General features: G+C 72.9%; 93 protein-coding genes, 1 tRNA gene and 3 pseudogenes (1 of these 97 only partly in view). 46 read left to right on the top strand and 51 right to left on the bottom strand.

Annotated elements, in window-relative coordinates:
* A protein-coding gene (gene metH, locus ACH4DX_RS29345) for a methionine synthase (protein WP_398157369.1) crosses the window boundary here: on the bottom strand, window positions 1-607 show its beginning. 2,924 nt of this gene lie to the left of the window's left edge; only the first 607 of its 3,531 coding nucleotides appear in the window; the start codon lies at window positions 605-607; its stop codon lies beyond the left edge, outside the window.
* 273 nt (window positions 608-880) lie between these two features.
* Here metH and ACH4DX_RS29340 point away from each other — a divergent pair, with 273 nt between their 5' ends.
* The 9 genes from ACH4DX_RS29340 (at window position 881) to ACH4DX_RS29300 (ending at window position 11,543) form a co-directional block, all read left to right on the top strand.
* The gene (locus ACH4DX_RS29340) at window positions 881-1,645 is read left to right on the top strand and encodes an IclR family transcriptional regulator (RefSeq protein ID WP_398121630.1); all 765 of its coding nucleotides are present in this window, start codon (window positions 881-883) and stop codon (window positions 1,643-1,645) included.
* A 309-nt stretch (window positions 1,646-1,954) separates the two neighbouring features.
* Window positions 1,955-2,740, top strand: a complete 786-nt coding sequence (locus tag ACH4DX_RS29335; protein ID WP_398121629.1) for an MIP/aquaporin family protein — start codon at window positions 1,955-1,957, stop codon at window positions 2,738-2,740.
* Between the two features lie 43 nt (window positions 2,741-2,783).
* Window positions 2,784-4,343, top strand: coding sequence for a glycerol kinase GlpK (glpK, locus tag ACH4DX_RS29330; protein WP_398121627.1), 1,560 nt, complete (start codon window positions 2,784-2,786; stop codon window positions 4,341-4,343).
* Between the two features lie 37 nt (window positions 4,344-4,380).
* The gene (locus ACH4DX_RS29325; protein WP_398157368.1) at window positions 4,381-6,009 is read left to right on the top strand and encodes an FAD-dependent oxidoreductase; all 1,629 of its coding nucleotides are present in this window, start codon (window positions 4,381-4,383) and stop codon (window positions 6,007-6,009) included.
* Between the two features lie 325 nt (window positions 6,010-6,334).
* Entirely contained in the window at window positions 6,335-7,129 is a 795-nt protein-coding gene (locus ACH4DX_RS29320; RefSeq protein ID WP_398121623.1) for a purine-nucleoside phosphorylase, read from the top strand.
* Between the two features lie 79 nt (window positions 7,130-7,208).
* On the top strand, window positions 7,209-8,567 hold the full coding sequence (locus tag ACH4DX_RS29315; protein WP_398157367.1) for an amidohydrolase: 1,359 nt from the start codon (window positions 7,209-7,211) through the stop codon (window positions 8,565-8,567).
* Window positions 8,564-9,187 carry a sulfite oxidase-like oxidoreductase gene (locus tag ACH4DX_RS29310; RefSeq protein WP_398157366.1) on the top strand — a complete coding sequence of 208 codons (624 nt, stop codon included), beginning with the start codon at window positions 8,564-8,566 and terminating at the stop codon, window positions 9,185-9,187. The genes ACH4DX_RS29315 and ACH4DX_RS29310 overlap by 4 nt, the downstream gene beginning before the upstream one ends.
* A gap of 4 nt (window positions 9,188-9,191) precedes the next feature.
* Complete coding sequence (locus tag ACH4DX_RS29305; RefSeq protein WP_398157365.1) at window positions 9,192-9,932, top strand: ferredoxin reductase; 741 nt, start codon at window positions 9,192-9,194, stop codon at window positions 9,930-9,932.
* 216 nt (window positions 9,933-10,148) lie between these two features.
* Window positions 10,149-11,543 (top strand): PAC2 family protein, encoded by a 1,395-nt coding sequence (locus ACH4DX_RS29300; RefSeq protein ID WP_398157364.1) that lies wholly within the window; start codon window positions 10,149-10,151, stop codon window positions 11,541-11,543.
* A gap of 335 nt (window positions 11,544-11,878) precedes the next feature.
* Here the strand turns inward: ACH4DX_RS29300 and mshC are convergent, their stop codons facing one another.
* From mshC to ACH4DX_RS29280, 4 genes are all read right to left on the bottom strand, one after another.
* The gene (gene mshC, locus ACH4DX_RS29295; RefSeq protein WP_398121613.1) at window positions 11,879-13,108 is read right to left on the bottom strand and encodes a cysteine--1-D-myo-inosityl 2-amino-2-deoxy-alpha-D-glucopyranoside ligase; all 1,230 of its coding nucleotides are present in this window, start codon (window positions 13,106-13,108) and stop codon (window positions 11,879-11,881) included.
* Window positions 13,109-13,212: 104 nt separating this feature from the next.
* On the bottom strand, window positions 13,213-14,055 hold the full coding sequence (locus tag ACH4DX_RS29290) for an SCO1664 family protein (RefSeq protein ID WP_398157363.1): 843 nt from the start codon (window positions 14,053-14,055) through the stop codon (window positions 13,213-13,215).
* Entirely contained in the window at window positions 14,019-14,609 is a 591-nt protein-coding gene (locus tag ACH4DX_RS29285; RefSeq protein ID WP_030560235.1) for a DUF3090 domain-containing protein, read from the bottom strand. Before ACH4DX_RS29285 ends, ACH4DX_RS29290 begins: the two co-directional genes overlap by 37 nt.
* 67 nt (window positions 14,610-14,676) lie before the next feature.
* On the bottom strand, window positions 14,677-15,363 hold the full coding sequence (locus tag ACH4DX_RS29280) for a histidine phosphatase family protein (protein WP_398157362.1): 687 nt from the start codon (window positions 15,361-15,363) through the stop codon (window positions 14,677-14,679).
* Between the two features lie 61 nt (window positions 15,364-15,424).
* Between ACH4DX_RS29280 and corA the strand changes: the two genes are divergently transcribed.
* Window positions 15,425-16,426: a magnesium/cobalt transporter CorA gene (gene corA / locus ACH4DX_RS29275; RefSeq protein ID WP_398121607.1), complete on the top strand. Its 1,002-nt coding sequence runs from the start codon at window positions 15,425-15,427 to the stop codon at window positions 16,424-16,426.
* A 179-nt stretch (window positions 16,427-16,605) separates the two neighbouring features.
* On the opposite strand, the gene ACH4DX_RS29270 is transcribed toward corA, so the two are convergent.
* Together ACH4DX_RS29270 and ACH4DX_RS29265 are read right to left on the bottom strand one after the other, a co-directional pair.
* Entirely contained in the window at window positions 16,606-17,394 is a 789-nt protein-coding gene (locus ACH4DX_RS29270; protein WP_398157361.1) for a ferritin-like domain-containing protein, read from the bottom strand.
* Window positions 17,395-17,692: 298 nt separating this feature from the next.
* Complete coding sequence (locus ACH4DX_RS29265) at window positions 17,693-18,754, bottom strand: LLM class F420-dependent oxidoreductase (protein WP_398157360.1); 1,062 nt, start codon at window positions 18,752-18,754, stop codon at window positions 17,693-17,695.
* Window positions 18,755-19,051: 297 nt separating this feature from the next.
* Here ACH4DX_RS29265 and ACH4DX_RS29260 point away from each other — a divergent pair, with 297 nt between their 5' ends.
* Window positions 19,052-20,041 (top strand): aldo/keto reductase, encoded by a 990-nt coding sequence (locus tag ACH4DX_RS29260; RefSeq protein WP_398121602.1) that lies wholly within the window; start codon window positions 19,052-19,054, stop codon window positions 20,039-20,041.
* Window positions 20,038-22,605, top strand: a complete 2,568-nt coding sequence (locus ACH4DX_RS29255; protein ID WP_398157359.1) for a helix-hairpin-helix domain-containing protein — start codon at window positions 20,038-20,040, stop codon at window positions 22,603-22,605. The genes ACH4DX_RS29260 and ACH4DX_RS29255 overlap by 4 nt, the downstream gene beginning before the upstream one ends.
* 440 nt (window positions 22,606-23,045) lie before the next feature.
* Here the strand turns inward: ACH4DX_RS29255 and ACH4DX_RS29250 are convergent, their stop codons facing one another.
* Entirely contained in the window at window positions 23,046-23,927 is an 882-nt protein-coding gene (locus ACH4DX_RS29250; protein WP_398157358.1) for a hypothetical protein, read from the bottom strand.
* Between the two features lie 47 nt (window positions 23,928-23,974).
* Between ACH4DX_RS29250 and ACH4DX_RS29245 the strand changes: the two genes are divergently transcribed.
* Entirely contained in the window at window positions 23,975-24,163 is a 189-nt protein-coding gene (locus tag ACH4DX_RS29245) for a DUF5703 family protein (RefSeq protein ID WP_016641768.1), read from the top strand.
* 73 nt (window positions 24,164-24,236) lie between these two features.
* Here the strand turns inward: ACH4DX_RS29245 and ACH4DX_RS29240 are convergent, their stop codons facing one another.
* The 4 genes from ACH4DX_RS29240 to ACH4DX_RS29225 all read right to left on the bottom strand — a co-directional run bounded on the left by ACH4DX_RS29240 (window position 24,237) and on the right by ACH4DX_RS29225 (window position 27,238).
* A complete protein-coding gene (locus ACH4DX_RS29240; protein WP_398157357.1) occupies window positions 24,237-24,401 on the bottom strand; it encodes a hypothetical protein in 165 nt (54 codons plus the stop codon).
* Window positions 24,394-25,227, bottom strand: coding sequence for a chaplin family protein (locus ACH4DX_RS29235; protein WP_398157356.1), 834 nt, complete (start codon window positions 25,225-25,227; stop codon window positions 24,394-24,396). The genes ACH4DX_RS29240 and ACH4DX_RS29235 overlap by 8 nt, the downstream gene beginning before the upstream one ends.
* Window positions 25,228-25,400: 173 nt before the next feature.
* Entirely contained in the window at window positions 25,401-25,634 is a 234-nt protein-coding gene (gene chpH / locus ACH4DX_RS29230) for a chaplin ChpH (RefSeq protein WP_398157355.1), read from the bottom strand.
* 260 nt (window positions 25,635-25,894) lie between these two features.
* A complete protein-coding gene (locus ACH4DX_RS29225; RefSeq protein ID WP_398121594.1) occupies window positions 25,895-27,238 on the bottom strand; it encodes a M20/M25/M40 family metallo-hydrolase in 1,344 nt (447 codons plus the stop codon).
* A gap of 178 nt (window positions 27,239-27,416) precedes the next feature.
* Here ACH4DX_RS29225 and ACH4DX_RS29220 point away from each other — a divergent pair.
* Window positions 27,417-27,504 (top strand) — tRNA-Leu (locus ACH4DX_RS29220).
* Window positions 27,505-28,034: 530 nt separating this feature from the next.
* Here the strand turns inward: ACH4DX_RS29220 and ACH4DX_RS29215 are convergent.
* Window positions 28,035-28,463, bottom strand: a complete 429-nt coding sequence (locus ACH4DX_RS29215; protein WP_398157354.1) for a YchJ family protein — start codon at window positions 28,461-28,463, stop codon at window positions 28,035-28,037.
* A 239-nt stretch (window positions 28,464-28,702) separates the two neighbouring features.
* Window positions 28,703-29,419 carry a FadR/GntR family transcriptional regulator gene (locus ACH4DX_RS29210; RefSeq protein WP_398121590.1) on the bottom strand — a complete coding sequence of 239 codons (717 nt, stop codon included), beginning with the start codon at window positions 29,417-29,419 and terminating at the stop codon, window positions 28,703-28,705.
* A gap of 137 nt (window positions 29,420-29,556) precedes the next feature.
* On the opposite strand from ACH4DX_RS29210, the gene ACH4DX_RS29205 reads away from it, so the two are divergent.
* Both ACH4DX_RS29205 and ACH4DX_RS29200 read left to right on the top strand, forming a co-directional pair.
* Window positions 29,557-30,066, top strand: a complete 510-nt coding sequence (locus ACH4DX_RS29205) for a gluconokinase (RefSeq protein ID WP_398157353.1) — start codon at window positions 29,557-29,559, stop codon at window positions 30,064-30,066.
* Window positions 30,067-30,297: 231 nt separating this feature from the next.
* On the top strand, window positions 30,298-31,695 hold the full coding sequence (locus ACH4DX_RS29200) for a gluconate:H+ symporter (protein WP_398121587.1): 1,398 nt from the start codon (window positions 30,298-30,300) through the stop codon (window positions 31,693-31,695).
* A gap of 175 nt (window positions 31,696-31,870) precedes the next feature.
* Here the strand turns inward: ACH4DX_RS29200 and ACH4DX_RS29195 are convergent, their stop codons facing one another.
* The 3 genes from ACH4DX_RS29195 to ACH4DX_RS29185 form a co-directional block, all read right to left on the bottom strand.
* Window positions 31,871-33,466: an APC family permease gene (locus tag ACH4DX_RS29195; protein WP_398157352.1), complete on the bottom strand. Its 1,596-nt coding sequence runs from the start codon at window positions 33,464-33,466 to the stop codon at window positions 31,871-31,873.
* Between the two features lie 42 nt (window positions 33,467-33,508).
* Complete coding sequence (locus ACH4DX_RS29190; protein WP_398121584.1) at window positions 33,509-34,471, bottom strand: hypothetical protein; 963 nt, start codon at window positions 34,469-34,471, stop codon at window positions 33,509-33,511.
* A 205-nt stretch (window positions 34,472-34,676) separates the two neighbouring features.
* Window positions 34,677-36,332 carry an FAD-binding dehydrogenase gene (locus ACH4DX_RS29185; RefSeq protein ID WP_398157351.1) on the bottom strand — a complete coding sequence of 552 codons (1,656 nt, stop codon included), beginning with the start codon at window positions 36,330-36,332 and terminating at the stop codon, window positions 34,677-34,679.
* Window positions 36,333-36,451: 119 nt separating this feature from the next.
* Between ACH4DX_RS29185 and ACH4DX_RS29180 the strand changes: the two genes are divergently transcribed.
* From ACH4DX_RS29180 to ACH4DX_RS29170, 3 genes are all read left to right on the top strand, one after another.
* Window positions 36,452-37,015 carry an NUDIX hydrolase gene (locus tag ACH4DX_RS29180; RefSeq protein WP_398157350.1) on the top strand — a complete coding sequence of 188 codons (564 nt, stop codon included), beginning with the start codon at window positions 36,452-36,454 and terminating at the stop codon, window positions 37,013-37,015.
* 72 nt (window positions 37,016-37,087) lie between these two features.
* Window positions 37,088-37,480 carry a YidH family protein gene (locus ACH4DX_RS29175; RefSeq protein ID WP_398157349.1) on the top strand — a complete coding sequence of 131 codons (393 nt, stop codon included), beginning with the start codon at window positions 37,088-37,090 and terminating at the stop codon, window positions 37,478-37,480.
* A complete protein-coding gene (locus ACH4DX_RS29170; protein WP_398157348.1) occupies window positions 37,477-37,800 on the top strand; it encodes a DUF202 domain-containing protein in 324 nt (107 codons plus the stop codon). Before ACH4DX_RS29175 ends, ACH4DX_RS29170 begins: the two co-directional genes overlap by 4 nt.
* 67 nt (window positions 37,801-37,867) lie before the next feature.
* Here ACH4DX_RS29170 and ACH4DX_RS29165 read toward each other — a convergent pair whose 3' ends face one another.
* The 3 genes and pseudogenes from ACH4DX_RS29165 to ACH4DX_RS29155 form a co-directional block, all read right to left on the bottom strand.
* On the bottom strand, window positions 37,868-38,176 hold the full coding sequence (locus tag ACH4DX_RS29165; RefSeq protein WP_398121576.1) for a hypothetical protein: 309 nt from the start codon (window positions 38,174-38,176) through the stop codon (window positions 37,868-37,870).
* Window positions 38,176-42,694, bottom strand: a pseudogene (locus ACH4DX_RS29160) (DUF6531 domain-containing protein); the annotation flags it as partial. The pseudogene ACH4DX_RS29160 and the gene ACH4DX_RS29165, both read right to left, overlap by 1 nt.
* Window positions 42,695-43,238: 544 nt before the next feature.
* Window positions 43,239-44,174 (bottom strand): NADP-dependent oxidoreductase, encoded by a 936-nt coding sequence (locus ACH4DX_RS29155; RefSeq protein ID WP_398121896.1) that lies wholly within the window; start codon window positions 44,172-44,174, stop codon window positions 43,239-43,241.
* Between the two features lie 166 nt (window positions 44,175-44,340).
* Between ACH4DX_RS29155 and ACH4DX_RS29150 the strand changes: the two genes are divergently transcribed.
* From ACH4DX_RS29150 to ACH4DX_RS29140, 3 genes are all read left to right on the top strand, one after another.
* Entirely contained in the window at window positions 44,341-44,637 is a 297-nt protein-coding gene (locus ACH4DX_RS29150; protein WP_398157347.1) for a hypothetical protein, read from the top strand.
* Window positions 44,638-44,901: 264 nt separating this feature from the next.
* A complete protein-coding gene (locus ACH4DX_RS29145) occupies window positions 44,902-45,945 on the top strand; it encodes a phosphotransferase family protein (protein WP_398157346.1) in 1,044 nt (347 codons plus the stop codon).
* 15 nt (window positions 45,946-45,960) lie between these two features.
* A complete protein-coding gene (locus ACH4DX_RS29140) occupies window positions 45,961-47,184 on the top strand; it encodes an acyl-CoA dehydrogenase family protein (RefSeq protein ID WP_398157345.1) in 1,224 nt (407 codons plus the stop codon).
* Between the two features lie 11 nt (window positions 47,185-47,195).
* Here ACH4DX_RS29140 and ACH4DX_RS29135 read toward each other — a convergent pair whose 3' ends face one another.
* The 3 genes from ACH4DX_RS29135 to ACH4DX_RS29125 form a co-directional block, all read right to left on the bottom strand.
* Window positions 47,196-47,789, bottom strand: a complete 594-nt coding sequence (locus ACH4DX_RS29135) for a TetR/AcrR family transcriptional regulator (RefSeq protein WP_398121567.1) — start codon at window positions 47,787-47,789, stop codon at window positions 47,196-47,198.
* A 77-nt stretch (window positions 47,790-47,866) separates the two neighbouring features.
* Window positions 47,867-49,546 carry a class I adenylate-forming enzyme family protein gene (locus tag ACH4DX_RS29130; protein ID WP_398157344.1) on the bottom strand — a complete coding sequence of 560 codons (1,680 nt, stop codon included), beginning with the start codon at window positions 49,544-49,546 and terminating at the stop codon, window positions 47,867-47,869.
* Window positions 49,543-50,298 carry an SDR family oxidoreductase gene (locus tag ACH4DX_RS29125; RefSeq protein ID WP_398121895.1) on the bottom strand — a complete coding sequence of 252 codons (756 nt, stop codon included), beginning with the start codon at window positions 50,296-50,298 and terminating at the stop codon, window positions 49,543-49,545. Before ACH4DX_RS29125 ends, ACH4DX_RS29130 begins: the two co-directional genes overlap by 4 nt.
* Window positions 50,299-50,508: 210 nt before the next feature.
* On the opposite strand from ACH4DX_RS29125, the gene ACH4DX_RS29120 reads away from it, so the two are divergent.
* Window positions 50,509-51,831, top strand: a complete 1,323-nt coding sequence (locus ACH4DX_RS29120; RefSeq protein WP_398157343.1) for an erythromycin esterase family protein — start codon at window positions 50,509-50,511, stop codon at window positions 51,829-51,831.
* A 122-nt stretch (window positions 51,832-51,953) separates the two neighbouring features.
* Window positions 51,954-53,312: a serine-threonine protein kinase gene (locus tag ACH4DX_RS29115; RefSeq protein WP_398157342.1), complete on the top strand. Its 1,359-nt coding sequence runs from the start codon at window positions 51,954-51,956 to the stop codon at window positions 53,310-53,312.
* 78 nt (window positions 53,313-53,390) lie between these two features.
* Here the strand turns inward: ACH4DX_RS29115 and ACH4DX_RS29110 are convergent, their stop codons facing one another.
* The gene (locus ACH4DX_RS29110; protein WP_398157341.1) at window positions 53,391-56,228 is read right to left on the bottom strand and encodes a penicillin acylase family protein; all 2,838 of its coding nucleotides are present in this window, start codon (window positions 56,226-56,228) and stop codon (window positions 53,391-53,393) included.
* Between the two features lie 385 nt (window positions 56,229-56,613).
* On the opposite strand from ACH4DX_RS29110, the gene ACH4DX_RS29105 reads away from it, so the two are divergent.
* Complete coding sequence (locus tag ACH4DX_RS29105; RefSeq protein ID WP_398121557.1) at window positions 56,614-57,222, top strand: hypothetical protein; 609 nt, start codon at window positions 56,614-56,616, stop codon at window positions 57,220-57,222.
* 78 nt (window positions 57,223-57,300) lie between these two features.
* Here the strand turns inward: ACH4DX_RS29105 and ACH4DX_RS29100 are convergent, their stop codons facing one another.
* The gene (locus ACH4DX_RS29100) at window positions 57,301-57,822 is read right to left on the bottom strand and encodes a hypothetical protein (RefSeq protein WP_398121555.1); all 522 of its coding nucleotides are present in this window, start codon (window positions 57,820-57,822) and stop codon (window positions 57,301-57,303) included.
* A 28-nt stretch (window positions 57,823-57,850) separates the two neighbouring features.
* On the opposite strand from ACH4DX_RS29100, the gene ACH4DX_RS29095 reads away from it, so the two are divergent.
* Entirely contained in the window at window positions 57,851-58,558 is a 708-nt protein-coding gene (locus tag ACH4DX_RS29095) for a 3-keto-5-aminohexanoate cleavage protein (protein WP_398157340.1), read from the top strand.
* A gap of 8 nt (window positions 58,559-58,566) precedes the next feature.
* Here the strand turns inward: ACH4DX_RS29095 and soxR are convergent, their stop codons facing one another.
* Window positions 58,567-59,028: a redox-sensitive transcriptional activator SoxR gene (soxR, locus tag ACH4DX_RS29090; RefSeq protein ID WP_398121551.1), complete on the bottom strand. Its 462-nt coding sequence runs from the start codon at window positions 59,026-59,028 to the stop codon at window positions 58,567-58,569.
* Between the two features lie 95 nt (window positions 59,029-59,123).
* On the opposite strand from soxR, the gene ACH4DX_RS29085 reads away from it, so the two are divergent.
* The gene (locus ACH4DX_RS29085; RefSeq protein ID WP_398121549.1) at window positions 59,124-59,591 is read left to right on the top strand and encodes a MaoC family dehydratase; all 468 of its coding nucleotides are present in this window, start codon (window positions 59,124-59,126) and stop codon (window positions 59,589-59,591) included.
* A 40-nt stretch (window positions 59,592-59,631) separates the two neighbouring features.
* On the opposite strand, the gene ACH4DX_RS29080 is transcribed toward ACH4DX_RS29085, so the two are convergent.
* The gene (locus tag ACH4DX_RS29080) at window positions 59,632-60,261 is read right to left on the bottom strand and encodes a TetR/AcrR family transcriptional regulator (protein ID WP_398157339.1); all 630 of its coding nucleotides are present in this window, start codon (window positions 60,259-60,261) and stop codon (window positions 59,632-59,634) included.
* A 97-nt stretch (window positions 60,262-60,358) separates the two neighbouring features.
* On the bottom strand, window positions 60,359-61,510 hold the full coding sequence (locus ACH4DX_RS29075) for an acyl-CoA dehydrogenase family protein (protein WP_398157505.1): 1,152 nt from the start codon (window positions 61,508-61,510) through the stop codon (window positions 60,359-60,361).
* An 86-nt stretch (window positions 61,511-61,596) separates the two neighbouring features.
* Here ACH4DX_RS29075 and ACH4DX_RS29070 point away from each other — a divergent pair, with 86 nt between their 5' ends.
* Complete coding sequence (locus tag ACH4DX_RS29070; protein WP_398121545.1) at window positions 61,597-62,247, top strand: TetR/AcrR family transcriptional regulator; 651 nt, start codon at window positions 61,597-61,599, stop codon at window positions 62,245-62,247.
* A 114-nt stretch (window positions 62,248-62,361) separates the two neighbouring features.
* Here the strand turns inward: ACH4DX_RS29070 and ACH4DX_RS29065 are convergent, their stop codons facing one another.
* The 6 genes from ACH4DX_RS29065 to ACH4DX_RS29040 all read right to left on the bottom strand — a co-directional run bounded on the left by ACH4DX_RS29065 (window position 62,362) and on the right by ACH4DX_RS29040 (window position 71,258).
* Window positions 62,362-63,447 (bottom strand): Zn-dependent alcohol dehydrogenase, encoded by a 1,086-nt coding sequence (locus ACH4DX_RS29065; RefSeq protein ID WP_398157338.1) that lies wholly within the window; start codon window positions 63,445-63,447, stop codon window positions 62,362-62,364.
* A gap of 107 nt (window positions 63,448-63,554) precedes the next feature.
* Window positions 63,555-64,943 (bottom strand): aldehyde dehydrogenase family protein, encoded by a 1,389-nt coding sequence (locus ACH4DX_RS29060; RefSeq protein WP_398157337.1) that lies wholly within the window; start codon window positions 64,941-64,943, stop codon window positions 63,555-63,557.
* Between the two features lie 69 nt (window positions 64,944-65,012).
* Window positions 65,013-66,341: an MFS transporter gene (locus tag ACH4DX_RS29055; protein WP_398157336.1), complete on the bottom strand. Its 1,329-nt coding sequence runs from the start codon at window positions 66,339-66,341 to the stop codon at window positions 65,013-65,015.
* Window positions 66,341-67,906, bottom strand: coding sequence for a CitMHS family transporter (locus ACH4DX_RS29050; RefSeq protein WP_398157335.1), 1,566 nt, complete (start codon window positions 67,904-67,906; stop codon window positions 66,341-66,343). Before ACH4DX_RS29050 ends, ACH4DX_RS29055 begins: the two co-directional genes overlap by 1 nt.
* Before the next feature lie 122 nt (window positions 67,907-68,028).
* Window positions 68,029-70,422 carry a molybdopterin oxidoreductase family protein gene (locus ACH4DX_RS29045; RefSeq protein WP_398157334.1) on the bottom strand — a complete coding sequence of 798 codons (2,394 nt, stop codon included), beginning with the start codon at window positions 70,420-70,422 and terminating at the stop codon, window positions 68,029-68,031.
* Window positions 70,423-70,526: 104 nt separating this feature from the next.
* Window positions 70,527-71,258 (bottom strand): TetR family transcriptional regulator, encoded by a 732-nt coding sequence (locus tag ACH4DX_RS29040; RefSeq protein WP_398157333.1) that lies wholly within the window; start codon window positions 71,256-71,258, stop codon window positions 70,527-70,529.
* 148 nt (window positions 71,259-71,406) lie between these two features.
* On the opposite strand from ACH4DX_RS29040, the gene hmgA reads away from it, so the two are divergent.
* From hmgA to ACH4DX_RS29025, 3 genes are read left to right on the top strand one after another with little or no spacing between them, the layout of a single operon-like run.
* Window positions 71,407-72,744, top strand: a complete 1,338-nt coding sequence (gene hmgA / locus ACH4DX_RS29035; protein WP_398157332.1) for a homogentisate 1,2-dioxygenase — start codon at window positions 71,407-71,409, stop codon at window positions 72,742-72,744.
* A 52-nt stretch (window positions 72,745-72,796) separates the two neighbouring features.
* A complete protein-coding gene (locus ACH4DX_RS29030; RefSeq protein WP_398157331.1) occupies window positions 72,797-73,546 on the top strand; it encodes a GntR family transcriptional regulator in 750 nt (249 codons plus the stop codon).
* 25 nt (window positions 73,547-73,571) lie between these two features.
* The gene (locus ACH4DX_RS29025; RefSeq protein ID WP_398157330.1) at window positions 73,572-74,777 is read left to right on the top strand and encodes a type ISP restriction/modification enzyme; all 1,206 of its coding nucleotides are present in this window, start codon (window positions 73,572-73,574) and stop codon (window positions 74,775-74,777) included.
* A gap of 245 nt (window positions 74,778-75,022) precedes the next feature.
* Here the strand turns inward: ACH4DX_RS29025 and ACH4DX_RS29020 are convergent, their stop codons facing one another.
* Both ACH4DX_RS29020 and ACH4DX_RS29015 read right to left on the bottom strand, forming a co-directional pair.
* Window positions 75,023-75,295: a hypothetical protein gene (locus ACH4DX_RS29020; protein ID WP_030560169.1), complete on the bottom strand. Its 273-nt coding sequence runs from the start codon at window positions 75,293-75,295 to the stop codon at window positions 75,023-75,025.
* A gap of 354 nt (window positions 75,296-75,649) precedes the next feature.
* A complete protein-coding gene (locus tag ACH4DX_RS29015) occupies window positions 75,650-75,820 on the bottom strand; it encodes a hypothetical protein (RefSeq protein ID WP_398157329.1) in 171 nt (56 codons plus the stop codon).
* Window positions 75,821-76,045: 225 nt separating this feature from the next.
* Here ACH4DX_RS29015 and ACH4DX_RS29010 point away from each other — a divergent pair, with 225 nt between their 5' ends.
* Window positions 76,046-77,704: a serine/threonine-protein kinase gene (locus ACH4DX_RS29010; protein WP_398157504.1), complete on the top strand. Its 1,659-nt coding sequence runs from the start codon at window positions 76,046-76,048 to the stop codon at window positions 77,702-77,704.
* A gap of 7 nt (window positions 77,705-77,711) precedes the next feature.
* Here ACH4DX_RS29010 and ACH4DX_RS29005 read toward each other — a convergent pair whose 3' ends face one another.
* Window positions 77,712-78,533, bottom strand: coding sequence for an SGNH/GDSL hydrolase family protein (locus ACH4DX_RS29005; protein ID WP_398121527.1), 822 nt, complete (start codon window positions 78,531-78,533; stop codon window positions 77,712-77,714).
* Window positions 78,534-78,767: 234 nt separating this feature from the next.
* Here ACH4DX_RS29005 and ACH4DX_RS29000 point away from each other — a divergent pair, with 234 nt between their 5' ends.
* The 6 genes from ACH4DX_RS29000 (at window position 78,768) to ACH4DX_RS28975 (ending at window position 87,882) form a co-directional block, all read left to right on the top strand.
* A complete protein-coding gene (locus ACH4DX_RS29000) occupies window positions 78,768-79,169 on the top strand; it encodes a hypothetical protein (RefSeq protein WP_398157328.1) in 402 nt (133 codons plus the stop codon).
* A 1-nt stretch (window position 79,170) separates the two neighbouring features.
* Complete coding sequence (locus tag ACH4DX_RS28995) at window positions 79,171-80,274, top strand: GNAT family N-acetyltransferase (RefSeq protein ID WP_398157327.1); 1,104 nt, start codon at window positions 79,171-79,173, stop codon at window positions 80,272-80,274.
* 409 nt (window positions 80,275-80,683) lie between these two features.
* Complete coding sequence (locus tag ACH4DX_RS28990; protein WP_398157326.1) at window positions 80,684-81,586, top strand: glycosyltransferase family 2 protein; 903 nt, start codon at window positions 80,684-80,686, stop codon at window positions 81,584-81,586.
* Window positions 81,583-82,671, top strand: coding sequence for a glycosyltransferase family 2 protein (locus tag ACH4DX_RS28985; protein ID WP_398157325.1), 1,089 nt, complete (start codon window positions 81,583-81,585; stop codon window positions 82,669-82,671). Before ACH4DX_RS28990 ends, ACH4DX_RS28985 begins: the two co-directional genes overlap by 4 nt.
* Window positions 82,668-83,471: a polysaccharide deacetylase family protein gene (locus ACH4DX_RS28980; protein WP_398121517.1), complete on the top strand. Its 804-nt coding sequence runs from the start codon at window positions 82,668-82,670 to the stop codon at window positions 83,469-83,471. The genes ACH4DX_RS28985 and ACH4DX_RS28980 overlap by 4 nt, the downstream gene beginning before the upstream one ends.
* Complete coding sequence (locus ACH4DX_RS28975; RefSeq protein WP_398157324.1) at window positions 83,464-87,882, top strand: lipopolysaccharide biosynthesis protein; 4,419 nt, start codon at window positions 83,464-83,466, stop codon at window positions 87,880-87,882. The genes ACH4DX_RS28980 and ACH4DX_RS28975 overlap by 8 nt, the downstream gene beginning before the upstream one ends.
* Window positions 87,883-87,937: 55 nt before the next feature.
* Here ACH4DX_RS28975 and ACH4DX_RS28970 read toward each other — a convergent pair whose 3' ends face one another.
* A complete protein-coding gene (locus ACH4DX_RS28970; RefSeq protein WP_398157323.1) occupies window positions 87,938-89,356 on the bottom strand; it encodes a xylan 1,4-beta-xylosidase in 1,419 nt (472 codons plus the stop codon).
* 176 nt (window positions 89,357-89,532) lie between these two features.
* Here ACH4DX_RS28970 and ACH4DX_RS28965 point away from each other — a divergent pair, with 176 nt between their 5' ends.
* Window positions 89,533-90,627, top strand: coding sequence for a DUF5925 domain-containing protein (locus ACH4DX_RS28965; RefSeq protein WP_398121511.1), 1,095 nt, complete (start codon window positions 89,533-89,535; stop codon window positions 90,625-90,627).
* Between the two features lie 159 nt (window positions 90,628-90,786).
* Here the strand turns inward: ACH4DX_RS28965 and ACH4DX_RS28960 are convergent, their stop codons facing one another.
* Window positions 90,787-91,182 carry a GntR family transcriptional regulator gene (locus tag ACH4DX_RS28960; RefSeq protein ID WP_398121509.1) on the bottom strand — a complete coding sequence of 132 codons (396 nt, stop codon included), beginning with the start codon at window positions 91,180-91,182 and terminating at the stop codon, window positions 90,787-90,789.
* A 74-nt stretch (window positions 91,183-91,256) separates the two neighbouring features.
* On the opposite strand from ACH4DX_RS28960, the gene ACH4DX_RS28955 reads away from it, so the two are divergent.
* The 3 genes from ACH4DX_RS28955 (at window position 91,257) to ACH4DX_RS28945 (ending at window position 92,972) form a co-directional block, all read left to right on the top strand.
* Window positions 91,257-92,189, top strand: coding sequence for a GNAT family N-acetyltransferase (locus tag ACH4DX_RS28955; protein ID WP_398157322.1), 933 nt, complete (start codon window positions 91,257-91,259; stop codon window positions 92,187-92,189).
* The gene (locus tag ACH4DX_RS28950) at window positions 92,170-92,688 is read left to right on the top strand and encodes a DUF402 domain-containing protein (RefSeq protein ID WP_398157321.1); all 519 of its coding nucleotides are present in this window, start codon (window positions 92,170-92,172) and stop codon (window positions 92,686-92,688) included. The genes ACH4DX_RS28955 and ACH4DX_RS28950 overlap by 20 nt, the downstream gene beginning before the upstream one ends.
* A 131-nt stretch (window positions 92,689-92,819) precedes the next feature.
* Window positions 92,820-92,972, top strand: coding sequence for a hypothetical protein (locus ACH4DX_RS28945; protein WP_398121503.1), 153 nt, complete (start codon window positions 92,820-92,822; stop codon window positions 92,970-92,972).
* Window positions 92,973-93,014: 42 nt separating this feature from the next.
* Here the strand turns inward: ACH4DX_RS28945 and ACH4DX_RS28940 are convergent.
* From ACH4DX_RS28940 to ACH4DX_RS28925, 4 genes and pseudogenes are all read right to left on the bottom strand, one after another.
* A pseudogene (locus ACH4DX_RS28940) lies at window positions 93,015-93,296 on the bottom strand (GNAT family N-acetyltransferase); the annotation flags it as partial.
* The gene (locus ACH4DX_RS28935) at window positions 93,293-94,801 is read right to left on the bottom strand and encodes a tripartite tricarboxylate transporter permease (RefSeq protein WP_398157320.1); all 1,509 of its coding nucleotides are present in this window, start codon (window positions 94,799-94,801) and stop codon (window positions 93,293-93,295) included. The pseudogene ACH4DX_RS28940 and the gene ACH4DX_RS28935, both read right to left, overlap by 4 nt.
* Window position 94,802: 1 nt before the next feature.
* The gene (locus ACH4DX_RS28930; protein WP_398157319.1) at window positions 94,803-95,333 is read right to left on the bottom strand and encodes a tripartite tricarboxylate transporter TctB family protein; all 531 of its coding nucleotides are present in this window, start codon (window positions 95,331-95,333) and stop codon (window positions 94,803-94,805) included.
* Entirely contained in the window at window positions 95,330-96,295 is a 966-nt protein-coding gene (locus ACH4DX_RS28925; RefSeq protein ID WP_398121892.1) for a Bug family tripartite tricarboxylate transporter substrate binding protein, read from the bottom strand. The genes ACH4DX_RS28930 and ACH4DX_RS28925 overlap by 4 nt, the downstream gene beginning before the upstream one ends.
* 193 nt (window positions 96,296-96,488) lie before the next feature.
* On the opposite strand from ACH4DX_RS28925, the gene ACH4DX_RS28920 reads away from it, so the two are divergent.
* Window positions 96,489-97,175, top strand: a complete 687-nt coding sequence (locus ACH4DX_RS28920; RefSeq protein ID WP_398157318.1) for a response regulator — start codon at window positions 96,489-96,491, stop codon at window positions 97,173-97,175.
* 114 nt (window positions 97,176-97,289) lie between these two features.
* Here ACH4DX_RS28920 and ACH4DX_RS28915 read toward each other — a convergent pair whose 3' ends face one another.
* Entirely contained in the window at window positions 97,290-98,258 is a 969-nt protein-coding gene (locus tag ACH4DX_RS28915; protein ID WP_398123807.1) for a DNA polymerase thumb domain-containing protein, read from the bottom strand.
* The gene (locus tag ACH4DX_RS28910; RefSeq protein ID WP_398157317.1) at window positions 98,255-101,722 is read right to left on the bottom strand and encodes a DNA polymerase III subunit alpha; all 3,468 of its coding nucleotides are present in this window, start codon (window positions 101,720-101,722) and stop codon (window positions 98,255-98,257) included. Before ACH4DX_RS28910 ends, ACH4DX_RS28915 begins: the two co-directional genes overlap by 4 nt.
* Window positions 101,723-101,904: 182 nt before the next feature.
* Between ACH4DX_RS28910 and ACH4DX_RS28905 the strand changes: the two genes are divergently transcribed.
* The 3 genes from ACH4DX_RS28905 (at window position 101,905) to ACH4DX_RS28895 (ending at window position 104,728) form a co-directional block, all read left to right on the top strand.
* Entirely contained in the window at window positions 101,905-102,951 is a 1,047-nt protein-coding gene (locus ACH4DX_RS28905; protein ID WP_398157316.1) for a DUF3533 domain-containing protein, read from the top strand.
* Between the two features lie 358 nt (window positions 102,952-103,309).
* Window positions 103,310-103,756, top strand: a complete 447-nt coding sequence (locus ACH4DX_RS28900) for a subtilase-type protease inhibitor (protein WP_398123804.1) — start codon at window positions 103,310-103,312, stop codon at window positions 103,754-103,756.
* 279 nt (window positions 103,757-104,035) lie between these two features.
* Entirely contained in the window at window positions 104,036-104,728 is a 693-nt protein-coding gene (locus ACH4DX_RS28895; protein WP_398157315.1) for a hypothetical protein, read from the top strand.
* Between the two features lie 94 nt (window positions 104,729-104,822).
* Here ACH4DX_RS28895 and ACH4DX_RS28890 read toward each other — a convergent pair whose 3' ends face one another.
* From ACH4DX_RS28890 to ACH4DX_RS28865, 6 genes and pseudogenes are all read right to left on the bottom strand, one after another.
* The gene (locus ACH4DX_RS28890; protein ID WP_398157314.1) at window positions 104,823-105,908 is read right to left on the bottom strand and encodes a S1 family peptidase; all 1,086 of its coding nucleotides are present in this window, start codon (window positions 105,906-105,908) and stop codon (window positions 104,823-104,825) included.
* A 429-nt stretch (window positions 105,909-106,337) separates the two neighbouring features.
* Window positions 106,338-107,258 carry a S1 family peptidase gene (locus tag ACH4DX_RS28885; protein WP_398157313.1) on the bottom strand — a complete coding sequence of 307 codons (921 nt, stop codon included), beginning with the start codon at window positions 107,256-107,258 and terminating at the stop codon, window positions 106,338-106,340.
* Between the two features lie 242 nt (window positions 107,259-107,500).
* Window positions 107,501-108,307: a DUF1684 domain-containing protein gene (locus ACH4DX_RS28880; protein WP_398157312.1), complete on the bottom strand. Its 807-nt coding sequence runs from the start codon at window positions 108,305-108,307 to the stop codon at window positions 107,501-107,503.
* Window positions 108,308-108,312: 5 nt separating this feature from the next.
* Entirely contained in the window at window positions 108,313-109,611 is a 1,299-nt protein-coding gene (locus ACH4DX_RS28875; RefSeq protein ID WP_398157503.1) for an NtaA/DmoA family FMN-dependent monooxygenase, read from the bottom strand.
* Between the two features lie 86 nt (window positions 109,612-109,697).
* Window positions 109,698-110,792 carry an LLM class flavin-dependent oxidoreductase gene (locus tag ACH4DX_RS28870; RefSeq protein ID WP_398157311.1) on the bottom strand — a complete coding sequence of 365 codons (1,095 nt, stop codon included), beginning with the start codon at window positions 110,790-110,792 and terminating at the stop codon, window positions 109,698-109,700.
* A gap of 335 nt (window positions 110,793-111,127) precedes the next feature.
* Window positions 111,128-112,885 (bottom strand): annotated as a pseudogene (locus ACH4DX_RS28865) (FAD/NAD(P)-binding protein); the annotation flags it as partial.
* Window positions 112,886-113,141: the final 256 nt, after the last annotated feature.

Raw genomic sequence — 113,141 nt, 5'->3', positions numbered from 1 at the left:
TGGCGCCGGTGGCCGTGAGGGCGCGGCGGGCGCCGAGGAGCGCGGCCTTCGTCTGCAACAGGTCCTGGGTGGTCTCCACCAGGAGGGCGTCGGCGCCGCCCGCGATCATGCCCTCGGCGTTCTGCTGGTAGGCGTCGCGCAGCAGGGTGTACGGGGCGTGGCCGAGGGTGGGCAGCTTGGTGCCGGGGCCCATGGAGCCGAGCACCCAGCGCTGCTGTCCGGTGGTGGCGGTGAATTCGTCGGCGACCTCGCGGGCCACGCGGGCGCCGGACTCGGAGAGCTCGAAGACGCGCTCGGGGATGTCGTACTCGGCGAGCGCGGCGTGGTTCGCGCCGAAGGTGTTGGTCTCGACGCAGTCGACGCCCGCGGCGAAGTACTCCTCGTGCACGGAGCGCACGATGTCGGGGCGCGTGACGTTCAGGATTTCGTTGCAGCCCTCGAGGTTCTCGAAGTCCTCGAGGCTGGGGTCCTGTGCCTGCAGCATGGTGCCCATCGCGCCGTCGGCGACCACCACGCGGGTCGCCAGTGCTTCGCGGAGGGCGTCGGCCCGCTTCCCGGCGGAGGTCTCCGCTGCGGAAACGGATGAGGGGGTCGGCAACGAGGCCATGAATGAGCTCCCTGGAGTGCGACGGCTGTCGGCTTTGCGGGTTCCTTGGGGACCCGCACCCGGCCAGGGTAGCCGGGACCTTGGTCCCACCGTGAGAGCGTCCCAGCGGGCGGACCCCTTCGCCGGTTGGCCGGAAGTGTTCGCCCGGCCCCGTCCGGCGGGAACCCTGCATCACGCATCCTTAGCCACAGGTCGGCAAGGACCGATAGTGTTCAGCATTGCCGAACGTCTAACGGGGATGAACGTCTAACGGGGATGGAGGACAGGACTGCGATGGCACGGAACATCCAGTCGCTGGAGCGGGCCGCCGCGATGCTGCGGCTGCTCGCGGGCGGCGAGCGGCGGCTCGGCCTCTCGGACATCGCATCCTCCCTCGGTCTCGCCAAGGGCACGGCCCACGGCATCCTGCGCACCCTCCAGCAAGAGGGGTTCGTCGAGCAGGACGCGGCCTCGGGGCGCTATCAGCTGGGGGCGGAGCTGCTGCGGCTCGGCAACAGCTATCTGGACGTGCACGAGCTGCGCGCCCGCGCCCTGGTGTGGACCGACGACCTGGCCCGCTCCAGCGGCGAGAGCGTGTACCTCGGCGTCCTGCACCAGCAGGGCGTCCTGATCGTCCACCACGTCTTCCGGCCCGACGACAGCAGGCAGGTCCTGGAGGTCGGGGCGATGCAGCCGCTGCACTCCACGGCGCTCGGCAAGGTGCTCTCCGCGTACGACCCGGTGGCGCACAGCGAGGCCGTCGAGGGCGAGCGGCAGTCCTTCACGGCGCACACGGTGACCGGGGCCGAGTCCTTCGAGGAGGTCCTCGACCTCACCCGCGCGCGCGGGTACGCGGCCGACACCGAGGAGACCTGGGAGGGCATCGCGTCCGTCGCCGCCCCCATCCACGACCGGCGGCGGATGCCGGTGGGCGCGGTGGGCATCACCGGGGCCGTGGAGCGGGTCAGCCCCGAGGGTGAGCTGCGGCCGGAGCTGATCGCGGCGGTGCGGGACTGCGCCCGCGCGGTCTCGCGGGACCTGGGCGCGAGCCGGTTCTGAGAGCGGTGCGGGGCCCGGGCCGAGGTCCGGTGGGCCCGGTCCGAGGCCCGTCGGCGAGCCTCTGCGGCCGTGGTGCGCCTGATAACCCGGAACGATCAATAACGATCGTGTTTTCAATAACAGAACTCTTGACGTGCTGGTAACCCCACGGCCAGACTCGCGTCCACCGGTCGGCATTGTCGAACACCTAACGGCATTAAGCGTTACAGTGGGACAGGCCAGGGCCGGCAACGCCCTCACCTGAGGGCGCGGACCACCGGAGGGACCCGGGGTTCGCCTTCCCCTGGACGAAGGACAAAGGAGTCGCGGGTGTCCAGCTCCGACATCTTCATCGGCGAGACCATCGGTACCGCCGTGCTCATCCTGCTCGGCGGTGGCGTGTGCGCCGCCGTCACGCTCAAGCGCTCGAAGGCCAAGGACGCCGGCTGGCTCGCCATCACCTTCGGGTGGGGCTTCGCGGTGCTGACCGCCGCCTATCTGGCCGGGGCTGTCTCCGGCGCCCACCTGAACCCGGCGGTCACCATCGGTCTCGCGGTCGACGGCGGCACCAAGTGGAGCGACGTCCCGGTCTACCTCGCCTCGCAGCTGCTCGGCGCCATGATCGGCGCGCTCCTGGTGTGGGCCACGTACTACGGCCAGTTCCAGGCCCACCTCACCGACCCGGAGATCCTCGCCGCCCAGCCCTTGGAGGACGGCCTCGTCGACCAGAAGGCGGCGCCGAAGGCGGGCCCCGTGCTCGGCGTCTTCTCCACCGGTCCCGAGATCCGCAACGTCGCGCAGAACCTCGTCACCGAGGTCATCGCCACCACCGTGCTCGTCCTCGCGATCCTCACGCAGGGACTCAACGACGGCGGCAACGGCCTCGGCACCCTCGGCGCCCTGATCACCGCACTGGTCGTGGTGGGCATCGGCCTCTCGCTCGGCGGCCCCACGGGCTACGCCATCAACCCGGTCCGCGACCTGGGCCCCCGCATCGTGCACTCCCTGCTCCCGCTCCCCAACAAGGGTGGCTCGGACTGGTCGTACGCGTGGATTCCGGTCGTAGGTCCGCTGATCGGCGGCGCCCTTGCCGCATACGTCTTCAAGCTGTTCTGAGCGAACCCGCCGTCCACACCACCACGCACTCCAGGAGCACACCGTGACCGACGCGCACACCGCAGGCACTCCTTCGCACGACGGCCCCTTCATCGCGGCCATCGACCAGGGCACCACCTCGAGCCGCTGCATCGTCTTCGACCGGGACGGCCGCATCGTCTCCGTCGACCAGAAGGAGCACGAGCAGATCTTCCCGAAGCCGGGCTGGGTCGAGCACGACGCCACCGAGATCTGGAACAACGTCGAGGAAGTCGTCGCCGGAGCCGTCTCCAAGGCCGGCATCACCCGCGACGACATCAAGGCCATCGGCATCACCAACCAGCGCGAGACCACGCTGCTGTGGGACAGGACCACCGGCGAGCCGGTGCACAACGCCATCGTGTGGCAGGACACCCGCACCGACGGCCTCTGCAAGGAGCTCGGCCGCAACGTCGGCCAGGACCGCTTCCGCCGCGAGACGGGCCTGCCCCTCGCCTCCTACTTCGCCGGCCCCAAGGCCCGCTGGCTGCTCGACAACGTCGAGGGCCTGCGCGAGCGCGCCGAGACGGGCGACATCGTCTTCGGCACCATGGACTCCTGGGTCATCTGGAACCTGACGGGCGGTGTGAACGGCGGCAAGCACGTCACCGACGTCACCAACGCCTCCCGCACCATGCTGATGAACCTGCACACCCTGAAGTGGGACGAGCGCATCGCCGAGTCCATCGGCGTGCCGATGCGGATGCTTCCCGAGATCCGCTCCTCCGCCGAGGTCTACGGCGAGGTCAGCGGCGGCAAGCTCGGTGACCTGCTCGGCGGCATCCCGGTCGCCTCCGCCCTCGGCGACCAGCAGGCGGCCCTATTCGGCCAGACCTGCTTCGAGGAGGGCGAGGCGAAGTCCACGTACGGCACCGGCACGTTCATGCTGATGAACACCGGCGAGAAGGCCATCAACTCCTACTCGGGCCTGCTCACCACCGTGGGCTACCGGATCGGCGACCAGAAGCCGGTCTACGCCCTCGAGGGCTCCATCGCCGTCACCGGTTCGCTGGTGCAGTGGATGCGCGACCAGATGGGCCTGATCAACTCCGCCGCCGAGATCGAGACCCTCGCGTCCTCGGTCGAGGACAACGGCGGCGCGTACTTCGTACCGGCTTTCTCCGGTCTGTTCGCCCCGTACTGGCGCTCCGACGCCCGCGGTGTGATCGCCGGCCTGACCCGGTACGTCACCAAGGCGCACATCGCGCGCGCCGTCCTGGAGGCCACCGCCTGGCAGACCCGCGAGATCACCGACGCCATGACGAAGGACTCCGGCGTCGAACTCGCGGCCCTCAAGGTCGACGGCGGCATGACCTCCAACAACCTGCTGATGCAGACCCTCTCGGACTTCCTGGACGCGCCGGTGGTGCGCCCCATGGTCGCCGAGACGACCTGTCTCGGCGCCGCCTACGCCGCCGGTCTCGCCGTCGGCTTCTGGTCCTCCACCGACGACCTGCGCGCCAACTGGCGCCGGGCCGCGGAGTGGACCCCCCGCATGGACGCGGAGATCCGCGACCGTGAGTACAAGAGCTGGCTCAAGGCCGTCGAGCGGTCCATGGGCTGGCTCGAGGACGACGAGAGCTGAACCGCACTCAGCTCAGCTGACGAGGAGTCGAACAATCATGACCACCCTGCAAAGCGGCCCCGCCTTCCCGGCCCTCGGTACCCCTCCGGCCGCCGGCAGCGCGCCGAGCCGCGCCGAGACCCGGGACCGTCTTTCCAAGGCGTCCTACGACCTCCTGGTGATCGGTGGCGGGATCCTCGGCATCTCCACCGCCTGGCATGCCGCGCAGTCGGGGCTCAGGGTGGCCCTGGTGGACGCCGGCGACTTCGCCGGCGCCACCTCCTCCGCCTCCTCCAAGCTTCTCCACGGCGGTCTGCGCTACCTCCAGACCGGCGCGGTGAAGCTGGTCGCGGAGAACCACTTCGAGCGGCGTGCGGTGTCCCGTCAGGTGGCACCGCACCTCGCCAACCCGCTCACCTTCTACCTGCCGGTCTACAAGGGCGGCCCGCACGGCGCCGCCAAGCTCGGTGCGGGCGTCTTCGCCTACAGCGCGCTCTCCGCGTTCGGCGACGGCGTCGGCCACCTGCTCTCCCCCGCCAAGGCGGCGCAGGACGTGCCGGAGCTGCGCACGGACAACCTGAAGGCCGTGGCCGTGTACGGCGACGACCAGATGAACGACGCCCGCATGGCCCTGATGACGGTCCGCGCCGCCGCCGATGCCGGTGCCGCCGTCCTCAACCACGCCGAGGTCACCGGCCTGCGCTTCACCGGCGGCCGGGTCACGGGCGCGGACCTCAAGGACCGTGTGGACGGCACCGAGTTCGGTGTGAACGCCCGCCTGGTCCTGAACGCGACCGGCCCCTGGGTCGACCACCTGCGCGCGATGGAGAACCCGGACGCGGCGCCCTCCATCCGCCTCTCCAAGGGCGCGCACCTGGTCCTCAAGCGCACCGCCCCCTGGAAGGCCGCGCTCGCCACGCCGATAGACAAGTACCGCATCACGTTCGCCCTGCCCTGGGAGGACATGCTGCTGCTCGGCACGACCGACGAGGAGTACGAGGGCGACCCGGCCGACGTCCGCGTCACCGAGGCCGACACCGCGCAGATCCTGGACGAGGCCGCGTTCTCCATCCGCGACCAGCAGCTCTCCCGTGACCTGATCACGTACTCCTTCGCGGGTCTGCGCGTGCTGCCCGGCGGTCCCGGCGACACCTCCAAGGCCAAGCGCGAGACGGTCGTCACCGAGGGCCGCGGCGGCATGCTGTCGGTCGCGGGCGGCAAGTGGACGACGTTCCGCCACATCGGCCGTACGGTCATGAAGAAGCTGGAGTCGCTTCCCGGGCGACCGCTCGGCGGGGCCGACGAGGACTTCGTGCCGATCTCCGAGCTGCCGAAGAAGCTGCCGCTGCCCGGCATCGCCAACCCGCGCGCGGTCGCCCACCGCCTCCTGGTCGACGGCCCGGCCCCCGGCCCGCGCATGGCGCCCGACACCGCGCGCCACCTGGCCACGCACTACGGTTCGCTGTCCTTCGACATCGCCCGCCTGGCCAACGAGAACCCGCAGCTCGCCGAGCGCGTCCACCCCGACGCCCCGGAGATCTGGGCGCAGGTCGTGTACGCGCGCGACAACGAGTGGGCCGAGACGGCCGATGACGTGCTGCGTCGTCGTACGACGCTGACGATTCGGGGCCTTGCCACGGATGAGATTCGCGGCAAGGTCGAGGATCTCCTGGGCAAGAAGGGCTGAGCCCTCGGCAGTGGGTAAGGGGCGGTCGCCATGGCGGCCGCCCCTTACGCGTGCCTGCGGGGGCGCTACGATCCGCGGCGGTGGGGCCTCGCGGGTGCGCCCCGGTCCCGCCCCTTCACCGAAACCGGGGCTCCGCCCCGGACCCCGGTCCTCAAACGCCGGACGGGCTGAAAGATTTCAGCCCGTCCGGCGTTTGAGGACGAGGCGCGGAGCGCCGATGAACGGGGGTCCATGGGCGGAGCCCCCGGTTACGGGAAAGGGGCGGGACCGGGGCGCACCGCGAGGACCACCACCCCCGCCTCCCCAGCCCCACCAGGAGCCCCGGATGACATCGACCGCCCAAGAGACCCTGCCCATTTCGGGCATCCCCCGAAGGGGCCTGCCCGCCCACGCGATCGTCGTGGGCGACCCCGCCCGCGCCGCGGCGGTCGCCGGCCTCCTCGACGGCGCCGACGAGGTCTCGTACCACCGTGAGTACCGCACCTTCACCGGCACCTGGCAGGACCTGCCGGTCGTCGTGTCGTCGCACGGCGTGGGCGCGCCGGGGGCGCTCTGCCTCTTCCAGGAGCTGGCCGAGGCGGGTGTGACGCACTTCATCCGGCTCGGTACGGCGGGCGCGATCCGGCCCGGCGTCGGGGACGGCGACCTGGTCGTCGCGGACGCGGCGGTGCGCGACGACGGCGTGACCCAGCAGCTCGTCCCGGCCGAGTACCCGGCGTTCGCCGCGCCGGAGGCGGTGCTCGCCCTCCAGCGCGCGGCCCGCGCGGCGCACGCCCCGTTCCACCGGGGCGTGGTGTGGACCAGGGCCGCCTTCCGGCCCGGCTTCCTGCCGCTGCCCACCGACGCCTACGAGCGGGCCGGGATCGTCGCCATCGAGATGGAGCTCTCGGCGCTGTACGTGTTCGCCTCGACGCACGGCCTGACCGCGGGCGGCGCGCTCGTCGTCGACGGGGCCAACGCCGACGAGCTGGTCGACGAGGAGGCCACCGGCGGCTACGACCCGCACCGCTCCGTGGTCGCCGACGGGGTCGCCCGCGGCGCCCGGATAACCTTGGAGGCACTGCGCCTGCTGGCCGCCGACGACGCCGGGCTGCCCGCGCAGCGAACGCCCGCCCCGTAGCCGTCCCCCGCACCGTCACGTCCCCCTCGAGGCCAGCCCCTGGTGGCGGCCTCGGCCCCCTCCCCATGGAACGGAACACATGCTTCCCCTCGATCTCCTCGTCCACGGCGGCGACGTCCTGACCGTCGACGCGTCCGGCACCGTCGTCCCCGACGGCGCGGTCGCCGTGCGTGCCGGGGAGATCGTCGAGGTCGGCCCCGCGGCGCGGCTGCGGGCCGCGTACACGGCGACCGAGGAGATCGACGCGCGCGGGTGTCTGGTCCTGCCGGGCCTCATCAACACGCACACGCACCTGGCGATGACGCTGCTGCGCGGCTCCGCCGACGACCTGACGCTCCAGGGCTTCCTGGAGCGCGTCATCCCCCGCGAGGCCGAGCTGCTCTCCCCCGAGACGGTCGCGGTGGGCACCAGGGCGGCGATCGCGGAGTCGGTACGCGGCGGGGTGACGGCCGCCCTCGACATGTACTGGTTCCACGAGGCGGCCGAGGAAGTAGCCCGCGCGGCCGGGTGGCGGCTGCTGACGGGGCCGACGTTCATGGACGTCCCTGAGCCGCCGGACGGCCGCCCCTACGCGGACCGGCTCGGCTGGGCGGACGCCCACCTGGCCGCCCGCACCCCCGCGCCGGGCACCCGGCCGGTGGTGTTCGCCCACTCCGCGTACACCCTGGCGCCCGAGCAGCTCACCGCGATCGCCGCGCTGGCCCGCGCGCACGGCGCCCTGCTGCATCTGCACGCCGCCGAGAACGCCACCGAGGTCGCCACCGTCACCGAGCTGCACGGCATGCGGCCCGTGGAGCTCCTGGACTCCCTCGGCGTGCTCGGGCCCGACACCCTGCTCGCGCACGCCGTCGAGCTGACCGACGCCGAGATCGCGGCGCTCGCCCGCACGGGCACGTCCGTCGCGCACTGCCCGGTGTCCAACCTCAAGCTGGGCTGCGGCACGGCGCGGGTGCCGGACCTGACCGCGGCGGGCGTCACCGTGGGCCTCGGCACCGACGGCGCGGTCAGCTCCAACACGCTCGACCTGCTCGGCGCGGTGCGCATGGCCGCGCTCGTGCACAAGGCGGGCGGCGACCCGACGGCCGTGGGCGCCGAGCAGGCCGTACGGATGGCCACCATCGAGTCCGCGCGGGCGCTCGGGCTCGCCGACCGGCTGGGGTCCCTGGAGCCCGGCAAGCGGGCCGACCTCATCGTCATCGACACCGACCGGCCGCACCTGGCGCCCCGGCACGACCCGTACTCGATGCTCGCCTACGCCGCCGCTGCCGCCGACGTCCGCGACACCGTCGTCGACGGCCGCGTCCTGATGCGCGACCGGGCACTGCGCACCGTCGACGAACGCCGCGCCGTCGACGACCTGCACGCGGCGGCCACCGCCGTCCCGGTCCCGCACCCCCGCGCGGACGCCGACCACCGCACCGACGGGGCGCGCACATGAGCGCCCGCGCCGAACCCACCCGCGGCTTCACAGGCCGCGCCCGCGCCGCCGACCGCGACCCGCGCCTGCCCCCGGGCCAGTACGACGCCCGGGACGGCTGGCCCGTGCTTTCCGCCGAGGTCACGCCGCGTCTTGCGGCCGCCGACTGGACGTTCCGCGTCGACGGCCTCGTGGCGCGTCCGCGCACCTGGACCTGGGACGAGGCGCACGCGCTTCCCGCGTCCGAGTACCGGGGCGACATCCACTGCGTGACGAGCTGGTCCAAGTTCGGGGTGCGCTTCGGCGGTGTGGGCCTGGACGCGTTCCTCGGCGCCGCCGGGCCGTCGCCCGCGGCCACGCACGTCGTCGCGTACTCCCACACCGGTTACACCGCGGGCCTGCCGCTCGCCGACGTGACGGGCGGCCGGGCGTGGATCGCCTGGGAGTACGACGGCGCGCCGCTGCCGCCCGAGCACGGCGGCCCCGCCCGCCTGATCGTCCCGCACCTGTACTTCTGGAAGAGCGCCAAGTGGATCGCGGGCCTCACCCTCCTCGACCACTATGAGCCGGGTTTCTGGGAGCAGAACGGCTACCACCACCGGGGCGACCCGTGGCAAGAGCAGCGGTATGCGGGGGACTGAGCCCATGGACAGGTCCTTCGTGCCCCCGACCGCCTTCGCCGTCCCCGGCCGCATCGCCGTGAGCAGCCGCTCGGCGTCCCTGTGGCAGCCCGCCCTCATCACGGAGATCCGCCGCGAGACGCCCGCCGCCTCGACGTTCCGGCTCAAGGTGCCGGACTGGCAGGGGCACCTGCCGGGCCAGCACCTCATGCTGCGGCTCACCGCGCAGGACGGGTACGTCGCCCAGCGCCACTACTCGCTGGCGTCCGCGCCCGACGGGAGCGGCGAGATCGAGCTGACCCTCGACCACGTGCCGGGCGGCGAGGTGTCCGGGCATCTGCACGCCGTCGCGTGCGTCGGCGACACCGTGGAGGTGCGCGGCCCGCTGTCCGGCTTCTTCGCCTGGCCCGGCGACCGGCCCGCGCTGCTGCTCGGGGCCGGCTCCGGTGTCGTACCGCTGATGTCGATGATCCGGCACCACCGCCGCGCGGGGCTGACCGTGCCGCTGCGCCTGATCGTCTCCGCCCGCACCCGTACGGATCTGATCTACGCGGACGAGTACGGCGACGAGACCACGGCCGTCCTCACCCGTACCGAAGGCCGCCTGAACGCCGGGCACTTGGCCCCGCACCTCGGGGCAGGGCAGCCCGACGGCGGCTGGGAGGCGTACATCTGCGGCTCGAACGGTTTCGCGGAGCACGCCTCCCGGCTCCTGGTGGACGGCGGGCAGCCGGTGGACAGGATCAGGATCGAGCGCTTCGGCTGAACCCCCCGCCCGGCGACCGGCGGCGGGGGCCTCGGCGACGGTGCGCGTCGCGAGCCTGGAGCAGCGGTCGCACTCCCCCTGGTGCCCCATGCGTGACGGGCGCTTGACCTGGGCAGTGATCCCGGCACTCGGCGCCGCCGGGGGGCTGCGGGAGGCCCCGCGGGACGCCGTAAGGTTGGGGCGTACTTATGAGGAGAACGTCGGAAGGAGGCCTGGGTGATCGAGCTCGAGGGGGTACCCGAGCTGATCGACCCGGTCATGGTGGCCGCGTTCGAGGGCTGGAACGACGCCGGCGACGCCGCCTCCACCGCGGTCGCGCATCTCGACAAGGAGTGGAAGGGCGAGGTGTTCGCGGCGCTGGACGCCGAGGACTACTACGACTTCCAGGTCAACCGTCCCACGGTGTGGCTGGACGGCGGTGTGCGGAAGATCACCTGGCCGACGACCCGGCTCTCGGTGGTCCGCGTCGGCGGTGAGAAGCCGCGGGACCTCGTCCTGGTGCGGGGCATCGAGCCGTCCATGCGCTGGCGTTCGTTCTGCAACGAACTGCTCGGCTTCGCCCACGAGCTGGGCGTGGAGCTGGTCGTGATCATGGGTGCGCTGCTCGGTGACACCCCGCACACCCGGCCGGTCCCGGTCAGCGGCGTCACGTCCGACGCGGATCTGGCGCGCACCATGGACCTGGAGGAGACCAAGTACGAGGGTCCGACGGGCATCGTCGGCATCCTCCAGGAGGCCTGCACGCACGCGGGCGTCCCGGCGGTCAGCCTGTGGGCGGCCGTGCCGCACTACGTCTCGCAGCCGCCGAACCCGAAGGCGACGCTCGCGCTCCTCAACCGCCTGGAGGACCTGATCGACCTCAGGATCCCGCTGGGCGAGCTGACGGAGGACGCGCGCGCCTGGCAGCTGGGCGTCGACCAGCTCGCCGCCGAGGACAGCGAGGTCGCCGAGTACGTCCAGTCCCTGGAGGAGGCGCGGGACACCGCGGAGCTCCCGGAGGCGTCCGGCGAAGCCATCGCGCGCGAGTTCGAGCGGTATCTCCGGCGGCGTGACGGCGGCGGGCCCGGCCAGGTGGCAGGCTCGGGCGGCCCGGGTTCCGTGGGCGGCCCCGGCCAGCCGGGCGGGCACGCCACGGACGGCGGCGAGGGCGCGGCCTATCTGCGCGACGCCCCGAGCGACCGCACCCGCCCACCGAAGCCGCAGCCGCGGCCCGGTGCGGGTACGGACGCCCCGGCCGGGGGCGCGGGCGGTGACCCGCGGGCGGGGTCCGCGCCCGGCGACACCTCCGCCGACACGGACGGCACCGACGGCACCGACGGCGCTGACAGCACGGACGGCACCGGCACGGGTTCACGGGCCGCCGCCGATGCCGGGCCGGGCGCGGATTCCGGCGCTCCGGCACCGGAGCGCCCGAGCAGCTCGGACAACGCCTCCGGCGAGGACGACGCCGACACCGCGGATGACGCCGGCACCGGCACCGCGGATGACCCCGCCACCGGCACCGCGGATGACACCGGCGGCACGGACGGCACCGGCGGCACGGACGGTAGCCGGAGCCGGGCCGCGACCGACGATTCCTCGTCAGGGGATTCCTCCGAGGACCAGCCGTAATCCAGCACAGGCAGCATCCGGCGCCCTCCCCCCGGCCGGGGCCGGGGACACGGCACGTCGGCTGAGGCACACAGGGGCGGCACCCGCGAGGGTGTCGCCCCTTCTCGTTGCCCAAGGCTCAGCAGACCACAACCGCCTCGCACGCACATGGTCGGTATGACCCGCGACATCAAGGCGGCGGTCACCAAGCTGCCGCCGTCGGCGGTGGGCCCGGGCCACGCCGAACGCTACTGGGACGAGCTGATCCCGTACCGCTGAGCCGTCCCACGGCACCGCGGCGCCGGGCGGAGTCCTTCCCGTCCGGCGCCGTTCCTCACGTTCCGGCCGTGCGAGGCCTACAGCGCGACACCGAGCAGCGCGTCCACGGTGCGCGACACGACGCCCGGGGCGCCCTCGTCCGTGCCGCCGCCCGCGGCCTGGCGGGCGGCCCAGCGGTCGACGGCGGCCAGCGCGGCGGGCGCGTCCAGGTCGTCGGCGAGGGCCTCGCGGACCTCCTCGACGACGCTCTCGGCCGCGGGCCCGTCGGGCCGGGACACGGCGGCACGCCAGCGGGCGAGGCGCTCCACGGCGTCCTGGAGCACCTGCTCCGTCCACTCCCAGTCGGCGCGGTAGTGGTGGGAGAGCAGGGCGAGGCGGATCGCGGCCGGATCCACGCCGTCGCGGCGCAGCTTGGAGACGAAGACGAGGTTGCCCTTGGACTTGGACATCTTGGCGCCGTCGAGGGCGACCATCCCCGCGTGGACGTACGCCTTGGCGAAGGGGTGTTCGCCGGTCAGGGCCTGCGCGTGCGACGCGCCCATCTCGTGGTGCGGGAACGCCAGGTCGGAGCCGCCGCCCTGCACGTCGAAGCCCATGCCGAGGTGGTCGAGGGCGATCGCGACGCACTCGATGTGCCAGCCGGGCCTGCCGCGGCCGAGGGAGGCGCCGTCCCAGCTCGGCTCGCCCTCGCGGGCCGCCATCCAGAGCATCGGGTCGAGCGGGTTCTTCTTGCCCACGCGGTCCGGGTCGCCGCCGCGCTCGGCGGAGAGCAGCCGCATGGCGGCGGCGTCGAGCCCCGACACCTCGCCGAAGTGCGGGTCGGACTCGACGGAGAAGTAGACGTCGCCTTCGAGTTCGTAGGCGGCGCCCATGTCCCGCAGCCGCTCGACGAGCGGGACGATGCCCGGTATCGCCTCGACGGCGCCGACGTACTGCTGCGGCGGGAGCAGCCGCAGGGCGGTCATGTCCTCGCGGAACAGCGCGGTCTCGCTCTCCGCGAGGTCGGCCCAGTCCTTGCCGTCCCGCTTGGCCCGCTCCAGGAGCGGATCGTCCACGTCGGTCACGTTCTGTACGTAGTGCACCTGCCGCTTGGTGTCGAGCCACACGCGTTGCACGAGGTCGAACGCGTTGTAGGTCGCCGCGTGACCCATGTGGGTGGCGTCGTACGGAGTGATGCCGCAGACGTAGATGCGGGCGACGGGACCGGGGGCCAGGGTGACGGGGCCACCGGTCGCGGTGTCGTGGATCCGGAGGTCGCGGCCCTTGCCGGGCAGGGCGGGAACCTCAGAAGCGGGCCAGGCATACATGCCTTGAGCGTAACCGGACGCGGCATCCACATACGACCCGGGGCTACGAGATCTTCGTCAGGTTTGCGCTGCCCACAGCGGGGGCAACGACTCCCGCGCCCCTCCTACACCGGCGGCCACGGTATGGCAGGCCACTCCCCCGACGGCACGGGATGCCGTCCCGCGGCGAGCAGCGCGGCGACCCGTTCACGGACCGCGTCCACCTCCGCGGCGGTCAGGAGTTCCCCGAGCCGTTCGGCGAGCGGTTCCCCCTCGGCGAGCGCCTCCCGCAGGGCTGCGAGCGCCGTCACCGCCTCGTCGGGCAGCTTCTCGCCGGCCCAGCCCCACAGGAGCGTGCGCAGCTTGTCCGCCACGTTGAACGTGACGCCGTGGTCGATGCCGAAGAGTTGCCCGTCGTGACCTGCCAGGAGGTGTCCGCCCTTGCGGTCCGCGTTGTTGATCACGGCGTCGAGCACGGCGAGCCGTCGCAGCCGCGCGTCGTCCGCGTGCACGAGCAGCGCCGTACGGCCCTCCTCCACCTGGGCGTACCCGATGGCCTTCCAGCCGTCGCCGGGCTCGTCGCCCTCGACGAGGGCGAGCAGTTCGGCGCCCGCCCCCGCCTGCTCCCCGGCGGCGTCCCCGGTCTCGACCCACAGCTGCACCATGCCCTCGCCGTAGGGCCCGTCCCGCAGCACGGTGGGCGGCACGAGCCCCCAGCCGAGCGCCTCGGACACCTCGTAGGCGGCGACCTCACGCCGGGCGAGCGTCCCGTCGGGGAAGTCCCACAGGGGGCGCTCCCCCGCGACGGGTTTGTAGACGCAGGCGGCGCTCTGCTCCTCGTACGCGATCGTGCAGTAGAGCACCGCGTTGGAGGCCTCCCGGATCTGTCCGCGTACGGTCAGTTCACCGCGGGTGAGCAGGTCCACGGCGGTCACGCTCCCCGCCGGTATCCGTTCTGGCGCGGACATACGTGTCCTTCCGGGTCGAGCGGGAGGCTGCACAGCGGGCACGGCGGACGGCCCGCGTTCACGACGTCGAGCGCGCGCTTGGCGAAGGCCCTCGCCTGCGCGCCGGTGAGCCGTACGCGGAGCATCGGCGGGCCGTTCTCCTCGTCCTGGAGGAGTTTCTCCTCGGCCTCGGCGAGGTCCTCGTCGGAGTCCGCGTCCAGCTCGACCAGGGCCTGCGCCTCGACGATCATGCGCTCTTCGTCGCCGTCCCAGGCGAGCGCCATCGTGCCGACCCGGAACTCCTCCTCGACGGGCGCGTCGAGCGGCGCGCTGTCGGCGACCTCGGCGGGCGCGACGGCGGGCACGGCGGCACTGCCGCCGCTGCGCCTGACGACCTCGTCGAGCAGTTCCTCCATGCGCTCGGCGAGCGCGGCCACCTGCGTCTTCTCCAGGGCGACGCTGGTCACGCGGACCCCGGCGGACGCCTGGAGGAAGAAGGTACGCCGACCGGGGAGTCCGACGGTTCCGGCGACGAAGCGTTCCGGCGGGTCGTAGAGGAACACCTGACGGGACACGTCCTGTCTCCATTGGAATCGACTGCATGTACTTGGCGCGACCACTGCACCCTACTGCGGGCGACGATCACGGTGCGCCCGCATCGCCCCCGACCTGAGCATCCGTGCTCACGGGCGCCTCGCGCGGGACGAGGGAATCGAAGTCCCCCGTGTCCCCGAGGCGGACCAGGAACGGGCGCAGGCGCGTGTAGCGGATCGCCGTGACCGAACAGGGCTCCACGGAGACGCGCTGGAACAGATCCAGGTGCAGCCCGATGGCGTCGGCGACCAGGGACTTGATGATGTCGCCGTGGGAGCACATCAGATAGACGGCGTCGGCGCCGTGATCGCGCTCCACGCGCGCGTTCCACTCGCGTACGGCCTCCGCGGCCCGCGTCTGCATGGCGCGCATGGACTCGCCGCCGGGGAAGGCCGCCGCGGACGGATGCTGCTGTACGACCTCCATCAGGGGGTCGCCCGCGAGCTCGGCGAGCTTGCGGCCCGACCAGTCGCCGTAGTGGCACTCGCCGATGCGGTCGTCGGTGTGGGCATCGAGTCCGGGGCGGGCGGCGAGCAGCGGTGCCAGGGTCTCCTGGCACCGCTGGAGCGGGCTGGTGACGACCTCGGCGAGCGGCAGCGCGGCGAGCCGTCCGGGCAGCGCCGCGGCCTGCTCGGAGCCGCGCTCGTCGAGGCCGACGCCGGGCGTCCAGCCGGCGAGCAGCCCCGCGGTGTTGGCGGTCGAGCGTCCGTGGCGCACAAGGATCAGCGTGGGCATGCGGGCCAGCCTAAGCGGCGACGGGGTGCTTAAGGAGCTGAGGCTGGGAAGAATGCAGAACATGATCGTTGACTGCGCCAGCTACCGCCACGGCCATCGCGCCACCGAGGGGCCGGAGGACTTCTCCGACGCCCTGGACGCGGCGCGGGCGACGGGCGACGCGTTCGTCTGGGTCGGTCTGCACGAGCCGACGGAGGACGAGTTCGACCTGGTGGCCAAGGAGTTCTCGCTGCACCCCCTGGCGGTGGAGGACGCCCTGAAGGCCCACCAGCGGCCGAAGCTCGAGGTGTACGACGACTCCGTCTTCGTGGTCCTCAAGCCGGTGGTGTACGACCAGGAGAACGACACCGTCTCCTCCGGCGAACTCATGATCTTCATGGGCGACTCCTTCGTGGTGACGGTCAGGCACGGCGACGGCGCCCCGCTCAGCTCCGTACGCCACCGCCTGGAGGCGGAGCCCGACGTGCTGGAGCACGGGTCGACGGCCGTCCTGTACTCCATCGCCGACGCCGTCGTCGACCACTACCTGGAGGTCGCGGCCGAGCTCCAGACGGACCTGGAGGGCCTGGAGGCGGAGGTGTTCTCGCCGGACGTCGGCGGCTCGCGGAGCTCGGCGGCGCGGATCTACCAGTTCAAGCGCCAGATCCTGGAGTTCCGGCGGGCCACGGGGCCGCTCGCGGTGCCGATCGCACGCCTCGCGGGCGTGAACCCCTACGGCCGCGCCGTGCCGTTCGTCGAGGAGTCGGCGCAGCCCTACCTACGGGACGTCAGCGACCACCTGACGCGCGTGAACGAGTCCGTGGAGGGACTCGACCGCCTGGTGTCGGACATCCTCTCGGCGCATCTGGCGCAGATGAGCGTGCGGCAGAACGACGACATGCGGAAGATCTCCGCGTGGGCGGCCATGGCCGCGGTGCCCACGATGATCGCGGGCGTCTACGGCATGAACTTCGAACACATGCCGGAGCTGTCCTGGGGGTGGGCGTATCCGGCGGTGATCCTGCTCATGGTCGTCCTGGAGGTCGCCCTGTACCGCATGTTCAAGCGGCGGGGGTGGATGTAGGCCGCGGAGCGGGGCGTGGGGGTTCGTCGTCGGGTTTTCGCCGGGTGGTCCGCGTGGGTGACGTACGCGGGTGACGCGGGTGGCGGGCGTGCGTGACACGGTGGCGTGCGCGCGTGACGCACGCCGGTGACGTGCACGCGTGACGTGCGGCGCTGGCGTACCTGAGACGGCGGTTTGGGTCAGGCGAATTCGGGTGCCGAGGCGGCCGGTCCGCCGAGGGCGTCGCGACGCTGCGGCATCTTCAGGGACACCATCCGCCGCCAGCCGCCCATGCGCTCGAACCCGTGCAGGCTGTGGATGCCGGCCGCGAGCGTCCTCGCCCTGGTCGGGGACCAGCCCAGGATGCGGCCCATGCGCTCCATGACGGCGAGGCCGACGTCGCGGTGGACGCCGATCTCGACGAGCGCGCACTCGCGCAGCGTGCGCTGGATGGCGCGGCCGTGCCCGGCGTGCGCGAAGCGCAGCAGTTCCTCGTGGCAGTACGCCAGGTGGTTGTCCTCGTCGTTGCAGATCATCTGCACGGCCCTGCCGACCTCGGGGTCGTCCCCGAAGTGCTTGCGGAGCATGCGCATCTGGTCGGCGGCGCGCTGTTCGGTGACACGGCTGTGCGCCAGGTACGTGATGATGTCCTGCTCGGTGAGCGGCTCGTCGGCGCGGAGCTTGTCGTGGGCGAGGCCGATGCCGTGCCTCTCCAGGAGCATCGTGTAGTCGGTCCCGTGCGGGATCTCGACCGGCTCGAGGCCGCGCTTCCGCAGGAGCGCGTTGAAGATCCGCCCGTGCTTGTCCTCGTCGGCACCGTGCCTGGCGATCTTTGCCGCCAGCGGGCGCTGGCTCTCCGGAACGAGCGCGGCGATGCGCCCGTTCTCCCAGCCCCCCTGGGTCTCACCGCTCGCCGCGATGGAGCAGAACAGCCGGAACGACTCGTCGTTGTCGAAGATCTCCCGGAAGAGACTCCTGGCTGAAAGCATCGCAGGCACCTCCATGCCGTCACTGACCGCGCGGGGACTTCCGCCAAGCGTGCGCGGACTTCCGCAAAGAACGAGTCAAATGCGCGGCGGGGCAGGAGGCAACATCTGTACGCGTCAGCTCCGCCGAACGAAGGAACCGGCGGGCCGCGGAAGGACTCGGACGGCCGAACGGGACCCGCGGCCCGGCCCGGACGCGAGGTCGCGGAGCCGTAACCGGAGGGCTCGCCGGGGCGTTGTGCTCGACGACGGCCGTGGCGGGGAAGACCCCCGAGCCCCCACCACGGCCGCGGAAACCCCGCTACGCGAGCCCGGCCCGCTCCAGGGCCTCGGTCCCCGCGCGCAGCGCCGCGAGCCGCTCGTCCAGCGTGAAGCCCGCGGGTGCCAGCGTGAGCGTGGTGACACCGACCTCCGCGTAGGCGCGCATCCGGTCGGCGATGCGGTCCACGGAGCCGAGCAGCGTGGTGGAGTCGATCAGGGACTGCGGCAGGGCGGCGGCCGCGCCGTCCTTGTCACCGGCCAGATACTTGTCCTGGACCTCGGCGGCGGCCTTCTCGTACCCCATCCGCTGCGCTTGCTTGTTGTAGAAGTTCTGCTTGCGGCTGCCCATGCCGCCGACGTACAGCGCCGTGTAGGGGCGGAACACATCGGCGAGCGCGCTGATGTCGTCGGCGCCGTCCTTGCCGAGGGCGAGCGGCAGCGTCGGCACCACGTCGAAGCCGTCCATCGTCTTCCCGGCCTTCTCCCGACCGGCGCGCAGCGGCCGCAGCGCCGTCTCCTCCAGGTGCTCGGCGGCAGGGAAGATGAGCAGCGCGCCGTCCGCGATCTCGCCGGTCTGCTCCAGGTTCCTCGGACCGATCGCCGCGATGTACAGCGGGATGTGCTCGCGCTGCGGATGCACGGTCAGCTTGAGCGGCTTGCCGGGGCCGCCGGGCAGCGGCAGCGTCCAGTGCTCGCCGTCGTGGCTCAGGCGCTCCCGGGCCATGGCCTTGCGTACGATGTCGACGTACTCGCGCGTGCGGGCCAGGGGCTTGTCGAACTTGACCCCGTACCAGCCCTCGGAGACCTGCGGCCCCGAGACACCGAGTCCGAGGCGGAAGCGCCCGCCGGACAGCGAGTCCAGGGTCGCCGCGGTCATCGCGGTCATCGCGGGCTGACGCGCGGGAATCTGGAAGATCGCCGAGCCCACGTCGATGCGCTCGGTCTGCGCCGCCACCCAGGACAGCACGGTGGCCGCGTCCGAGCCGTAGGCCTCGGCCGCCCAGCAGACCGCGTAGCCCAGCTTGTCGGCCTCCCTGGCGACGGCGAGGTTGTCCGCGTCCATCCCGGCGCCCCAGTAGCCGAGGTTGATCCCGAGCTGCATGGCCGAATCCCCTTACCCGTGAGTAACGTGCTTGTGCCGGGGACTGTAGCGCGCGGGCGGTCCATCCGTCAGGGGCGCTCGGCCCGTACGCGTCGCCGCTCCTCGTACACACCGCCGCCGATCTTCACCCGTGCCCTCGCCGATCTCCTTCCGTACCGTCGCCGATCTTCTTCCGTGCGGCCGCCGCCGTCCATCCGTGCGGCCGCCGGTCCCCGTACGGGTCACCGGGTTGTCCACAGCCGGGGGTTTGTCCACACGCTCGCCCGGCGCCGTTGCGTGGCCGATAATCTCGCGGCCATGGAGCAGAGGCATCTCGGCCGAACAGGTCTGCGTGTGTCCCGGATCGGGCTCGGCACTCTCACGTGGGGGCACTCCGACGAGCTCGGGGAGAACGACGCCGCCGACCTGTTGAAGGTCTTCTGGGAGGCGGGCGGCACCCTCGTGGACACGGCCGACGTGTACGGCGACGGGGAGGCCGAGTACCTCCTCGGCCGGCTCGTCGAACGGCTCGTGCCGCGGCGCGATCTGGTCATCGCGACGAAGGCGGGCAGTGTGCTCGACCCCTTCCGGCGCTTCGACGGCTCGCGCGGCCATCTGCTGTCCGCCCTCGACGCCTCCCTGGCCCGCCTCGGCACCGACCACGTGGACCTGTGGCAGGTCCACGCCTTCGATCCCGGCACGCCCCTGGAAGAGACCCTGCAAGCCCTGGACATCGCCGTCAGCAGCGGCCGCGCACGCTACGCGGGCGTCTCCAACTTCAGCGGCTGGCAGCTCGCCAAGGCCGCGACCTGGCAGCTCGCGGCGGCGGGCACCCGCACCCGCCTCGCCAGCACCCAGATGGAGTACTCCCTGCTCCAGCGCGGCGTCGAACGCGAGGTGCTGCCCGCAGCCCTCGACCTGGGCGTCGGCCTGCTGCCGTCCTCACCGCTCGGCCGCGGCGTCCTGACCGGCAAGTACCGCAACGCGACGCCCGCCGACTCGCGCGGCGCGTCCGAGCAGTTCGCCCCGTTCGTCGAGCCCTATCTCGACGACGCCGCGAGCCGGGTCGTGGACGCCGTCGCGATAGCGGCGGACGGCCTCGCCGTCACGCCGCAGCAGGTGGCGCTCGCCTGGGTGCGCGACCGCCCCGGAGTGACCGCCCCGATCGTCGGCGCGCGCAACGCGCAGCAGCTCACGGCCGCGTTGTCAGTGGAGACCCTTAGTCTTCCTGACGAGATCTGCCGGGCGCTCGACGACGTGTCGGCGCCCGTGCACCGCTACCCAGACCAGGACTGGAGCACGCTGTGAGTACGGAGTCCGCCGCCGCGGAGGCCACCGAGCCCGAGGCCCCCAAGGCCGGGACCGCCCCCGCCGGGGGGACCGCACCCGAAGCCGGGGACGCCCCGGCCGGGGGGACCGCGCCGGAAGCCGGGGACGAGGGCGCGGGTGTTTCGCAGGCGGCGGGTGACGCGGACGTGGACGCGGTTGCTCCGCAGGCGGCGGGTGACGCGGGCGTGGACGCCGAGGCCGAGGTGACCGGTGCCGGTACCGGTGCCGCCGCTGACGCGGAGGACGGCGGAGACGGCGTGGCGGGCGATGACGGCGCGGGGGCCGGTGACGGCGCGGGCGGCGCGGGGGACGGTGATGCCGCTGCCGCGGTGTCCGAGGCCGAGGCCGAGCTGGCCGCGCAGCGGGAGCTGCGGGAGCGCATCGAGCAGCGCAAGGCCGCCAAGAAGAACCCGGTCGATGCCGGTACGGCGCTTCAGGGGACGGCCGCCGACCTGCTGGCGGCGGTGCGGGCGGTGGAGAGCGGCGAGAAGCCCGTCGCCTCGGCGTTCCACGATCCGGAGCCGACCACGCGGCGCAGGCCCGCTCCGGCCCCCGATGCCGTCCGGCGTCCGGTGTCGGAGGCGTCGTCCGCCGTCGCCGAGCCCGCCCAGGAGACCGTGGACGCGGTGTCGGCCGTCCTGACGGAGGGCGGTGCCCCCGCGGCGCTCGCGTCCCGCACCGCGGCGGTGCTCGGCGAGGGCGCCGACGACGTGCTCCGCGCGAACCCCTGGCAGCTGCTGCGCGTGCCCGGGACACGCCTCGAACAGGTCGACGGTTTCGCGCGGGCGCTCCTCGGCCCCGACTGCGGCCCCGGGGATGAGCGCAGGGGCACCGCCCTCACGGTGTGGCTGCTCGAACAGGCCGCGCTCGCCGGGCACACGGCGCTCACGTCGGCTGCGCTCGGCGCCGCCCTCGGGCAGCGCGGGGTGCCGGAGCCCGACGAGGCGGTGCGGCACGCCGTCGCGGAGGGCGATGTGCTCGTCTTCCAGGACGCTCTGGAGGCCGGTCCCGGAGCTGCCCCGGCCCCGCCCGCCGCGGCCGGTGAGGACACCGGGGACGGCGGGGAAGCAGCGGTGCCCGTCCAGATCCTGCTCGGCCTCGAACGGTACGCCTTGGCGGAGGAGAGCCTGGCCGACGGCCTCGCCAGGGTGCTGAACTCCCTCCCGAAGGACGACCCTTCGAGCCCCTCGGCCGCCCAGTGGGAGGAGGCGGCGAGCCGTGCCTCCGGCTCCGCCGCCGAGCTGATCCGCGCCGTCGCGGGGCACGGCCTCGTGCTGCACACCGGCGGTGAGGAGGCCCGCGCCGAGCCCGCCGCGCTCGTGACGGCGGCGCGCGCGCTCGGCCTGCGGGTGTGCGCGGCGACGCACGGCCCGGACGGGCAGCGGAGGTTGGCGGGGCGCCTTGGCGGCGGTGCCCCGGGCTCCGGTCGCGCTGACGGCTCCGGCGGGCCGGGCGGCGGCGTCGGTGGCCCGGGCGGGCCTGGCGGGTCCGGCGGACCGGATGGCCCAGAGGGTGCCGACGGCCCCGCCCCCGCAGGCGGCTCCGATTCCGGTTCCGGCTCCGGCGGCGCGGCCTCCGAGGCGGCCGTCACGGTGGCGGGGCTGCTCTCCGGACGTCAGGGCCCCGGGCGCGACGCGGACGGAGCGTTCGCCCTAAACCTGCTCGTGGTCCTCGACGCCCCGCAGCTGGACGTCGAGACGGCCGCGACGCTCGTCGAGTCGCTGCCGGACGGGGCCAGGCTGGTGCTCAGCGGCGACCCCGGCGTGCTGTGGTCCGCGGGCCCCGGCCGGGTGTTCGCGGACCTCCTGGCGGCCCGCTGCTGCCCGCAGGTCGTCTCGCGCACCCCGGACCCCGGTCCCCTCGGTGAGCTGGTCTCCGGCATCGGCGTGGGCGAGCTGGTCCAGGTCGAGGCACCGGGCAAGGAAGTGGTGATCGTCCCGGTGCGGGACGCGGCCGACGCCATCCACCGCACGGTGCAGCTGGTCGCGGACTCGGTGCCACGGGCCATCGGGGTACCGGCCGAGCAGACGCAGGTCATCACCCCCGGCCACGGCGGAGCGGCGGGCACGCGGGCGCTGAACGCGGCGCTGAAGGACCGGCTCAACCCGGGCCCCGGCCGGTTCGGCGGCTTCGACCCGGGCGACCGCGTCGTCTACGCCCCGGTGCCGGGCCGCACGGCACTCGGCAGGGTTGTCGGCGCCGATCCGCAGGGGCTGCGCCTGGACTGCGAGGGCGCGTCCGTCGTCGTACCGAAGGACCGGGTGGAGCAGGCGGTGCGGCACGCCTGGGCCGTCACCGCGCACCAGGCCGTGGGCCGCCGCTGGCCCGCGGCGGTGGTGGTCCTGCCGGGCGACGCGGCCGCCGCCCTGAACCGACCGTGGATCTACTCCGCGTTCAGCCGGGCCGAGCGCCATCTGTCGGTGGTGCAGGGCGTCGCGCAGGCGCTGCCCCAGGCGGTCGCCGAGCGCCCCGCGAAGGAGCGCACGACCCGTCTGCGGACGTTGCTGCGCCCGCAGCCGCAGCCGCCGCAGGCAGAGGGCTAGGCCGGGCTACGGGCCCGCGGGGTGTGGCCCGTGGCCCTGTCCGCCGGGAGGGGGCCACGGGCACGCGACGGGCACGCCGCGCGCATCCCGGGGCGCGCCGTGCGCACACGCCGAGGGACCCACACGCGGGGCGCCCGCAGGCACGCCGCGCGCAAACCCCCCGCGTGGCAGGTCACACGCAAACCCGGGCGCACCTCACGGGCACGCAACGCACACCCCCGGGGGGCACACCACGCGCACACGTCGAGTGGACTCACACGCACACTCGCGGCAACCCCCGGGGACGCCTCCCGCCCCCCGGGGGGACACCACGCGCGCGTCGGGGGCACCCCACAGGCACGCCGCGTGCAAACCCGCGGGCACGCCACAGAAGGCGGCACCCTGTGATCGCCCCGCCCCCCGGCCCGCCCGCCGACAACCCCCGCCAGCCGACGCACCCGCTAGCCGACGCCCCCGCTCTTCCCCCGCTCGACGACCTTCCCGCCGTCCACCCCAGCGGGGTCATCGGGGTCATCGGGGTCGTCGAGGTCATCGGGGTCGCCAGGCTCGGGATCGGCGTCGACGTCCTCGGCAACGTCGAAGGGCACGACCTCGTCCGGATCGAAGTCCAGTTCCGCGTCGAGGTCGGGGTCGAGGGGATCGAGGTCGTCGGAGTCGGCGCCTCGGCGGATCCGTGCGGGGCGTACCCGGTCGTCGGCCTCGTCGATGTCGTCGTCCGTGTCGTCGTCGAAGACCGCGCTGACGTCGAAGCGGCAGACCACCCGCTGGGTGTCGGGCTGGTCGAAGGGGGACTCCAGCCACTCGCCGGGTTCCGCGGGCTCGTCCGCAGCGGTGACCCACAGCGTGGAGTCGCCCTCCTCGAGGCCGAACTCCTTGTGCCGGGAGGCGATCTCGTCCGGTTCGAACTCGCCGAAGAGCAGTCCGAGCGCGCCCGGCACGGTGCCGGAGAGGCGGCTCGACTCGACGTCCTCGTCCGCGGCCTCGACCCGCTCGGCCTGGGCGATGAGCCGCTGCGGCTCCACGACTGCGTAGTCCCGCCGGATCAGCACGCTCAGGGCGTTCGGCTCCGCCGGTCCCTGATACGGCGGCAGGGCGTCCTCGGCCCCCGGGATCTCGAAGGGAGTGACCTCGTCGTACCGGTCGTAGAGCAGTTCGTCGTACGCCTCCGCGGCGGCGGCCAGCTCGTTGAACGCCTCGTAGACGTCGGGATCGTCCTCGCCCGACCTGCGTTCGACCGCCGCAAGGTGGCGGTCGAGCGCGGTCTTGACCGCCTCGGCGGCGGCGCGTACCTCGGCAGCGGTGGGCTGCGCAGCATCAGACATAGTGCAGACGCTATCCGTACCGGGCCGGTGCCCGCACAATAGATGCGATGCCGGAATACGAATTTGTCGACGTGTACGTTCCGCGCGGGGTGTCCCGTAAGGAGGCCACTCGTCTGCTGACCGACCACGCAGAGTACGGACACTGGGAGCTGGACCGTCTCAGCCTGCACGCCGACGGCAGTCGGCGGGTGCGGCTGCGGCGGCGCATCATCCGCCAGGTGCGGGCCACTTGGTGACGGGCGGTACGCGAACGGAGCGGGCCCCGCGATCGCGGGGCCCGCTCCGTTGCGCCTGACGGCCGGAGCGCGCTCAGCCGACCGGAACCCGCCGCCGAGTGCCGGACGCGCCCACATGAGGCCCGCCCGCACCAGGCAGGCCCGAGCCGAGCGTCTGCACGTTCAGGCCGAGCGTCTGCACGCCCGAGCCGAGGCCAGGCACACCCGTGTCGAGCACCGGCACGCCGGTGTCAGGCACGTGCCCTCCGGTACAGGACGGTGCCCGCGAGCAGCATGCCCGCGCCCACCGGCAGCGCGATGCCGAGCGGCAGAGTGCCGCCGGTCTGCGCCAGCTCGTCCTTGCCCTCGGGCGGCACGACCGTGTGGGCGATCGGCTCGTTCGGCTTGCCGGCGCGGTCCGGCTGCTGCTGCTCGGGCTTGTCCGGCGAGCCGGGCTCCTGCGGCGTCCCGGGGTTGCCGGGCTGCTCGGGCTTGACCGGCTTCTCCGGCTTGCCGGGGTTGCCCGGCTCCTCGGGGCTGCCCGGCTTGCCGGGCTCCTCCGGGTTCCCGGGCTTGCCGGGCTCGTGAGGCTTCGTGGGCGGCTTCTCCCCGGGCCGGGTGGGGCCGGACTCGTTGGTGCACTCGTTGGCGAGGGCGGGGTTGCCGACGCCGACCACGCTGACGCTGTTGCCGCAGACGTTCACGGGTACGTCCACCGGCAGCTGGATGTTGTTGCCGGAGCCCACGCCCGGTGAGCCGACGGCGTGTCCGTCGGCGGTGGAACCGCCGCCCGAGGGCTTGCCGCCGTGGTCGTCGCCGTAGCCGCCGTTGTGGCGGCCGCCGGACTTGTTGGCACAGCTGTTGCCCATCGCGGGGTTCAGGAGCCCGACGACGTTCACGGTGTTGCCACAGACGTTGACCGGGACGTGCACGGGGAGCTGGACGGAATTGCCGGAGATGACTCCGGGGGAATCCGCACTGCCGCCGTGGGCGTTCGAATCGGCTTGGGCATAACCACCGGTGACCGCGAGCACGCCGGTGGCGGCCGCAACGGTGATCAGGCCTTTGCGCGTGACCTGTCGCATAGCTTGTTCCTGCCTTGCCTTCCGGAAATGCGCACGGGCCCAGTGCGCCGTGCGCCCAATGGCCGTCGGCCCCGGAGCGCGTCACAGGCACTCCGGGGCCGACGGACTTCACACCCTCATGGGGCGAGGCCCCTCATAGGGCTAGGCCCCTCACGGGGTGAGGCACAGCGGCATCACTTGTTGATGCAGACGTTCCCGAAGGCGGGGTTCAGCAGCCCGATGACGGAAATCGTGTTGCCACAGGCGTTCACCGGGATGTGCACCGGCACCTGGACGGTGTTGCCCGAAACGACGCCCGGGGAGCCGACAGCGGCGCCCTGCGCGCCGGCGTCGGCGGTAGCGATGCCCGCACCGGCGAGCACGAGACCACCGGTGGCTACCGCAGCCGCGACGACCTTCTTGATCATTATTCCTCCTAGTTGGCAATGCGGTCCCAGCCGCGGACCGCACCACCTGTAACGAGGGGGAATGGTGGGGGCTACGTGAGCAAAGCTGCTTTCACTCTTTTCGGTCGGTTACGCACGCACGGTCGATTATTGAAGATTCGTTTCGGCCGCGGCGCCTGCCCGCGGGTTCGGCAGGCAGCGGCGAAAAGCCCACGTAGAGCGGACGTACAGCCGACGTGAAGCCGACACGGCGCGGAAAGCGTGAAGGAACCGATTGTCATTCAGGACGCGTCGATGAACCGGTCAAGGACACGTACACCGAACTTCAGTCCTTCGACCGGGACCCGCTCGTCGACGCCGTGGAACATGCCCGCGAAGTCCAGCTCCGGCGGCAGCTTCAGCGGAGCGAAGCCGAAGCCCCGGATGCCGAGGTCGTCGAAGGACTTGGCGTCCGTGCCGGCCGAGAGCATGTAGGGGACGGCCCGCGCGATCGGGTCCTCGGCCCGCAGCGCCGACTGCATGGCGTCCACGAGCGCACCGTCGAACGTGGTCTCCAGGGCCTTGTCCGCGTGCACGTCCTCGCGCCGGACGTGCGGACCGAGGATGCGGTCGAGGTCGGCCAGGAACTCCTCCTCGTACCCCGGCAGGAAGCGGCCGTCGACGTGGGCGGTGGCCTGCCCGGGGATCACGTTCACCTTGTAGCCCGCGCCGAGCTGGGTCGGGTTGGCGGTGTTCTGCAACGAGGCGCCGATCAGCTTGGCGATGCCGCCGAGCCTGGCGAGGGTGGCGTCCATGTCCTCCGGGTCGAGCTCGGTGCCGAGGGCGTCGCCCAGCTCGTCGAGGAAGTGCCGCAGCGTCTTGGTGACGCGGATCGGGAACTTGTGCCGCCCGAGCCGCCCGACGGCCTCGGACAGCTCGGTGATCGCGTTGTCCTTGTGGATCATCGAGCCGTGTCCCGCGGTGCCGTCCACGGTCAGCTTCATCCAGTGCATGCCCTTCTGGGCGGTCTCCACGAGATAGAGGCGCAAGTTCTCGTTGACCGTGAAGGAGAAGCCGCCGACCTCGCTGATCGCCTCGGTCACGCCCTCGAAGAGGTCCGGGTGGTTGTCCACCAGGTGGCGCGCGCCGTACGTGCCGCCCGCCTCCTCGTCGGCGAGGAACGCGAGCACTATGTCGCGCGGCGGCTTGCGGCCGCTGCGCAGCCGGTCGCGTACGACCGCGAGGGTCATCGCGTCCATGTCCTTCATGTCGACGGCGCCCCGGCCCCACAGACAGCCGTCGGCGATCTCCCCGGAGAAGGGGTGGTGCGTCCAGTCCTGGGCGTTGGCGGGTACGACGTCGGTGTGGCCGTGGATGAGCAGCGCGGGCCGCGAGGGGTCCTCGCCCTCGATGCGCGCGACGGTGGAGGCACGCCCCGGGTGGGATTCGAAGATCTGCGGTTCGAGTCCCACCTCCGCGAGCTTCTCCGCGACGTACTCGGCCGCCTTGCGCTCCCCCGGGCCGGAGTGGTCCCCGTAGTTGCTGGTGTCCATCCGGATCAGGTCCCGGCACAGGTCGACGACCTCGTCCTCGCCGGAGACGCCCGGCGCCCCGTCCGCCCTGCCGCCCGTGGTCGGCTCGCTCACGCTGTTCCTCCCGCTGTTGCCCTTACGGTCCCTCCCATCCTCCCGCGCCGCGCCTCCGCGCCCAAGGCCCGACGCCCCTCGTCATACGCCGTTCACCCACGGGACCCGTGTGATCAGGGGCCCTCGAATGTTTGCTATGGTTTTCCACGTCGCCGCGGGAAACCGCGACAGACCACCGGTCCGGGTGGCGGAATGGCAGACGCGCTAGCTTGAGGTGCTAGTGCCCTTTATCGGGCGTGGGGGTTCAAGTCCCCCCTCGGACACCAGCAAGAACAGCCCCTCAGCAGGGGCTTTCTTCATTTCCGGGCAGTGCCGCGCCCCACCACGTGACCAACGGCCCGGGCATTCCCCCTGCGATGGACGCCTGCCGCCCGCCCCTCCCCGACCTCCAGCCCGGCCGGTTCGCCGCCTTGGGGACCGTAGGTGCCCGGGATGGCGGGACCGGGAGCGAACAGCAGTAGGAGGAGGCGCTCCCGGGTGGCCGCGGCGGTGGCAAGGCCGACGGCGAGCGGAAGTTTCACGAAGAGGCTGAAGGCCTTGCGGAGCGGGGTGCGGGCGCCCGCAGCGGGCGAAGTCGCCTATGTACGCGGCCGCCCCGCGGTCGTGCCAGGCCTCGAACTGCCGGGCGACCGGCGGGGTTTGAGCCCGTCAGGGTCGCGCTACGGGCCCGGGCGCGGCCCGCCGACGGTTCCGGGCGCGTCTTCTTCTCCAGCGGCTCCGCCTGCCGGGACCCCCGGATAGCCGGGTCCCGACGAGTGACGCCGGTCGGCCCGGCATGTCGGGTCGGCCCTTCCGCTCAGTCGATGAAGTCGCCGTCCACGTACACCCACGCTCCGTCGACGCGCTCGAAGCGGCTGCGCTCGTGCAGCGAGTCGGGACGGCCGCCGTCGGTGTAGTGCGCGCGGAAGGTGACGGTGCCGGTGGTGTGGAAGGCGGTGCCGTCGGCCGTCTCCTCGATGTCGAGCCCCCGCCAGCGCATCGCCGGGTCGAAGTCGACGCGCGGCGGGCGGGTCCGGGGGTGCCAGGTGCGCAGCAGGTACGCCTCGTCGCGGCGGGCGAAGGCGGTGAAGCGCGAGCGCATCAGTTCCTCGGGGGTCGTGGCGGTGGCCTCGCCCCTGTGCATCGGGCCGCAGCAGTCCTCGTACGGTACGGGGGTGCCGCACGGGCAGGGTGTGGGCTGGGGGGTGGTGCGGCCTTGGCCGGGGCGGCGGGGCTGTCGGGGCATGGGGACATTCTGCCCCCCCGGGGAGTCGCGGGGTCGTCTGCCGGGGGTCTGCTCTCTTGCGGCTGCGGCCTCGTCGTGGCTGGGCGCGCAGTTCCCCGCGCCCCTTTGGGGCGTCGTGGCTGGGTGCACGGTTCCCCGTGACCCCTTTGGGGCGTCGTGACTGGTGCGCGGTTCCCCGTGGCCCCTTGTGGGGTGTCCTGGGTGGGCGCGCGGCTTCCGCGCTGCCCCGGCCGGTGCGGTCAGCGGGTGGGGGGAGGTGGGGCCAGGATGTCCAGTTCCCGCAGGGCGCCCTCGGCGATCTCGCGGGTGAGGGCCTCGGCGCGGGGTCCGTCGCCCTCCCGTACCGCTTCGGCGACGCGCACGTGCAGGGTGACGGCGGCCGGGTCGGGGTCCTCGAACATCACGTCGTGGTGGGTGCGGCCCGCCAGGACCTCGGCGACCACATCCCCGAGCCGGGCGAACATCTCGTTGCCGGAGGCATCGAGGACGATGCGGTGGAAGGCGATGTCGTGCACGAGGTACTCCTCGAGGCGGCGGCCCCGCGAGGTGGCGACCATGCCGAGCGCGCACTCGGTGAGGGCCGCGCACTGCTCGGCGCTCGCGTGCCGCGCGGCCAGGCCCGCGGCCACCGGTTCGACCGCCGAGCGCAGGACGGTCAGGGAGCGCAGCTGGCGCGGGCGGTCGGCGCCCGCGAGGCGCCAGCGGATGACCTGCGGGTCGTAGACGTTCCACTGCGCGGCGGGCAGCACGGTCACGCCGACGCGGCGGCGCGACGCGACCAGGTGCATCGACTCCAGGACGCGCACCACCTCACGCATCACCGAACGTGACACTTCGAACCGCTGCGCGAGTTCGTCCGTGCGCAGGACGCTGCCGGGCGGGTACTCGCCGGCGGTGATGGCGGGCCCGAGGCTTTCCAGTACGCGGGCGTGCAGCCCCCGGGCCTGTGCGGTCATGACGTCAGCGTACGAGGGAGGGACTGTGGTCAAAAAGTCAGACTTTTACATCACAGGCTCTTGAATTCGTCAGACCTAATGGGTTTCAGTGGCGTGAACCGATCGATGTCGACGAGGACAGCGAGGCAACAGCAGCCATGAGCACCACCCACGTCGTCGTAGTGATGGGCGTAGCGGGCACCGGGAAGACCACGGTCGGCCCCCTGCTCGCGGCCCGGCTCGGTGTCCCGTACGCCGAGGGCGACGACTTCCACCCCGCGGCGAACATCGCCAAGATGTCGGCCGGCACCCCGCTGACCGACGAGGACCGCATGCCGTGGCTGGATGCCATCGGCGAGTGGGCCCACGGCCGGGCCGGCCTCGGCGGCGTGGTCAGCAGTTCCGCGCTGAAGCGGGCCTACAGGGACCGGCTGCGAACGGCGGCCCCCGGCCTCGTCTTCGTCCACCTCACCGGTGACCGGGCCCTCATCGAGGACCGGATGTCCCACCGCGAGGGCCACTTCATGCCGACCAAGCTCCTGGACTCGCAGTTCGCCACGCTCCAGCCGCTCGGTGCGGACGAGGCGGGCGTCGCTGTCGACGTCGCGGGGAGCCCCGAGGACATCGCGGACCGGGCGGTCACCGCGCTCACCCGGCTCGACGGCTGACCACCCGACGGCCGACCACCGGCTCCTTCCGGACCTTTGGGGCTCCTCCCTGACCCTCCGGATCCGCGGGGCTCCTCCCAAGCCCTTCCGGGTCTTCCCAGACCCTTCCGGGCCCTTCGGGCTCCTCCCTGACCCCCCCGGGTCCTTCCGACTCCCCTCCCCTGCTCCCCTGTTCTCCTTCTCGCTCCCCCTGCACACAGCACCCTCACGTCCACGTACAAGGAACCCACCGTGACCAGTCTCAGCGTCGAGATGTTGGCAGCGGACCCCGTCGAACCGATCACCTCGGCGGGCCATGCCCAGCTCGGGATCGCCGTCCTCGCGGGCATCGCCGTCATCGTTCTGCTCATCACGAAGTTCAAGGTCCACGCCTTCCTGGCGCTGACCATCGGTTCGCTGGGGCTCGGCGCCTTCGCGGGTGCCCCGCTCGACAAGGCGATCAGCAGCTTCACCACCGGGCTCGGGTCCACCGTCGCGGGCGTCGGCGTGCTGATCGCGCTCGGTGCGATCCTCGGCAAGCTGCTCGCCGACTCCGGCGGCGCCGACCAGATCGTGGACACGATCCTGGCCAGGGCGGGCGGGCGTGCCATGCCGTGGGCGATGGTCCTCATCGCCTCGGTGATCGGGCTTCCGCTGTTCTTCGAGGTCGGCATCGTGCTGCTGATCCCGGTCGTCCTCATGGTCGCCAAGCGCGGCAACTACTCGCTGATGCGGATCGGCATCCCCGCGCTCGCCGGTCTGTCCGTGATGCACGGCCTGATCCCGCCGCACCCGGGCCCGCTCGTCGCCATCGACGCCGTGAAGGCCAACCTCGGCGTGACGCTCGCCCTCGGTGTGCTCGTCGCCGTCCCCACCGTGATCATCGCGGGGCCGTTGTTCTCGAAGGTCGCCGCGCGCTGGGTGGACGTGGCGCCGCCGGAGAAGATGATTCCGCAGCGGGCCTCGGAGGACCTGGAGAAGCGGCCCGGGTTCGGGGTCACGGTCGCCACCGTGCTGCTGCCCGTCGTCCTGATGCTCGCCAAGGCGCTCGTCGACATCGTCGTGGACGACCCCGATGCGACCGTGCAGCGGGTCTTCGACGTCGTCGGGTCGCCGTTGATCGCGCTGCTCGCCGCGGTGCTCGTGGGCATGTTCACGTTGGGGCGGGCCGCGGGGTTCACCAAGGACCGCCTCTCCTCCACCGTGGAGAAGTCGCTCGCTCCCATCGCGGGTGTGCTGATGATCGTCGGGGCGGGGGGCGGCTTCAAGCAGACCCTCATCGACGTGGGTGTCGGGCAGATGATCCTCGACTTCTCCGAGGACTGGTCGATTCCCGCGCTGCTGCTGGCCTGGCTCATCGCCGTCGCGATCCGGCTCGCCACCGGGTCGGCCACCGTCGCCACGATCTCGGCGGCCGGGCTCGCGGCTCCGCTGGCCGCGGACATGTCCACCGCGCACACGGCGTTGCTCGTGCTGGCCATCGGGGCCGGGTCGCTCTTCTTCAGCCATGTCAACGATGCGGGGTTCTGGCTGGTGAAGGAGTACTTCGGTCTTGATGTCGGGCAGACCGTCAAGACGTGGTCCGTGATGGAGTCCATCATCTCGGTGGTGGCGCTCGGGTTCGTGATGCTGCTTTCGCTGGTGTTGTAGGGGGCTGGGGGTGGGCCCTGCCGGGGGCTCCCCAGTCCCGCCCCTTCCCGTAACCAGGGGCGCTGCGCCCCCTGGACCCCAGCCTTGTCGGCGCTCCGCGCCTCGTCCTCAATCGCCGGACGGGCTCGTTCGAGCCCGTCCGGCGATTGAGGACGAGGCCGCAGGCCGACCCCCGCTAGGCCCCCCGGCCAGAACCCGCCGCTTTCTCCAACTGGAACGCCTCGTTCCCAAGCCCGATACGCGCATGCGCCGCAGGCCGGGCCGACTTCAGGTACGCCCCGTACGCGAGCCCCACCACCGCCGCCGACGCGATGATGCCCGGCAGGACCCAGCCGAGGGTGGAGTCGGGGCCCGCACCGACGAGGACGTCGAAGTCCTTGACGGTGTAGCCGGCGATGCAGAGCAGGGCGACGGCGGCGAGTGCCGAGGCGGTGATGCGCCAGATCTGGACGCGGGCGGCGCCCCGCCGGACGAAGAAGACGATCACGGCTACGGACGCGGTGGCCATCAGGAGCAGCACGCCGAGGGCGCCGACGTTGCCGCCCCAGGTGAACAGGTGCAGGACGGGCGCGGTGGGGTCGCCGTGCGGGCCGTCGTCGGTGAGGGCGAAGCCGATCACGATGACGACGGAGACGACGGTCTGGAGCAGGGAACCCGTGCCGGGTGCGCCGCTGGCGCTGTTGGTGCGGCCGAACGCGGCGGGCAGCAGGCCCTCGCGGCCCATGGCGAAGGCGTAGCGGGCGACGACGTTGTGGAAGCTGAGGACGGCGGCGAACATGCCGGTGACGAACAGGACGTGCATCACGTCGGTGAAGGTGCCGCCGAGGCGGGGTTCGGTGAGCCCGAACAGCAGGCCCGCGCTCTGCTCCCTCGCTGCGGGCACGATGCCGGAGGGCCCGGCCGCGACCGTGAGGGCCCAGGAGCTGAGGGCGAAGAAGACGGCGACGAAGCCGACGGCGAAGAACATCACGCGGGCGACGACGACCTGGGGGCGGCTGGTCTCCTCGGCGTACACGGGTGCCTGTTCGAAGCCGGTGAACGCCGCTATGCAGAAGCACAGCGAGGTGGCGACGCCCGCGCCGGTGAGGGTGTCGGGGTTGAAGGCGTGCAGCGAAAGGCCCTCCTTCGCCGGGTCGGCGACGGCGGCGACGTCGAAGATGACGACGAGGGCCACCTCGATCAGGAGCAGGACGCCGAGGACGCGCGCGTTCAGGTCGATCTTCAGCAGGCCGAGTGCGCCGACGAGGGCGACCGCGGCGAGCGCGGGGATCCACCAGCCGACGGTGATGTCCAGGTACTTGTCGAGCAGCCCCGACACCTCGAAGCCCAGGATGCCGAACAGGCCTGCTTGCAGGGCGCTGTAGGCGACGAGCGCGACGGCGGAGGCGCCCGCGCCGACGGTGCCGCCGAGGCCGCGTGCGATGTAGGCGTAGAAGGCGCCGGCGTTGTGGACGTGCCGGCTCATCTCCGCGTACCCGAAGCTGAACAGGGCGAGGACGACGCCCAGTATCAGGAACAGCAGGGGCTGGCCCACGACGCCCATCACGCCGTAGGTCGTGGGCATGACACCGGCGACGACGAGGAGCGGCCCGGTGGCGGCGAGCACGGAGAGCAGCAGGCCCGCCGTGCCGAGGCGCCCCGCCCGCAGGGCGCGTTCCTCGCCCTTGTAGGTGTTGATGCCGCCTCGTGGCGAGGCCTTCCTGCCCCTCGATCCGGTGCCGCCGCGGAATCCCGCGCTGGCCGCGCTGGTGCTCGATCTGCCCGTCGCCATGGTGCGGTGGTCCTCTCCGCCCGTCTGGGGGCCGTTGGTCTCTCAGGTCTTGCCGAGTGCCGCGTCGCGGGCGGCGTGGTAGGCCCGGTGCGGGTCGCGGTCCGGATACGACCAGGGGACTTCGGTCGGGTACCGGCCGATGCGGTGGAACAGCGCGGCGGCCTCGGCCGCCCGCCCCTCGCAGAACGTGGCGTGCGCGAGGTAGTTGAGGTCGACGAAGGCGCGCGGGTGCACCGACTCGTGCGGCATCTCCCACTCCAGCCACCAGTCGAAGGAGGCCTTCATCACCTGCCGGGCCCGCCGCGTCGACCAGTGCCCGGAGGCCACCGGGTCCTTGTTCTCGGTGCCGGTGGTGGCGAGCACGCGGTAGCGCTCGGTGTGCGCGATCACCGGGAGCACGGCCAACGGGGAGTGGTCGGGGGCCAGTTCGGCCGCCCAGGACGCGAAGTCGTAGACCTCGTGGAGCGGGTCCTGCCCGGCACCGGGCCGCCGTTCGGCGAGCCGGGCGACCATCAGGTGGTGCGCGTGGTGGTGCTCGGGGTGCCGGTGCCGCACCTCGTCGAAGAGGCGTACGACGTCCTCCTCGTGGCCCAGGGAGCGCTCGAGGAGCAGCAGCGCGAGCCAGGGGGTGGGGTCGGCGGGGGTCAGGGCGGCCGCCTCGCGGCAGGCGGCGCGGGCCTTCTCGGAGCGTCCCTTGCCGCGCAGCGCCCGGTGCACGGCGGCGAAGGCGAGCAGGACCGCGGCGTCGGCGCTCTCCGGCTCCGTGATCCGCCAGTCACGGGCCCAGGCCGCGGTCGTGGGCTCGCGGCCGAGGGCGTCGCAGCGGTGGCCCCTGCGGTCCCAGTCGTCGCCGGTGTCGGCGAGCAGGTCGCGCACCTCGGTCCAGCGCCCCTGCGCGAGGGCGGTGCGGGCGGCGACGAGTTCGGCGTCGTCGAGGGCGGCGTCGAAGCCGTGCGCGGCCTTCTTGCGGTAGCGGCCGAGCGGCGGGGGCGGAGGTGGAGACACCGCGGGACGTCCTCCCCGACGCGTTGGGCGAGCGTGTGATCACGCACAGCCAACCGGTAGGTGACTCTCCGCGTCAAGACTCCGTCATTGTTGAAACCTTGCCCGACCCCTTACCAGCGCTTCTTCGTCCGTTTGTGCCCCCCTCGCGTGCGGCCGGTAGGGATGCGATGCCAGTCAACCTCCGCGCGTCAGGCCCGACTTGGCCCTATCCGACTGACTTCGCCGCCGCCCGCCCGGCGGCGCGCCCCGAGAACAGGCAGCCGCCGAGGAACGTCCCCTCCAGGGACCGGTAGCCGTGCACTCCCCCGCCGCCGAACCCCGCGGCCTCCCCGGCCGCGTACACCCCCGGCAGCGGGTCGCCGCCCTCCTGGAGGACGCGCGAGGACAGGTCGGTCTCCAGGCCGCCCAGGGTCTTGCGGGTGAGGATGTTCAGCCGGACGGCGACGAGCGGTCCCGCGTCGGGGTCGAGGAGGCGGTGCGGCGCGACGGTGCGGATGAGCCGGTCGCCGATGAACCTGCGTGCCCCGCGGATGGCGTTGACCTGGAGGTCCTTGGTGTACGGGTTGACGATCCCGCGGTCGCGCGCGGCGATGGTGCGGTGCAGCAGGGCCTCGTCGATGAGGGGTTCCTCGGTGCGGGCGTTCATGCCGCGCACCAGGGCGCCGAGGTCCCGTTCGACGACGAAGTCGACGCCGTGGTCCATGAACGCCTTGACCGGTCCCGGTACGTCGGCCCGCGCCCGTTCGACGACGCCGCGCACGGACCTGCCGGTCAGGTCGGGGTTCTGCTCGGAGCCGGAGAGCGTGAACTCCTTGCCGATGATGCGCCGGTTGAGCACGAACCAGGTGTGGTCGTACCCGGTGCCCATGATGTGGCTGAGCGTGCCGAGGGTGTCGAAGCCGGGGAACAGCGGTACGGGGAGGCGGTTGCCGCGGGCGTCGAGCCACAGCGAGGACGGTCCCGGCAGGATGCGGATGCCGTGCCTGTCCCAGATCGGGGCCCAGTTCTCGATGCCTTCGGTGTAGTGCCACATGCGGTCGCGGTTGATGAGGTGGCCGCCGGTGCGTTCGGCGATGCCGAGCATGAGGCCGTCGACGTGTGCGGGCACCCCGGAGATCATCTTCTTCGGCGGGCTCCCGAGGCGCTGCGGCCAGTTGGCGCGGACCAGGTCGTGGTTGCCGCCGATGCCGCCGGATGTGACCACCACCGCCTGGGCGCGGAACTCGAAGGAGCCCGTCACCTCGCGGCTGCTGGCCTTGCCCCGCTCGACGCCGGAGGGTTCGAGCACCTCGCCGGTGACGGTGTCCACGACGCCGCCGGTGCGGGTCAGACCCGTGACCCGGTGGCGGAACCTGAACTGGACGAGGCCCCGGTCCACCCCCTCCTGGACGCGCCGGACGAAGGGGGCGAGGAGGCCGGGGCCCGTGCCCCAGGTGATGTGGAAGCGGGGCACCGAGTTGCCGTGGCCCTGGGCGTCGTAGCCGCCGCGCTCGGCCCAGCCGACCACGGGGAAGAAGCGCACGCCCTGGCCGTGCAGCCAGGACCGCTTCTCGCCGGCCGCGAAGTCGACGTACGCCTCGGCCCACTTGCGCGGCCAGTGGTCCTCCTCGCGGTCGAACCCGGCCGTGCCCAGCCAGTCCTGGAGGGCAAGCTCCCGGTGGTCCTTGATGCGCAGGCGGCGCTGCTCCGGGGAGTTCACGAAGAACAGGCCGCCGAAGGACCAGTGCGCCTGGCCGCCGAGGCTCTGCTCCGGTTCCTGGTCGACGAGGATCACCCGGCGGCCCGCGTCGACGAGTTCGGCGGTCGCCGTGAGCCCCGCGAGGCCCGCGCCGATCACGATGACGTCTGCGTCGTAGGCCATGGGGCTCCTTCAAGGGTGTGCCGCTGCCGGGCGGGGGGGGGTTACCGGTGGGTCAGATCCTGGGTCGGGCGAAGGGCGCAGTCAACCTCTCCTGCGGGTCCTTACGGTTGGATGGCGGCATGAGCGCAGATGTTTCCGCAGGCCGGGACGGCGACCCGGCGGACGAGATCCTGGACGTCGTCGACGAGCACGACACCGTGGTGGAGCAGGTGCCGCGCGGCGAGGTCTACGCCCGCGGCCTTCGGCACCGCTGTGTGTTCGTCGAGGCCCGGGACGCCGAGGGCCGCGTGTTCGTGCACCGCCGCACCCCGACGAAGCTGGTCTTCCCCTCCCTGTACGACATGTTCGTCGGCGGCGTCGTCGGGGCGGGCGAGTCGTACGACGACGCGGCGCTGCGCGAGGCCGAGGAGGAGCTGGGGGTGAGGGGGCTCCCCCGTCCCGTGCCGCTGTTCAGGTTCCTGTACGACGACGGCGCGGGCCGCACCTGGTGGTCGGCGGTGTACGAGGTGCGGTGCACCGAGCCGGTGGCCCCGCAGGCCGAGGAGGTCGCCTGGCACGACTTCCTCACCGACGGGGAACTCGCGGCCCGCGTGGGCGAGTGGGACTGGGTACCGGACGGCCTCGCGGCGTACGAGCGCCTGCGGGCCCTGCGGGGCCAGGTGGGCCCGCCCTCCGGCGGCTGAGGACGAGGCGCGGAGCGCCGTTACGGGATCCGGCGCGGAGCCCCGGGCGGAAGGTATGCCTATCGTGCAGGTGTGATCACTTTCGTACAGAGCCTGCGGCTGTGGTTCGCCCCCGGGCGGATCCGGGAGGAGGGCGAGACGCCCGACTACCGTTTCTCGCTCGCCAACGAGCGAACCTTCCTCGCCTGGCTGCGTACCGCGCTGGCCCTGATCGGCGGCGGGTTCGCCGTGGACCAGTTCCTGCCCGACCTGCGCTGGGGGGCGCGCGTCGGCCTCGCGCTCGCCCTGCTCGTCGCGGGGGTGCTGTGCGCGCTGCGCGCGGTCGACCACTGGGTGCGCTGCGAGCGGGCCATGCGGCGCGGTGAGGACCTGCCCGTGTCGCGCTTCCCCGCTCTGCTCGGAGCGCTGGTGGCGGTGGTCGCGCTCGCCATGGTGGTGATCGTGGTGTTCGGGTGGGAGGGGTGAGCGGGGCACGGGCCGGACCGCGGGACCCGGGGCTCCAGCCGGAGCGGACCCGGCTCGCATGGCGGCGTACGACGCTGGCGTGCACGGTGGCCACGGCGCTCGGGGTGCGGGCGGCGCTGCACGACGGCGCGTCGGCTGCGGACGCCGTCACGTGTGGGCTCTGCCTGTTGCTGTGGCCGTGCTTCCTGGCCGTCGCGCACCGCAGGATGACGGCACTCAGCACGGCACGCCCCCGCCCGCTCGGGCCGTGTGTCGCCGTGGCCGCGGCCCTCGGCGCCACGTTCCTCGCGGTGTGCGCCATGGGGATGCTCTTCACCTGAGGCGGCGCGCACACGACGAGAGGCCGGGCCCTCGAAGGGCCCGGCCTCTCGGACGGCGAGCCGGCGCCTACCAGTAGGTGCGCGTGATCGTGTCAGGCAGGTGTCCCTGCCGCTCCCGCTCCTGGAAGATCACCGAGGCGGCCATCAGGAAAGCGCGCCGGATTCCCGGGTCCGGGTCGGGATTCTCCACATTTCCGACGTTCTTGTCGAGGAGCATGGCGCCGAGAGGACGTCCCGCCGCCGTGCACGGGCGGGCGACCGACTCCCCCGGGTCGATCAGAACGTTCCCGGTGACTCCTTCCGCGGTCTCCCACGTGTAGACGGCGGAGCCCGCTTCGAGAGCAGCGACCTTTTTGCACGTCAGGGATGCTGTCATCACCGAAACCCTATCCCGTCCGCCGCGGGAGCGTGCTCGTCCCAGGTACGACCCGCGTCCAGGGTCGCCTGGTGGGCCCGGCGGTAGTTCTGATCCCCGTGCTGCCGCATCCAGTTCGACTCGTACAGCTCATGGGCCAGCAGATCGAAATCGCTGGGGTGCGGATTTCCGTCCTGGAGGCGTTCCCACGCCCTGGCGATGCGCGGATTCGCGTCGAATCGCATCATGCCCGCGTCGAGCTGGTGCGTCTCGATGAACAGGTGCCGGTAGATCTGGTTGATGTCGGCCGCGGAGTAGCCGTGCGAGGCCGCGGACTGTGCCACCCGGTCGAGCTGGGCGTCGGCGCGGATGGCGTGATAGGCGTGGTCCGCCCACTCCAGCTCGAAGTCCATCTCGCTGCGCGGCCTGCGGAAGGCCGAGCCGCCGGACTGCAGTTCCCGCTCCGTGGCCACGGCGGTCCGCCGCCACCCCGTGAGTCCGCCGACTCCGGTGAGGACGAGTTGCTGTGCGAGTTCGTCGGCGGTGTCGGCGTACAGGTCGGCGAGGGCGTCGCAGCCCTGCTGCCGGAGCATCGTCTCGGCGCGGTAGAGCCGGTAGGCGGGACGGACGGGCAGGTACTTGTCGATGAAGGCGCCCGCGCCGCCGTTCTCGCCGGTGGCGGCGTTCCTCAGGTCCCCGAGGAACACGAACGGCGACTTGGCGACGTCGACGAAGGCGTCCTTGAAGATGCCGAGCGCCTCGCCGACGTTGTCGACCCGCTCGTTGTCCGGGTCGCCCGGGGACAGGCCGCTGGGGTCGGTGAGCGCGCTGGGCACGTTGTCGGCGTAGGCGTACGCGGAGACGTACGGAGCCGTCAGGTCCCTGGCGGCCGGGTCGGGCCGGGTGAAGCGGCCCGTGGCGGTGTCGTACTGGCGGGCGTGCAGGTCGAGGTTGCCGGTGGTGGGCTCGTGCCGGGCGCCGGTGTACCCCGGGGTGCTCGCGGGCGCGCCGCCGGTGGCGGTGGCGAGGACGCGGGTGCCGAACGAGTCGTAGGCCCAGCGCTGGTGGAGGGCGCCGGTGCTGGACGTGACGTCGACCGGGGAGCCCTGGGTGTCGTGGTGGTAGTAGAAGAGCTCCCCGGCGCCGTTCTTGGTGGCCGTGGGCTGGCCGAGGGGGTCGTAGCGGTAGGACTGCTTGACGGCCCAGGCGCTGTCGTACTCGGTGGCGAGGAGCGGCAGCGGCGCGTTGGGGTCCCACTGGGTGCGGGATGTGACGTCGCTGCCCTTGCGGGTGGTGACCTGGTTGCCGCTCGCGTCGTGGTCGTAGCCGTACGCGGTGCCGCCCACGGTGGCGGCGGAGATCTGTCCGGCCAGGTCGTAGGTGTAGGTGTCGGCGCCGGCCTTGGTCCGGTTGCCCTCGGCGTCGTGGTCGTAGTCGGTGGTCGTGGTGCCGGTGGTGGCCGAGGTGAGCTGGTCGGCCGCGTCGTAGGCGTAGCCGGTGGAGGCGTCGCCGAGGGTGGAGGTCAGGCGGTTGCCGACCTTGTCGTAGGTGTAGGTGGTGGCGCGGGCGGCGGGGCAGCCGGTGGCCCAGGGCTGCGGGGCGCAGCCGGCGGTGAGCCGCCCGGCCGCGTCGTAGGAGAGGTCGTAGCCGCCGGTGCCGACGCCGGCCCGGGTGACGTCGACGCGCTCTGGCAGGCCCGCCGCGGACAGCGTGAGGGCGGTCCTTGTGACCGTGGTGCCCGCCTTGCTCGACGTCACGGCGGTGACCCGGCCCGCCCGGTCGTAGCCGCGGTCCTCGGTCTCGGTGTTGGGCAGCGCCGACTTGACCAGGTGGTTCGCCGGGTCCCAGGTGTACGCGGTGGTCTTGCCGTCGGCGGCCGTGGTCGCGGTGCGGCCGTCGTCGTCGTACGTGTACGTGAGGGTGTTGCCGTCGGAGTACTTGCGGGTGAGCATCCGCCCGGCGGCGTCATAGGTGTAGCCGAAGCCGCGGGTCTTGGTCAGCCGGCCGACCGGGTCGTACCCGAAGTCCTCGGACATCTTGGCGTTGGCGCGGGCGGTGAGCCGCCCGGCGTCGTCGTAGCCGAAGGTCGCGTCGGGGGTGTCGTCCGAGTAGTCGGTCTTGGTGAGCAGGCCGCGCGGGTCGTAGCTGTAGGCGGTGGTGCCGCGCGGGGTGGTCTTCGCCGTGACGTGTCCCTCCGCGTCATAGGTGTACGACGTCTTGCGCTTCAGCGGGTCGGTGACCGAGGTGAGGCGGTGCACCGCGTCGTAGCCGTAGACGGTGACGTGGCCGCCCGCGTCGGTGCGCTCGGTGAGGTTGCCGAGCTTGTCGTGACCGTAGGCGGTGACGGCGCCGCCGGGAGCGGTGACCTTGGTGAGCTGGTCCAGGTCGTCGTAGCCGTAGGTGGTGGTGCGCCCGTCGGCGTCCTTGCGCTCGACGACCTTGTTCAGGGCGTCGTAGGCGGTGGTGGTCACCCCGCCGAGCGGGTCGGTGACCTTGGTGGGGTTGCCCGCCGGGTCGTAGCCGTACACCGTCGTGTACTGGCCGGGGTCGGCGCCGGTGGCGTTTCCGCGCGGGTCGACCGAGGTGGCCCGGCGGCCGTCGCCGTCGTAGGTCCAGCTCGCCCTGTGGCCGAGCGGGGAAGTGCGGCCGGTCAGGTTGCCGTCGGCGTCGTAGGCGTACCTCGTGGTCTTGCCCAGCTCGTCGGTGCTGCTGCTGAGGCGGTTGTTCTCGTCGTATACGGCGGTGGTCGACTTGTTCGCGGCGTCGGTGGTCCTGGTGACGTTGTCGTTGGCGTCGTAGGTGTAGCCGGTGGTGTGGCCCAGCGGGTCGGTGACCACGAGCGGCCGGTTGACGGCGTCGTACGTCGTCCTGGTCGTCGCGCCGGTGGGCCCTGTGGTCTTTGTCAGGTTGCCGGCCGCGTCGTACGCGTACGTCGTGGTGTGGGCGGCCGGGTCGGCGCCGGAGACGTTGCCGCGCGGCGAGACGCTGCTGAGCAGCCGGCCCGCCTTGTCGTACGTGTAAGGACGCGGCCGGCCTTGTCGTATGTGAACGTCGTCCTCTCGCCGAGCGGCGTGGTGACCGACGTCCGGTTGCCCGCGGAGTCGTAGCCGTAGGCGGTGACTTGCCGCGCGGGCTTGTCATCGTCTCCAACTGGCCGAGCGCGGTGTACTTGTAGAGGGTCTTGCCGCCCTTCGGGTCCGTCGCCGACGTCAGCCGGTTCGCCGTGTACCCGTACGTCGTCCTGTGGCCGCGGCCGTCGGTGTGGCTGGTGAGGTTGCCCGCGGTGTCGTAGCCCCAGCTCTCCTTGTAGCCGAGCGCCGCCGGCGAGGTGCGGGTGAGCATGCGTCCCGCGCCGTCGTACGTCATCTCGGTGGTGTTGCCGCGCTGGTCGGTGATGGCGCTGGGGCGCAGTCTGCGGTCGTAGTCGTAGGTGACGCTCCTGCCGTACGGGTCGACCGTCTTCATCAGGACGTTCGCCGCGTACACGTCCGTCCACACGCCGCCGTCGGGCGCGGTGGTGTGCGACTCGCCGCTCTTGCCGTCCCAGGTGAACGTGGTGGTCCTGCCGTTCTGGTCGGTCTGGGACTTCACGCGGCCCGCGCCGTCGTAGACGTTCTTGACCTCACCGCCCGCCGGGTCGGTGTAGGACTCCAGGCGCTTGTTCGTGTCGTACGCGTACGAGGACTTCCGGCCCGCCGGGTCGGTGACCGAGGTCAGCAGGCCACCGGTGTAGCCGTAGGAGACGGAGGTGCCGTCCGGCAGCTCCACCTTGGACAGGAGTCCGTCGGCGCCGGGCGTGAAGGTGGTGGTGCGGCCGCCCGCGTCCTTGACGGAGGCGAGCTTGCCCGAGGCGTACGTCAGGTTCAGGCCCTTGCCCGCCGCGCCGACGACGGAGGTCAGCAGGCCGGCGCCGTCGAAGGTGCGCACGGTGTGGTCCGGGGTGGTGACCGTGTACGTGCCGGAGCCCTTGACCAGCTTGGCCGCTGTGCCCGCCGGCGCGGTGTACGTGCCGTCGCTCGCCTGCGTGAACACGAACGACGCCCCGTCCCCCGTCCGGTACGTCGCCTTGCCCGTCGCGAGGGTGAGGCGTGCGTCGAACGGTGTCGTCCAGCCCCGTCCGAGCAGACCGGCGGCGGTCACGTCCGAGCGGTAGGTGCGCTCCAGGGTCAGCGGCACGCCGGGGCCCGTCAGGGAGGCGTCGGTGAGCTGCTCGTAGAACACGCCGGTCGCCGTGTTGACGGGGTCGGCGCGGTGGGCCTGCGCGTAGCAGGCGCAGATGCCCGCGGCGGCACCCGGGATACCGGGCGTGTAGAACGCCTCCACCAGCGGCGACTTGGTGCCGCCCGGGCTCGATGAACCGTCGGAGCTGTTCAGGAAGACCCAGGCGGAGTACTTCTTGCCGTCCGCCAGGATGCCGCCGAGCTCGCTTCCGGCCCACCAGAAGCACTGGTCGGTCGGATAGGAGTTGCCCGGCCACCAGTCGTAGCACCAGGCGCCGGTGTCCGGGGTGTCCCCGCTGGGGTCGTCGGTGGCCTTCTTTTCGCGAGCTGTCTGCGGCGCTCGGCCAGCGTCATGGCCTTGGGGGGATCGGGCAGGTCTTTCGCTGTACGCGGTTCGACCTGGGCGACACCCGCCGCGGGCGCGGCGTCGGGTCGGTCCCGGGTCACCGCCGAGGAGGGGGCGGTGTTCGCCGTCGAGAGAAGGACGAAGGCCAGGAAGGCCAGGACGAGTCTTCGCGCTTGTGCGCGCATGGTGCATCACCTGTGAGGCAGCAGTGAACAGAGCCTCGGTGATGTTGATCCGCAAACTGTTCGTACCAACGCGCGATACGGGGTTCGGCCGGATCACGACGACGGGGTGGACGGGGAAGAGGGAGAACACTCCTGCTCAGGGAGTCGGGCGGTGGCAGGCCAGTGATCAAGTTGGCGTGGACACAACTATCCGCGCGGATCGGGGCGCGTGAACAGGGCGTTTCCGGTGGAGAACCCCAGGGCGTCCGGACCCCGAACGGGCGTGATGGGCGTGACGGGCGTGACGCCGTGGGGCCGCCCTGCGGACGACGAGGGGAATGGCCGGACCGGCCCTAGTCCGCCCAGTCCACCGTCACCACGATCTTCCCCCGGGTGCGGCCCTGCTCGATCAGGCGGAAGGCGTCCGCCGCGCGGTCGAGGGGGAACGTCTCCTGGACGTTCACGGTGAGGACGCCCTGCTCGGCGAGTTCGGTGAGGCGGGTCAGGTCCTCGGCGTCGGGGCGTACGAAGCAGTACTGGCCGCCGAGGTCGACGACGGCGCCGTCCGCGACGGAGGCGAGGCGGCCGTCGGCGGCGAGGAGGTCGGCCGAGGTCTTGAGCGTCGCGCCGCCGATCGTGTCGAAGGCGGCGTCGACGCCGCCCGGGGCGAGCGCGGCCACGCGCCCCGCGAGCCCGTCGCCGTACTCGACCGGCTCCGCGCCCAGGTCCCGCAGATAGGCGTGGTTGCGCTCGCTCGCGGTGCCGATGACCCGGGCGCCCGCGTGCCGGGCGAGCTGCACGGCGAAGGAGCCGACCCCGCCCGCTGCGGCGTGCACCAGCACGGTGTCGCCCTCGGTGACGGAAAGGGCCTTGTGGATCACCTGGTAGGCGGTGAGCCCGGCCAGGGGCACCCCCGCGGCCTCGGCGAAGGACAGGTTGCGGGGCTTGCGCGCGAGCGTGCGCACGGGCGCCGCCACGTACTCGGCGAGCGTGCCGCGCGACAGGAAGTCCTCACGTACGTAACCGATGACCTCGTCACCGACGGCGAACTCCGGCGCGGCCGCACCTGGCTGCACCACCACCCCGGCCACGTCCCAGCACGGGATCACCGGGAAGACGGCGTCCAGGGCCTGGTCGAGGTACCCCTCACGGCACTTGTGATCAACGGGGTTGAGGGCGGCGGCCCGTACCTTCACCAGGACGGAGTCGGGGCCGACCTTGGGGTCGCGCACGTCGCCGTACTCGAGGACCTCGGGCCCGCCGTACGCCTGGTAGCTGATCGCCTTCATCGAGTCGCCCCATCGGATCGCCTGCGGAGTCATGGATGCATGCGAAACGCTTCCATAACGGGATCAAAGCGGCATTGAGTACTAGCCTGAGAGTGTTACACCGGCACGGCCCGCGGCGGCCGCACCGGCACGTCCGGAGAGGGTTCCCGCACAGAAGGTGTCCGCCATGACCACGCTCCACCAGGAACACCCGGCCCACGAGCACGCCCACAGCCCCGGCTGCGGGCACCCGGAGGTCCCGCACGGCGACCACGTCGACTACGCGCACGACGGTCATCTGCACCGTGTGCACGAGGGCCACTACGACGAGTGCGAGCCCGCCGCGCACGTGGCCCACGAAGGGCACGACCACCGGCACGGAGAGGACTGCGGCCACCGCGCCGTGCCGCACGGCGACCACCTCGACTACGCGCACGACGGCCACCGGCACGCCGAGCACGACGGCCACTGGGACGACCACTAGCCCCACGCAGACCGGGGGCCCGGCGGGTCCACCGAATGAACTTGAACCGCCGAGTCCGCCGGGTCCACCGGGTTCACGGCCCACTGAACCATCCCCCCAGAGGCGCCCGGCCCCCCTTCCCCGGCCGGGCGCCCGCCCCTGTGCGCCCCCGCGATCCTGATCACGTTCGACGCGGGCCCTCTGGACGACATACCGACTGGTCGGCATCATGAACGGCAACGCGCTGAAGCACCGACCGCCGTTCACGATCAGGAGCGACCACCGATGAGCCCAGACCGTCCCCCGGGCCCGCCCGGCCTCGACCTCGACCGGCTGCGCGCCCACCTCGACCGGGAGCGGCCAGGCCTCGTCGCCGCGGGTCCGCTCACGGGCCGGCTGATCGAGGGCGGCCGGTCCAACCTCACGTACGCCGTCTCGGACGGCACCGGGCACTGGGTGGTGCGGCGCCCCCCGCTCGGGCACGTCCTCGCCACCGCGCACGACATGAGGCGCGAGCACCGGGTGATCAGCGCGCTGCACCCGACGGCCGTGCCGGTGCCGCGCACGGTGCTCCTGTGCGAGGACGACGAGGTGCTCGGCGCCCCGTTCTATGTCATGGAGTTCGTGTCGGGCACGCCGTACCGCACGGCGGACCAGCTCGCGCCCCTCGGGCCCGAGCGCACCCGCGCCGCCGTGCTCGCTCTCGTCGACACCCTGGTGGACCTGCACGCCGTGGACCCGGCGGCGGTGGGGCTCGGGGACTTCGGCCGCCCCGAGGGGTTCCTCGACCGGCAGCTGCGCCGCTGGGGCAAGCAGCTGGCCGCCTCGCGCGGACGCGACCTGCCCGGCATCGAGGAACTGCACGCGGCCCTCGGCAGGGCACTGCCCCCCTCGCCCGCCCCCACCGTGGTGCACGGCGACTACCGCCTGGACAACGTCCTCCTGGACACCACGGGCGGCGCCGATCGCATCACGGCGGTCCTGGACTGGGAGATGTCCACGCTCGGCGACCCGCTCACCGACCTCGGCCTGCTCGTGATGTACAGCGTCGAGCTCGAGGTGCCCGAGTCGCCGGTCAGCACCACGGCGAGCGCGGCGGGACACCCGGACCCCGCGGAGCTGATCGAGCGCTACGCGGCCCGCTCCGGCCGCGACGTCTCCGCCGTCCCCTGGTACACGGCCTTCGCCTGGTTCAAGCTCGCCGTGATCCTGGAGGGCATCCACTACCGCTACACGCTCGGCCAGACGGTCGGCGCGGGCTTCGACCGCATCGGCGATCTCGTGCCCGTCTTCATCGAGCGCGGCCTGACCACCCTGAACGAAGGCTGAGAGGACCCGGACACCATGGATTTCGGCTACGACACCCGCACCGAGGAACTGCGCGCCAGGCTGCTCGCCTTCATGGACGAGCACGTCCTGCCCGCCGAGCGGGTCGCCGAGGAGCAGCGTGCCGCGCTCGCCTCGCCGTGGGACACACCCGCCGTCGTCGGGGAGCTGAAGGCCGAGGCGCGCCGCAGGGGCCTGTGGAACCTCTTCCTGCCGGACAGTCAGGACGGCGCGCACGGGGCGGGCCTGACCAACCTCCAGTACGCGCCGCTCGCCGAGATCACCGGCCGCAGCCCGCACTTGGCGCCGACCGCCGTCAACTGCGCGGCGCCGGACACGGGGAACATGGAGGTGCTCGCCCAGTTCGGCAGCGACGAGCAGAAGAAGCAGTGGCTGGAGCCGCTGCTCGCGGGTGAGATCCGCTCGGCGTTCGCCATGACGGAGCCCGATGTGGCCTCGTCGGACGCCACGAACATCACCACGCACATCCGGCGCGAGGGCGACGAGTACGTCATCAGCGGCCGCAAGTGGTACATCTCCGGGGCGATGAACCCCGACTGCAAGGTCTTCATCGTCATGGGCAAGACCGACCCCGACGGGCCCGACATCCGCCGCCAGCAGTCGATGGTGCTCGTCCCGCGCGACGCCCCCGGCGTCGAAGTGCGCCGCGCCATGCGGGTGTACGGGTACGAGGACCATTCACACGGAGGCCACGCCGAGGTGGTCTTCGACCAAGTACGGGTGCCCGTGAGCCACCTCGTCGGCGAGGAGGGCGGCGGCTTCGCCATCGCCCAGGCGCGCCTCGGCCCCGGCCGGATCCACCACTGCATGCGGCTCATCGGCATGGCCGAGCGGGCCATCGAGCTGATGTGCCGCCGGGCCGTGGAGCGCACCGCGTTCGGCAAGCCGCTGGCCCGGCAGGGCGTGGTCCAGGAGTGGATCGCGGACGCCCGGGTCGCGGTCGAACAGGTGCGCCTGCTCGTCCTGAAGACCGCGTGGCTGATGGACACGGTGGGCAACAAGGGGGCGCACACCGAGATCCAGGCCATCAAGATCGCCACCCCGCGGACCGTGGTGGGCATCCTCGACCAGGCCGTGCAGCTGCACGGCGCGGGCGGTGTGAGCCAGGACTTCCCGCTGGCGGAGCTGTGGGCGGCGGCCCGTACGCTGCGCCTCGCCGACGGGCCCGACGAGGTCCACCAGCGCTCCCTGGCGCGGCGGGAGCTGAGGAAGTACGCCTGACGCGGCGAGCCCTAGGGGCGCAGGGCTCGCAGCAGCAGGTCCGCCAGCTGGTCCGCGACCTCCTGTGACGTCAGGGGCCCGTCGGGGCGGTACCACGTGGACAGGTGGTGGACGGAGCCGAAGTGGTAGTCCACCACCAGGTCGGCCGGGGTGGCCGTGGAGAAGACCCCGGCCTCCTGGCCCTCCTCGACCAGGGCGCGGAACCGCTCGTGGTAGCGCCGCCGCTCCGCCCGTACCTGCTTGTGCTTCTCCGGGCTGAGGTGGTGCATGGAGCGGAAGAAGATCGAGGCGTCGTCGAGGTGCGCGATGGTCGTGACGACGACGTCGGCCGCCGCCTCCCGCAGCCGCCGCTCCACCGGCTCGTCCGCGTCGGCGAACGCGTCGAGCCGCTCCTGCTGGACGCGCAGGAGCCGCGCGTACACCTCGTGCAGCAGATCGTCCTTGGACCCGAAGTAGTGGTAGAGGGCGCCCTTGGTGACGCCTGCCGCCTCGACGATCTCCTGCACGGACGTACGGTCGTAGCCGCGGTCGGCGAAGAGCCGGGTGGCGGCGGCGAGCAGCCGCTGCGGGACGGGCGCGCCGTCACCGTCCGTCGTTCTGGCCACTGCCGCCACCTGCCTTCCGTTCCATGGTCCTCAGCTCTTCCCGGGCCGGATCTCTCGGATCGGCCCGCGCGTCTGCTTCACGAGCGGGAACGCAGTTCCCGCCGGAGGATCTTCCCACTTGTCGTCTTCGGCAGCTCCGTCAGGACCTCGACCACGCGGGGGTACTTGTACGCGGCGAGCCGCTCCTCGCAGTACGCGACGAGCTCGCCCGCGTCGGCGTCCGTACCGGCGCGCAGGCTCACGTACGCCTTGACGCTCTCCCCGCGGTAGGCGTCGGGCACGCCGACGACGGCGGCCTCGCGCACCGCCGGATGCGTGTACAGGACGTCCTCGACCTCGCGCGGCCAGACCTTGAACCCGGAGGCGTTGATCATGTCCTTCTTGCGGTCGACGACGTACAGCCAGCCGTCGGCGTCCATGAACCCGATGTCGCCGGTGCGCAGTTCGCCGCCGGGGAAGGTCGCCGCGGTGGCCTCGGGCCGCTTCCAGTAGCCGGGTACGACCTGCGGGCCGCGCACCACGATCTCGCCGGGCGTGCCGAAGGGCACCTCGGCGCCGTGTTCGTCCAGGACGCGGACCACGGTGTCGGGCCCCGGCACGCCGACCGCGAGCGTCCCGGAGCCCGGGTCGACGGGCGCGGTGCGGCCGGGCGGCACCGAGGCGCAGGGCGCGGTGCACTCGGTCAGGCCGTAGCCGTTGTGGAGGTAGGGGCCGAAGCGCGTGCGGAACCTCTCCACGAGCGCGGGGGGCAGCGGCGCGCCGCCGCAGGAGATCAGCGCGAAGGAGTCGAAGTGGGCGCGCGTGGCCCCCGGGTGGGCGGCCAGGGCCATGAACGCGGTGGCGGGTCCGACGGTGTAGGCGGGGCGGTGCTCGGCGAAGGCGTCGAGGACGGTGCCCGCCTCGAAGCGGTACGCGAGGGCGAGCGTGCCCGCGTTCGTCAGGCAGGCGGCCAGTTGGGCGACCATGCCGGTGATGTGGAAGAGGGGGGCGAGGGCGAAGTAGCAGGAGCCTTCGGGGATGCCGGATCCGGCGCGCTGCCGCTCGGCGTTGTAGGCGATGTTGCCGTGGGTGTTGGTGGCGCCCTTGGGGGTGCCGCTGGTCCCCGAGGTGTAGCTGATCAGCGCGGTGTCCGCCGGGCCCGGTTCGCGGCCGCCGGGGGCGGGGAGCCCCTGCCGGGCGACGGTCACCAGGTCGTCGGCGTCCGCGGCCTGCGGCAGCCGCTCGAAGGAGAGGACGCGCGGGTCGTCGCGGGACTGGAGGTCGAGCTGGCAGGCCGTGAGGACGACGCGCACGCCGGTGCCCGCGGCCGTGTCCCGCAGACGGGTCTCCCAGGCCTGGTCGGCGCAGATCAGCGCGGTCACGTCGGCGTCGGTGAGCAGGTGCCGGGTCTCGGCCGCCTTGTACATGGGGTTCACGGAGACGACGGTGGCGCCGGCCTTCCAGGCGCCGAGCAGCGCGATCACGAAGTGCGGGGAGTTCTGGAGGGCGATCGCGACGCGGTCGCCGCGGACGAGCCCGCGGCCGGCGAGGTGCCCGGCGACGGAGTCGCTGAGGGCGTCCACCTCGCGGTAGCTGAGGCGGCCGTCGAAGTAGGCGAGCGCGGTGCGGTCGGGCGCGCCGAGTACGGCGGCGCGGAAGGCGTGCACGACGGACGCGGCGGGGGTCACGGGGGCGCGCTGGGCGTCGTTCAGGAGCCCGAGCCAGGGCTTGGCGGCGTAGCGGGAGAGGGTGCCGTCGGTGGTCGGGGGGTGGCTCACCGCTCGGTCGCCTCCCACTTCTGCTGGATGTGGTTCATGTTCAGGAGCCAGGTGTCGGGTTCCGCGGCCCGCGCCTGGTAGTACTCGGCGACGTCGGGGTGCGGCAGGATCAGGAAGCGGTCCTCCGCCATCCCCGCGAACAGCGCGTCGGCGACGTCCTCGGGCTCGATCGCGGTGGGGGCGAGCACCAGTTCGCCCGCGGAGCCCGCGGCGGTGAGCATCGCCGTGCGGACGCCCTGCGGGCAGATGGCGTGCACCTTCAGGCCGCGGTGCCGGTAGGTCAGCGACAGCCATTCCGCGAAGGCGTACGCGCCGTGCTTGGTGACGCTGTACGGGGCCGCGCCCACCATGGTGAGCAGGCCCGCCGCGGACACCGTGGACACGAACCTGCCCTCGCCCCGCTCCAGCCAGCCGGGCAGCAGCGCGTGCGCGGCCCTGACGTGCGCCATCACGTTCACGTCCCAGGCGTCGGCCCACACCTGCTCGGCCGCCGCCTCCGTGCCGGCGGACGCGAGGCCCGCGTTGGCGCAGTACACGTCCACGGTGCCGTCGAGCGCGGCGAGGGCGTCGGCGACGATCGCGGAGGCGTCGCCCGGGACGGCCACGCCGCCCACCTCGTCGGCGACCGCGGCGGCTCTCGCGGCGTCCAGGTCGTTGACGACGACGCGGGCCCCGGCCGCGGCGAAGCGGCGGGCCAGCGCGGCCCCGATCCCGCCCCCGGCCCCGGTGACGACGACTCCCTTGCCCTGCATCTCCACGGGCGGTCTCCTTCGGCCTCGATCACGTATCAACAGCAGACTAACCAGTCGGTATGTGGTCGCGGAAGGGGGTCGCGCACCGGTCGGCGGGCTCCCTGGGTGGGGCAGGCCCCACCACGCGTCGGGGTGCCTCCACGATGGTGGCGGGGCCCGCCGCGCGGGATCGTGATCTTCGTGAGGGAACACGATCCCAGGAGGACACACATGGCAAGGACCGCCCCCCTGCGGGCCACTCTGCTGCTGGTCACGGCGATCGGAGCGGGCACGCTCACCGTGCCGGCGGCGCAGGCGGCCCCGCGCGCGGACGATCCGGTGCGGGCCATCGAGAGCGCGGCGCACCCGCTGCGCGGCACAGGACCCGGCGGCTCCACCGAGGACCTGCGTCCGCTGGACCGCATGGTGGGCGGCGCCGAGGTCGTGGGCCTCGGCGAGGCCACGCACGGCACGCACGAGTTCTTCACCATGAAGGACCGCCTCTTCCGCCATCTCGTCGAGGAGAAGGGCTTCCGGACCTTCGCCCTGGAGACCAGCTGGACCACCGGCCTGCGCTTCGACGCCTACATCCGCGGCGGCAAGGGCGACGTACGGGAACTGGCCCGCCGCGAACTGGCGAAGGGCCCCTGGTACACCGAGGAGTACATCCGGCTGCTCACCTGGATGCGCGAGTACAACGAACGGCACCCGGACGACCCGGTGCGGTTCCTCGGCAACGACCTCAACCACCCGGCCATGGGCGCCGAGCTATTCGACGCGGTGACCGACCACGTGCGCCGCAACGAGCCCGCGCTCCTCGGCCGCGTCACGTCCCTGTACCGGCCGATCAGGAAGGTCTCCGACGGCGAGGTCCACATGGCCCTGCCCCTCGCCGAGCGCGCCCGCCTCGCGAAGAACGCCCGGGCCGCGTACGACCTGGTGAAGAGGGTGCGGCCGGACGGGCACGCCACCACGTACGCCCGGACCCTCCAGCACGCCCGGTCCATCATGCAGACGGCGGACATCTACGCCTTCGACACCGAGACCCCGCAGGGGCAGAGCGGCGCGATGCTCTACCGCGACCGGATCATGGCGGAGAACACCGCGTGGTGGCACCGGCAGACCGGCGACAAGATCCTGGTGTCGGCGCACAACGCCCATCTCGGGTACGAGTCCTACGACCCGCGCTATCCCCGGATGCAGGGCGCCTTCCTGCGCGACACCTTCGGCGCGAAGTACCGGAGCATCGGGTTCACCTTCGCCCGGGGCTCCTTCATGGCGACGAACACCGACGACGAGGTGTACAGGCCGCGCACGGTCGGCGCGGCCACGCGCGGCATGAACGAGTACACCCTCGACAAGGTGTCCTACGACAACTACTACGTGGACACGCGCACCGCCCCCGCCGCCGCCCGGAAGTGGCTGGGCAAGAAGCGCCCGACCCGCAGCATCGGCACCGCCTACCCCGACGGCCCGCACGGCATCCGGCTCGGCGCCACCCACGACATCCTCATCCATCTGCACAAGACCACGGCGGCGCACCGGGTGCGGTAGCGCCCGCCCCCGGACGTCCGGTGCCGGGCGGGTCCGGTGCCGGGCGTGCGCGTGTTCTGCCGGGCGTATGCGGTGCTGCCGCGCGTCTGGTCAGCGCGGCCCGACGGCAGGACCATGCGGGCGTGAAGCCCTACTGGGAACTGACCTTCGACTCCGACGGCGACGTGGACGCCGCGCAGCGCGGACGGCTCCTCTCGGGGGCGGAGCGGGAGCGCGTCACCGATCTGCTGGTGTTCGCGCACGGCTGGAACAACGACCTGCGGACGGCACGGAGCCTGTACCGCAGGTTCTTCACGCCGTTCGCCCGGCTCGCGGGCCCCGGGGTGCGCCTCGGCTACGCGGGCGTCCTGTGGCCCGCGATCCGCTTCCCCGACGAGCCGATTCCCGACTTCGAGCCGTCCGCGGCACCCCGCGCGGCCACCCCGGCCACACGAGCCGCCCCGGATCCCGCATCGGATCCCGCACCCGCACCGGCACCGGCACCGGCACCGGCACCCACAGGCGACCCGGACGGCATCGCCCTCGACGAGCCCACGCGCCGCCTCCTCGCCAGGGTGTTCCCCGGCCCTGCGGACGCGGCCCGCGTCGACCGCCTCGACCTGCTGCTCAGGGAGCGCTCCGAGGTCCGCTCCCGCCTCGACGAGTTCGTGCGGATCGTGCGCGACCTGGTGGCGGTGCGCGAGCCGAGCCCGGCGCACGAGTTCGGGCACGACATCGGCGGCGGCGAGCCCGCCATGCTCACCGACGACGCCGTCGAGGTCTGCGAGGTGTTCCTCGCCATGCTGGAGGAGCGCGAGGGGCGGGAGTTCCTCGGCGGGGTGCCTGGGCGGCTGTGGCGGGGCGCGAAGGAACTCCTGCGCCAGGCCACGTACTACGCGATGAAGCGGCGGGCCGGTGCCATCGGCAGGCTGGGCCTCGGCCCCGCCCTCGGCCTGCTCGACGGTGACGTTCCGGACGTCCGGGTGCACCTCGTCGGGCACAGCTTCGGGGCCCGCCTGGTGGCGTATGCAGTGCAGGGGATGCCCGCGGGGGTGCGCTGCGTGAAGTCGGTGACGCTGCTCCAGGGCGCCTTCTCGCACTACGCGTTCAGCGGCAGGCTGCCGCACGACCGGGCGCACGGCGGCGCGCTGCACGGGGTGCCGCGACGGATCGACGGCCCGCTCGTGTGCTGCTACTCACGTCACGACGACGCGCTCGGGCGGCTCTATCCGCTCGCCTCCAAGCTCGCCGGGGACTCCGCGAGCTTCCTCGGCCTGTGGGAGCGGTGGGGCGCGCTCGGCTTCGACGGGATCAAAGCCGTCAACGGCGCCCGCAGGGTGGGGCTCGGCGCCGCCCTCCCGGCCCGCGGCTGCGTGAGCGTGGACGCCGCCGCCGTGGTGCGGCGCGGCGGGGCGCCCAACGGCGCGCACAGCGACATCTGCCACGAGGAACTGGCACGCACCGTGTGCGCCGCGGGGCGGATCGCCCTCGGTCCCCGGTGACGGCCGCCGACGGCCCCCGGCGGCCCCCGACACCCCCCGAAGGCCGCGCGGGCGGTGGGAGCCCACGCGGCCGACCGGTCACCGGTGCCGGGGGAATTCCACCACCTGTTGGTACGTCGGCCGGTTCTGCCACTGGACGGCCCGGTGCGTGATGCCGCCGAGCGCCCGGTGGATCACTGCGTCCGCGCACCACTGGTCACCGGCCTTGCAGCTCGCGTCGCCGGGGTAGACCTTCGACGCCGGTTCGGCAGCGGCCGCGGCGAGGGTCCCGATGAGCGCGTCCCGGCAGGCGTCCAGTGCGCCGCCCCCGCAGTACGCGTCCTCGGTCCAGCCCTTGACGGGCTCCCCGAGCACGGTCCGCAGGTCCTTGTCGGCGTAGCCCCACCATCCGTACTGGAAGGCGGAACCGGCGTGCCCGCCGGTCGGGCCGTGCCCTGCGGACGGCGCCTCGTCCACGCCGAGCTGCGCGGTCAGCGAGCCGTAGAGGCCGTCCCCGAGCCCCGGCCTGAACATGGCCTCGACGAGCTGCGGCCACCAGGCGTCCATGATGCGCACGGCGTCCGGGTGCGCGTAGGTGTGCGAGCCCGACGCGGTCTCCCTGCGCTGCGATCCCGCCTGCCGCCATGCCTCCAACTGCTCGACGGTCTTCGCGAGTTGCGGGTCCCCGATCGGCCTCGCGCGGATCACTTTCAGGAGCTCGGGCAGCACCTGTTCGCCCCGCAGGTCGGTGACGGCGGCCTCCGCCATGGCCCGGGTGAGCGAGGCGCGGGTCACGCCGCCCTTCTCGACGAGTGCGCGCACCCGGTCGTCGAGCAGGTCGCCGCGGTGCACGGCGCCCATGCCGAAGCCGGCCGCGCTGAAGTCCTTCGCCTGCGCGTTGTTCCAGGATATGTAGTAGTCCTGGTCGACCGACTGCGGGTGCTCGGCCGACGGTGTCCGCGCCGAGGTGTTGTCGGCGGGGTCGAAGTCCTGCCATTCGTAGTCCTGCCGTGCGTGCACGGGGAAGGACGGGTCGATTTCCTTCGCGCGCCGGGGGTTGGCGCCGCTGTTGTAGTACGCGGTGTCGCGCGAGTCGGCGTAGAACCAGTTGAAGGCGTAGGAGATGTTCTCGGCGGCCTTCTTGAAGGACGCGGCGTCCTTGACGTACCCGGGGTCGTTGAGCATCTGGAAACCGATGATCGAGTCGGCCTCGTGGCGGTAGGTGGAGCGCAGCGAGACGTACGCGACGGGCTTGCCGTCGACGGTGGCGCGGTGGGTGACGATGCCGTACTTCGTGCGGAGCACCTGCATGCGGTAGGAGCCCGCCGGGGTGGAGTCGGCGACCGTCGGCTTCCACGCGTTCTTGCGCTCCAGCTTCTCCATCGGGGTGCACGTGCCCCGGTAGAGGTAGTGGGTGGCGTCCTTGGCCGGGGTGCCGCCGCCGGGGGCGCACAGCTCGACGGCGTAGGTGTCCGTGATGTCCTGCCCCGCGGACGTCGCCGACCACGCGTAGTCCTGGCCGCGGCCGAGCTGGACGTACATGCCGACCCCCGCGAAGGAGACGCCGCGCGCGCTGATGCCGGGGCCCTGGAGCTCCTGCTGCATGAGGAGCTGGGGCGCGAAGTAGCCGGTCTGCGGGCCGAAGACGGCTACCGGGTTGCCGCTCGCGGTGTGCTCGCCGGAGACCACCAGGGCGTTGGACATGCCCTTGCGTCGGTCGGGGCCGCCCGCCGTGCCGCCGAAGAGGTCGGCGGGCAGCACGCCGTCGTCGAACACGCCCTGGAGCGGCTTCAGCCGCTCAGGTGCCCGCACCGGGTCCTTAGCCGCCCCGTCCGGGCTCCGCGCGCCGCCCTCGCGGTCGTGCACGAGCTGTTCGCGCGACACCGAGCCCGGGTCGGGCAGGGCGGTGCCGCGGGCGTTCTCGGGCTTGCCCGCGTACGGGAAGGACGTGCCGTCGTGGACGGTCCGCACGGTTTCGGGATCGTTGCGGGCGCGGAAGGTCTCCCAGATCTCGGAGCCCTTCTCGACGCCGTACTTCTGCTGCGCCGCGAGCAGGGAGAGCGCGGACTCGACCTCGCCCCCGCCGCCGTTGCCGAACAGGCCGCCGACCACCGAGGCGAGCGCGATCATGTCGGTGATCTTGAAGGGCTCTATCTCTCCGGCGTTGGTGATCGCGTCGACCTTGCCGGTGAGGACGTACTCGCCGGGGAAGTAGCGGCCGTTCTTGGACTTCACGCGGTAGGCGTTGAGCCCGTCGACGTAGGCCTGCGCGTCCTCCATGGCCTGCTTGCCGCGCTCCCCCTGCGTCGACCTGATGTACTCGACCTGCCGCTCCAGGTCCTGTTCGGTGTACGGGGCCTGCGGCCAGAACTGCTGCTCGAGGCCCTGGTTGGCCGGGGCGCCGCCCGCGAACGGGGTCAGTTGGCCGCGGCCGATGTGCCGGAACAGGTCGATGAGCCACAGCCGGTCCTGTCCGGCGGCGAAGCCCGCGCCGAACTCGGTGCCGTACCGCGTGGTGCCCTGGATGTGCGGTATGCCGTACTTCTTGTCGCGGGTGATCGTGACGTCGCCGCGCGGCTTGGTGACGGAGGCCACCTGTCCTGGCTCGACGCCGAAGGAGGCGTCGTTGAAGAACTCGGTCAGCCGCTCGTCGGTGAGCCCGGGGTAGCCGGACGAGAGCGCGTCGTAGGGGTTCAACTGGTCGTCCGCGTGCGGTGGCTTGGTGCCGAGGACGCGGTGGCTGAGTATCTCGGCGAGGGTGGCGTTGCCGTTCGCGCCCGGCGGCAGGATGTCCGCGCAGTTGTCGCCGCAGTAGTCGGTGACGGGCGGGGGTTCGGCCGCGGCGGCGCCGGGGCCGGGGGCGATCATGAGGGAGGCCCCGAGAGCCAGGGCCGCGGACATGGTGAGGGTTCTGAGCCGTGCGGTGCGTCGTCGCATGGGTGCGCTCCTCCGGTCCTGCGGATGACCGTGGCCGCCGGCCGGCCACGAGTGCCGCCGGCTGACCACGCGTGCTTCGGAAGGCGGTCGGGGCGGAGGTTACTGTCGAGTTGACGAACCTGAAAGATGAACAACCGTCGCCTTTTCACAACCACCACACGACGCCTGCTCCCCGTCCCCACGAACCGCGGTCCCGCACCTCCGTTCCCGGCCATGTCGTGCTTTCCCATGCATCACCGCTGACCTGCGGGGCACGCGATCAAAGAAGCCACCGAAAATCGGATGGCACCAAAACGCGAGTCGATACGTCTACTCGTTGACCGCGGGATCCACCGGCACGGGACCCCGGGCGACGACCGAGATCGGGTGACGGAGGTGCAGGGCGATGGCCGGATTCCGGAGTCTCGCGAGACAGGTGCGTGATCCTTACAGCGATCTGGCACTGCGGCGGTACTCACTGCGCAAGTGCCTGGAGAGATTCGCCCCTTATGGCCACCGGGCGACCTGGGACCATCTGTGCTCCCGCGCGGGGTTCGGTCCCGAGGACCGGTCGCCCGAACCGGCGCGGCTCGTGGCCGCGCTCGACGAACTGGAGGCGGCCCGAGCCGTCTGGCTCGCCTACGAGGAGGGCTTCGCGCGCCGCCGCCGCAGGGAGAAGCACGACGGCCTCCGCCGCCCCGGCAGCTTCGACGACTGGCACCGCTGCACCTGGGGCGGGCACGGGATCGCCTGGTGCGACGACCCCGGTGTGCATCCGTCCGCGCCGCTCGCCGACGTACTGCGCAAACTCATCACCGCCCTCGAGAAGGACCCGGACGGCGTCTGCCCCGTGTGCGCCGAACCCGACCTGGAGTGGCGCTACGGACTGGCTCACGAACCCTCGTCGGGCCCGGTCTGCACGGGCTGCGGCATCGTGGTGCCCGCCCCCGTCCTCACTCCCGAGGCGGTGCGGCAGTCACGCAGGCGGCGCTCGCGCACGCTGGTCTCCGCGTGAGCCCGCCACGCACGCGGTGAGCCCGCCACACACGCGGTGAGGCCGCCGCCGCCCCGGTGAGCCGGGGCCGCGGGTGCCTCAGGGCCTGATGACGTCCGTCTGTATGGCCAGCTTGAACTCGGCGAGCATCAGCGGCGCGGCGATCCTCACGTCGCCCGGGCCGCGTGCGGACACCTTCAGGCCCACCGGGGTTCCCGGGTGCACGAACATCTGCCAGGAGTACGCGCGGTACTGCCCTCCGCGAGTCGGTACGGAGTCGGTGGTCGCCGTGGAGTCGTACCCCGTCGACAGGCTCAGCGGGTCCCGCACGAACCGCGCGCGGTACTCCGTCGGCCTGCTGTCCGGCTCCCAGAAGACCAGCGCCGACAGGGTGCCCCACCCGTCGTGGCTCGGCCAGACGAGACCGGAGCGGGCGTCGGGGAACTTGGACGGCGCGGTGGTGCCGCCGCGCCCCGGGTCGTGCATGTGCCACGGGTCGTACTGCTCCTCGCCGTGGACGTAAGGGAAGCGCACCAGGTGGTACCCGTCGCTGTCGTAGACGATCTTCTGGCGTCCGCTGCGGGCCGACTCCCACTTCAACGAACAGACCGCGATGCCCATATGGCCTCCCCCGTGCTGTGATGACGTCATGCAGGTATGTCTGAACGGCGCCAGGGGCGCGGACCACGGCGCGGCCGTGCCGCTGTCCCCCGGAGCGCTCGCCACGGCGGCCGCGGAGGCGGTCGCCGTCGGCGCACTCGATGTCCATGTACACCCCAAGACCCCCTGTGGGGAAGACACCGTGGCGCCCCGGGCGGTCGCGGCGACGCTCGAAGCGGTGCGTGCCGCCGTCGGCGTGACCGTGGGGGTGACGACGGGCGCGTGGGCCGAACCCGACCCGGCGGCGCGCGTCGCACAGGTGCGGGAGTGGGAGGTCCTGCCCGACCACGCGTCCGTGAACTGGCACGAGCCGGGCGCGGAGGAGCTCGCGCGGGCCCTGCTCGAACGCGGGATCGGCGTGGAGGCGGGCATCTGGTCCGGCACGGACGGTGCCGCGCGGTTCGCCGCGTCGCCGCTCGGCCCGCGGGTGCTGCGGGTCCTCGCGGAGGTCACCGACCCCGACCCGGCCACCGCCGCGGCCACGGCCCGGCACCTCCTCGCCGCGATCGGCACCGCCCACGGCCGCCCCGTACTCCTGCACGGCGAGGAGGGCGGCACCTGGCCCGTACTCACCCTGGCCACCCGCCTGAACCTGGCCCGCCGCATCGGCATCGAGGACACCCTGCACCTGCCGGACGGGCGCAGGGCGCGCTCCAACGCGGAGTTGGTGGCGGCGGCGCTCCGGCTCGGCCCGTAGCGGCGGCGTCAGGTGCGGCGTTCGCCCAGGAGGCGGGAGCCGACGATGCGGTCGCCGAAGACGTCGTCGGGGTTGGAGAGCACGCAGTTCTCCAGGGAGAGGCAGCCGCAGCCGATGCAGTCGGTGAGGTGGTCGCGCAGTCGCCCCAGCTGCGTGATGCGCTCGTCCAGCTCGGTACGCCAGGTCTCGGACAGGCGCGCCCAGTCCGTGCGCGTGGGCGTGCGCCCCTCGGGCAGTTCCGCGAGGGCGTCCCGGATCGTGGCGAGCGGGATGCCCACGCGCTGGGCGGCACGGATGAAGGCGACGCGGCGCAGCGTGTCTCGGTGGTAGCGCCGCTGGTTGCCCGAGGTGCGCCGGCTGCTGATGAGTCCCTTGGTCTCGTAGAAGTGCAGCGCGGACACCGCCGCGCCACTGCGCGCGGCCAGCTGGCCGACGGTGAGTTCGTGGATCTTCTCTGGGATCTGGGGCACCCATCGAAGCCTACTGGCTGGTCCGTTGACAGCGGTCGGCGCCACCCCGCATGCTGAGCAAGCGCTTAGTACACCTACGTCCGGGAGGCCGGGACATGGCAGAGCCGAGGATCTTCACGTCAGCCGACGAGCTGCGCGCCGCGGTCGGCGAGCAGCTCGGGTACAGCGACTGGCTGGAGATCGACCAGAAGCGCGTCGACCTGTTCGCGGACGCCACCGGCGACCACCAGTGGATCCACGTCGACCCGGTGAAGGCGGCCGCGGGCCCCTTCGGGACGACGATCGCGCACGGCTATCTGACCCTGTCCCTGCTGCCCGCCCTGGTACCGCAGGTGATGCGGGTCGAGGGCATGAGGATGGGCCTCAACTACGGCACGAACAAGGTCCGCTTCCCCGCCACCGTGCCGGTGGGCTCCCGGGTGCGGGCGACCGCGGTGCTCGCGGCCGTCGAGCCGACCAAGGACGACGGCGTCCAGGTCACGGCGCGCGTGACCGTGGAGCGCGAGGACGGCGGCGACAAGCCCGCGTGCGTCGCGGAGTCGGTGTCCCGCTACTACTTCTGAGGCGCGGGCCCGCCCTCGCTCCCGGGGCGCGGGCCCGCCGCTACCCCTGGGGCGCGACCCCCACCATCCGCAGCACGAGGTCGGCGTACGTCGCGCCGACCTCGTCCGGTGTCCGCCGCCCCGCGACGTTGAACCAGCGGGCGACGTCGATGCACAGGGAGAGCACGGCGAGCGTGGTGCCCGGCACGTCGGGCACGTCGAACTCGCCCGCCCGCACCCCGTCGTCGATGATCTCCCGCACCGCCGCGTCGGACTGCCTGCGCAGCGCCACGATCTCGGCACGGTGCTCGGCGCCGAGCGCGTCGAGTTCGTACTGCACGACCCGGGCGGTCGTGTGGTGGCCCGCGTGCCAGCGGACGAAGGAGCGCACGGCGGCGGAGAGCCGCTCGGTCGGGGTGCCGTCGCCGTCGGCGGCCGAGCGCAGGATGTCGAGCGCCTTGTCGTGCCCCAGCCTGCTGATGCGGTGGAGCAGCTCTTCCTTCGTCTTGTAGTGGATGTAGAGCGCGGCGGGGCTCATACCGGCGCGGCCCGCGATGTCACGGGTGGTCGTGGCGTGATAGCCGCGCTCGGCGAAGGCCTCGACGGCGGCGATCAGCAGCCGCCTCGCCGCGTCGGGACTGACCTCGGCCCACGGCTGTTCCTCGCCGAGGGTCTCCTTCGCCGCACCCATGCGTGCTCCTTCCACCGATCAGGACAGATACCCTACCCTGAGGGTGAGCAAGCGCTTAGGCAAGCGTGCCCTTCCGTCCCTGTCCGCATCGCGGCGGTCAGAAGGCGGACACCCCGGTGAGGGCCCGCCCGATGACCAGCTTCTGGATCTGGCTCGTCCCCTCGTAGAGGGTCATCACGCGGGCGTCGCGCAGGAGTTTGCCCACCGGGTACTCGTCGATGTAGCCGTAGCCGCCGAACACCTGGAGCGCGTTGTTCGCCGCGCGCACCGCGGCCTCCGACGCGAACAGCTTGGCCTTGGAGGACTCGGTGGCGAACGGCAGACCCCGGTCGATCAGGTCGGCGACCCGCCAGGTGAGGAGCCGGGCGGCGTCGACGTCCACGGCGATGTCGCTGAGCAGCTCCTGCACCAGCTGGTGCCGGGCGATGCTCTTGCCGAACTGCTCGCGCTCGCCCGCGTACGCGACGGCCGCGTCCAGGGCGGCACGGGCGATGCCCACGCACCCGGCGGCCACCGACATCCGCCCCTTGGCGAGGGCCGACATCGCGACCGAGAACCCCTTGCCCTCGCCCGCGAGCATGGCGTCCGCGGGCACCCGTACACCGTCGAGGACCAGTTCGGCGGTGGCCTGCCCGCGCAGACCGAGCTTGCCGTGCACGGCCCTGCGGGTCAGGCCCGGCGAGTCGGTGGGCACGAGGAAGGCGGAGACGCCCTTGTGGCCCGGGGCGTCGTTGGTGCGCGCGAAGAGCAGCACCACGTCGGCCCAGGTCCCGTTGGTGATGAACATCTTGGAGCCGCTGACGACGTACGCGTCCCCGTCGCGGACCGCCCGGGTGGCCAGATTGCCCGCGTCGGAGCCGGTGCCCGGTTCGGTGAGCCCGAAGCACCCGATGTACTCGCCCGAGGTGAGCCCCGGCAGCCAGCGCCGCCTCTGCTCCTCGCTTCCCCAGGCCGCGACGGACTTGGCGACCAGGCCGAGGGAGACGGACACGATCCCGCGCACCGAGGAGTCGCCGCGCCCCAGCTCCTCCGTCACCAGGCAGTACGCCAGGTGGTCACCGCCCGAGCCGCCGTACTCCTCGTCGATGGTCAGCCCCAGGAACCCGATGTCACCGAGGCGCCGCACGATCGACTTGTCGACACTTTCGGCGCGGTCCCAGGTGGTCGCGTGCGGGGCGATCTCGCGCGCGACGAAGTCCTCGGCGAGCCGCCTGACGGCTTCCTGCTCCGCGCTCAGCTCCAGGTCCATCGCGGGCACCCCCTGTTCGCTCCCGAGCTGCTTCCGGACATAAATTAGCACTGCTAGTTTATGTTGGCAGCCCTACTATGTGCCGCATGGCCCGACCGCGCAAGCCCCTCCTCAGCCGAGATCGCATCGTCGAAGCGGCGCGCGCCCTCGTGGACGCCGAGGGCCTGCCCGCCCTGTCCACCCGCAGGCTGGCCGCCGAGCTGGGCGTCAGCGGGCCCTCGCTCTACAACCACTTCCGCACCAAGGACCAGATCCTCGAAGCCGTCGCGGACTCGGTCAGCGCGCAGGTCGACCTGACGATGTTCGAGGACGGCAGGGAGTGGCGCGGCGCGCTGCACGACTGGGCCGTCTCCTACCGCGCGGCCCTCACCCTGCATCCGAACATCGTCCCGGTCCTGGCCCGCGGGCCGGGACGGCGCCCGGCCGGGCTGCGGGTCGCCGACGCGATGTTCGGGGCCATGGTCGACGCGGGGTGGCCGCCGGCCCAGGCCACGTCGATCGGCGCGCTCATGCGGTACTTCATCATGGGGTCCGCGCTCGGGTCCTTCGCCGGCGGGTTCGTCGACGACGAGGCCGCGTACGACCCCGCCGACTATCCGCATCTCGGGCAGGCGCATCTGCTCGCCGAGCGTCAGGAGGTCGTGGACGAGAGGGCTTTCGAGGCGGGGTTGCGGGCGCTGCTCGACGGCTTGGCGGTCCAGTACGAACGCCTGCCCGCGGCGCGGCGCAGGGGCTGATCGACGCGTCCGGTACGGGGTGACGGACTGTCCGGTACGGGGTGACGGACGTGTCCGGTACGGCGGAAGGAGTGCGTCCGGTGCGGCGGCAGGGACGCGGCCCCCCACGTGACCTCAGAACACCACCAGCGACCGCCCGCCCCGGCCCGCCAGCATGTTCTCGAACGCCGCCGGGATGCCGTCCAGGGTGATGCGGTCGGTGACGAGGGCGGCGAGGTCGAGGCGGCCCGCGCGGATGTGCCCGGCGAGGGCGGGGAGATCGGTGGCGGGGTCGGAGTTGCCGTAGACGCAGCCGGACAGGGTGCGGCCCCAGTGGAAGATCTCCAGGGCGTTGAAGGTGACCTGCTGGTCCTTGCCGCCGATGCCGACGACCGTGGTGCGCCCACCGCGCCGCGTCGACTCCCAGGCGGCACGGATCGTCACGGCACGCCCCACGCACTCCACGGCCACGTCCACCCCGTGTCCCCCGCTCAGCTTGCGGATGTCACGGGCGGTGGCGTCGGAGGCGACCACGTACTCCGTGGCTCCGGCGGCGCGCGCCAGCCCCTCCTTCCGCGGCGACACGTCGACCGCGACGATCCGCCCCGCTCCGGCGATGCGGGCGGCCTGGAGGGCGGCGAGGCCCACCCCGCCGACGCCGAACACGGCCACCGTCTCGCCGGTACGCACCCGCGCCGAGTGGTGCACGGCCCCGTACCCGGTCAGGACCGCGCAGCCGAGCAGGGCGGCGTCGGTCAGCGGGATGCCGTCGGGCACCGGAAGGACGCAGGCCGCGGGGACCACCGTCTCCTCGGCGAACGCGGCGACGTTCAGGCCGGGGTACAGGTCGGTGCCGTCGGCCCGCCGCGCGTACACCGCGCCCGCACCCGTGAGCGCGTCCCCGCACAGCCACACCTCGCCGAGCCCGCAGGCGTGACAGCGGCCGCAGGACGGGGCCCAGTTGAGGACGACGCCGTCACCGGGCGCGACGTGCCCGACGCCCTCGCCGACGGACACCACCGTGCCCGCTCCCTCGTGCCCGAGCACCGCGGGAACGGGCACCCGCATGGTGCCGTCGGACAGCGACAGGTCGGAGTGGCACACCCCGGCGGCGGCCAGACGCACCCGCACCTGGCCGGGGCCCGGCTCGGGCAGGTCGATGTCGGTGATCTCCAGGGGGGAGCCGACAGCTGGCAGGACGGCGGCACGGACGCGGACCACGATGGCGTACTCCTAGCGGCGGAAGGCGGAGGTGGAGGTGGAGGAGGAGGAGGCGGCGGCGTGGAGAGGGACGGGGTGGGGCACACGGGGTGCCGTGTACGGCGCGTTCAGAACTGGAGCGACTTGGTCTGGAGGTACTCGGCGAGCCCGTGGGCGCCGAGTTCGCGGCCCACCCCGGACTGCTTCCAACCGCCGAACGGCGCCAGCGGGTTGAAGCGGCCGCCGTTGATGTCGACCTGCCCGGTCCGCAGCCGCCGGGCGAAGGCGGCGGCCTCCGCGTCGTCGCCCGCCCACACCGCGCCCGCGAGGCCGTACACGGTGCCGTTGGCGATGGCTTCGGCGTCGTCCTCGTCCTCGTACCGCAGGAGCGAGACGACCGGACCGAAGATCTCCTCCTGGGCGATGGTCATGTCCGGGGTGACGTCGGCGAAGACCGTCGGGCGTACGTAGTAGCCGTGTGCGCGCGGGGCGTCGGTGCCGCCCGTGACGAGGCGGGCGCCCTCCTCGACGCCGCGCTGGATGTAGCCGCGTACGCGCGCCCGCTGCCGCTCGCTCACCACGGGGCCGATGCGGTCGCCGTACTTGGCCGCGGCGGCCGCGGCGAGTTCCACCGCCTCCTCGTACCGGGAGGTGTGCACGAGCATCCGGGTCCAGGCGCTGCACGTCTGGCCGGAGTTGGCCATGACGTTCGCGACGCCGACGTTGACGGCCCTGGCCAGGTCGGCGCTCGGCAGGATGACGTTGGCGGACTTGCCGCCGAGTTCGAGGGCGACGCGCTTGACGGCCGCGCCCGCCACGGCGCCGATCTGCTTGCCGACGGCCGTGGAGCCGGTGAACGACACCAGGTCCACGCCGTCGTGCCCGGCGAGTGCCTGGCCCGCGACCGGGCCGAGGCCGGTGACGAGGTTGAAGACGCCCGCGGGCAGGCCCGCGTCGTGGACGATCTCCGCGAACAGCTGCGCCGTCAGCGGGGTGTGCTCCGCGGGCTTGAGGACCACCGTGCAGCCGGCGGCGAGGGCCGGGGCGACCTTGGCGACGATCTGGTGGAGCGGGTAGTTCCAGGGCGTGATGGCACCGACGACGCCCACGGGCTCCGCGTGGACGGTGGAGTTGCCGACCCTCTCCTCGAAGGGGTAGGTGGCCGTGAGGTCCGCGTAGGATCCCGCGACCAGGATCGGGAGGGCGGCGTGCACGGCCTGCGAGAAGGCGGGCGGGGCGCCGAGTTCGGCGGTGACGGTCGCGGCGATCTCGTCCTTGCGGGCGACCAGGCCGTCGCGTACGGCACCGATCCTCGCCGCGCGTTCGGCGGGCGGGGTCGCCGACCAGGCGGGGAGCGCGGCCCGGGCCGCGCGCACGGCCGCGTCCACGTCGTCCGCGGTGCCCGCGGGGACGTGGGCGATGACCTGTTCGTCGGCCGGGTCCACGACGGGGATCGTGTCCCGCGTCGCGGCCGGGCGCCATGCGCCCGCGATGTACATCCCGTCGTGGGCCTTCATCCCGTTCCTCCCCAGCACGATCGCGCACGGGTGCCGTCCGGCACTCGTCGGGGACCCAAACTAGCGCCGTTAGTTTTTTGTCGCCAGGGCCCTCTCGCCGGACCGGTCCCGCGGGGTTGCCGGCCGCGACCCCAGACCCGCCGCCACCAGGAGCAGCACGCCGAGCGTCACGAACGGCGCCCCCGCCCCCGCGACGCCCGCGATCGCACCGGCGCCGGCGGGGGCGGCGACCTGGCCGAGGCGGTTGCCGGTGAGCCGCAGGGCCAGGGCCGTGGAACGCGCCTCCGCGGGCGCCGCCCGGACGACGGTCGTCATGGACAGCGGCTGGCCGACACCGAGGCAGAAGCCGAGCAGGACGAGCAGGACGGCGAGCCCCCACACGGGCACCGGCAGCGCGATCGCGGCGCACAGCACTCCGCCCATGGAGCACGTGACGGTGATGAGCGCGCGCCGCCCGAGGAGCCCGAGCAGCGGTGTCATCACCAGGCGGCAGGCGATCGTGGCGGCCGCCCGCAGGCTCAGCAGGACCCCGACGGTGGCGGGCGCGATGCCCCGGTGCTCGCCGACGACCGGCAGATAGGCGGTGAGGATGTCCGTCGCGGAGAGCACGGCGAGGCTGATGAAGATGCCCGCGGGCACGCCCCGCGCCCGCAGGATCCCGAGTACGGGCACCTTGCCCGCGGCCCCGGCGGACCCCGCGGACCCGCTCAAGCCGGTCGCCGCCGCGGACCCGCTCAAGCCGGTCGCCGCCGCGGACCCGTTCACGCCGCCCGACCCCGCGGCCGCGGGCGCCCCCTCCGGCCCGCGCCCGGTGGCGTACTCGATCCGCCACAGCGAGGTGACCGCGGCCGCGGCGACGGCGACGGCGGCCACCAGGGCGAGGGCGCTGCTGCGGTCCATGTCCGGGCCGATGAGGGCGCCCGCGGCGATGGGCCCCACGAGCTGGCCGAGGGAGGCGCCGATGGTGAAGTGGCCGAAGTCGCGGTCCTGTTCGGCGGGCGCCGACTGCCGGGCCACGAGGGACTGGGCGCCGATGACGAAGCAGAGGTGGCCGAGGCCCATGAGCCCGCTCCACGCGGCGAGCGCGCCGAGGGACGCCGCCGTGCCGCTGAGCGCGCAGCCGCCCGCGATGAGGGCGACGCCCACCGGCAGGAGCGGTGCGCAGCGGCCGTGGTCGGTGCGGCGGCCGAGCGGTACGGCGGCGAACAGCGGAAGCAGCGCGTACACCCCGGCGATGACGCCGACGGCCCGCTCGTCGGCGCCGAGGGACAGCGCCCGGTAGGAGACGGCGGGCCGCGCCATCGACACCGCGCCCTGCGCGAAGCTGAAGGCGATGACGAGACGCAGCAGCCAGCCCAGGCCGGACGGACGGGAGCCGGTGCCGCGTCCTGGCCGCATCAGATGATGCCGAAGAGGATGCCGGCGCCGAGCACGACGAGCGAGGTCAGCACGGCCCACTTGACGGTGAAGCGGGTGTGGTCGCCGAACTCGACCTTGGCCATGCCCACGAGGACGTACACGGCGGGCACGAGCGGGCTCGACATGTGCAGGGCCTGGCCCGCGATGGAGGCGCGGGCGATCTCCAGGGTGGAGACGCCGTGCGCCTGGCCCGCTTCGGCGAGGACCGGCAGGACGCCGAAGTAGAAGCCGTCGTTGGACATGAAGTAGGTGAGCGGGATCGACAGGAGGCCGGTCACCAGGCCCATCTGGCCGCCCATGCCGTCGGGGATGGTGCCGACGAGCCAGTCGGCCATGGAGTCGACCATGCCGGTGCCGGTGAGGACGCCGGTGAAGACGGCGGCGGCGAAGACCATGCCGGTGACGTTGAGTACGTTCTCGGCGTGGGCGGCGATGCGGGCCTTCTGGTCCGGCATGTGCGGGAAGTTGACGGTGAGGGCGAGGGCGGCGCCGAGCAGGAACAGGACCGGGATCGGCAGCCACTCCATGATCATCGCGGTGAGGAGGAGCACCGTCAGACCGGCGTTGAACCAGTAGAGCCTGGGACGCAGGGTGGGGCGGTGGGGGTCGAGCCCCTGGAAGCCGTCGTCGTCGGACTCCCCGCCGGGGGCGGCGTCGGAGGCGGCGGCTCCACTGGAGGCGGTCTCGCCGGAGGCGGCGGCCCCACCGGAGGCGGTCACGCCGGAGGCGCCCTCGCCGGGGATGTCGGCGTCCGTTCCGGATCCCGCCCCTCCGGACGGCGACGTCTTCGTCAGGTCCGCCCGCGGCACACCTGCGCGCGTACCGCTCCCGGCCCCGGCCCCGGCTTGGACGAGCACCGTCTCCCCGGCCGTCCCCGTCGCGGCCCCCGCCTCGGTCTCGGTCTCCGTCAGGACCTCGTCGAGCGAGAGCACCCCGAGCCGCTTGCGCTCCCGCAGGCCGAGGGCGTACGCGAGGACGAAGACGGCGACGAGCCCGCAGGCGAGCGCCGGAATCATGGGGACGAAGATGTCGCCGGCGTCGACCTTGAGCGCGGTGGCGGCACGGGCGGTGGGGCCGCCCCAGGGCAGCGTGTTCATCACGCCGTTGGCGGTGGCGGCGACTCCGGTCATCACCACGAGGCTCATCTTCAGCCGCTTGTAGAGCGGATACATCGCCGAGACCGTGATCATGAACGTGGTGGAGCCGTCGCCGTCGAGCGAGACGATCGCGGCGAGCACGGCGGTGCCGACCACGATCCGCATCGGGTCCGCCTTGCAGAAGCGCAGGATGCCGCGGACGATCGGGTCGAAGAGGCCGACATCGATCATGACGCCGAAGTACACGATGGCGAACATGAGCATCGCGGCCGTGGGCGCGAGGTTGCCGACGCCTTCGAGGACGTAGTCCCCGAGGTGGGCGGCCTTTCCGACGAAGACGCAGAAGAGCGCGGGAATCAGCACGAGTGCCGCGATCGGCGACATCTTCTTCATCATGATCAGCACCAGGAAGGTGGCGATCATGACGAACCCGAGGATTGTCAGCATGGGGGCTACCTAACGTTCACCATCGAACTCCCACCAGGACTGGCGGTTTCGGATGACCGTAGGACCGGCGATCCAGCGTTAACAAGATGTTGACGCGCGAGCAATAAGCGCAAAACTCCAGGTCAGCGAAGCTCTGCCGGGTGCGGTGAGGTGACGGAGACCGGGAAGCCGTTGAGCACGGCGGTGCCGGAGAGCGGGTCGAGGAGGGTGCCGTCCAGGAGCTGGTTGACGTTCGCGCCCGGGTCGGCGGCGGCCACGCTCAGCCGGGTGCCGGGCCGGTCGTGGCCCCAGCCGTGCGGCAGGCTCACGACGCCGGGGCGCACGGCGTCGGTGATCTCCACGGGTACGGTGATCTCGCCGCCCGCCGCGCCGACCAGCGCGGGCCCGCCGTCTTCGAGGCCGAGCCGGGCGGCGTCGTCGGGGTGGACGTGCAGGGTGCAGCGGTTGGTGCCGCCCTTGAGGGTGGGCACGTTGTGCATCCAGCTGTTGTTGGAGCGCAGATGGCGGCGGCCGACCAGGACGAGGTCTCCCCCGGCCGTGCCCGTGGCGAGGGCGGCGCGCCGGGCACGTGCGTCCTCGAGGGCGGCCCTGAGGCGCGGGAGGTCGTCCGCGATCGGTCCCGGAAGCAGTTCGATGTGTCCGCTGCGGGTCTTGAGGAGTTGCGGGACGCGTGGGGTGAGCGGGCCGAGGTCGATGCCGTGCGGGTGGTCGAGGAGGCGTCGGAGACTGAGTCCTTCGGGTTCCGCGCCGAACCCGTCGCCGTAGGGGCCGAGGCGCAGCATCATGTCCAGGCGCCGCTCGGGGCCGCTCTCCCCGGTGAGCTGTGCCGCGAGTTCCTCGGGGTCGCGGCCGTGCACGCGCGTGTGCGGCTCGGTGACGGCCTTGGCGAGCGTCCGCTGGACTGCCAGGGCGTCGACGGCCGCCGGGTCGGCGCCGTGCAGGCCCGTGACGGCGAGCACCAGGCGGGCCTGGATCTCGGTCTCCGCCAACCTGCCCTCCTCCAGGGGGACGGCGGCGCGGGTGTAGCGGACCTGGTTGCGTACGGCGAAGGCGCTGAAGGCGAAGGCGTGGTGGGCGCTCTGGGCGGGCGGGGGCGGCGGCAGGACGACGTGCGCGTGCCGCGCGGTCTCGTTCAGGTACGGGTCGACGCTGACCATGAAGTCCAGGGACGCCAGGGCCTTGTCGAGGCGGTCGCCGTCGGGGGCGGAGAGCACGGGGTTGGCGGCGACGCAGACGACGGCACGGACGGGGCTCGTCCCGAGACCTCCGCCACCCTCGCCGGGCCCAGCGCCGGGACTGCCGTCCGCCCCACCGGGCCCGGCACCTCCCCCCGCCCCACCGGGCGCGGTACCGGAACCTCCCCCCGCCCCGCCGGGCACGGCGTCGATCTCCTCCGCGAGGGCGGCGAGCGGCAGTTCGCCCTTCGCCTCCGGGTGGCCGCTCGCCCGGCTGCGCCAGCGCCCGAGCGCGAAGCCCCTGCCGGGTCCCGCGGGCCGCGGTGCCCGGTCCGTGGCGGCGAGCGGGAACATGGCGCCGCCGGGCCGGTCGAGGTTGCCGGTGAGCACGTTCAGGACGTCGACCAGCCAGCAGGTGAGGGTGCCGAACGTGACGGTGCTGGCGCCGACGCGTCCGTACACGGCGGCGCTCGGCGCGGCGGCGAGGTCGCGGGCCAGGTCCCGGACGGTGGCGGCGGGCACGTCGCAGACGTCCTCGACGGCTTCCGGGGTGAACTCCCGCACCGCGTCGGCGACCCGCTCGACCCCGGTGACGTGCCGGTCGAGCCTGCCGGGGGCGACGAGGCCGTCCGCGAAGAGGACCTGGACCATCGCGGCGAGCAGCAGCGCGTCCGTGCCGGGCCGGATCGCCACGTGCCGGTCGGCCAGCTTCGCGGTACGGGTGCGGCGCGGGTCGACGACGGTGAGCCTGCCGCCCCGTGCGCGCAGCGCCTTGAGCCTGCCGGGGAAGTCGGGCGCGGTGCACAGGCTGCCGTTGGATTCGACCGGGTTGGCGCCGAGCACGAGCAGGTGGTCCGTGCGGTCCAGGTCCGGTACGGGGATGGCGAGCGGGTCGCCGAAGAGGAGCCCGCTGGAGACGTGCTTGGGCATCTGGTCGACGGTGCTCGCGGTGAACAGGCTGCGGGTGCCGAGCCCGCCGAGCAGCAGCGGTGGGTAGAGGGCGCCCGCCATGGTGTGCACGTTCGGGTTGCCGAGCACGACGCCCACGGCGTGCGGCCCGTACCGCTCGACGACCGGCCGGATCCCCGCCGCGACGGCGTCGAAGGCCTCGTCCCAGGTCGCTTCCTCAAGGCGTCCGGCCCGGCGCACGAGGGGCCGCCGCAGCCGGTCCGGATCCCCGTCGGCGGCACCGAAGGACGCACCCTTGGGGCAGATGAACCCCCGGCTGAACACGTCGTCCTTGTCGCCGCGCACCCCGGTCACCCTGCTGCCCTCGATCGTGAGGGTGAGACCGCAGGTGGCTTCGCAGAGGGGGCAGATGCGCGGGGCGGTGCGGGGCATGGCGGCCTCCGGGGCGACGGCACGGCGACAAGGGCGGCAACGCGGTCACGGCGAGCATACCGACCGGTATGCACCCTGGCGAGGGCGAGCACGGCCCCTGCACGTCAGTCGAGAACTCCCGCCAGGTAGGCCCGCAGCACCACCCCCGCCTCCGCGACGATCGCCTCGTCCCCGGCGGGGTCGACGCGGAAGGCGAGGCGGAAGAGGGCGTCGGCGGTCTCGACGGCGACGAGGAAGGCACGGCGCACCGCTGGGTCGGGCGGGCGGGAGAGGGGCGCGTCGGGCGGGCGGGAAAGGGGCGCGTCGGGCGGGCGGGAGAGGGGCGCGTCGGGCGGGCGGGAGAGGTAGGGGGACAGCAGTCGCGCGAGGTGGTCGGCGACGCGGTGATTGGGGGCGGCGCCGGGGTCGCCGACGGGGATCTGGGTGCCGAAGTCGACCAGGGTGAAGCCGGGGGCGGTGCGCTTCATGGTGACGTACTCGTCGAGCACCACGTCGAGGGCCGTACGCCAGTCGGCCGTCCCGCCGGCGGCGAGGCGGCGGGTGACCCGCTCGGCGTAGCGCTCCAGGTTCCGGTGGGCGAGCGCGTCGGCCATGGCCCGCTTGTTGGGGAAGAAGCGGTAGACGGAGCCGATGGGGACGCCCGCGCGTTCGGCGACGGCCCGGGTGGTCAGGTCCTCGTAGCCGACGTCGTCCAGGAGCGCCGCGCAGGCGTCGAGGATGCGGGTCAGGCGCTCGGCGCTGCGGCGCTGGACGGGCGCGCGGCGCAGGGCGGCGGCGGTGGCGGCGGGCCGGTGCCGGGGGGTGCTCGGGCCGGGTGTCCCGGGAGGTTCGGGCATCCCGGGAGAGTAGAGCACCGTTCACATTTCATCGATCCTCTTGCGCACGGAAAAAGCGAATCCTACGGTGTTCCATAGGAATAAGGTCCGGTCCATGGGGCCGGGCCCCGGGGTCAGCCTCACTGACCGGGTAGCCGAGGGAGCTGTGATGAGCGGGGACCACCCGAGCAACGACACGCGCAAGACCGCCGAGGGCCTGGGTCACCTTTCCGGCTTCGGCAACGAGCACAGCTCCGAGGCCCTGCCCGGCGCCCTGCCGCACGGCCGCAACTCCCCCCAGCGCGCCCCCCTCGGGCTGTACGCGGAGCAGCTCAGCGGCACCGCGTTCACCGAGCCGCGCGCCCACAACCGCCGCTCCTGGCTGTATCGCATCCGCCCGTCGGCCGCGCACCCGGCGTTCACGCGCGTCGACAACGGAGCGCTCCGCACGGCTCCCTTCACCGAGGCGGTGCCCGACCCCAACCGGCTGCGCTGGGACCCGCTGCCCGCGCCCGCGCCGGGCACGGACTGGCTCGCGGGCCTGTGGACGCTCGGCGGCAACGGTGACGCCACCCAGCGCACGGGCATGGCGGTGCACCTCTACCACGCCAACTCCTCCATGACCGACCGGGTGTTCAGCGACGCCGACGGCGAGCTGCTCGTCGTGCCCGAGCACGGCGGGCTCCTGCTGCGCACCGAGTTCGGGCTGCTGCACGCCGAGCCGGGCCATGTCGCCCTGATCCCGCGCGGCGTCCGCTTCCGCGTGGAGCTGCTCGACGAGAGCGCCCGCGGCTATGTCTGCGAGAACTACGGCGCGGCCTTCCAGCTCCCCGACCTCGGCCCGATCGGCGCCAACGGCCTGGCCAACGCCCGTGACTTCCATGCTCCCGTCGCCGCGTACGAGGACGTCGAGGGGCCCGTCGAGGTGGTCAACAAGTTCTGCGGCAACCTCTGGTCGGCGACCTACGGCCACTCCCCGCTCGACGTCGTCGCCTGGCACGGCAACCACGTCCCGTACGTGTACGACCTGCGCCGCTTCAACGTCATCGGCTCCCTCTCGTACGACCACCCGGACCCGTCGATCTTCACGGTGCTCACCTCGCCCTCCGACACCCCGGGCCTCGCGGGCGTCGACTTCGTGGTGTTCGCGCCGCGCTGGCTGGTCGGCGAGGACACCTTCAGGCCGCCGTACTTCCACCGGAACGTGATGAGCGAGTACATGGGCCTGATCGAGGGCGCGTACGACGCCAAGGCGGCCGGGAAGGGGGGTTTCGTACCGGGCGGCGGCTCGCTGCACAACATGATGTCGGCGCACGGCCCCGACCGGGAGACCTTCGAGAAGGCCAGTGCCGCCGAGTTGAAGCCGCAGAAGATCGACGACGGCCTCGCGTTCATGTTCGAGACCCGCTGGCCGGTCACGGCCACCGCGCAGGCGGCGAACGCGGACCACTTGCAGCACCGCTACGACGACGTGTGGCAGGGTCTTGAGCGTCATTTCCGGCCGTAGTACCCCTACTTCCGGCCGCTGCCCGCGTCGCTACGGAAGTACGGAGTCGCTCGTGACCGCTTTCGCCCCGGACTCGATCGTCCTGAACCGAAAGCTGCCGCTGTGGTATCAGGTGTCGCAGTCGCTGCGCGCCTCGATACTCGGCCGGGCGCCGGATGCCCCGCTGCGCCTGCCCACCGAGGAGCAGCTCGCGGGGCACTACGGCGTCAGTGTGCTCACCATGCGGCAGGCGCTCAAGGAGCTGGAGGACGAGGGCCTGATCAGCAGGCACCGCAGGCGGGGCACGTTCATCGAGCCCGGGGTGCAGCGCGGGTCGCCGGTGCGGCTGCTGGGTTCCGTCGACGCGATCGTGGCCCAGCAGTCCGGCATGGACACCGCGCTCCTGTCCCACGGGCAGGAGCCGGTGCCCGCCGAACTCGCCGAGTACTTCCCGGACGTGGACCGGGTCGCCACGTACCACCGCCTGCGGAGCGACGCCAAGACGGGCGAGCCCACCAACCACGCCCGCAACCACATCCGCCTCGACCTCGCGGAGCGCGTCGATCCCGCCGACCTCGAGCGGTGGCCGATGACCAAGGTCCTGCGGGACGTGGTGGGCGTGGAGATCTCCCGCATCACCGACACGGTGGAGGCCCGCCTCGCCGACCCGGAGACGGCCCGCCTCCTCCAAGTGCCGCTCCTGAGCCCGATCCTGCACTACACCGGCATCACCTACGACGATCGGGGGCGGGCCCTGGACGTGGTGCGGATCCACTACCGGGGTGACCGGTTCTCCTTCACGGTCACGCTGGACGCGACCTGATGGCGCTCCGGCGGGCCGTCGTACGATGCCGGGCGTGACGCACGACGAAGCGCCGCTGCTCGCGGATCTCATGCCGTGGTCCGTCGCGCCGCTCAGGCCGGGGCGCGGGTGGCCGATGGGGCCCGACGCCGCGTCCCTGAAGGCACGGTGGGACGCGTTCGTCCGTGCCGAGGGCGCCGACCGCGAGGCCCTGTTCGGGCCCACCCGGGCGCGGACCCTGCACACGGCCGTCGCGCAGCTGCCGGGCTTCGACGGCGCCACGGAGCGGCTCGCCCGCGCGGCGGGGCCGTGTCCCGAGCCCGTCCGGGTGCTGCACGGGCCCTTCGACGAGCAGTGGCTCATTCCCGACCACCGGCTCATCGACGCGGCACGGCCCGAGCTGTGGCGGGTCCGCGGTGAGGGGCAGGTGTTCCTGACCGAGCAGGGGTACGTCACCGACACCGGCGCGGGCTCCCCGGGCCCCCCGGTCCTGGCGTCCACCGTGCTCCCCGACGGACGCTCACCGGCGGGGCGGCCCGGCCGGATCCGCCCCCTGTTCCGGCGGCCCGGCGGCGTCGAACCCAACCTGGCCCCCGGCCTGCTGCCGTTCCTCGCCTCCGCGTACGGCACCGACGTCACCGCAGCGGACGTCCTCGCGTGGGTCCTCGCCGCCGCGCGGGCCTCGGCGGCCGGCTGCGCGGTGCCGCTGCCCGCCGATGCCGGGACGTGGGCGCGGGGGCTGGCCGCGGGGCGGCGCCTTCGGTGGCTGCACCTTCGCGGCGCGGGCGGGGAGCGGCCCAGGCTGCCGGGCGGGCGGCGGCCCTACGTACGCTCGCCGCTGCCCGCGCGGCCCGAGGCGCTCGCGTACGCACCCGACGACGAGGCCCTCCTGGTGGGCGGGGGCGGGGTCGTCTCGCCGGTGCCCGCGGGGGCCTGGGACTTCCGGGTGAGCGGGGTGCGGGTGCTCCAGCTGTGGTTCGACCGGCGCGCGGCCGCCGCGGAGCCGGGCACCCTGGAGGCCGTCCGCCCCGCCGTCTGGCCCCAGGCCTGGACGTCCCAGCTCCTGGAGCTGATCACCGTCCTCGCGCTCCTCGCCGAGGAGGAGCCGTTCACCGTGGGGGACGGCGACCTGATCACCGGTGCGGAGCTGCGGGCCGCCGGGGTGCTGCCCGCCCCGGAGCGGGCACGGCGTCCCGCGTCCGTCCTCGACCATCACGAGGAGGGGCCGGGGGGACAGTTCGCGCTGCTGTGAGTGCGCCGACGGGAGCGGCGGCGTCCCGTCCCGTCGGAAGGACACGTGGCGGTCGGGGCTCAGCCGGGGAGAGCGGGCCGGGTGCGTCTACGGTCCGTGGGGGCCGCCCGGGGAGAAGGGCGGACGGTGGGAAAAGGGGACGGCGGGGCGCCAGGGCCCGGTGCGGGCGGCGCCCACGCCGAGGAGGAGCGGGGAAGGGGCGGCGGGACGCCACGGCCCGATGCCGACGGCGCCCACGCCGGAAACTAGTGGTTGCCGAACAGCGAACGCCGCAACCTGCGCAGCGGTGCGAACAGCGAGACCCGGCGTACCCGAGCACGCCTCCCGCCGCTGCGGTCGTGCGCGACGTCACGCGAGGTGAGCTCGCGCATCAGCAGCGTCGCCTCGGCCGCCTCGCGCTGCGGGACGGCGGGGCCGCCCAGCACCGAGAGATGACGGTCGAGGCGCGAACTGCTCGCGCCGCTCCCACAAGTGATCGCAGGGACCCTCGCCCTGCTGCGCACTGTTATCTGTTCCATGTCACTCCCCACCCGTACGAGGGCACCCGGCCCAGGGCAGGTTAACCCTATCGCCCCAGCATGACACTCGTGTATCCCGGTCGCAGGATTCACCTACCCCGCAAGGAGGTTGACGATTACTCTCCGAATCCAACTGATTTCAGGGCGAGTTGGACAACCGGCGAGGACGCGGGCCGCGACGGGGCAGCGGCCGGTTCGACGGTCACAGCGAGTGATCCCGCGCCGGTGCGGAGTTCACGCGCGACGACGGGCGTTTCGCCGTCGGGGAGGCCGAGGGAGCGGGGCGGCACCCCGGTGCGTGTCACCCACAGCTGTTGCGCCCGGCCCCCGAGCGCCCGTCGGGCCCGGCGGCGGTCACCACGGCCTGTCGTCGCTCCCGGGAGGCGAGGACCCCGAGACCGCGCGGGTGTCGGGCGCGGTGAGGACGTGGGCGATCTCACGCCCGGCAGCCTTCTCCTCGTCGAGGCGCCCGTCGGCTCGGACCAGGGCGAAAGCGAGCAGAGCGGTAGCGACCAGGGCGAGCACGGCGGCGGGAGCGGCGAGCGCGGCAAGGACCGGCGCGTGGCCACGCTCCGGGGCGCCCCCGGGGGGACTGAGGGGGGCGGATCGGTGCGCAAGGGGGCTGCAACCACGCTCGGTTGAGCTACTTTTGTGGAGAATCGCACGGCCGCGGAGGGGGGCGTCGTGACCGACGGAGCACGAGTGATCGCGGGGCGCTACCGCCTCCTCGCCCCGCTCGGCGAGGGCGGCATGGGCACCGTGTGGCGCGCCAGGGACGACGTCCTCGGCCGCGAGGTCGCCGTCAAGGAGGTCCGCGCGCCCGCGGGCCTGCCCGCCGGTGAGGTCGAGCGGCTCTACGCCCGTCTGGAGCGCGAGGCCTGGGCCGCCGCCCGTATCCCGCACCGCAACGTGGTGACGGTGTACGACGTCGCCATGGACGAGGACCGGCCCTGGATCGTGATGGAGCTGGTGCGCGGCCTCTCCCTGTCGGACGCCCTGGAGTCCGAGGGCCCGATGCCCCCGCGGCGGGCCGCGCACATCGGCGCGGAGGTCCTCGCGGCCCTGCGTGCGGCGCACGGCGCGGGGGTGCTGCACCGGGACGTCAAGCCGGGCAACGTACTCCTGGCCAACGACGGCCGTGTGGTGCTCACGGACTTCGGGATCGCGACGGTGGAGGGCAGCTCCGCCCTCACCATGACCGGCGAGGTCGTCGGCTCGCCCGAGTTCCTCGCCCCGGAGCGGGCGATGGGGCGCCGTCCGGGGCCCGAGTCCGACCTGTGGTCCCTCGGCGTGCTCCTGTACGCGGCCGTGGAGGGCGTCTCGCCGTTCCGGCAGAACACCCCGCTGAGCACCCTGCGCGCCGTCGTCGACGAGGAGCTGCCGCCGCCGCGCGGCGCGGGAGTGCTGGCGCCCGTGATCGAGGGGCTGCTGCGCAAGGACCCGGCGGAGCGCTCGCTCGCGGCGGACACCGAACGCGATCTGCGCCTGGTGGCCGAGGGGCACACCCCGCGCGCCGAGTCGCCCTCGTCACCCCCCTACCAGCCGACCGTCACCGCCCACCGGCAGCCCGACCCCCCTCACCCCGCTCCTCCGCTCCCGCCCGTGGGCCCGCGCTCCGCCGCCCCGACCGGCGCGGCGCCCACCCCCGGCACCGCCACGACCACTACGTCAGGACCCCGCGAGCGTCGCGTCCGCACGGCCCTGATCGCGGCCTTCACCGTCCTGGCCCTGGCCATCGGCGGCATCACGTACGCCCTGGTGAACGACGACTCCGGCGGCGAAGGCGGCAACGGGACCAGCGACGAGAGCGGCGCCGGGAACACCGGTGGCGACGCCCCGGGCACAAGCAGCGGCGGAGACGGCGGCTCCGGCACCGACGACGGCCGGAACGGCGGCGGGAGCGGCGACAGCGGCGGCACGGACGGCGGTTCGACGGGCGGCGGCTCCACCGGCGGCAAGAACGGCGGCGGGAACGGAAGCGGAGGGAACGGCGGCGGGGGCGGGGGCGACAACACCCCCCAGTCCGTGCACGTCACCGTCACCGGTCACCGCACCTCGTACACCGGCCCGTGCCCGGTGCCGTCCGCCGAGGCGCCGTCGTTCACGGCCCGGTTCACGGTGGGGCGGGTGCCCGTGGCGGTGCAGTACCGCTGGGTCACCACCGCGGGCGGGCCGGGCGATGCGGGGTGGAAGTCCCTGCCGTTCCTCGCGGGGGGCGGCAGGAACAAGGAGGCGCAGCATGTGGTGGTGCCCTCCAGGACGGATCCGGGCACGCACCCGGGCACGGTCCACATCGAGGTCCGCAGCCCCGCGAACGTCACGTCGAACTCCGTCGGCTACGCCGTGACCTGCGAGGACGAGGAGGAGCCCACGATCGGCGGGGGCTCCTCATCGCCCTACGACCAGTGACGCCCCGTCAGGAGGCGGCCCCGCGCAGCACGGGGAGGTAGCCGCCGGACTGACCCGCGGCCGTGGGGTGGTAGGACTCGCCGATGTTGCCCAGGTTGAGGCTGTGCAGCCAGGAGTCGCCGGAGCAGATCTCGTGCCCGGAGAAGGTCGGGGTGACGTCGCCGAAGGTGAAGCCGTGGTCGGCGGCGCGCTTGGCGGTCGCGGTGTTGAGGTGGTCCGCGGCGCCGTTGATGGCGCGGCGCTCCCCCTCGCTCAGGCCGGCGAGGCAGCTGCCCCCCAGCTTGTAGAAGCGCGGGTAGCCGAGCACCACCACGCGCGCGGACGGCGCCCTGCTCTCGATCGCCGAGTAGACCCGGTCGAGCTGGCCGGGCAGGGTCGAATCGACGTACGCCTTGGCCTGGTTGACGCGGTTGACGCAGGCGGACTCGGACTGGAGCACACAGGTCGTCATCACGTCGGCGAAGCCCGCGTCGTTGCCGCCGACACTGATGGACACCAGGCCGGTGCCGGAGTTCAGCGGGCCGAGCTGGCCGGAGAGGACGTCGCCGGTGCGCGCGCCGGAACACGCGGTGAAGCTGAAGCTCGCGGGTCCGTTCTGGGCGGCCCACAGGGCCGGGTAGGCGCGGGTGCTGCGTTTGCAGGAGCCGCTGGCGCTGTCGTAGCTGCCGGCGCCGAGGCCGGAGGAGTAGGAGTCACCGAGGGCCACATAGGCGGGTGCCGCGGCCTTCTTGTCGCCGGAATCCGCGTGCGCCGCGGCCACCCCGGTGAGGGTGCTCGCGGCGGCCAGGAGAAGTGAGGAAGCATAAGCCGTGAAGCGGGACAATCTCATGGAACCTCCCTTAGCAGGATTTCTGCCTCGACAGTGGTAGCACGCACCCCGAACCCCGGGTAGTGTCCATGTCAATCAATTCTTCAGTAATTCCTCTGCCCACCAGAGGAGTTCACCGACCGGACCACCGTCCGACAACGAACATCTGCACACACCCTCCGCATCTTGACGGGCCGCCGGGGACTGGGTCACATTGAAGCCCGGCATCCGGCGTTTTGGGGGGCAAATTCGCCCATGCAGAGCATCAGAATCAGGAACGCGCGATACGGGCAGCACGCCGACCACGCACCGCTCCTCGCGGGCGTGGGCGTGGCCGCCGGATGCGTGGGGGCAGGCTTCGCACTGCTCGACCTCTCCTCACCGCTGCGCGGCCCGTTCGTCCTCTTCTTCCTCCTCGGGGCGCCGGGCTTCGCCCTGTCGCCCTGGCTGCGGGGGCTGGACATCCGGGGCCGCGCCGTGGCCTGCGCCTCCGGGGCGGTCGTGGTCAATCTGTTCGTCGCCCAGGCCATGCTGGCGCTGCACGTGTGGTCGGTCCGCGGGGGTGTCGTGGCGGTCGGCGTGGTCAGCGCGCTCGCCTACCTGTCGGCCCTGGCGCGGCGACGGCGCGACCGCACCCCGAGTGGACGGACCGCGTGACGTGGACATCACCGTGTACCGCCCGGGCGAGCTCGGCGCCGCCGACCGGGTGGCATGGACCGACATGCAGTCCAAGGCCCATCTGAACGGCGCTCCCGGACTCTCGAACCCCTTCCTGTCACCGGAGTTCACGCTCGCCATGGGGCGCGTCCGCACGAACGTGCGCGTCGCCGTGGTCACGGAGGACGGCGAGCCGGCCGCGTACCTCCCGTTCCAGAGGTCGAGAACCGGCGTGGGCCGGGCCGTCGGCCTGGGCGTGTCCGACTGCCAGGGCGTGCTGCACCGCCCGGGTTACACCTGGGACGCGCACCAACTCCTGCGCGGCTGCGGCCTGGTGCTGTGGGAGTTCGACCACCTCACGGCCGGCCAGACCGCCTTCGAGACCGGGGCGACCGGTTTCTTCCCGTCCCCCGTGATGGACCTCGACCAGGGGTACGAGGCCTACCTCGACCGGGTGCGCGCCCGCTCGCCGAAGTTCCTGCGCTCCACCCTCGCCAAGGGCCGCAGGCTCACCCGCGACCACGGCGAACTGCGCTACGCGCACGACGAGCGCGACCCCAGGATGCTGCGCACGCTGCTCGGCTGGAAGTCGGCGCAGTACCGCAGGACGGGCCGCAGCGACCGCTTCGCCCACGACTGGATCACCAGCCTGGTGCACCAGTTGTTCCACACCCGCCGCGAGACCTTCGCCGGCACGCTGTCCATGCTCTACGCCGGGGGCACCCCGGTCGCCGGGCACTTCGGGCTGCGCAGCGAGCGGGTGCTCGTGAGCTGGTTCCCCGCGTACGACCCGGACTTCGCCCGGCACTCGCCGGGCCTGCTGCTCCATCTGCGCATGGCCGAGGCGGCCGCCGCCGACGGCATCGCGCACCTCGATCTGGGCCGGGGCCAGAAACAGTACAAGGATTCGCTGAAGACACGTGAGCTCACCGTCTCCGAGGGGTGGGTGGCGTCGCGCCACCCCATGGCTATCGGCCATCGTGCGCGCCGCGCTCCGGCACGCGCGCTGCGCAACACCGTCGTCGGGCGTCCGGCATTGTTCGGACCGGCAGACCACCTGCTCAAGAGCCTGGGAAAGATCCGTTCCTGGCAGCGGAAAGAGTAGGAAGCGCACAGGAAGCGCCAGGGAACGGCACCGAAAAATAGAGTTCCGGACACGTGTTCAGTGTCTGAAGAGACGGTCAAATATCCGAAACGCGAGACCCCGTTCCAGGTCTTGCCATACCGTCGCAAGCATCAATACCGTCGTACATCAACCCGCATCGGTCCATCGGCTGTCGGTCTAGGGGAGGGCTCAAGACCGCGATGGTTCCGGCGCGGGGCGCGGTAGGGGGGTGCCCGTGCCCGGTGATCGAATTCTTGCCGGAACACGTGCCGCGCAGTTATGCCAGCTCACTCGGCATACCCGGAGATCGATTCCGGCATGGCCGCAGTGAGAATCCCCCCTTTCGAACCGGATCGACAACCGGACCGCCCGGGGGCGGGCGGTCCACCGGACGAGAGGGATCAGACTCATGAGTTCTGTTGTGCGCCCGGCCGGGCCGGGACAAGATCCTTTGATCGAGCCGGCCGCCGGCACGGCGGCGCGCTGCGAAAAGGTCGCACTGCCCGGAGAACCGGCCATTGCCGGATTGCCCGCCATTCCCAGTCAGCAGGAATACCGACCGGTCTCCTCGCACCTGGCCATTGCGCCACCGGTGAGTGTGGTGATTCCCGCCATGAACGAGGCGGAGAATCTTCCCTACGTGTTCAAGACCTTGCCCGCGTGGGTTCATGAAGTCGTCCTGGTCGACGGCAATTCCACCGACGACACGGTGGCCGTGGCCCGGGAGCTGTGGCCGGACGTGAAGGTGGTGCGCCAGCTCGGCAAGGGCAAGGGTGACGCGCTCATCACCGGCTTCGAGGCCTGCACCGGCGACATCATCGTGATGGTCGACGCGGACGGCTCGGCGGACGGCCACGAGATAGTCAGCTATGTCTCCGCGCTCGTCTCCGGGGCCGACTTCGCCAAGGGCTCCCGCTTCGCCAACGGTGGCGGCACCGACGACATGACCTTCATACGCAAGCTCGGCAACCACGTCCTGTGCTCCGTGGTCAACGCCAAGTTCGGCGCCCGCTACACGGACCTGTGCTACGGCTACAACGCCTTCTGGCGGCACTGCCTCGACAAGATCGAACTCGACTGCACCGGCTTCGAGGTGGAGACGCTGATGAACATCCGCGTCGTCAAGGCCGGACTCAAGGTGCAGGAGATCCCGAGCCACGAGTACCTGCGCATCCACGGCGTGAGCAACCTCAGCGCCGTGCGCGACGGCCTGCGGGTCCTCAAGGTGATCCTCACCGAACGCTCCAACAGGCGCACGCAGCGCCAGGGCGCGCGCGCCGCGGGCCGACCACACCGGGGAGAAGCTTCTTGACCTCCATCTCGGTGGTCGTCTGCGTGTACACCGAGGACCGCTGGGAGGACATCCTCGCAGCGGTCTCCTCGGTGCGCGCGCAGTCCCACAAGGCCCACGAGACCCTGCTCGTGGTGGACCACAACACGTCCCTGCTCGACCGTCTGACCAGGGAGTACAAGGCAACGGAAGAGGTGCGGGTGCTCGCCAACGCGGGCCCCCGCGGCCTGTCCGCGGGCCGCAACACCGGCATCGCGGAGTCCACCGGGGAGATCATCGCCTTCCTGGACGACGACGCCGTGGCCGAGCGGGACTGGCTGCTCCGCTTCGCCGAGGGGTACACCGACCCCGAGGTGTTCGCGGTCGGCGGGCGCACCCTGCCCGCCTGGGCCTCCGGGCGCAGGCCCCGCTGGTTCCCCGAGGAGTTCGACTGGGTCGTCGGGTGCATGTACCGCGGCCATCCGACGGGCCGGGTGCGGGTGCGCAACGTCCTCGGCGGCAACGCCTCCTTCCGGCGCACCGCCTTCGACATCGCGGGCGGCTTCGCGAACGGCATCGGCCGTGACGGCGACAAACTGCCCCTCGGCTGCGAGGAGACGGAGCTGTGCATCCGGCTCACCCGCGCGCGGCCCGACGCGGTGCTGCTCATCGACGACCGCGCCGTCATCCACCACCGGGTGCCGCCCGCGAGGGAACGCTTCGCCTACTTCCGTACCCGTGCGTACGCCGAAGGCCTCTCCAAGGCCCTGGTGGCACGCAGTGTGGGAGCGGACAAGGGGCTCGAGTCGGAGCGGCGCTACGCGACCCGGGTGCTGCCCGCCGGTGTCGGCCGCGGGCTGCGGGACGCGCTCCTGGCCCGTCCCGGCGGCGCCGGGCGCGCGGGCGCCATCGTGGCGGGCGTGGCCGCGGCCGCGGTCGGGTACGTCGTCGGGAGCGCGCGGGCGCGGCGGTCGGGCGCGACGTTCTCGATCGTGGACATCGCCGGTGCGGGGTCCGCGGGGGCGCCGCCCGGGGGCCCTGCGGACCCGAACGGCGCCGGGGGCACAGAGGACCGGAAGGGCTCGGAGGGTGCGAAGGGCTCGGGGGGCGGGGAGGCCGCCGCATGAGAACCTCCGGCATACCGATCCTGATGTACCACTCGGTCGCGCGCCGGCCGAACGAGGCCACGCACGACCTGTCCGTCGCGCCCGAGGCGTTCGCCGAGCAGATGGAGGTCGTCCGCGCGCTCGGCTGCACCCCGCTCACCACCGCCCAGCTGGCCGCGCACTGGCGCAACCCGGGCCGGCCGCTGCCCACCCGCCCGGTCCTGATCACCTTCGACGACGGTTACGAGGGCGTGCACCGGCACGCGCTCCCGGCCCTCGCCCGGCACGGCTACGCCTCGACGCTGTTCGTCGCGACGGCCTGGGTGCGCGGGCAGCACGACAACGGGGGCGGCCTCGACACCATGCTCGACTGGGACCAGGTGCGCGATCTGGCCGCGGCGGGCGCGGAGATCGGCGGTCACAGCCACACGCATCCGCAGCTCGACCAACTCAGTGACGACGCCCTCTGGTTCGAGCTGGTGCGCTGTCGTGAGATCCTCGCCGACGAGCTGGGCACGCCGCCCGTGTCGTTCGCCTACCCCTACGGCTACTCGTGCCGCCGGGTGCGGAGTGCGGTGCGGGGTGCCGGGTTCGGGCAGTCGCTCGCCGTGGGCAACGCCCTGGCCCGGCGCCGTCAGGGCCCGTACGCGCTGCGCCGGGTGACGGTGCGGCGCAGCACGGACGTCGAGGAGTTCGAGCGCCTGCTGCTCGGCCGTTCGCTCACCCGGTGCTTCGCCAGGGACCGGGTGCTCAGCAAGGGGTACGCCATCGTCCGCAGAGCCCGACAAGCCCGCCGGAAGGCAGCTCGCGCCCGTGTCTGACACGAAGACCACCGCAGCGGCAGAGGTCACAGGAACCGAGGCGCAAAGCGGCGGGGCGCCACCGCCACCCGGCAGGCCGCGACGCCTGCGGCTGCCGGGAGCGCGGAAGGGCGGGGGCAGCACCCCGCTCTTCCGCAACGCCTACGCGCTCATGCTGAACACGGGCATCTCCGGCCTGCTCGGCCTCGGCTTCTGGCTGGCCGCCGCCCGTTACTACTCGGAGTCGGCGGTCGGCCAGGGCTCGGCGGCCATCGCGGCGATGAAGCTGCTCGCGGGCATCACCGCCGTCACCCTCATGGGCGCGCTCGCCCGCTTCATCCCGGTGGCGGGCCGCGCGACGGGGAAGCTCATCTTCCGCACCTACGCGGGAAGTTCCGTCGTCGTCGGCCTCGCGGCCCTCGTCTTCCTGTTCACCCTGGACCTGTGGGGGCCGTCCTACCGCTTCCTGCACGGCCCGCTCGCCGGTCTCGCCTTCGTCGCCGCGGTGATCGCGTGGTCGCTCCTGACGCTCCAGGACGGCGTGCTCACCGGGCTGCGCAACGCGCTGTGGGTGCCGGTGGGCAACACGGTGTTCTCCGTCGTGAAGCTGGGGCTCCTGATCGTCGTCGCGGCGGCCGTTCCGACGGCCGGGGTCTTCGTGTCGTGGGTGGCGGCGATCGCCTTCTCGGTGATACCGCTCGGCTGGCTGGTGTTCCGGCGGCTCGTGCCGCGCCATGTCGAGGCCACCGAGGGGCGCACACGGCCGCCCTCGGTGCGGGAGATGGGGCGCTTCCTCGCGGGCGACTACACCGGTTCGCTGTGCTCGCTGGCCGTGGTGTACCTCGTACCGGTGATCGTGGCCGCGCAGGTCAGCTCCGAGGACAACGCGTACTTCTACATCGCGACGACCATCGGCGGCACCACGAACCTGCTCGCCATCAACATGGGCGCGTCCCTGACCGTGGAGGGCGCCCACGACCCGGCCCGGCTCGCCGCCAACACCCGGGCCGCGCTGCGCCGGATGGCGCGGATCATGCTTCCGGTGTGCGCGATCCTCTTCGTCGGCGCCCCGTACATCCTGCACGTCTTCGGCTCCGGCTACTCGGAGGCGGCGACACCGCTGCTGCGCTGGTTCGCGGTGGGCGCGGCGCTGCGGGTCGTCATGGAGACGTACTTCGCCGTCCTGCGCGCCCAGAGCCGTACCTCCGGACTCGCCTGGCTACAGGGCCTGCTGTGCGTCCTGGTGCTCGGTCTGACGCTGCTGCTGCTTCCGCGGATGGGGCTGACGGGGGCGGGTGTCGCGGAGATCTCCAGCCTGGCGCTGATCGTGGCGATCGCGGCGCCCAAGCTGTACGCGATCACGCGGGCGGCACCGGGCGAGCGCGCGGCGCCGGACGGCGACCTGGCGGATCTCGGCACCCCGGGCTCCCCCGCGCCGCGCACGGCGCCCGCCGCGGCCGGTCAGGCGCACCCGCGGTCCCCGGACCGGCGGCGGCACGGTCCCGCGTGGGCGCTGCGCGAGTCCCTGGACTCCGACACACTGCAACTGGCGGTCCAGATCGACCTGGACCACCAGGAGCGGCGTCCGGACGTACGTCCGGGCCTGACGGCACGGGGGCCCGCGGGAGCGGGCAAGGGGGACAGCTCGATGACAGGACACCTGCCGACGTGGGCGGTCAGGTCGGCGCTCACGACGCCGGCGGACGAGGCGGCAGCCGAGGACGCGCCGCCCGCCGCCCGGCCCGGCAAGCGCGGGGTGGTGCTCAGCAAGGCGGGCGCCGGGCCCGCAGAGGCCGACGTTCAGGACGAGGCAGACGGGACAGCCCGAGCAGCGGCTGACGCGGCACCGGCAGACGCAGCACCCGCTGACGCGGCACCGGCAGACGCGGCCGAAGCGACCGGAGCAGCAGCGGAAGGAGCGGGGGACGGACCCAGCACGCCTGCCGTGCCGGACGCGCCGGACGGCGTGAGCGAGGGGAACGGCCTGCGCGACGTGAACGACCTCGACCACCTGGACAGCCTGAGCGACGTGAACGGCCTCGACGGTCTGGACGGCCGAAGCGACGTGAACGGCCTCGACCGCCTGAACGACCCGCGCGACGCAAACGGCCTCGGCAACCTGCACGACCTGCACGACCTGAACGGCCTCGACCACCTGGACGGCCTGGACAGCCTGCACGACCTGAACGGGTCGGGTGCCGCGAAGCCCAAGGTCAAGGAACCCTGGCCGACCGTGGTGAACCCGATGGCTCCGCCGGCCGCCGTGCCCCCGCAAGCACTCGGCACCCGCCGGGCCGAACCCGCACCGGCGGCCTCCGCCCCACCCCCGGCAGCGCAGAAGACCCCCGCGGCCCCCGCCACCCCGGCCGCCGCGTCCCCACCCCTGGCGGGTGTCGCGCCGGGTCCGGGAGCGGACCGGGCGGCACGGCGTCGCCCCCTCCTCCTCGGCGCGCTCCTCGTCGCGGCCCTCGGCCTGTACTGGCTGCCGGTGTCCGGGCTCGGCGAGCGGGACCTGGACCGCATGGGCGGGCTCGGCCTCGTCTCCGTGCTGCCGCTGCCCACGCTCCTCGGGGCCGCGCTCCTGGTGGGCGTGTTCGCGACACTGCTGTGGCAGGAGCGCCCGCACCGGCGGCTGCTCCTGCTGACCCTGGTCGCCACGGTCGTGTCCCTGCACGCGCTGCCTGCCGTCATCGAGACGGAGCCGCGGTTCGCGACGGCCTGGCAGCACCTGGGCTTCCTCGAGTACATCGACAGGACCGGCACCGCGGTGCCCGACCTGGACGCGCGCTGGAGCTGGCCCGGCTTCTTCGCCGCCGCCACGTTCCTCGCGAAGGCGTGCGGCGTCTCGGACATGACCGAGGTCATCCGCTGGTGGCCGACGGCGATCCAACTGCTCTACCTGGTACCGATGCTGCTGCTCACCCGCTCCCTGCGGGCGGGCTGGCGCGCCAAGTGGGCAGGACTGTGGATCTTCGTCCTCAGCGGTTGGGTCGGCCAGGACTACTTCTCGCCGCAGGGGTTCACGTACCTCCTGTACATCGCCTTCGTGGCCGTCCTGCTCGTGTGGTTCCGCGCGCCGCGCGTGGTGTGGACGAAGCGGCGGCCCGGCGAGGCCGAGGTCGAGCCCACCGACCGCCGCCAGCAGGCGGTGCTCCTTCTCGTCCTGATGGGCCTGTTCGCGGGCACGGTGCCCGCGCACCAGCTGACGCCGTTCGTGATGCTCGGCGTCCTGACGGTCCTGGTCCTGGTGCGCCGCTGCGAGCTGCGCGGCATGCCGCTGCTGTGCGGTGTCCTGGTCGCCGTGTGGCTGGGCTTCTTCGCGGAGCCCTACTGGTCGGGGCACTTCAGCGAACTGTTCGGCGGGGTCGGCGGGGTCGGCTCCAATGTGTCGTCGTCGGTGTCGGGGCGCATCGAGGGCGGCAGCGAGACGCACAAGCTGGTCCTGTACGTGCGGGTGGCGCTCGCGGGTTCGGTGCTGGCGCTCGCCTGCTTCGGCTGGTGGCGCAGGCGCAGGTACAAGTACCGCGAGGTGTCCCTCGTCGTCCTCGCCTTCGTGCCGTTCCTCGGCTTCGGCATGCAGAGCTACGGCGGCGAGATGGCGCTGCGCGTGTTCATGTTCGCGCTGCCGGGTGCCGCGCTGCTCGCCGGGCTCGCGCTGTTCCCGCGTACGGGTGTCACGGCCGAGGAGCGCGACCGCGACAGGAGGAGCCACGCACCGCTGGCCGCGCTGCTCGCCGGACTCGTCCTCGTGGGCGGCTTCCTCGTAGCGCGCTGGGGCAACGAGCCCTTCGAGCGGATCAGGACCGGCGAGGTCGCCGCCATGGAGTACGTGTACGCGCACGACGACCCGACGGTACGGCTGCTGTGGATGAGCAACGACACCGTCAACAACGTCACGCCCGCGATCCCCTGGGGCAGACAGGACGCCGAGAAGGTCGAGTACGTGCCCACCCTGGCGCCCGTGGACCCGGCCCTGGTGTCGGGCCTGGTGAAGGCGCTCAAGGACGCGGGCCCGAACTCGTACCTCATGATCAACCGCAGTCAGACCGTCTATCTCCAGATGGACACGGGCTATCCGGAGAACTGGGACACCCGTCTCGCCCGCTCCCTCGACAAGCGCGCGGAGCTGAAGAAGGTGTACGGCAACGCCGACGCGATGCTGTACGCGCTGCGCGCACAGCCCGACACCCCCGTCGTGAAGGCCGAACCGGGTGCGGTCGGACCGAAGGTGACCTGGACTCCGTGGTCGGTGGTGGGTGCCCTCGCCGTGCTCGCGCTGATCGCGCTCCTCGCGGTGCGGGAGGTCGTCAGGGTGGCGGCGGCGCCCAGCGTGGGGCAGCAGCGCTGGTTGCAGAGCAGCTTCTGGTTCTCGCTGCCGCTGCTCGCGGTGTTCCTCGCGTCGCTGATACAGCGGTTCCTGACGATGGCGTAGCGGCGGCCCGGCCCCTGGAGGGCTCGTACGGATGTGGCTCACCCGGTGCGGCGACTCAGCGGGTGAGCCACTTCACCTCGTACGCGGCCATGGCGAACCGTTCGCCGTCGACCTCGGCGCTGATCTCGCGGTCCTGGGTGTTCACCACCAGGACCGTCTCGTCGTCGGCGAGGACGCGGACGTTCGACGCGTCGCCCGCGACGGACACCTTCTCGTAGCGGGTGCCGGGCGGGAAGGCGGCGGAGAAGCGGGCGAGCGTCCGCAGCATGGGCAGTTCGCGGCCGCCGTCGGGGAGCTGGGTCGCGCTCCACAGACAGCCCGCGCACTTCTCGCCCCGTTTCTGCGGGTTCCAGTAGAAGCCGCTGGTCGCACCGCCGCGGGCCATCGCCATCAGGCCCGAGGCGTGCACGGCGACACGGCGCGGCTCGCTCCAGTCGTCGCGGTTGTCCTCGCTGTCGCCCAGCTCCACGTAGTACTCGGCCCACCACAGCGGCAGCCCTCCGGTGCGCTCGCGCACCCAGCGGCCGACGGCGGTGAACTTGTCCGTGGCCCCGAACTCGTCGGGATGGAGTTCGTCGTCGACGGTGTACGTGGCCCCGTCCACGACCACGAAGTCGGCGCCCGCCTTGTGCTTGTTCCAGTAGTCGAACGCCTCGACGGACGGCTTGTCGAGGCGGCCCCAGGGGCCCTTGACGTCCGAGGCGTTCTCGGTCTGGCGGGGGTGGACGCTGTCCATCACGAGGTAGGGGCCGCCCACCTTGATGTCCTTGTCGACCTCCTTCAGGGCCTTGTACACCAGGTTGTAGAACTCGGTGTAGCCCTCGTAGTCCCAGCGTTTCTCGGGGGTGTTCCAGAAGCCCTTGAACTCGTTCCAGACGAGGAAGTGCCGTACGTCGGGGTAGCGCTTCGCGACGGTCGCGGCCAGGGCGGCGAAGTCGTCGAAGTGCTCGGGGCGGGGCGCGGTCTCCAGGGACTCCTGGCTCCAGTCCGTGTTGTCGGAGCCCGGTTCGCCGCCCTTCATCCAGTCCGGGGCGCAGCACAGCGTCACGACCGGCGCGCCCTTGGTGGCCCGGATGAAGTCGATGCGCTGGTCCATGGCCTCGAAGTCGTAACGCCCCTTGACCGGCTCGGGGTTGCCCGCACCCCAGCCCATCAGGTGCTGGATCTGCGGCAGTGGGCGCCGCTGGTCCGCGAGGAGGCGCTTGGCGCGGCCGACCGCCGCGTCGTCGCCGTCGTCGGCGCTGTACTGCGTGTGCGTGAAGCCGAAGCCGACCTCCGGGGCCGGGGCGCCGGGAGGCACGGCGGGGGTGCCGTGCACCTTGTCGCCGTCCGGGGTGGTGCCGGCCGTGCTGCCCCGGTTCTGCTCGGGGACGTTGAGCACGGTCACGACCAGGGCCAGGGCGGCCAGACCAATACCGATGAGGGCGGCGAGACGCCACCGCCGCTCGTCCGAACTCCACGCATGCCGTCGCATCAAGGGCCAGGGTAGCGGCGTGCCTGCGCGCTGGGGCCGGTTCCACCCGACACGCCCGGCACGGGTGAGGGCACGGGTTCCGGACATCCGCCCCGGTGCGGCGCGCGCGCCGGTACGCGGCAGCGCACTGGGGAAACCGCGTGCACGAGGGCGCATGCGTGACGGATCATGGCGGCATGTCTGCGAACCCTCAGGACGCCTTGCCGATCCGGCTCAACGTCGACGACAGCGACTCCCCGGCGGACGTCGTGGACGCGCTGTTCCTCGGCCGCTTCGCGACGGGCGAGCAGCCGTACTCGCACAGCGCCAACATCGACCGCGTCAAGCCGGGATCCGCGCTGCTCCCGGCGGGGGCGACGGTGTTGCGGGCCGCCCGTGACGACGACCGCAGCGCCACCCTCGCCCAGGGCGACGGCTGGACGCTGCTCGTGTCCCGCTGGAACCGCGGCGCGGACGTCACGGTGACGGCCGCGAGCGCCGAGCTCGCCGAGAAGATCCTGAAGGAGGCCACGGACGGGGCGCAGGACGAGCCCGAGCCGCAGCCGGAGAACGTGACCATGGGGTTCTGGTACGTGTCGCCGCGGCGCGGTCCGCACCGCACGACGCGGCAGATCTCCGCGGGCACGTGGGAGGAGGTGCGGGAGAACTACACCGCGCCGGTGGCGGGCGCCATGGACAAGCTGATGAAGACCACGCCGGAGGACATCTCGGGTCGGCTGCTGCTGCTCCACGGCCCGCCGGGCACCGGCAAGACGTCCGCGCTGCGCACGCTCGCCCGGTCCTGGCGCGACTGGTGCCAGGTGGACTGCGTCCTGGACCCCGAGCGCCTGTTCACCGACGTCGGCTATCTCATGGACATCGCCATCGGCGAGGACGACGGCACCGCGAAGGGCCGCTGGCGGCTGCTGCTCCTCGAGGACTGCGACGAGTTGATCCGCGGTGAGGCCAAGCACACCGCGGGGCAGGCGCTCTCCCGGCTGCTCAACCTCACGGACGGGTTGCTCGGGCAGGGCCGCAATGTCCTCGTCGGTGTCACCACCAACGAGGACCTGGAGCGGTTGCACCCGGCGGTGGTGCGGCCCGGGCGGTGTCTCGCCCGTATCGAGGTGGGGCCGCTCACGCCCTCGGAGTCCGCCGAGTGGCTCGGCACCACGGAGGGGCTTTCTCGCGAGGGCGCGACCTTGGCCGAGCTGTACGCCCTCCGGCGGGGGTCCTCCCCCACGTCCCTTCCGTCCGCCCGGGACGGGGCCGACGGGGGTCTGTACCTGTAGCGGGGCGAAGCCCCGTGGGTGTTGCCTGCGGTACCGAAAATCCAGCCCGTCCGGCGTTTGAGGACGAGGCGCGGAGCGCCGATACGGGGGCCGGGGGCGAAGCCCCGTGTGTGTTGCCTGCGCGTTGGCGGGGGCTTGGCGCGCGGTTCCCCGCGCCCCTTACGGGGCGAAGCTCCCGTATGCCGCGCGCAGGGCGTCCCGGGCCGCGGCCAAGGCGGCCTCCTCGGTGAGGCCGAGGCGGTGGGCCCGTTCGGCGTAGGCCTGCGCGGCGTCGGCGGCGCCCCGGGCCGCGGCGTCCCCCGCCGCGGCCACGAACGTCCCGTTCCGCCCCCGCGTCTCGATGACCCCGTCCTCCTCCAGGGCCCGGTACGCCTTGGCGACGGTATTGGCGGCGAGCCCCAGCGTCTGGGCGAGCCCCCGCACCGTGGGCAACTTGTAGCCCACGGGCAGACTCCCGCTCCGCGCCTGCGCGGCGATCTGCTCCCGCACCTGTTCGTAGGGCGCGGCCACGGCCCGCCCCTCCGCACCCTCGTCCAGCACGATCGTCAACGTCACCCGGCGATTGTCCCGTACCCCGCGGGCGAAAAAGGAGAGGCGCCCCCCGAGCGCGCCCGCGTACGGTCCGGACCATGACAGAAGTCCTGGTCCGTGCCCTGCGCCCAGCAGACCCCGCGGACACCACCGCGTTCGCCGCGATCCGCCGCGCCTGCCTGCCCGCCATGCTGGCCACGTCCGCCTCGGTGGCGTTCGACGCGGAGCACGCCCATCCGGACGCGCACTACCTCCAGTTGCTCGCGGAGTCCGGCGGCGAACCGGTCGGCACCGCGCAGGTCGGCATCGCGTACGACAGCCCCGAGCCGGGGCAGGGCTTCGCGAACGTCTACGTCCACCCGGAGCACCGCGGCCGTGGCGCGGGCTCGCTGCTCGTGCGCACGGCGGAGGAGCACCTGGCGGGCAAGGGCGCGACGGCGGTGTACTCCTGGGTCCTGGACGCCCCGCGGAACCTGGCGTTCGCCGCCCGCCGCGGCTACCGCGCGAGCCGGTCCGCGCACTTCCTCAGGCTGGACCTGGCCGCCGGCGGACTGCCGCCCCGGCAGCCTCTCCCGGCCGGTGTGGAGCTGCGCACGGGCGCCGACTTCGCGGCCGACCCGCGCCCCCTGTTCGCGCTCGACGCGGAGACCGTCGCGGACGAACCGGGCGATGTGGCGGCCGAGTTCACGGACTACGAGCACTGGCTGGCAGAGACCTGGCAACATCCCCTCGTCGACCGCGAGCTGACGACCGTCGTGCTCGTCGAGGGGCGCCCCGCGGCGTTCACCCTGGCCCGCACGGACGGCGCGTCCCGCTACGTCAGCGGCATGACCGGCACGGCGCGCGCCCACCGCGGCCGCGGCCTCGCCAAGCTCGCCAAGAACGACTCGCTGCACCGCGCCCGGGCCGCGGGCCGCACGGCGGCGTTCACCGGCAACGACGCGGGGAACGGCCCGATGCTCGCGATCAACAAGTGGTTCGGCTACGAGATCTGCGACACGGAGGTACGTCATGTCCGCACCCTCGGCTGAGCCGGCCGACGTGGAGGTCCACCTCCGCAAGGCGGGCCGCACGAAGATCCGCTACCCGGCGAGGCTGCTCGCTGACGACGGCACCCGTGTCACCGTGCGGGCGCCCTGGGCGGGCGCGGGCGTGCGGGACTTCGGCTTCGTCCGGTTCGAGCCGGGCGACGTGTTCGTCGAGCACTTCTGGCGCGACCGCTGGTACGCGGTCAAGGAGGTCCACGCCGCCGACGGCACCCTCAAGGGCTGGTACTGCGACGTGACCCGGCCCGCCGTGCGCACGGACGCCGTGGTGACGGTGGAGGACCTGGACCTCGACCTGTGGTGCTCCGCGGACGGCTCCACGGTCCTGCGTCTTGACGAGGACGAGTTCGCGGCCGGCTCCCTGCCCGCAACGGATCCCGCCGCCGCGCGGTCCGCCCGTGCGGCCCTGGACACCCTGGAGCGGATCGCCGGGGCCGAGGGGCTGCGCGCGGGCCTCGGGCTCGGCCCGGAGCGGGAGGTCTGAGTCCCGGCCGGAGGCGCGCGGGCGCTGACCGGAGGCCTGAGTTCCGATGGAGGTGCGCTGGAGCCGACCCGCCGGTTTGTGTCACCGGGCCGTTCCGTGGGTACGGCAGGACGAACAGGCAGGGAGGCCGTATGCGCCGAGTGACCGTGCACAAGACCGTCGCGAAGTCCGCCGTTCGCCGCGAGCGGGAGAACCGGGAGGCCCGGGAGGACTCGGGTCGGCCGTCCCGTGAGCGGCCCGAGGTCCGCAGAGACGTGCTGCGTGTGTGGTGGCCCACCGAGTGAGTCCGCCCCCGGGCCGCTCGCCGGTCGCCGTCAGGGCGTGAGGCGTCCCGCCGCGTCGGGGTGGACGGCGATGTTGTCCAGGCAGAGGTGGTCCTCGTGGGCGTCGAGGACCACCGGACCGGTGACCGTGCCCGGCGCGGGTCCGGTGACGTACATCCGCCCCGCCGCCACGTTCCCGGCGTGGTCCGACTCCATGGGGGCGGGCACACGGCCGATGCGCTCGATGTAGCGGTGGTACGCCGCGTCGGTGACCGCCCGCACGGCGGGCACGTCGGCGGCTTCGGCGAGGCGGATCTCGTACGCCGCGCAGGTCCCGGGTGTCATCCCGTCACGCTACGACGGGACCTCAGCAGGCCGCGCGCCAGTTTCCGCAGCAGTGGCCAGAGCACGATCAGCGCGACGACGGCGTACACGGACACCGAGAACGGCGTATCGACCAGGCCTTTGACGCTGCCGTCGCTGATCTGGAGGGCGCGGCGCAGTTGCTGTTCGGCGCCCGGTCCGAGGATGACGCCGATGACGGCGGGCAGGACGGGCAGTCCGTAGCGCCGCATGCCGAAGCCGAGCAGGCCGATGAGCAGCAGGATCACCAGGTCGATCGCCTCGCCGCCGACCGCGTACGCGCCGACCGCCGCGAAGAAGAGGATGCCCGCGTAGAGATAGGGGCGCGGGACGCGCAGGAGCTTCGCCCAGAGCGGGGCGAGGGGCAGGTTGAGGGCGAGCAGCAGCACCATGCCGACGAACAGGGACGCGATCAGGCCCCACACCAGCTCCGACTCGCGTTCGAAGAGCAGCGGGCCCGGCTGGATGCCGTACTGCTGGAAGGCGGCGAGCATCACGGCGGCGACGGCGGTCGTGGGCAGTCCGAGCGTCAGCATCGACACGAGGGTGCCCGCGGCCGACGCGGAGGACGCGGCCTCCGGACCCGCCACGCCCTCGATGGCGCCCTTGCCCCACTCGTCCTTGTGCCGGGAGAGGCGCTTCTCGGTGACGTAGGAGAGGAAGGTCGGGATCTCGGCGCCGCCCGCGGGGATCGCCCCGAAGGGGAAGCCGATGAGGGGGCCACGCAGCCAGGACTTCCAGGTGCGCCGGACGTCCTGCCTGCCGAGCCAGGGGCGGCCGACGGGGATGGCTTGCCCACTGGTGCGGCGCAGGTGCGCGGCCACCCACAGCGCCTCGCCGATCGCGAACAGGCCGACGGCCACGATCACCACGTCGATGCCGTCGGCGAGTTGGAGCGAGCCGAAGGTCAGGCGCTCCTGTCCGGTCATCTGGTCGAGGCCGACCAGGCCGAGGGTGAGGCCGATGAGGAGGGAGGCGAGGCCGCGGATGCGGGAGGAGCCGAGGACGGACGTCACGGCGATGAACGCGAGCACCATGATGGCGAAGTAGTCGGGCGCGCCGATGTCGACGGCCAGGTCGGCGACCTCGGGGGCCAGCGCGACGAGCAGGACCGTACCGATCACGCCGCCCGCGAAGTGGCCGATGGCGGCGGCCGCGAGTGCCTGGGCGCCGCGCCCCGCCCTGGCCATCGGGTTGCCTTCGATGGCCGCGACGACGGCGGCGCTCTCGCCGGGCGTGTTCAGCAGGATGGAGGTGGTGGAGCCGCCGAACATCGCGCCGTAGTAGATGCCCGCGAACATGATGAAGGCGCCGGTGGGTTCGAGCCCGTACGTCACCGGGAGCAGCAGCGCCACCGCCATCGCGGGCCCGATGCCGGGCAGGACGCCGATGGCCGTGCCGAGGAGCACGCCGACGGCGGCCCACAGGAGGTTGACGGGGGTGAGCGCGGTGCCGAAGCCGTCCATCAGGGAGCTGAAGGCGTTCATGTCACAGCACTCCCATCAGGGGGCCGCCGGGCAGCGGCACTCCGAGCAGCTTGTCGAAGACGGCGTAGGTGGCCAGGGACAGGACGGCCGCGATCAGCGGGTCGCGGTGCACCGTCCGGCTGCCGAGGGCGTGGGCGGCGCCCCAGAACAGCAGGGCACCGGCGACGGGGAAGCCCACCGGCTCGATGAGGACGGCCGTGGCGAGGAAGACCCCGGCGAGCAGCAGCACGGTGCGCCAGTCGGCGGGTTCGGACAGGTCGACGTCCTCGCCGCCCTCGGCCGCGCCGCGGCCGCCGCGCAGGACGTCGACGGCGAGCAGGACGGAGACGACGAGCAGCCCGGTGCCGACGGCCACGGGCACGGTCCTCGGGCCGACGGGGCCGCGCTGGGTGATCTCGACGTCCATGGTGAGGGCGTCGGTGAGGACGAGGGCGCCGAGGGCGAGCAGCAGGACGCAGACGCCGAGTTCGGAGTGCTCGCGCAGCCAGGTGCGGCGGTCCGGCCGCTTTGGCGGGACATCGGTGGCGGTCACAGGCCGAGCTCCGTCAGTACCGAGACGACGCGCCGGTCCTGGGCGTCGAGGAAGTCGCCGAACGCCTCGCCGGTGAGGAAGGCGTCGTCCCAGCCGTTCTTCCGCAGGGACGCACGCCACTCGGGTGAGCCGTGGAGCTCGCGGACGAGGGCGGTGAGCTTGTCGCGTTCGGCGTCGGAGAGTCCGGGCGGTGCGACGATGCCGCGCCAGTTGGTGAAGTCCACGTCGTAGCCGGACTCCTTGAGGGTGGGCCCGTCGAGCCCCTCGACCCGCTTCGGTCCGGTGACGGCGAGCAGCCGCAGCTCGCCGGACTCGATCTGGTCCAGGTACTCGCCGACGCCGGAGACACCGAAGGCCACCTTGCTGCCGAGGATGGAGGCGAGGAGTTCGCCGCCGCCGTCGAACGGCACGTAGTTGACGTCCTTGGGCGGGATGCCGGCGGCGCGGGCCATGAGCATGGGGGCGATGTGGTCGGGCCCGCCGGGCGAGGACCCGCCGCCGACGGGCATCTTGCCCGGGTCGGCCCGCCAGGCGTCGACGAGCTGTCCGACGGTCCGGTACGGGGAGTCCTTCGCGACCACGACGACGTCCTGCTCCTCGGTGAGGCGGGCGATGGGGGTGGTGTCGGCGAGGGTCCTGGGCGCGTGGTTGGAGCGGACGGCGCCCACGACGCCGAGGCCCATGGACATCGCGAGCCTGCCGTTGCCGCGTTCGCCCACCAGGCGGCTGAGGCCGACGGTGCCGCCGGCGCCGGGCAGGTTGAACACCTCGATGTCGTGGGTGAGCCCGGCGTCCTCGGCGTTCCTCGCGGCGGTGCGGGCGGTGATGTCGTAGCCTCCGCCGGGGGTGTTGGGGACCATGAGGCGCAGTCCGGGGATCTTGGTGCCGGTGTCGTCGCCGCTGCCCGTGGTGAGCAGCGGCGGCCCCACGAGGACGAGCAGCGCGGCCCCGCACAGGGCCAGGGGGGTGCGTAGTCGCCGGGGGGTGCGTAGTCGCACGGGTGCCTCCGCCTGTCCGACCGGATACGGGTGTGAAGTGGCCCACATATTGCCGGGGCGGGCGGACCCTGTCTGCCTTCCGCAATCAACGGACGTTGTGGTCCTTGTGGTCACGCTCGTAGCCTGCGGCGACGACGAGGGGCGAGGGGGCGTGGCGATGACGAGGGTGCTGGTCGTCGACGACGACTTCATGGTCGCCAAGCTGCACAGCAGGTACGTCGCCACGGTGGACGGCTTCGCGGTGGCGGGCGTGGCGCACAGCGGGGCCGGGGCGCTGCGCGCGGCGGAGCGGCTGCGGCCCGATCTGATCCTGCTCGATGTGTATCTGCCGGACCTGGACGGCATCGCGGTGCTGCGGGAGCTGCGGGCGGCGGAGGAGCGGGATCATGGCAGGGCGCCGGTGGACGTCCTGTTCATCACGGCCGCGCGGGACGCGGAGGTGGTCCGTGCCGCGCTGCGCGCCGGGGCCCTGCACTATCTGATCAAGCCCTTCGACCGGGCGGCCCTGGAGGAGCAGTTGCGGCACGTCGCGGCCCTGCGGGCCCGGCTCGACGGCCTGGCGGAGGCCCGCCAGGAGGACGTCGACCAGCTCTTCGGGCCGCGCCCGCCGGGCTCCCGCGAACTTCCCAAGGGCCTCGCGCCGCACACCGCGGACCTGGTGGAGCACACCTTGCGGGGCCACCCCGCGGGCCTGTCCGCCGCCGAGTGCGCCGAGGCGGGCTCCCTCTCCCGCGTCAGCGCCCGCCGCTATCTGGAGTACTTCGTGGACACGGGCCGGGCGGAGGTGACCTTGAGGTACGGCGGGGCGGGGCGGCCGCAGCGGAGGTACCGGTGGGTGACCTGAGGGGAGGCTGGGGAGTCCGCGACGGGAGCACGAACCGCTGGGAGCGGCAGCCCCCCGGGCCGCCTTCGTGGCGGTGCGACGGCGCATCGCCCCGAACCGCGGGAGCGGGGGCCCCTAGGCCGCGAGGGCGCCCGGCACGATCGCCCCGGGCCCGAACCTCTGCCTGGCCCGGTCGGCCACCTCCTCGATGCGGCGGGCCTTGTCGTCGAGGGGGTCGAAGGTCAGCTGGTAGGAGGAGTGTTCGGCGGGGTCGAGGCCTTCGGCGCGCAGGGCGATCACGCGGACGCGGGCGCGCTGGAGGCCGAGGGCCTCGTACATGTCGTACGCCGCCCTCGTCAGCGCCGCCGAGTGCGCGGTCGGCTCCTTCAGGGTGCGGCTGCGGGTGGTCGCGGAGCGGTCGGCGTAGCGGACGGTGAGGGTCAGGGTGCGGCAGACCTTGTCGAGGGCGCGCAGCCGGGTGCCCAGTTCCTCGGCGGCCGACAGCAGGGCGCGGCGGTGCCTGCCGGTGTCCAGTTCGTCGCGGCCGAAGGGGCGTTCGGTGGCCAGGGAGCGGGAGACCCCGTTCGGGACCACCCGGCCGCGGTCGACGCCACTCGCCCTCTCGCGCAGCTCGCGCCCCGCCTTCGCGCCGATCAGGCGCTGGAGCGTGGACAGGGGCGCGGCGGCGACGAGGCCGAGGGTGTCGAGGCCGTACTCGCACAGGGTGCGGGCGGTCGCGGGGCCGACGCCCGGCAGCGCGGCGACGGGCCGGTCGGCGAGGAACCGCGGCACGGCGTCCCCGGTCACCTCGTACACCCCTCCGGGCCTGGCCTCGCGCAGCGCCATCCGGGCCAGCATCGGCGAAGGCCCGGCGCCGATCGCGCAGTCGACGCCGTGCAGCGCGAGGGCGCGGACGCGGATCACCGACGCGAGGTCGGCGGCGCCGCGGCCGAAGTACCTTTCGGCGCCGCGCAGATCGGCGAGCGCGCCGTCCGGCGGCAGCGCCTCGACCACCGGAGTGAACTCCTCCAGGAGCCCGAGCAGCCCCGGCAGGGCCGCCTCGTACATCGGCGGCAGCTGGAAACGTACGCAGAGGATGGTCATCCCGCACTCCCCGGACTCTGGTGCCACAACTTCCGTCCCGTCGCCGCCCTTTCCCCGGGCGGCGACAGGTCCGCCCATGGATGCATCTCGTATCCGGTCTCCCACCGGACGCGCCGTCCGTTGCCCGGGTCATTCCCGGCGGCGGGTGGGGCATCCGCGGCGACCGGTTCGGCCGGGCCCTTTTCGGCCAGGCGCGGTGCCACCGCTTCGAGACCGCCCTCGCGGCGCAGCTCCACCAGCTCCGCGAGGTCCCACGCCGCCGTCCCGATGACGCTGAAGCCGCGTGACCCGCGCCGCTGCACCACGCCGCGGACGAGCAGCAGCCAGGAGTGGAAGACGGTGTGCGCGCAGCTCTCGTGGCTGTCCTCGAAGAAGGTCAGGTCGACCAGGCCCGTGCCGTCGTCGAGGGTGGTGAAGACGATGCGTCTGCCGGAGCGGATCGCCGGGGTCTGGGTGGCCGCCTTGGCGCCCGCGACCAGGACCGTGTCCCCGTCGCGCACCGAGCGCAGCCGGCGCGCGGAGGTCACGCCGAGCTCGTCGAGGAAGCTCTGGTGGTCGTCCATCAGGTTCCGGGAGACGTCCATGGAGAGCACGCCGAGTTCGGCGCTCAGGCGCTCGGCGTCGTCGAGGTCGGGCAGGCCCGCGGAGGCGGTCCGGCGGCCGCCCGGGAGCGGGAGCTGGGGGCCGCGTGCGCCGTGGGCGCCCCGTTGCAGCTCCGTCAGGTGCAGTTGCAGGTCGCGGCGGTTGGCACCGAACGCGTCGAGGGCGCCGACCTGGGCGAGGCGGGTGGCGAGCGGACGGCTCGGCCTGGCCCGTTCCCAGAAGTCGAGCAGGGACGCGTAGGGCTGTCCTGCCGCGATGCGCTCGGCCTCCGGTTCGCTGATGCCGTGCACGTCGGACAGCGCGAGCCGCACACCCCACTTCCCGGATTCGGACTCCAGTTCGATGCGATGGGCGACCGCGGACCGGTTCACGTCCAGCGGAAGCACCGGCACCCCGCGCCGCCGCGCGTCCGCGAGCAGCAGCCGCTTGGGGTACATGCCGGGGTCGTGCGTGAGCAGCCCCGCGTAGAACGCCGCCGGGTGATGGGCCTTCAGCCACGCGGACTGGTACGTGGGCACGGCGAAGGCCACCGCGTGCGCCTTGCAGAAGCCGTACGAGCCGAAGGCCTCGACGATCCCCCACGCCCGCCCGATCGTCTCGGCGTCGTACCCCTTGGCGGCCGCCGTCTGCGCGAACCAGACGCGGATGCGGCCCTGCGACTCGGGGTCGGAGAGCCCGCGCCGCACCCGGTCCGCCTCGCCGCGGCCGCAGCCGGTCATCAGGTGCACGATGTCGATGATCTGCTCGTGGAAGACGACGACTCCGTAGGTCTCCTCAAGGGGTTCCTTCAGGTCGGGGTGCGGATAGCGGGCGGGCGCGCGGCCGTGCCTGGCCTCGATGAAGGGCCGCACCATGTCGGCGGCCACGGGCCCGGGACGGAACAGCGAGATGTCCACCACCAGGTCGTGGAAGGTCGCGGGCTGGAGGCGGCCCACCAGGTCGCGCTGGCCCGGCGACTCGATCTGGAAGCAGCCGAGCGTCTCGGTGGAGCGGATGAGCCGGTACGTCGCCTCGTCGCCCTCCTCGATCGCGTCCAGGTCGACCCGCTCCCCCGTCGCCCGCTCGGCCTCGGCGACCGCGTGCGCCATCGCCGACTGCATCCGCACCCCGAGGACGTCGAGCTTGAGCAGACCGAGGTCCTCGACGTCGTCCTTGTCGAACTGGGACATCGGCAGGCCCTCGCCGCTGGTGGGCACGACGGGGGTGCGCCGCAGCAGCGAGGCGTCGGAGAGCAGCACCCCGCACGGGTGCATGGCGACCCCGCGCGGCAGCGCGTCGAGCCCCTCGACCAGGTCCCAGAGCCTGCCGTGCCGCTCCGCCCCGGCCGCCACCTCGCGCAGTTCGGGCAGTTCCGCCATCGCCGCGCGGGCGTCGCGGGCGCGGATGTGCGGGAAGGCCTTGGCGATCCTGTCGATGTCGGCGGGGTCCATGGACAGGGCGGCGCCCACGTCCCTGATCGCGTGCCGGACGCGGTACGTCTCCGGCATCGCGACCGTCGCGACGCGCTCCTCGCCGAACCGGCCGATGATCGCGCGGTAGACCTCGATGCGGCGCGCGGACTCCACGTCGACGTCGATGTCGGGCAGGACGGGCCGCCGCGTGGACAGGAACCGCTCCATGAGCAGCCGGTGCGCGACCGGGTCCGCGTGCGCGATGCCGATCAGATGGTTGACCAGGGACCCGGCGCCGGAGCCGCGCGCCGCGACCCGGATGCCCAGGTCCCTCACGTCGTCCACGACCTGGGCCACCGTCAGGAAGTAGGAGGCGTACCCGTGGTGGGCGATAATGTCCAGCTCGTGGTGCATCCGCTCCCAGTACGTACGGGCGTCCCGGCGGCGGTCGTAGCCGCGGAGCACCATGCCGGCCGCGGCCCGGGAGGCGAGGACGCGCTGCGCGGTGCGGCGCCCGGCGCCGACCAGGCCCGGCTCGGGGAAGCGCACGGAGCCGATGCCGATGTCGCCCTGGGGGTCGACCAGGCACTCGGCGGCGGTCGCCCGGGTCTGTTCGAGCAGCCGGTGGGCGGTGTCGCGGCGGAACCCCGCGGCCTCCACCACCCGCTCGGCGACGTCCAGCATGGCGGCCTCGCCCTTCAGCCAGCGCTCGCCGCTGTCGAGGGGGCCCGAAGGGTCGATGGGCACGAGGCGGCGCGCGGCGTCGAGGACGTCGGCGACGGGGCCCTGGCCGGGGTCGGCGTAGCGGACGGCGTTGGTCAGGACCGGGCGCAGGCGCTGCTCGGCGGCGAAGCCGACGGTGCGGGCGGCCAGGCGCAGCGAGCCAGGACCGGTGCCCGAGCGGCCGTGCCAGACGGCTTCGAGGCGCAGCGCGTCGCCGTACCGCTCGCGCCAGGGGGCCAGGAGGCGGGCGGCCCGGTCGGGGCGGCCCGCGGCGAGCGCGCGGCCCACGTCGGACGCCGGGCCGAGCAGCACGGTCAGGCCGTCGGCCGCGCACTCCTCCCACGGCAGCACCGGCGGCCCTTCGCCGCCGCGGTGCACGGCGCTCACCAGGCGGCACAGGTCGGCCCAGGCGGCGGCGCCGTCCCTGGCGAGGAAGGTCACCCGGGGAGCGGACTCGTCGATGAAGGCACCGCCGCGCACCGGGGTCCGCCGCCGTGCGCCGTCGCGGCCGCCCTGCTCCGGGGCGGCCGGCGGCCCGACCGCCAGCTCCGCCCCGAACAGCGGCCGCACCCCGGCCTTCTCACAGGCCTTGGCGAACCTGACCGTGCCCGCGAGGGTGTCCCTGTCGGTGAGCGCGAGCGCGTCCATGCCCCGCTCCGATGCCTGCTCGGCGAGGCGCTCCGGATGCGAGGCCCCGTACCGCAGGGAGAACCCGGAGACGGTGTGCAGATGCGTGAACCCTGGCACACGCACCTCCTGACCTTCCGCTTCGCTGATCCCCTCCTCCACCATAAACCACTTTCGAACCTGCGTTCGATGTACTGTTCGATATATGTTCGATAGTCATGGAGGGCCACCGTCCACCCGTGCCGTCACCCGTTCGGCCCGCCCCGCCTGCGTGCGCCCCCGGTGCCTCGGAGCGTGGGGACATGACCTTCGTCGACGAGTTGAAGAGCGCCGTCACCCCGCGAGCAGCCCTGCTCGTCATCGGCGTCCTGGCCCTCCAGCTGCTGTTCATCGCCTCCTACGTGGGGGCGCTGCACAACCCGAAGCCGAAGGACGTGGCCTTCGGAGTCGTCGCCCCCGGTGAGGCGGCCGCACAGACCAGGGACAAGCTGGCGAAGCTGCCCGGGGAGCCGCTCGATCCGCGCGTGATCGAGGACGAGGGCGAGGCGCGCCGCCAGATCATGGACCGGAAGATCGACGGCGCCCTGGTCGTCGACCCCCGGGGCACGGAGGACACCCTCCTGGTCGCCTCCGGCGGCGGCAAGGCGCTCGCCAACGCCCTGGAGACGATCACCGCGAAGACCGAGGGCGCCGAGAAGCGCACCGCGAGGACCGTCGACGTGGCCGCCGCCTCGCCCCAGGACTTCAACGGGCTCTCGTCGTTCTACCTGGTCGTCGGCTGGTGCGTGGGCGGCTACCTGTGCGCCTCGATCATGTCGATCAGCGCGGGATCGAAGCCCGCCAACCCGCAGCGCGCGGCGATCCGGCTCGGCGCCCTGGCCCTGCTCGCCGTCGCCGGGGGCCTCGGCGGCGCGGTCATCATCGGCCCGATCCTCGGCGCCCTGCCCGGCTCGATCATGGGCCTGTGGGGGCTCGGCGCCCTCGTCACCTTCGCGGTCGGCGCGGTCACGCTCGCCCTGGAGGAACTCACCGGCATCGTCGGCATCGGCCTCGCGGTGCTGCTCATCGTGGTCGCGGGCAACCCGAGCGCGGGCGGCGCCTTCCCGCTCCCGATGCTCCCCCCGTTCTGGAACGCGATCGGCCCCGCCCTGCCGCCCGGCGCCGGGACCTGGGTGGCCCGCTCCATCGCCTACTTCCGGGGCAACGCGGTCACCGGCCCGCTGCTTGTGCTCTCGGCGTGGGCGGTGGTGGGGACGGTGGTCACCTTGCTGGTGGCGATGCGCAAGACCCGCGGTGGGGCGGGCGCCCGCCTCTCCGGCCGAGGGGGGTCCAGCCCGTCCGGCGTTTGAGGACGAGGCGCGGAGCGCCGTGTGTTGCCCGCGGCCCGGTGGGGGCTTGGCGCGCCGTTCCCCGCGCCCCTTTGGGGCGCTTGGGATTCGGCCAACCCCGGAGGGAGGCCCGAGGCGCCCTCGGGCCGGAGGGGGCACATTCCGGCTATCGGGGAAACTTCCCCCGATAGCCGATCCCACGGTCACGTCAGGTAAATACTTCCCCACCGAACGTGAAGGATCATTACTTCGCGCCACTACACACAGTTTTCAACTGTGGACCGAAAGTCAGCGCTCGACGTGCGCCGAGTGTCGCCGTGGGCAAGACTCCGGTCCGTTCCGTTCGTTATCCGAAACGACAAGCAAAGGAGCGTTCGAAATGCGGTACATCTCTGGGGGAATCGCACTGGGCGCCGCCCTGGCCCTCGGCGGCCTCGCCACCGCGGCCACGGCCGTGCCCACGGCCGCACCCACGGCCGCCGCCACCTCCGCACGCGGCTACGCGCCCTCCGAGCTGGTCCTCACCATCGGCTACGGCGAGAAGGCGGCCACCGCCTCGATCCAGCGCGCCGTGACCCTCGGCTGTTCCTCCGGCGGCGTCGGCAGCCACCCCGACGCGCCGGGCGCCTGCGACCAGCTGCGCGCCGTGGGCGGCAAGTTCGACAAGGTGACCAAGGCCCCGACGAACCGCGCCTGCACCAAGGAGTGGAAGCCGGTCACGGTCACCGCCCAGGGCGTCTGGGAGGGCCGCCGCGTCTCCTACGAGCACACCTTCGCCAACCCCTGCGCGCTGACGGGCGGCCAGGGCAAGGTCTTCAACTTCTGATCCCGCGGGGTCACGACCCCGCGAGCCAGCCCCGCAGCGCGGCCTGGGCGCCGGCCTGGAAACGGGTGTCGGCGCCCAGTTCGTCGAGCAGCCTGCTGATGCGGCGGCGCGCGGTGTGCACATGCACGCCGAGACGGCGCGCTATCGCCTCGTCCTTGAAGCCGCCCGCGAGTGCAGCTCCGCCTGCCTTCGGTGGATCAGCGCCCGGACGGCGGGCGCGGGCGGTACCGGACGGGGTAAGGAGGCGGCCGCCGCACCGTTCTCGGGGAGCGTGAACCCGTGCTCCCGCAACCGGGCCAGGGCCCGCTGCCGAGCGACGTCCAGGTGCTGTCCCGGCCGCTGCGGGGCGGCCCGGTCGAGAAGCTGTGGTCGGCGGGCACGTCCGTCGCCAACGTGCACGTGTCGAACGGAACCGTCACCTGGCAGGAGTCGAGCCCGCACGGCCGGCAGCGGGTCGCTTACCTGCGGGCGGGCGAACGCGAGCCGGTGTTCGTGGACGGCGGCCGCTACGACGTGGTCACCGCGCTGCCCACGATCCACGGCGACAAGCTCGGCTACGCCAAGGTGTACACCGACAAGGACGGCTACCAGCAGGTCTCCACGGAGATCACGGACGTGCGGTCCGGCAAGCAGACCCTGGTCCCGGCCAAGGGCGGCCGCCTCGGCACCGGCCGGAAGGACATCGTCCCCGAGGACTCCGAGGACTCCGAGGACTCCTACTTCTGGAACGTGGACGCCTCGGACTCCGCGGTGACCCTCACCCAGTGGCGGCCCCGGCAGGGCTGGAGCAACGCCAACCTCACCAAGCTGGTGCAGACCGACCTGGACGGCAAGGGCGTCGTGCGGGTCTCCTGCAACCGCGGTGAGCAGACGGGACACGCGGCCGACACCGGCAGACGCGTGGTGTGGATCGACGGCACCACCGGCCACACGGACCTGGTGACCCGGGCCCGTCCGGCCGGCACCTGCTGATCCCGCCGAAAGGGCCCCGGAGACCGAGAGGTCTCCGGGGCCCTGCTGCCGCGAACTGAGGCGTCAGCCGGTTTCCGCCGCGCAGGCCGAGGCGTCAGCCGATCTCCGCACCGAAGGCTTCCAGAGCCTCCGGCACCGGCTGGAAGAACGTCTCGCCGCCGCCGGAGCAGTCACCGCTGCCGCCGGACGTGAGGCCGAGCGCCGTGTCGCCGGCGAACATCGCGCCGCCGCTGTCACCGGGCTCGGCGCAGACGTCGGTCTGGATGAGGCCGTTGACGATGTCGCCGTTGCCGTAGTTCACGGTGGCGTCGAGGCCCGTCACCTTGCCGTCGTGCAGCTGCGTGGTGGAACCGCTGCGCTGCACCTGCTGGCCGACGGTCGCCGCGCCCGCCTTGGTGATCTGCTGGGTGCTGCCGTTGTACAGGTTCACCTCGCTCGGGTGCGCGGTGTCGCCGCTGTACTTGACGATGCCGTAGTCGTTGTCGGGGAAGCTGGAGCCCGCGTTCTCACCGATGGCGGGGCCGCCCTGCTCGTCGGACCAGCTGGTGACCGACTCGGTGCAGTGTCCCGCGGTCAGGAAGTGCGGCGCACCGTCCTTGACCACGTTGAAGCCGAGCGAGCAGCGGCTGCCGCCGCCGAAGATGGCGTCGCCGCCGGCCACGAAGGGCTTGAACTCCCCCTTGGTGCGCTTCAGCTCGGCCTTGCCGCCGAGGCTCTCGACGACCGACGTCAGCTTCCTCAGGTCCGCGCCGTCGACGGTGCGGTCCGCGGTGACGACGACCTTGTTGGTGGCCGGGTCGGTGGCCCACGAGGTGCCGGGGACCGAGGCCTTGTCGGTGAGCGTCGTGCGGGCGCCCTTGAGCTCGGCGAGGGAGTTCTCGACGAGTCTGGCCCTGGCGCCGGCCGACTCGGCGGCGTCCTTGGCGTTCTCGTCGAGCACGTTCACGACGAGGTTCTTGGCCCGCGCGTCGTAGTACGTGCCCGCGGCGTCCGCTCCCAGGTCCTTGCCGAGCGAGGAGGCGAGCTTTCCGGCCTTCGCGATGGACAGCGTGTCCGGCTTGGGGGTGGGGGCGTCCTCACTCGCGTTCGCAGTCTGGAAGGTGACGGCCGCGCCGATCAGGGCGACGGCACCCGCGCCTGCCATGGCGGCACGGCGCTTGGGTATGCGGCGGTGCTTCAACTCGCGTCCTCCTGTGGGGGGGCGAACCGCTCCGGCGTGGGGGCCTCGGCGGTCCGAAAGACGTACGCGCACGGGCTGCGGCGCTGGATGAGCCGTGTCCATGCCCGTCAGGACGCGGCCCACTATTCCCAGCGCGCGGCACCGCACACAAGGGCTGCTTCCGGACGCCACCCGGCAACGAGCACGCGACGCACGGCCGTTGGCCGACCCTGGTCGCGCCACGTCGATTCCCGGTGCAAACACCGCGCGCAAGGAATGATGGGCAATGGGTGAGGACTAGTCCTGTCTTGATTTCGACGGTCGAACGGCGGCAGGCGGCGGGCGATGGCCGAGGGCCGGGCGGCGACGAGAAGCCCCCGCCCGGGATGCGGACGGGGGCTTCGGTACCGCCGGAGCGGCGACCTCGTACGGGAGTGCGCGGGAGCAGGGTCAGAACACGCTCACGTTGTACGCGCGCAGGGCCTCGGTGACCGGCTGGAAGTACGTCGTGCCGCCGGAGGAGCAGTTGCCGCTGCCGCCGGAGGTCAGGCCGAGCGCCGTGGAACCGGCGTAGAGCGGGCCGCCGCTGTCACCGGGTTCGGCGCACACGGTGGTCTTGATCATGCCGTAGACCACGTCGCCGCCGCCGTAGTTGACCGTCGCGTTCAGGCCCGTGACGCGACCGGAGTGGGTGCCGGTGGTGGAGCCGCGGCGGGTCACGTTCTGGCCGACGGTCGGGTCGGCGGCGCGGGTGATGTCCTGGCTGCCCACCGTTCCGGACTTGGTGATCGAGCCGTTCGTGTACCGCACGATGCCGTAGTCGTTGGTCGGGAAGCTGGAGCCGTGCGTGCTGCCGAGCACGGTGGTCTTCGCCGAGTTGGCCCACCACGTGCCAGCGCCGTCGGTGCAGTGCCCCGCGGTCAGGAAGTAGTACGTGCTGCCGCTGCGCACGTTGAAGCCGAGGGAGCAGCGCCAGCTGCTCGCGTAGGTGACGTCGCCGCCGGATATGTACCGCTGGAGCTTGCCCGGCGTCCGCTCGATCCGCAGGGCGCCGGCCTCGTCGCCCGCGGCCTGCTTCAGCTCGGCGATCTCGGCCCTGGACACGGTGCTGTCGGCGGTGACCAGGACCTGCCCGGTCTTCGCGTCGATGCTCCAGGCGGTGCCCGCGACGTCCGCCCGCAGGACGGCGTCACTGGCCGCCCTCAGCTCGGAGCCGCTGTAGGTACGGGTCTCGTCGGCGGAGGTGGCGGGCAGCGCGTTCGCGGCGGGTATCGCGAGGGCGGCCGTCGCCACGAGCCCGGTCGCGACGGCGACCGTGCGGGAGAGTCCGGCGGTGCCGCGGCGGGGGGTGGTGGTGCGTTTGATCCTCACTGCTGGTTCCTCCCGAGGGAAGTCAGGGGACCCCTGTGGGTGGGGGTCCGTGAGGCGCGGTCAGAGCCAGGGCGGATTCCGGTCGCGCCGTGCCCCTGACAAACGCTGCTCGGGAGTATTGGGGCCGCCGTGGCACCGCACAAGGGTGCCTTTCGGCCGGATCAACGGATACACGCCAACCGGCCCCGGTGGTTGTCGCGCCCATGAGGCGCGCCACCGGGGCTGGGGTCTTCGGCTCCCCGTCAGACGTCCCGGCGTGGCGAAAGGTTCCTCTCGCCGACGGCGATCTCGGCGGTGAGGGTGTTGCCAGGCGGCGGGAAGGGGCAGATGAAGTGGTCGGCGAAGGCGCACGGCGGCAGCAGGGCCCGGTTGAAGTCGACCGTGGTGCGGCCCTGCGCGTCGGGCGCGGCGGGCCGCAGGAAGCGGAAGCGGTAGCTGGAGTGGCCGCTGGTGGCGTCGGCGAACACCGCCCACAGCGACCCGTCGTCCTGCACGGACACCTGGAGCGTGTGCTCCTGCCCGCCGAGCGTGAAGGCGAGTTCACCGCCGAGTCCGAGCCCGCGCTCCACTCCGTCCGCGTTGCCGACCCGCACGGTGCGGTGCTCCGCGTACGGCGTGAAGCGGCCCCCGGTCACGAAGCGCGGGTCGGGCCCGGTCACCTCGATGCCGGTGAAGGCGCGCCGCGCCGGGGCGTCCGGGTCGAAGTCGCGCACCGCCCAGAGCCCTTCGCGGCGCAGCACGACGAGGCGCCGCTCACCGAGGCCGAGGCGGGCGGCGGTGACGGGCCCCGGGTCGGGTGCCAGCCGGACGGTGCCGGTGACGGGCCGCCCGTCCAGGGTGAGGCCGTCCTCGTCGGCGGCCGTCAGGGCGAGCGCGTCGCCGTCGTCGGCCCAGCGGCCCGGCAGGCCGGGGAGTTCCCCGTCCGGGTGGTCGGCGAGCCAGTGCGTGCCGGTGAGGGACAGCGGGCCGTAGGGCGCGGAGACGGTGGCCGTGCGCTGCTCGTGCCACTGCGCGAAGTCCCGCGGCGCCTCGTCGGTGGTGGTGCTCATGGTGATCAGCCTTTCCGTACGGGCTCGGGCAGCCCGAGGTGTGAGCGCAGCGTCGTCCCCGTGTATTCCGTACGGAATACGCCGCGCTCCTGGAGCAGCGGCACCACCCGTTCGACGAACTCGTCGAGCCCGCCCGGCGTCAGGTGCGGGACGAGGATGAAGCCGTCGGCGGCGTCCGCGTCGACGAACTCCGTCAGCTGTCCGGCGACCGCGTCGGGGGTGCCGACGAAGGACTGCCGGGCGGTAGTCTCCAGGACGGTCTGGTGCAGGGACAGGCCCTTGGCCCGGGACAGGGCCCGCCACCGCTCGGCGACGGCCAGCGGGTCACCGACCCCGACCCGGCCCTGGACCAGGTCGGAGTGCGGGTCGGTGTCGATGGCGGGCAGCGGGCCCTGCGGGTCGTACCCGGACAGGTCGACGCCCCACACCTGCTCCGCGGCGAGGATGGCGTTCTGCGGCGAGACCTGGAGCCGGCGGATCTCGGCGGCCCGCTCCTGGGCCTCGGCCGCGGTGTCCCCGAGGACGACGGTGACGCCGGGCATGATCTTCAGGTCGCCCGGTGCGCGCCCGTACGCCGCCAGTCGGCCCTTCACGTCGGCGTAGAAGGCGCGCCCCGCCTCCAGGGTGCCGTGTCGCGTGAAGACCACATCGGCCGCGGAGGCGGCGAACTCGCGGCCCTCGGGCGAGTCCCCGGCCTGGATCACGACGGGGTGGCCCTGCGGCGGGCGCTCGACGCCGAACTCGCCGGCGATGTCGAAGTGCTGTCCTCGGTAGGTGAACGGACGCGGCGCCCCGGGCGTCCCGTCAGGTCCTGCGGGCGGCCAGGTGTCCCACAGCTCACGGGCGGCGGCGACGAACTCGGCGGCGCGGGTGTAGCGGTCGGCGCGGTCCAGGAAGCCGCCGCGCCGGAAGTTCTCGCCGGTGAAGGCGTCCGACGACGTGACGACGTTCCAGGCGGCCCGGCCCCCGCTGAGGTGGTCGAGCGAGGCGAGTCTGCGGGCGAGTTCATAGGGCTCGTTGAAGGTGGCGTTGACGGTGGCGGCGAGGCCGAGCCGGTCGGTGACGGCGGCGAGCGCGTTCAGGACGGTGATCGACTCGGGGCGTCCGACGACGTCCAGGTCGTGGATGCGGCCCTTGTGCTCCCGCAGCCTGAGCCCCTCCGCCAGGAAGAAGTAGTCGAAGAGCCCGCGTTCGGCGGTACGGGCCAGGTGCTCGAAGGAGGCGAAGTCGATCTGCGACCCCGAGCGCGGGTCGGTCCACACGGTGGTGTTGTTGACGCCCGGGAAGTGGGCGGCGAGGTGCATCTGCTTCCTGCGGTGCGTGCGTGCCTCGGGGGTGTGGGTACGTGCCGCGGGGCTGTGGGTATGTGTCGTGGGGCCGGTCGCGCGGGTCATGAGGGGTCCCCCGCGAGTGCGGCGTGCCGGTTGGCGTACCGGTTGGCGGGTCGGGTCAGGCCGAGGTGGTCGCGGAGTGTGGCGCCCGGGTAGAAGGTGCGGAAGAGACCGCGGTGTTGCAGCAGCGCCACCGTGCCGTTGACCAGGCGTTCCAGGTCGCGCCGCGGTTCCACGGGGGTGAGGTGGAAGCCGTCGACGGCACCCGCGCCGTGCCAGGTGGCGATCAGCTCGGCGAGGTCGACGGGTCCGCCGCGGTAGAGGGGGCCCTCGGCGGTGGGCAGGGGTCCGCCGCCGTGTCCGGGCTGCGCCGCGTGTTCGCCGCCGCCGAGGTCCACGACCAGCGCCGCGAACACCCGCAGCTCCCCCGGGGCGCGCCCGGCCTCGGCGGCGCGGCGGTGCAGTTCGGCGCGTACGGCGTCGGCGCGGGCGGGGCTCGCGGCGCGCACCAGGGCGACGTCCGCGTGCCGGGCGGCCGTCTCCCGGGTGTGGCCGTCGCTCGCGTCGACGACGACCACCGGATGCCCCTGCGGTGGCCGCGGCACGATGGAGGGGCCCCGCACGGAGAAGGTGCCGCCCGTGAAGTCGACGTGGTGCAGCTTGTCCCGGTCGACGAAGCGGCCGGTCGCCGCGTCGCGGATCTCGGCGTCGTCCTCCCAGCTGTCCCACAGCCGCCGTGCCACGTCGGCGACTTCGCCAGCCTCCCGCCACAGCGCCTCGCGCGAGGCGACCCGGCGCCGCCCGAACAGCCTGGCCTCGGCCTCCGTCGCCGACACGGCCACGTTCCAGCCGGCCCGGCCGCGGCTCACCCAGTCCAGGGTCGCCACGGCGGCCTGCACGTGGAAGGGCTCGGTGTGCGTGGTCGTCACGGTCGGCACCAGGCCGACGCGCCCGGTGCCCGGGGCCACCCGGGCGAGCACGGCCAGGGCGTCGGGGCCGTGCCGCGCGAAGGAGTCCCCGAGCGTGACGAAGTCGAGCGCGCCGCTCTCGGCGAGCCGCGCGAGCTCGGTGTAGGGGGCGGCGTCGAAGACGCCGGGCAGGTCGACGGCGGCGGCGAGGTGCAGGGGGCCGCGGCCCGGGTCGGACGGGGTCATGAGGATCGGACCTCTCTGGACGGGACATGCCCGCAGTCGCGGGGAACTTCCGGGGCCGCCGGGCTCCCGGAGTGCTCCGCGGCCCGTGCGGGGCCTGGAGTGATGGGCGGGTACGGGCCGGGGCGCCCGGTCCCTTCGTCGCGCTGGCCGACACCGGAGCCACGCCCACCGGCACCGGTGCCAAGCCCGTCCGCGCCGGAGCCACGCCCGTCCGCGCCGGAGCCACGCTCACCAGCGCCGGGGCCGCGCTCCTCCGCGAGGGAGTCACGCGCCCCGGCGAGGGCATCGCGCCCCCGCACGGCAGAACCGCGCGCCCCCGTGAGGGCATCGCGTCCCTCCGCGAAGAACACGAGCACAGCCCGCGCCGTGGCGTCGTTCTGGCGGAACGAGGGGCTGTTGGTGCGGGGCCGGGTGAAGGCGCCCGCGCCGCGGGCGTCGGTGTGGGGGCCGAGGGCGAAGCGGCGTGGGTGCGGGGTGCCGCCGACGTCACGGATGCGGCCGTCGGCGGGGTCGACGGCGAGCAGGCCTGCGGCGGTCTCGGCGACACCGTCCAGGTGCAGCGCGCGCAGCAGCGGGTCGCGGGTGCGGGCGAGCGTGGGCTGCGGCAGCCGCGCCTCGACCAGGGCGCGGGCCTCGACGACCGCCCCCGGCACGGTCGCGCTGCGTGCCCGGAACACTCCCCCGCCCGTCTCCACCCTCATGTCGGCGCCGAGGAACCGCACCACCCCGGCCCGCGAGAGGGCGAGCAGTTGCCGCAGGCGCGGTCCCGGCGGCCCCGAGGCGAGGTAGCTGAAGAAGCCGTGCCACCAGGGCCCGGTGTCGCCGAGCCGCAGCAGCTGCCCGTACACGGAGAGAAGCCCGAGGAAGACGGCCAGGTCAGGGCTGTGCGCGGGGTCGTGACGGCGGGCCAGGTCGGCGGTGACGTAGGCCCGCATGCCCTCCTGGAGGCTTTCGTACGAAGGGTGGCGGACGCCGTCGAGGGGGTGGTCGAGCGCGGTGAGGTCGAGGCGGTCGGCGGGGTCGGGTACGGCGGACGAGACGAGGGCGGCGAGTTCGGGGCTGCCGGGCGGGCAGAGCGCGTACTTCTCGTCGAAGTCCCGCCAGGTGGCGGCGGTGCGTTCGGGGTGGGCGGTGAACAGGCGGTGGTAGTGGGCGAAGCCCAGCTCCTTCTCGATCAGGGGCCACACGTCGCGGGCGAAGTCGTATCCGCCGGGGCGCGCGAGGAGCTCGTCGATCTGCTCGGGCCCCAGGTGGCGCGGCAGCGGCGGCCGCTCGCCGCCGTCCCAGGTGTAGCCGATCTTGGAGTGGTAGGGCACGCCGCGCCGGGAGCCGACGTACAGGACGGGCTCACGGCCCGAGGGCACGTACACCTCGCCCTCGTACCGCCCGCCCCGGCCCTCGGTGAGCAGCACCATCAGGTCCACGAAGGCGAGCCCGAACCCGCGCACCAGGACGGGCTCACCGCCCCGCAGTGCGCTCAGGTCGGTGTCGGCGGTGAAGTCGGGCGGCAGGTGGACGAGTCCGTGGCGCCGGGCGTGGGCGGCGAGGCCGCTCTGCTCGTCGTCGAGTTCGGCGTCCAGGTGCCCCTGGGCGAGGACGACGAGATCGGCGACGAGCGGGTACTTCCTGCCTTCGAGCCAGACCTTCTGCGGGCCGTGCCGGGGCCCGGTCAGGCGGGTGGCGCGGCAGGCGTGGTGGCGGACGGTGACACCGGAGGGCAGGGCGGCCACGGCCTTCTCGTACACCCAGCGCAGATAGCCGCCCTGCGTTTGCCGCCCGGTGAAGGTCTGCCCCTCGACGTCCGCCCACTCGTGCAGCGCGGGCCCCGGCAGCACGGGCCCGGTGACCTCGACCGTGTCGTCGGTGAACATCGTGACGTCCTGCGCGTGCGAGTTCATCCACAGCAGTGGCGACTGCTGCTCGCGCCAGATCCGGCCGGGGCCCGGCGGGTAGGGGTCGACCAGGTGGACGGTCAGGGGCGCGTGACCGTACAGCTCGGGGGCGTTGGCGGCGATGCGTTCGAGCAGGCCGGTGGCGCGCGGGCCGGCGCCGACGATCACCAGGGTGGGTGTCCCGGGCCGCGGGGCGGTCATCGCGACCGCTTTCCGGCAGGGTCCTGCGGACGGACGGGGATTTCGGCGAGGGTGTCGGATGACATGGGAAGGCTTTCGTCAGGACGAGCAGGACGAACGGGACGACAGAGTCGATGCCGCCTTCACATGGGGGGCGCGCCGGGGCGCGGCCGACACGGACCCAGCCCCTCAGCAAGGGTCCGCCGCTTCGAGATTACGGGGAGCTTCGCGCCCCCTGTCAAGGCGCCCCTGCCGAGGCTGTCCGGAAGCAGTCCCC

The organism is Streptomyces sp. NPDC017940 (genome assembly GCF_044328435.1).
Lineage (GTDB): Bacteria > Actinomycetota > Actinomycetes > Streptomycetales > Streptomycetaceae > Streptomyces.
This window is presented reverse-complemented; position numbering and strand designations above follow the sequence as displayed.

What these genes read in the sequence shown, in the direction of transcription:
- ACH4DX_RS29340 (WP_398121630.1), top strand. Translation starts at nt 881, where the DNA reads ATGGCACGGAACATCCAGTCGCTGGAGCGGGCCGCCGCGATGCTGCGG.
- ACH4DX_RS29070 (WP_398121545.1), top strand. Translation starts at nt 61,597, where the DNA reads ATGGCCCGACCGCGCAAGCCCCTCCTCAGCCGAGATCGCATCGTCGAA.
- ACH4DX_RS29250 (WP_398157358.1), bottom strand. Translation starts at nt 23,927, where the DNA reads ATGTCTGATGCTGCGCAGCCCACCGCTGCCGAGGTACGCGCCGCCGCC.
- ACH4DX_RS29280 (WP_398157362.1), bottom strand. Translation starts at nt 15,363, where the DNA reads ATGCCCACGCTGATCCTTGTGCGCCACGGACGCTCGACCGCCAACACC.
- ACH4DX_RS29155 (WP_398121896.1), bottom strand. Translation starts at nt 44,174, where the DNA reads ATGAAGGCGATCAGCTACCAGGCGTACGGCGGGCCCGAGGTCCTCGAG.
- ACH4DX_RS29320 (WP_398121623.1), top strand. Translation starts at nt 6,335, where the DNA reads ATGACATCGACCGCCCAAGAGACCCTGCCCATTTCGGGCATCCCCCGA.
- ACH4DX_RS29120 (WP_398157343.1), top strand. Translation starts at nt 50,509, where the DNA reads ATGGCAAGGACCGCCCCCCTGCGGGCCACTCTGCTGCTGGTCACGGCG.
- hmgA (WP_398157332.1), top strand. Translation starts at nt 71,407, where the DNA reads ATGAGCGGGGACCACCCGAGCAACGACACGCGCAAGACCGCCGAGGGC.
- ACH4DX_RS28970 (WP_398157323.1), bottom strand. Translation starts at nt 89,356, where the DNA reads ATGCGACGGCATGCGTGGAGTTCGGACGAGCGGCGGTGGCGTCTCGCC.
- ACH4DX_RS29150 (WP_398157347.1), top strand. Translation starts at nt 44,341, where the DNA reads ATGACCACGCTCCACCAGGAACACCCGGCCCACGAGCACGCCCACAGC.
- ACH4DX_RS29050 (WP_398157335.1), bottom strand. Translation starts at nt 67,906, where the DNA reads ATGCTGACAATCCTCGGGTTCGTCATGATCGCCACCTTCCTGGTGCTG.
- ACH4DX_RS29260 (WP_398121602.1), top strand. Translation starts at nt 19,052, where the DNA reads ATGGAGCAGAGGCATCTCGGCCGAACAGGTCTGCGTGTGTCCCGGATC.
- ACH4DX_RS29005 (WP_398121527.1), bottom strand. Translation starts at nt 78,533, where the DNA reads ATGAGATTGTCCCGCTTCACGGCTTATGCTTCCTCACTTCTCCTGGCC.
- ACH4DX_RS29060 (WP_398157337.1), bottom strand. Translation starts at nt 64,943, where the DNA reads ATGAAGGCCCACGACGGGATGTACATCGCGGGCGCATGGCGCCCGGCC.
- ACH4DX_RS29085 (WP_398121549.1), top strand. Translation starts at nt 59,124, where the DNA reads ATGGCAGAGCCGAGGATCTTCACGTCAGCCGACGAGCTGCGCGCCGCG.
- ACH4DX_RS29125 (WP_398121895.1), bottom strand. Translation starts at nt 50,298, where the DNA reads ATGCAGGGCAAGGGAGTCGTCGTCACCGGGGCCGGGGGCGGGATCGGG.
- ACH4DX_RS28965 (WP_398121511.1), top strand. Translation starts at nt 89,533, where the DNA reads ATGTCTGCGAACCCTCAGGACGCCTTGCCGATCCGGCTCAACGTCGAC.
- ACH4DX_RS28875 (WP_398157503.1), bottom strand. Translation starts at nt 109,611, where the DNA reads ATGCACCTCGCCGCCCACTTCCCGGGCGTCAACAACACCACCGTGTGG.
- ACH4DX_RS29205 (WP_398157353.1), top strand. Translation starts at nt 29,557, where the DNA reads ATGAGCACCACCCACGTCGTCGTAGTGATGGGCGTAGCGGGCACCGGG.
- ACH4DX_RS29315 (WP_398157367.1), top strand. Translation starts at nt 7,209, where the DNA reads ATGCTTCCCCTCGATCTCCTCGTCCACGGCGGCGACGTCCTGACCGTC.
- ACH4DX_RS29040 (WP_398157333.1), bottom strand. Translation starts at nt 71,258, where the DNA reads ATGCCCGAACCTCCCGGGACACCCGGCCCGAGCACCCCCCGGCACCGG.
- ACH4DX_RS29055 (WP_398157336.1), bottom strand. Translation starts at nt 66,341, where the DNA reads ATGCGGCCAGGACGCGGCACCGGCTCCCGTCCGTCCGGCCTGGGCTGG.
- ACH4DX_RS29020 (WP_030560169.1), bottom strand. Translation starts at nt 75,295, where the DNA reads ATGGAACAGATAACAGTGCGCAGCAGGGCGAGGGTCCCTGCGATCACT.
- ACH4DX_RS29045 (WP_398157334.1), bottom strand. Translation starts at nt 70,422, where the DNA reads ATGCCCCGCACCGCCCCGCGCATCTGCCCCCTCTGCGAAGCCACCTGC.
- ACH4DX_RS29165 (WP_398121576.1), bottom strand. Translation starts at nt 38,176, where the DNA reads ATGACAGCATCCCTGACGTGCAAAAAGGTCGCTGCTCTCGAAGCGGGC.
- ACH4DX_RS28945 (WP_398121503.1), top strand. Translation starts at nt 92,820, where the DNA reads ATGCGCCGAGTGACCGTGCACAAGACCGTCGCGAAGTCCGCCGTTCGC.
- ACH4DX_RS29265 (WP_398157360.1), bottom strand. Translation starts at nt 18,754, where the DNA reads ATGCAGCTCGGGATCAACCTCGGCTACTGGGGCGCCGGGATGGACGCG.
- ACH4DX_RS28880 (WP_398157312.1), bottom strand. Translation starts at nt 108,307, where the DNA reads ATGAGCACCACCACCGACGAGGCGCCGCGGGACTTCGCGCAGTGGCAC.
- ACH4DX_RS28955 (WP_398157322.1), top strand. Translation starts at nt 91,257, where the DNA reads ATGACAGAAGTCCTGGTCCGTGCCCTGCGCCCAGCAGACCCCGCGGAC.
- ACH4DX_RS28935 (WP_398157320.1), bottom strand. Translation starts at nt 94,801, where the DNA reads ATGAACGCCTTCAGCTCCCTGATGGACGGCTTCGGCACCGCGCTCACC.
- ACH4DX_RS29235 (WP_398157356.1), bottom strand. Translation starts at nt 25,227, where the DNA reads ATGCGACAGGTCACGCGCAAAGGCCTGATCACCGTTGCGGCCGCCACC.
- ACH4DX_RS29325 (WP_398157368.1), top strand. Translation starts at nt 4,381, where the DNA reads ATGACCACCCTGCAAAGCGGCCCCGCCTTCCCGGCCCTCGGTACCCCT.
- ACH4DX_RS29185 (WP_398157351.1), bottom strand. Translation starts at nt 36,332, where the DNA reads ATGGCCTACGACGCAGACGTCATCGTGATCGGCGCGGGCCTCGCGGGG.
- chpH (WP_398157355.1), bottom strand. Translation starts at nt 25,634, where the DNA reads ATGATCAAGAAGGTCGTCGCGGCTGCGGTAGCCACCGGTGGTCTCGTG.
- ACH4DX_RS29245 (WP_016641768.1), top strand. Translation starts at nt 23,975, where the DNA reads ATGCCGGAATACGAATTTGTCGACGTGTACGTTCCGCGCGGGGTGTCC.
- ACH4DX_RS29290 (WP_398157363.1), bottom strand. Translation starts at nt 14,055, where the DNA reads ATGTCCGCGCCAGAACGGATACCGGCGGGGAGCGTGACCGCCGTGGAC.
- ACH4DX_RS29010 (WP_398157504.1), top strand. Translation starts at nt 76,046, where the DNA reads ATGGGCACCGTGTGGCGCGCCAGGGACGACGTCCTCGGCCGCGAGGTC.
- ACH4DX_RS29145 (WP_398157346.1), top strand. Translation starts at nt 44,902, where the DNA reads ATGAGCCCAGACCGTCCCCCGGGCCCGCCCGGCCTCGACCTCGACCGG.
- ACH4DX_RS28870 (WP_398157311.1), bottom strand. Translation starts at nt 110,792, where the DNA reads ATGACCCCGTCCGACCCGGGCCGCGGCCCCCTGCACCTCGCCGCCGCC.
- ACH4DX_RS29110 (WP_398157341.1), bottom strand. Translation starts at nt 56,228, where the DNA reads ATGCGACGACGCACCGCACGGCTCAGAACCCTCACCATGTCCGCGGCC.
- ACH4DX_RS28950 (WP_398157321.1), top strand. Translation starts at nt 92,170, where the DNA reads ATGTCCGCACCCTCGGCTGAGCCGGCCGACGTGGAGGTCCACCTCCGC.
- ACH4DX_RS28900 (WP_398123804.1), top strand. Translation starts at nt 103,310, where the DNA reads ATGCGGTACATCTCTGGGGGAATCGCACTGGGCGCCGCCCTGGCCCTC.
- ACH4DX_RS29305 (WP_398157365.1), top strand. Translation starts at nt 9,192, where the DNA reads ATGGACAGGTCCTTCGTGCCCCCGACCGCCTTCGCCGTCCCCGGCCGC.
- ACH4DX_RS29215 (WP_398157354.1), bottom strand. Translation starts at nt 28,463, where the DNA reads ATGCCCCGACAGCCCCGCCGCCCCGGCCAAGGCCGCACCACCCCCCAG.
- ACH4DX_RS29210 (WP_398121590.1), bottom strand. Translation starts at nt 29,419, where the DNA reads ATGACCGCACAGGCCCGGGGGCTGCACGCCCGCGTACTGGAAAGCCTC.
- ACH4DX_RS29000 (WP_398157328.1), top strand. Translation starts at nt 78,768, where the DNA reads ATGCAGAGCATCAGAATCAGGAACGCGCGATACGGGCAGCACGCCGAC.
- ACH4DX_RS28905 (WP_398157316.1), top strand. Translation starts at nt 101,905, where the DNA reads ATGACCTTCGTCGACGAGTTGAAGAGCGCCGTCACCCCGCGAGCAGCC.
- ACH4DX_RS29025 (WP_398157330.1), top strand. Translation starts at nt 73,572, where the DNA reads ATGCCGGGCGTGACGCACGACGAAGCGCCGCTGCTCGCGGATCTCATG.
- ACH4DX_RS29095 (WP_398157340.1), top strand. Translation starts at nt 57,851, where the DNA reads ATGCAGGTATGTCTGAACGGCGCCAGGGGCGCGGACCACGGCGCGGCC.
- ACH4DX_RS29105 (WP_398121557.1), top strand. Translation starts at nt 56,614, where the DNA reads ATGGCCGGATTCCGGAGTCTCGCGAGACAGGTGCGTGATCCTTACAGC.
- ACH4DX_RS29140 (WP_398157345.1), top strand. Translation starts at nt 45,961, where the DNA reads ATGGATTTCGGCTACGACACCCGCACCGAGGAACTGCGCGCCAGGCTG.
- ACH4DX_RS28990 (WP_398157326.1), top strand. Translation starts at nt 80,684, where the DNA reads ATGAGTTCTGTTGTGCGCCCGGCCGGGCCGGGACAAGATCCTTTGATC.
- ACH4DX_RS29180 (WP_398157350.1), top strand. Translation starts at nt 36,452, where the DNA reads ATGAGCGCAGATGTTTCCGCAGGCCGGGACGGCGACCCGGCGGACGAG.
- ACH4DX_RS29100 (WP_398121555.1), bottom strand. Translation starts at nt 57,822, where the DNA reads ATGGGCATCGCGGTCTGTTCGTTGAAGTGGGAGTCGGCCCGCAGCGGA.
- ACH4DX_RS29195 (WP_398157352.1), bottom strand. Translation starts at nt 33,466, where the DNA reads ATGGCGACGGGCAGATCGAGCACCAGCGCGGCCAGCGCGGGATTCCGC.
- corA (WP_398121607.1), top strand. Translation starts at nt 15,425, where the DNA reads ATGATCGTTGACTGCGCCAGCTACCGCCACGGCCATCGCGCCACCGAG.
- ACH4DX_RS29080 (WP_398157339.1), bottom strand. Translation starts at nt 60,261, where the DNA reads ATGGGTGCGGCGAAGGAGACCCTCGGCGAGGAACAGCCGTGGGCCGAG.
- ACH4DX_RS29270 (WP_398157361.1), bottom strand. Translation starts at nt 17,394, where the DNA reads ATGCTTTCAGCCAGGAGTCTCTTCCGGGAGATCTTCGACAACGACGAG.
- ACH4DX_RS28920 (WP_398157318.1), top strand. Translation starts at nt 96,489, where the DNA reads ATGACGAGGGTGCTGGTCGTCGACGACGACTTCATGGTCGCCAAGCTG.
- ACH4DX_RS29310 (WP_398157366.1), top strand. Translation starts at nt 8,564, where the DNA reads ATGAGCGCCCGCGCCGAACCCACCCGCGGCTTCACAGGCCGCGCCCGC.
- mshC (WP_398121613.1), bottom strand. Translation starts at nt 13,108, where the DNA reads ATGTATGCCTGGCCCGCTTCTGAGGTTCCCGCCCTGCCCGGCAAGGGC.
- ACH4DX_RS29075 (WP_398157505.1), bottom strand. Translation starts at nt 61,510, where the DNA reads ATGGACCTGGAGCTGAGCGCGGAGCAGGAAGCCGTCAGGCGGCTCGCC.
- ACH4DX_RS28915 (WP_398123807.1), bottom strand. Translation starts at nt 98,258, where the DNA reads ATGACCATCCTCTGCGTACGTTTCCAGCTGCCGCCGATGTACGAGGCG.
- ACH4DX_RS28980 (WP_398121517.1), top strand. Translation starts at nt 82,668, where the DNA reads ATGAGAACCTCCGGCATACCGATCCTGATGTACCACTCGGTCGCGCGC.